This is a genomic window from Serratia liquefaciens ATCC 27592 (assembly GCF_000422085.1).
Lineage (GTDB): Bacteria > Pseudomonadota > Gammaproteobacteria > Enterobacterales > Enterobacteriaceae > Serratia > Serratia liquefaciens.
On the sequence record NC_021741.1, the window covers coordinates 460901 to 576243 of the forward strand.

The window sequence follows — 115343 nt, forward strand, 5'->3', positions numbered from 1 at the left end:
GGCTGTCGAAGCTGATTGTTACCCTGAGCCGCACCCATCCGCTGATCTTGCTGATGGTGACGGTGGCGGTGTTTATCGTCGCCCATAATCCGGGGCTGCTGCTGGTGACGCCGCTGTTTATCATCGCGATGATGAAAACCGCAGACGGGCTGGGCAGCACGGTGAATCGGGCGGTGGGCGAGCTGGGCAAGCATTCGATGTACATGTGGCTGACCCACAGCTTCTACTGCTATTACTTCACACAAAAGCTGATTTTTGCGCCACGCTATACGCCGCTGATCCTGCTGCTGCTGATTGTGGTGTCCTATCTGACCAGCCTGGTGCTGAGCCGGATTGAGCTGGCGATCAAGGGCAGGGTAACGGCCTAGGGAGGCTTGCTGCTGCGCCCGTGATGACCGCGGGCGCAGCAGCAAGATTAAAGCGTTTTCAGCATGGTGACTTCGCAGTCGACGTGGCCGGTGGTGCCCATGGCGTGGTCGATATGTTCGAAGCCCAGATGCTCGTACAGGCCGATGGCCTGCGTCAGGCTGGCGGTGGTTTCCAAATAACAACAGCGGAAGCCCTGTTGACGGGCAAACTCCAGTGCCTGCAGCGCCAGGCGTTTTGCCAGGCCCTGGCCGCGCAAAATCGGCAGGAAATACATTTTCTGTAATTCGCAAATATCGTCGTCACCGCCCTGCAGCGGGGCCACGCCGCCACCGCCGGCAATCCGGCCATCGACTTCTATCACCCAATAAGCGCTGCGTGGCAGGCTGTAGAGCTGATACAAGACGTCCAGATTGGGGTCGGAAACGGTATAGCCTTTGTCTGCCGTCAGGCCGTGCTCGGCAGAGACTTCGCGAATGACATTAGCAATAGCGGCGTTGTCGTCAGCCGTTATTGGGCGCACCAGAAGACGTACTGGGGTTGCTGTTGTCATAGTTACACTCGCCATAAAAAGAACCCGAAGGGCTCCGGAATATCGTTTTTTGTGCAGACAAAAAACGCGCCGAGTTTATATCTCGGCGGCGTCCATGCAGCAATTAATATCTTGTAATAACATCTATACCCTTCATCTTTCAAGCTGCAGATGTGTTGGCTGCGTTTTCTTACCCCAGTCACTTACTTATGTAAGCTCCTGGGGCTTCGCTCACTTGCCGCCTTCCTGCATCTCGAAATCTATTGGGTATTTATATGGCTGATGCAACGGCGATAAAAAAACAGCGGGGAAATCCCCGCTGTTTTTCAACTGTTGCAGTGAACCGAAAGATTACAGCGCGGCGATGGTCGCCTGCTGTTCCTGCAGCTTCACTTTACCTTCTTTGCAGGCTGCCAGACGTTCGCGCTCTTTGGCGACCACGGCTTCCGGCGCGCGCGCTACAAAGCCTTCGTTGGCCAGCTTGCCTTCGATTGAGGCGATTTCTGCATCCAGCTTGCCCATCTCTTTCGACAGACGCGCGATTTCGGCGTCTTTATCGATAAAGCCGGCCATAGGGATCAGCAGCTCGGCGCCGTCCACCAGTTTGGTGACCGATACCGGGCCTTTGTCACCCGCAGGCAGCAGGGCGATAGACTCCAGACGCGCCAGACGCTCGATAAAGCTCTGGTTCTCCTGCACGCGACGCTGAGCGTCGGCACTGCAGTTGCGCAGCAGCACTTCCAGCTGTTTGCTCGGAGCGATGTTCATCTCGGCGCGGATGTTACGCACCGCGGTGATCGCCTGCTTGATCCACTCCAGATCGTTCAGCGCCTGCGCGTCTTCCAACGCGGCGTCGTACGCTGGGAAGGGTTGCAGCATGATGGTGTCTGCGGTTTCGCCGGTCAGGGTTTTCACGCGCTGCCAGATGGTTTCGGTAATGAACGGGATCACCGGGTGCGCCAGGCGCAGCAGGGCTTCCAGCACGGTGATCAGCGTGTGGCGGGTACCGCGCTGTTCCGCTTCGCTGCCGTTGCTCACGACCGGCTTGGTCAGCTCCAGGTACCAGTCACAGAACTGGTTCCAGGTGAATTCGTACAGGATGTTGGCGGCCAGATCGAAGCGGTAGGTGTCCAGCGCTTCGCGGTAAGCTTTCACCGTACGGTTGAATTCGGCCAGGATCCAGCGGTCCGCCAGCGACAGCACTTTCTCGCCGCCGTTGAAGCCGCAGTCCTGACCTTCCGCGTTCATCAGCACGAAGCGGCTGGCGTTCCACAGCTTGTTACAGAAGTTGCGGTAGCCTTCCAGGCGCTTCATGTCCCAGTTGATGTCACGGCCGGTAGAGGCCAGCGCCGCCAGGGTGAAGCGCAGGGCGTCGGTGCCGTGCGGCTCGATGCCGTTCGGGAACTGCTTCTCGGTGCGCTTGCGGATTTTCTCCGCCAGCTGCGGCTGCATCATGTTGCCGGTGCGTTTTTCCAGCAGGTCTTCCAGCGAGATGCCGTCAACCATGTCCAGCGGGTCGATCACGTTGCCTTTCGACTTGGACATCTTCTGCCCTTCGTCGTCGCGGATCAGACCGGTCATGTAGACCGTCTTGAACGGAACCTGCGGCTTGCCGTTTTCGTCCTTCATGAAGTGCATGGTCAGCATGATCATGCGCGCAATCCAGAAGAAGATGATGTCGAAGCCGCTGACCATCACGCTGGTTGGGTGGAAGGTTTTCAGCGCGTCGGTCTGCTCTGGCCAGCCCAGGGTAGAGAAGGTCCACAGGCCGGAAGAGAACCAGGTGTCCAGCACGTCTTCGTCCTGAGTCAGCACCACGTCGGCGCCCAGGTTGTTTTCGCTGCGCACTTCTTCTTCGCTGCGGCCCACGTAGACTTTGCCGTTCACGTCGTACCAGGCCGGGATACGGTGACCCCACCACAGCTGACGAGAGATACACCAGTCCTGAATGTCGCGCATCCAGCTGAAGTACATGTTTTCGTACTGCTTCGGCACGAACTGAATTTCGCCTTGCTCAACCGCTTCCACCGCCACTTTCGCCAGCGGGGCGGTACGTACGTACCATTGGTCGGTCAGCATGGGTTCGATCACCACGCCGCCGCGGTCGCCGTAAGGCACCGTCAGGTCGTGCGGTTTGATCTCGTCGAGCAGGCCCAATTCGTCAAAGGCGGCAACCACCGCTTTACGCGCCGCGAAACGCTCCAGGCCACGGAACTGGGCCGGGATTTCGTTGCAGTAATCGGTGCAGATTTCGCCGAGGGTGTTGAACACTTCCGCTTCCTGGCGGATATCGCCGTCGAAAGTCAGGATGTTGATCATCGGCAGGCCGTGACGTTTACCGACTTCGTAGTCGTTAAAGTCGTGCGCCGGGGTGATTTTCACGCAGCCGGTGCCTTTTTCCATATCGGCGTGCTCGTCACCGACGATGCGGATGCGACGACCCACCAGCGGCAGAACGATTTCTTTGCCGATCAAATCTTTGTAGCGCGGGTCTTCCGGGTTTACCGCTACGCCGGTATCACCGAGCACGGTTTCCGGACGGGTGGTGGCGACCACCAGGTAATCTTTGCCTTCGGCGGTTTTGGCGCCGTCAGCCAGCGGATAGCGCAGGTGCCACATGGAGCCTTTGGACTCGCGGTTTTCCACTTCCAGATCGGAGATGGCGGTGCGCAGTTTCGGATCCCAGTTCACCAGGCGTTTGCCGCGGTAGATCAGATCTTCTTTGTGCAGGCGGACAAACACTTCGCGTACCGCGTTGGACAGGCCTTCGTCCATGGTGAAGCGCTCGCGCTCCCAGTCCACGGAGTTGCCCAGGCGACGCATCTGGCGGGTGATGGTGCCGCCGGATTCCGCTTTCCACTGCCAGATTTTGTCGATGAACGCATCGCGGCCATAGTCATGGCGAGTTTTGTTTTCTTCTGCGGCGATCTTGCGCTCAACCACCATCTGGGTGGCGATACCGGCATGGTCGGTACCGGCCTGCCACAGGGTGTTTTTACCCTGCATGCGCTGGTAACGGATCATGGTGTCCATGATGGTCTGCTGGAAGGCGTGACCCATGTGCAGGCTGCCGGTGACGTTCGGCGGCGGGATCATGATGCAGAAGCTTTCCTGGCTGGTATCACCGTTTGGCTTGAAGTAACCCTGGTTTTCCCAGTGATCGTACAGCTTCTGTTCGATCTCTTTCGGGTCGTATGCGGTATCGAGATGACTGTTTGTCTTTTCCATTTTATATCGTTGTTCAGTGAGTTGGCGGCGTTGCCGTGGTCAAATGGAAGCCGACGCTGCGATAGGCTTTATATCGGTCGCGCGCCAACTGTTTTAAGGTGTCTTCGTAAGGGACGAAGTCTACCACTTCATGGAAAGCAGTAGCAAAATCTGCAAACTGCGGCAGCAGGGCGATCAGCAGATCGCGCGGTGAGTTGCCGCGTTTGCCGGGCCAGCACAGCTCGACCGGGGCACCGTAGTGTGGCCCTTCGCCGGCCAGGTTGTGCGGCACGAACTGGTGCGGATCGCGCTGCCACAGCGCTTCGTCCAACCGCTGGGCCTGTTCCTGGCTTTCGCAGGCGATCAACACCCGCTTGCCGGAGCGCCAGCGTTCGGCGGCAACGGCGCAGGCCACGGCCTCATGCGCGCTGAGCGCACCTGCCGGTTCCGCATGTTCAATTAAATAGAACGTAGCCTGTTTCATATAACCCCTTCATCTTTCAAGCTGCAGCCGTGTTGGCTGCCCTCCCTCACCCCAGTCACTTACCCGTGTAAGCTCCTGGGGATTCTCTCGGTTGCCGCCTTGCTGCAACTCGAAAGCTATTGGGTTTATAAAATTGTGCAGCATTACTAAAAACACAAGGGTACAGCATGCTGTACCCTTGGGGATTATACCTGAATTACCGCTCAGATTTAATCGTCGCCGTTCAGCCCCGCGCGATTGAGCAGGAACTGCGCCAGCATCGCTACCGGACGGCCGGTTGCGCCTTTGGCTTTGCCGGAACGCCAGGCGGTGCCGGCGATATCCAGGTGCGCCCAGCTGTACTTGCGGGTAAAGCGCGAGAGGAAGCAGGCTGCGGTGATAGCCCCGCCCGGACGGCCGCCAATGTTCGCCATATCGGCAAAATTGGAGTCCAGCTGCTCATAGTACTCGTCGGACATCGGCAAGCGCCACGCGCGGTCACCGGCCTGTTCGGACGCGCCGATCAGTTCGTGTGCCAGCGGGTTGTGGTTCGACATCAGGCCGGTGATGTGGTGGCCCAGCGCGATCACGCAGGCGCCGGTCAGGGTAGCAACGTCAATCACCAGCTCCGGATCGAAACGCTCAACGTAGGTCAGGGTGTCGCACAGCACCAGGCGGCCTTCGGCGTCGGTGTTCAACACCTCGACGGTCTGGCCGGACATGGTGGTCAGCACGTCACCCGGACGATAAGCGCTGCCGCCCGGCATGTTTTCACAGCCGGCCAGTACGCCGATCACGTTCAGCGGCAGGTTCAATTCCGCCACCACGCGCATCACGCCGTACACGGTGGCGGCGCCACACATGTCGTACTTCATCTCGTCCATGCTGTCGGCAGGTTTGATCGAGATGCCGCCGGAGTCGAAGGTCAGCCCTTTACCCACCAGCACAATCGGCTTGGCGTCCGGGTTCGGGTTGCCTTTATATTCCATCACCGACATCAGCGATTCGTTCTGAGACCCTGCGCCAACCGCCAGATAGGCGTTCATCCCCAGCTCTTTCATCTGCTGTTCGCCGATGACGCGGGTGGTGATGTTGGTGCTGAAGGCATCCGCCAGCTGACGAGCCTGAGAGGCCAGGTAGCCGGCGTTACAGATGTTCGGCGGCATATTGCCGAGATCTTTCGCTGCCTTGATACCGGAAGAGACGGCCAGACCGTGCTGGATAGCGCGTTCACCGCTGGTGAGCTCACGGCGGGTCGGCACGTTGAACACCATTTTGCGCAGCGGACGGCGTGGCTCCACTTTATTGCTTTTCAGCTGATCGAAGGTGTAGAGCGTTTCTTTTGCGGTTTCCACCGCCTGGCGCACCTTCCAGTAAGTGTTGCGGCCTTTCACGTGCAGCTCGGTCAGGAAGCAGACCGCTTCCATGGAGCCGGTATCGTTAAGGGTATTGATGGTTTTTTGAATCACCTGTTTGTACTGGCGTTCATCGAGCTCGCGCTCTTTGCCACAGCCAATCAACAGGATGCGTTCGGAGAGAATGTTAGGCACATGGTGCAGCAGTAACGTCTGCCCGACTTTACCTTCCAGTTCGCCACGGCGCAGCAAAGCGCTGATATAACCATCACTGATTTTGTCGAGTTGTTCTGCGATAGGGGACAAGCGGCGCGGTTCGAAAACGCCGACTACAATACAGGCACTGCGCTGTTTTTCCGGGCTACCGCTTTTTACACTGAACTCCATGCACTCTCCTGAATCTTAAAGACAAAGGCAGGCGCTACGGCTAGAATAACGTACTCCGTAACGATCTCCCGCCATTGAGTTAACTAACTATGTTAACCTGAACGGCGTAAATTGCTCTGTTTTGGCGACTATAAGTAAGTTCCTATAGGACACCCAAATGCTAGATGTTGTAATACTATTTTAGCTGTGTTGGTTGCCATATGATGAGAATAAATGGCGGATTAGCGATGAAACTATCGATTTTCCTGCAAAAAGACAAGTTTTCACAGGCGTAATAAGCGTGATCATCATAAGATATCTGGTACGGGAAACGCTAAAGAGCCAAATCGCGATCCTTTTCATCCTGCTTCTGATCTTCTTTTGTCAGAACCTGGTCAAGGTGTTAGGCGATGCGGTGGACGGCGATGTCCCGACAAATTTAGTCCTTTCATTGCTCGCATTGGGTGTGCCGAAGATGGCGCAGCTAATCCTGCCGTTAAGCCTGTTTCTCGGCTTATTGATGACGCTTGGGCGGCTGTATACCGACAGCGAAATCACCGTGATGCATGCCTGCGGGCTGGGTAAACGCACCCTGATTATCGCCGCGATGGTGCTGGCGCTGATCACCTCTGCCGTGGCGGCGGTCAACGTGTTCTGGGCCGGGCCCATGGCCTCGCGCTATCAGGACGTGGTGATCAGTGAAGCCAAAGCCAACCCCAGCATCGCCGGGCTGGCGGAAGGGCAGTTCAAACCTTCGCAAGACGGCAACGCGGTGCTGTTTATCGGCAACGTAAAAGGCAGCACCTTCAACGACGTGTTCCTGGCACAACTGCGGCCGAACGGCAACCAACGCCCATCCGTGGTGGTGGCTGAGCATGGCCAGATCAACCAAATGAAAGACGGTTCGCAGGTGGTGACGCTGGACAAGGGCACCCGCTTCGAAGGCACCGCGCTGCTGCGTGACTTCCGCATTACCGATTTCAACGACTATAAAGCCGTGGTTGGCCACCGCACGGTCGCCGTGGATGGCAACCAGGCCGAGCAGATGTCGATGCAGACGCTGCTGGAGTCTGACGACCCGGACGCACGCGCCGAGTTCCACTGGCGCCTGACGCTGGTGCTTTCCGTGGTGATCATGGCGCTGTTGGTGGTACCGCTCAGCGTGGTCAACCCGCGCCAGGGCCGTGTGCTGAGCATGCTGCCGGCCATCCTGCTGTATTTGATTTTCTTCCTGCTGCAGACGTCGCTGCGTTCCAACGGCGGCAAGGGCAAACTGGACCCGATGATATGGCTTTGGGTGGTCAACGCGGCGTACTTTGCGATCGCGCTGGCGCTAAACCTGTGGGATACGGTGCCGATGCGTAAGCTGCGCGCACGCCTGAGAGGAGCGGCCTGATGTTTGGCGTTTTAGACCGATATATCGGTAAGACGATTTTCAACACCATCATCATGACGTTGTTCATGCTGGTGTCGCTTTCCGGCATCATCAAGTTCGTCGACCAGCTGCGTAAAGTGGGCCAGGGCGAGTACACGGCGCTGAGCGCCGGGATGTTTACCCTGCTGAGCGTACCGAAAGACATCGAGATCTTCTTCCCGATGGCGGCGCTGCTGGGCGCACTGCTCGGGCTGGGGCAACTGGCGACGCGCAGTGAACTGGTGGTGATGCAGGCTTCCGGCTTTACCCGCATGCAGATCGCCGGCTCGGTGATGAAAACCGCTATCCCGCTGGTGCTGTTGACCATGGCGATTGGCGAGTGGGTGGCACCGCAGGGCGACCAGATGGCGCGCAACTACCGTGCGCAGCAGATGTACGGCGGCTCGCTGCTTTCCACCAAAAACGGCCTGTGGGCGAAGGACGGCAACGACTTCATCTACATCGAGCGCGTGGCGGGCGAGAAAGAGCTTTCCGGCGTCAACATCTACCACTTCAACGACCAGCGCAGGCTGGAGACGGTGCGCTATGCCGCTACCGCCAGCTTTGAAGATGGCGTTTGGAAGCTTTCGCAGGTGGATACCTCTGACCTGACCAATGAAAAACAGGTGACCGGTACCCAGACGCTGACCGGCGAATGGAAAACCAACCTGACCCCGGACAAACTGGGCGTGGTAGCGCTGGACCCAACCTCGCTTTCGATCAGCGGCCTGCACAACTACGTGAAGTACCTGAAACAGAGTGGCCAGGAAGCCAACCGCTACCAGCTGAACATGTGGAGCAAAGTATTCTCGCCGCTTTCCGTTGCGGTGATGATGCTGATGGCGCTGTCGTTCATCTTCGGGCCGCTGCGCAGCGTGCCGATGGGCGTGCGTGTGGTGACCGGTATCAGCTTCGGTTTCCTGTTCTACGTGCTGGACCAGATATTCGGCCCGCTGAGCCTGGTGTACAACATGCCGCCGGTACTGGGCGCGTTGCTGCCAAGCATGCTGTTCCTGCTGATCAGCGTGTATATGCTGCTAAAACGCAAGTAGCGGCACGACAGACGATTTAAAAAGGCGTAGCCATGCGGTTACGCCTTTTTTGTTTCTGGGAGCTCTGCAGCGCGCAGCTGATGATATCGCTACGCACAGGCGCACATTATCGCCGGTATCATCCGTAGGGGCGCTGCACGCCGCGGCCGTGTCGTTTATCACAGTTATCCCCGATGTCATCCGTAGGGGCGCCGCATACCGTGCCCGTGCCGTTTACCACAGTTATCCCCAATCGACACGCTTTACTTCGCCCAAAAAACGAGCCAACGTGACCGCAGCGACGATTTTTTCAGCACTTAACTCATTGAACAACGGATAAGTGTTGCACGTGGATCGCTGAAAGGTATAATGCACCCGTTTTCCGCATACTACTTGCAGTGCCGAAGTGGCGAAATCGGTAGACGCAGTTGATTCAAAATCAACCGTAGAGATACGTGCCGGTTCGAGTCCGGCCTTCGGCACCATTAGTATGTTCGAGAACGTCCGTAACAGTCCGTAAGTTACTAAAATCAAAGCCGAAAGGCTTTTTTTTTGGTCTGAATCCGTCCGAGCACATCCGTTGACATCCAGATCTTTTGGGGGTCACAATGGGGGTCAGCTCGGTTCGATAAAGGTTTGACCCCCAATTTATGGCAATAACAGACGTAGCAGCCCGCACAGCAAAGCCTCGCGACAAAGAATACAAAATCACTGACTCCCACGGTTTATATCTTTTAGTCAAACCAAACGGTTCAAAGCGCTGGTACCTCAAATTTCGACATGAAGGCAAAGAGAGCCGGATTGCTTTTGGCGCTTACCCGATTGTGACACTGGCGAAAGCACGTGAAAAACGTGACGAAGCAAGAGCATTACTTGCCGATGGGATTAACCCTAGCGCTCAGAGAGAACAGGGTAAGGTCGAGGCATTAGCTGAAACCTTGACCTTTGAAAAGGTTGCCCGTGACTGGCATGCGATGAATAAGCGTTGGTCTGAAGGTCACGCTTTGCGAGTGATGCGGGATTTAGAGAGGAATATTTTCCCGGTGATTGGAAAGTGTAATATTGCTGACCTTGAAACCAGAGACCTCTTAGTCCCTCTGAGAGAGGTTGAGTTAAGTGGTCGTTTGGATGTCGCCTCCCGGTTGCAGCAGCGAATTACCGGCATTATGCGTTTTGCGGTGCAAAGTGGGCTTATTCCTCGTAATCCTGCCCAAGATTTAGCAGGAGCGATTACAACCCGTAAGGCCATACATCGGCCTGCTTTACCGCTTGAGCGTCTCCCTGAATTCCTTCAGCGCCTTGATACTCACAAAGGCAGAATGCTGACCGGACTAGCGGTCAGGTTAACACTCAGTATTTTCATTCGTTCCAGTGAATTACGTTTTGCTCGTTGGGGAGAGATCGATTTTAAAAAGGCACTTTGGACAATTCCTGCTGAGCGTGAAGCTATCGAGGGGGTTAAGCATTCGCACCGAGGATCAAAGATGCGGACTATTCACCTCGTGCCACTATCCAAACAAGCGATCCAATTGCTTGAATAAATACACGAACTTTCAGCAGGCAATGATCTGGTTTTTCCCGGGGATCACCATCCACATAAACCAATGAGCGAGAATACGGTAAACAAGGCGCTACGCTCTATTGGTTATGACACTCAAACTGAAGTATGCGGCCATGGTTTTAGGGCTATGGCATGCAGCGCGCTGGTCGAATCAGGTCTATGGTCGAGGGATGCGGTTGAACGCCAGATGAGCCACCAAGAACGCAACGGCGTGAGGGCAGCATATATTCACAAAGCCGAGCATATGGAAGAACGCCGGTTGATGGTGCAATGGTGGGCTGATTATTTGGATATGAACAGTGAGCGTTACATCACACCGTATGAGTTTGCAAAAATGACAAAACAACCTCGGTAAGCTGAGACAGCAAAAAAAGATTTATAGAAAAACTGGTCACAGTGTTCACTTTTGTTTTTAGTTGTTTAAAAACAATAAATTAAACAGTGATTAGTTGGTGATGAGTTTGCTCTGACTGGTCACTCACCGTGAACAGTCAGCCCTATAAATGCAAAATACCGGCCTGAGCCGGTGATTGTTTGCACAGTGGGTGTGTGGCAGGGAGAGATTTCAGACAGAGAAAAGGCCTGCAATGCAGGCCTGAGTAGTCACCGCTACGGGGTTCCCCGGTGTTGGGTGTATGCGGTTTGTACAGGACGACTATAAGCGGCCCCGCGTAACAGCGTCCAATGGGTTCGGCAGATCAATAACCGCGTATTGATCGGCAGAAACGATCGTGACGCTATTTGCTTAGCGCATTTCACATTTGGGAAGCCAGTCGGCCTCACAGTCTTCACTTAATATCAGGTTGGTCTGCATCCCCTGATTGGTCTTGCGTTTCAACAGCGCTATTTCGTACTCACGCAGGGTTTGAGGTACGGCACGTCCGAACGCGGTCAGATTCAATGGGTACTTGTGTCCTCGCGCTTCCATATAAGACAGGTAGGCGTGATACAGGTACTTGCGCGGGTTCGCCGGGGTGATGTTGGCATTACCGATATACAGACCGTCAGGCGCACTGACCGCCAGCAGGTAGCCGCAAAAATCGACCAGCGGATCGGCACTGCGTTTAATCTCCAGCGCTTCCCCCGAATTCTGTTGCACTTCCAGCAATGCGCGGGCGTCATCGGGCGCGGTAAAACGCTGCATCAGATGGCGTACGATCACCGCCAGCTCGCCGGTGATTTTTGCCAGCAACTGCGGGTCACGCTCGTTGGCCGGTATCACTTCAGGGAACGGCAGGATCACCCGGCGACGGGACACCCCGCCGCTGCGATCACTGAACTGCATCGGGTTGTTATTCACCGCCAGAATCACCGCCGGAATGTGCGTGGAGTAGGCGTCGCGGTATTTCGGGTCGATAGCCACCGCATCGCCGCCGGTGATCGCTTTGATGCCCGCCCCGTCACCGCTCCATTTCTCTTGGTCAGGCAGGATAATCAGCGAGAACCCAACCACGGAAGCCCGTTCCCGTGACGATTCCAGCGTATCGATGGTGGCCGAGGTGGTGTTGTCTTTCCCGGCAAGCAGGCTGGCTATCGCGGCCATCACGCTTTTGCCGCTGCCGCCGGGGCCGGTGACTTCAAGGAACAGTTGCCAGTCATAGCGGTTCGCCAGCACCATAAACAGCGCGGCGAGAATACGCGCCTGCTTTTCGGGTTGCTGCCCGGCAGCGCGGGTCAGCCAGCGCCAGAAGTACGGGGCATGGTCGGCCAGATTTTCCCCGGCCTTGGGCGGTGTGTAGTCCACGCTGTTGACGGTGCGCAACCAGTGCGTTTTCTGGTGCGCGCTGAATTGCCCGGTGGCGGTATCAAATACCCCGTTACGAAAGCCAATCAGATGGCGTACCGGCGTGCCCATTTGCGGCACCATCAGCCGGAGCGTGTCCAGAATGCTGTTGATACCCGCCGCCGAGAACGGGGCGCGGATTTTCTGGAACAGCGCGGCAATCTCCCGGCTGAGTACCCGGTACGGCAACACTTGCCATGCGCCGTTTTCATAGCGGCACAGGTCTTCACCGACCGGTGGCACGGCCAACAGATGCTGGTAGTGCTCCGCCAGCAGTTCGGCCTTTTCACTGGCACTCATGGCTTTCAGGTCGGCATCGCTGAGCGTATCAAACGGGCTGGGTTGCTTGGGCTGGCTAAAGGCCGCCAACTGCGCAAGCGCGGCCAGCTTGCCCTGTTGCTGGTAAACATCATTCCAGTCGCCTGTTTCTGACGGTAACGCAGGTTTACCGCCGCTCAGTTGTGCGGCCTCGGCGGCGCGGGCCTGCCCGGTGCCGTTTTCGTCATTGTCGGCCGCCAGCAGCAACAGCGCGTCAGGATAGTGAGCACGCAACTGCTGCGCCATCGCGGGCAGGATATTGGCGTTGAGCGCGACACAGACACTTTCCCCGGTTAGTTCATGCACTGTCAGGCCGGTAGCATAGCCCTCGGTCAGCCAGATAACGGCATTATCCTGCCCCGGCAGGAAGTGGCAGGCGTGTTTTGTTTGCCCCCCGGCCAGCGTACGTTTGACGCCTGCGGCATTAATTAACTGGACGTTGACCACATCCCCGGTGTTGTCGGTCAGAGGGATCAGCAGATCGTCGGGCTGGTAAGTGATCCCGCCCACGCGCAGTGACGGCCCCTGCAATGTCAGGGCGTCAGTGTCCGGCCAGCCCTTGGCGGTCAGATAGGCATTCCCGACCTGCTTCTGGGCACTGTTGAGTAACTGTCTGGCCTGTTTTGCCGCATGGTGGTGTGCCTGTGCTTTGTCCTGCTGTTCCTGTTGGGGATTGTGTTCCGGCAATGCGCTGCCCGACGGCTCGCCCAATACCCCGGCCACCATCACGGCGGCCTCTTTGGCAGTCACAGCCAGCGCTTTTTCGACCAGATTCAGGCCATCGCCACCGCCGCACTGGTTACAGAACCATGTACCGCGCCCCTGCAGGTTATCAAAGCGAAAGCGGTCTTTGCCGCCGCAGACCGGGCAGGGCTGCGCCCGGCCCCCGGCGGTGATATGAATGCCCAGCGCGGGGAGCAACACCGGCCAGTGGCCGGTCGCTGCACGTGAGGTGTGAGAAACGCTTAATGCGGTCATTGTTTTGCCTCCTCAGTGCACGGTGGTGTTACAGGTGACGGCCATCCGGCCACAGCACAGCTCATCCATCATCTTTTGCCCGAGCGTTGTCAGGCGCGGTGGTGCCACCAGAATATCCGGCTGCACCATGTCACTGAGCATGGTGCAGGCCATGTCCATGCCCACCTCTGCGCCGTGCTGGCGGACAAAGTAGCCCTCAATGCCCATCGCAATCGCCATTTGCAGCTCATCCAGCGTGTAGCCGGGGGTCACCCGGTAAAAGGCGCAGGTATCGAGATAGGCATGGGCCAAAGCGCGGCGGTAAACGGCGGTACGGACTTCAACGGGTAAACAAGACTGTGGGGTGTTCATGCGGCGGAAGCCTCCATGCTGGCGAGAATGTGGGAGTCACAGGTTTTGACGACCTGCCCGAGCTGGTCAGTGAGTACCGCTATGACAGACGCGAAAGCGGCATTTTGAGCGGCGTCCGGGCGCTGACCGGTCGATTCGAGCGTGTCCAGCATGTCGAGAAACAGCACGCCGGTAGAATGCGCGTGCTGAAGACGCAGGAAATCAGCATGCGGAATGGGGTAATAGGTTTCACTGTGGAAACGGGCGGCCAGGGTATTCATGCCCCCCCCCTGTACAGGCAGACGGCCCGCAAACGAAAGAATGTAGTCACGCGCCAGCAGGCGGCGTGCGCTGTGCTCGGAATCCGCCACGGTGCGCAGTATGCACGGGGTTGCCGTCTGGGCAGTACGACGAATGGCCGCAAACAGGAAACAGAATTTAGGATGAGTCGGGGTGAGGGTCGTAGCCATGGTGGCAGCCTCCAATAAGTATTGGTTATTGCTACCACCGAAGTTCTCACGCAAGGGTGGTAGCCCAGACGGGGGTGAGAAACCGGCCTTATTGGAAACCGGCCAGCCCGAAGGCTGCCCCGCCTGAGCCACCATTGTTTGACAGCCACAGTAGCATAGAAACCACTGTGCAAAAAATGAGCGCACTAAGGCTACGAAATAAAAAAACACGCTCGGCGCGTGTGGTGTCGCCAATAAGTTACACGGGTTCTCACGCCCGGCTGCCGATTTTGCGACAGCGAGGGGACTATAGCGCAGGGCCGGACGCGGGGGCAAGCGGTAAGACACCCCCGGATGCTCAATCGATCGCATAGTGATCAACAGTCGGTAAGCTGGTCATTGCGGGTATCGGCTCCCGCATCGGTCAAGGGGATCGGCCCGGCGCGGAATAAACGTGGTTCGGCCAGGCTGCTGGCCAGGCGGATCACGCCGTGCTTATCGCTGCGGTGTTCCGGCAAGGCAATATCCGGCTGTTTGCGTTGCAACAGGATGGATTCTGCGACAAACAGTGCGTCGGTATCGTTCAGGGTAAAGCTCTGTCGGCCGAGCGTTAACCGCATCATGCTGCAGCCCCCTGATGACGGTTGGCGATACGTTCAGCCATCCAGCTTTCGATTTCTGATTCGAGCCACGCCACGGTTTTACCGCCAAGGGAAACTTGGGCCGGGAACTGCTTGCGGCTCATCATCTCGTAGACGGTAGAGCGTGACAGCCCGGTGGTATACAGCACTTCCGGCAGGCGAATGAAACGCTCACGGGGCGTGTAATCGACCGGGACGGGCAAGAGTGTGGAAGGGGTCTGTGTGGCAACTGCAAACATGGAATGCTACCTCATTTATGCCCGGCGGGATCTCACCGGCGCTGTGTGGGTTCGTCTGGTAGCGCCCTATTATGAGAATATTTTGCGGGGTGGCAACAAGGGGATGTTGTGTGGTTGTGTAGATATTTGCTTATTTTTCAGGCTAATGAGAAAGAATGGCAAACATTGGCAATTATTGACAACTCTTTGGCAAATCGGTGGAAAATTAAAATAGTTGATAATTCTGATTATTTAATTAAAACAGTAAAAAACACTTACCAATAGGCTAGCCAGAAAAAAGGCTGTTTTTAGCCGAGTGAATAGTAGTGAACACTTGGTGAATAGTTTTAGATAAACTAGTCACTACTTTATTTACTGATTTATCTACCTTTTTTATTAAAGTGAACAGTAGTGAATAGTTTTATATAAAACTAAAATCTCGTTGATGGTTTTATCGTCAGTTTTCAGTGCTGTTGTCCTGCGGACAGTCCAACCGGGATGAATGGCGATGTTGTACGGCAGTCAGCAGAATAGCTTCACATTGACTGACACCGGAGATAACCCCATGAGCACAACTGCATTACCCAAGTACATCAACGACAAACTGCAAGCCCTGCGTGATGCCCGCGCCGCCCACGACAAAAACTATCAGGCGCTGACTGACGTCATTACGGGGATCGCCCGCTGCCATCAACAGAAGAAAGACACGGAAGTGGAAAGTCATGAGGCAGAAAGCCAGTGGCGTACCCTGTTTCGCAAACTGCGCGGAGAAATGACTCCGGAACTGCAAGCGCAGCACCACAGCCGGATTTCCAAGCGGGAGCTGTCGAAAGAATTTGACGGCCTGATTGAAGAAATGGAGCTGGATAAAATGCAGCTTCACCTCAGTTGCGGCAGAACAGCCCCGGAAGTGGTGACGGCGCACGAAGCGGCCCTGAAGGCCTTTGCCGAACATGCGATGCATCAGGCCGTGGATGCGCTGAGCAAGGCGCTAATCAGCCCTGACGTTATCAAGGCGTGTGCACTGGCTTCACGGGCTTACGGCGTCTATGCGGACAATCCGATGAGGATGATTGAGCTACAGGTACAGGGCGCACTACAAGGCCGCATTCGCGCTACCATGGCTACGCAAAATATCGACCACCCGGTGCTTAATGAGATTGGCCTGACGATACCGCAAGAAACCGGCGTATTGCCGGAACTGCAAAGCAGCCCAATTCGCCGGACGCAAGTGGCAAGAGAACTGGCGGAAAAACGCCGTCTGCTGCAAGAGAAAGGGGCCCAATCATGATGCGCTGCCCGCTGTGCACCCATGCGTCCTATACTCGCACCAGTCGCTATATCACGGAGCGGACGAAAGAAGCCTATTACCAGTGCCAGAACATCGTGTGTTCCTGCACATTTAAAACGGTGGAGAGCGTCGATAAGATTTTATGTCAGCCCATTCAAGCGGAAACGGTGACCGTTGATGATTTACCATCGCCGGAAAAAAGGACATTAAATCGTTACCGCCGTTATAGCCGAAACCAAACCCTTCATTGATTGAGCAGGCCCCGCTGCAATGCTGATTTTGCTGCGGGGCTTTTGCCGTTTCCCAAGCCCGAAAACAGCCTTTTTTCTGGCTAGCCTGCCTCAAACTGCACGTGCATGCATAGGGTGCATGATTTTGCATTAATCCCCCGCCACTCAAAACAGCCGAAACCCCATGCCACAAGGGCTTACAGAGCCTTTGTGTCATGCATGAAATGTGCATGATAAAGTCAGAGCGCGTAGGCGAGGGAGTATTGCGCGCGCAGGACTAAACTCATACTTGTGAGAACTCTACTTTTAAAATCTGTGATGGAACTCCGGATCTTGTTATACAAAGGAGAGATGTAATTCTCTCCTCGTGCTTTTATAATTTTTCTATGATATTTTTATCAAAATGGAGTAAATTGACATTTAATCCTTCTATCATAGATAGTAAGTCTTGGAACTTCTCACTTGTTCCTATAATCACCTGTTTGTGAACTGAGTAGGTATTTGTCGTTGTTTCTATAAATGTTTTGAAATTTACATCTTTTGTTTCTTGCTGTCTCGGTTCGTCAAGAATTAAAAGTCCAAGATGATTTGTAATGATATCTCTTTCAAAAGTATCTAGCATTAACATAGAGTAAAGGTATGACCAAATAACTCTAATGTTATCACTGGCGGACGCTTCAGACCCAAGATCAACGCCATCAATGGATGGTTTATAAGTTTGTTTTGATATCTCGAAGTGTTCTATTGATGTACTTTTGTAACCAAATTTTTTTAAATAATGTTTAAAAGAATTTTCAAGTAAACTAAGCTTCTCTCTATCTTTGCTGCTAAAACCGTCATAGGGCAGCCTATCCAGAGCAGAGACGGATTCCTTCCATTCAATTATAATTGCCTGCAAGCTATCTTTTATCTCTTTCTCTTGCTGTAATAATATACAGAGTCTATCAATTTTGTTTTCTAGCTCTATCTCTCTTCTGATTTTTTCCCGGGTGGCTATGTCATCGGAAGAAATAAGTGATTTTCTTATCGATCTTATTTCGTGACGGATGGATTTTATACGCTCATTAATTATTTGCAGATTGCTTTTCTTGCTCTCGGTTTTTCTCCATTCACTTTTTTTCATATCCTCAAAAACGTTAAGTGTCTTCTCAAGGTATTTTATATTTTCGGATGTAGATAGTATTCGATTTTTATCAGTATCAGGTAGTAAGTTATCAATGACACTTTGATTACATGTTGGGCACAGACCGCGAATAAAACTAAATTCTTCTTCTGATCCTAATTGCTGCAGCTTTTCTATATCCTTGTACTTTCTTAGGCTTTCTTTTACATCAGTTATGCTTTTACTAATGGAGTTAAGATATTGTTGACTATTGTCAAAGTCACTTATTAATGTTGCGGCTGCATTCTCATTTTCGACTAAATATAGAGATAAATCTTCTATTCTACGCGATAGCTTATCGCTAATTATATTTTCATTTATTGACGGAGTATGCTCTTTATTTAATTCATTTAATTCCTCACGCAGTGTAATTATGTCGTTGTTTAAATATGTTTCTCTCTTTTCTTTGTCAAAACTGTATAAATCGCTATCATTATATATCTCACTTTTGATATTTAATTTTTCTGGTATTCTGTTTGATAAAAAGTAACCATAATTCTTAGCTTTAGACACTAATTCATTGATGCTATTTTCCCACCTCACCTCAAGATTTTTCTTCTTATCAAGAAAATGCTCCCGTTTCCTTCTTATTCTACTTACATCAAGATTTAGTGTGTACTCTATGATATTCTGAGATAGATCCTTTATACCAAGATAAGTTGGAATAACATTTAGTATTCCACCCCAGCCTCTAGTTTGCTCCACATAATTAATGGAGAATATTGATTCTAAATATAAAGGGCACTTAGTCCCATCGTACTTGACAACTTCAGGTTGAACAATGCCTAAAAAATTACTTAAAAAGAAATGAAATCCTCTTTCTCTTGAGGCGGAACCTGCATCTTTGAGGAAGAAATCACTCTTAATATCTAGGCCGCTATTGGCTATTTTATCGTAAGCGCAATCGTAAACAGAGACTAGTTTTGACGCTTCCTCGTCACTCTTTCTTAATACTGTAATTATATTTCCTGAGGCGTTTGAGATCTCTAAGAATACTTCAGTAATAATCACACTAACTTCTATACTATTGTTGTTTTTAAGTTTTGTCGTTAATGCTGATTTTAAGGGATTCTTTCTAGATGCTCCTAAAGTGCCTTCTAATCCAAGAGCGTATACAATTGATTGGATGCATGTTGACTTACCGAAGGAGTTTTCAGCACTTATTATATTTAACCCATCATTAAATTTTAGGTCTGCTCCATAAAAACCATCCGAGGTTTTCGTTTTTATAATTAGTCTATTTATCTTAAGATGGCTCATGCTACACCTCTAAAAAGTAGTTTATTAATATTGTCTTCAGTGAAATCTGATTTTTTTAGTGCCGCCATGAATTCTTTCTCATCGTTTAGCAATTCATCTGTATTTGATATTTTTTTATAAAATTCATTTCCTTTTTTGGTCAATGAAATGCTTTTTGATTCGTCTATTTTTAATATTCCCTCTCCTATTGCTAATGCTACTGCTCGGTCAACCAGTGGGTCAAATCTGATGCTGTAGTTTGAATCTAATTTTCGTTTGGTAAACTCTTCACGTTTGTCTTTAGATGCGACAATTGAATAGATAACTTGAATTTTTCTTAAATTGGATTTTGAGCCACGACAAAGATTTTTTAAAATCAATGTTATTATTGCAATTCTCCATATTGGCCTCAATTCTGGTTCTATAGGAGAACCATTTGACCTGAATGTCATTTTTTTAGGTGTTTCATCTAATATATTCATCGTCAAAAATCCAAATTACAACGCATGAGCCAATCGCCGATAACGCCTGTTGAAATGCATTTTAAATTATCTTTGTGTAATTTGCTAGCTTCAGATAACATCCCGTTTAGAAGTGCAATTTGTTTATTTGGAGGGGCTACCTCTGTGTCAAAAAAATCCAACCGTAATTCATTCTCTCTATTTATAATGGTATTTGAAATTTCTTGATGGAATGATGGGTAGTTTTCTTTTAAGTCTGACATTATGTTTTTATAACATACAACTTGGTTTAATAGGTGACTGGCCGCACTATTTACTTGCTTCTCATTATTTTTTAGTTTCATTAGCTTCTTGTGGATATTTTCGACAAATTCAGAGTTTTCATTTATTATTTTTTCAATCTCATCCCCATCTACCTCAGGTATGTCAATTTTCAATATCCTAAGGCCGGAACTTATTAATTCATTTTCTTCTGATTTTAAAGTTTGACGGTCCCATATTAATATTTTGAATTTTTCATTATCAATATATGGAAGATTTTCTTCGATAACTTCTTGTTCTTTTTTAGCTGCATGTATTGTAAGGTTTTTAGATACATGATTTGGAACAACTAAAATCCATCTGGATATTTTTATGTTATGAAATATTTTACCTAAAGAATTATCTTTATTCTTAATAAACTTTCCTATATCGGCTGTGATTTTGTCCCTTTGTTTCTCATATAAATCAGCAATCGCGCATGCTTCATCTGGACAGTAAGCCTGAAAAGCATACCCACCAGTCCAAAAACCCTCAATACCTGCATCACCATTATGTCCATCGGGAATAGGGATATAGTCGGCAATGCCGAATTTTATCCTTAGCAAGTCATTTACATGCATTTCCCATTCTTTACTTTCCCACACTTTATTTTTGTTTATTATGTCCATAATTAAAATCCCATCGTACAACTGCTCTTGCTTATAATTCCTATTTGATTAATTTCAAATGTAATTTTTTCAAAGACAATAGGAAGATTTATCATACTTCTTTACCATTGAGCCTATAGGGTTACAAGTAGATTCAAAGGGTTTACGATACTAGGGTAGCACGCCTTCACTAAATAGCACTAAAAGCTAAAATGGAACATGTGTGCTGATGCGAATTTGGATTAAGGGGTCATTTTGGTGGTCAATTAAAACTTTTATTTAAAATTTTAAATGAAAAACAAGGTGTTACTTTAATTTTACGAGTCCGGCCTTCGCACCATTAGTACAGCGCGAACAAGAAGCCACCGAGAGGTGGTTTTTTTGTGCCTAAAATCCAGCCCCGCAAGGTTTTTTCCTCACTTTATCACTCAATCTGAGTCAGCCTACATCAACTTACTGATGCGGATACAACCGCGGGTATATCCCGGTTCTATAATGTTTGTATTCACGCAGAACCCTTGAAAGGATACTCAACATGGCTCTGAGCGATGTGAAGGTTCGTACGGCCAAGCCTGAAGAAAAAGCCTATAAGCTTACTGATGGCGACGGCATAGTGTAGTGTTACTGGTTCACCTGGACGGTTCAAAAACACTGGTGCTTGCGTTATCGCTTTGAAGATAATGAGGAAATGCTGATGTGGGGTATTTACCACTGAGATGAGCGCAGAAAAATGATTCAGCGGTCGGTAGATTATATAAATGCGAACCGGGATATGGGGATTAGCCTGTTCGATTTCGCATAGAGTAGAGTAATGCTGTGAATTGAACACACCGTCACCGGTAGACAAAGCATACTTACCAATAGGTCTTTAGAAAATGAAGAAAGGACGCTTCACTACACTTCGCTGCGAGATGACAGGTGTACATGCCGTATCAGCGGATACTTCATTCAGCTTCGGACGTCATACTCATGACCAGTTCGGCATTGGCTTAATTGATCGTGGTGCTCAGGTGTCGATGAGCGGGCGAGGTATTGTTGAAGCCTGCGTGGGGGATATCATTACTGTTAATCCAGGAGAAGTGCATGATGGATCTCCGCTAGGTACAGAAAGCAGATCGTGGCGAATGCTTTATTTTGAGCCGGAAGTTCTGTCCGGAGTTATTCAGAGACAGACAGAAAGCAACATGGGTTGTGTTGAGCTGTCTAGCCCGGTTGTGCACAATCATGAATCAGCAATATATTTTTCAACACTCTTTCGTACATTGACGGATCCATGTGGGGGGGACAGCGAAATTGAACGAGAAGAAACTCTCCTCGTTTTGCTTACAAGCCTCCTCGGTTATCAGCATCAGGAGCGGGCTTGTGCTCCAAGAGCAATTGCCCTTGCGAGGGAACGTATTGATGATGACCCCTCATTAGCACTGTCACTCTATGAGCTTTCAGAACTTGGCGGTGTGAGTCAATTCCAGCTACTGCGTGGTTTTTCAAAAGTTACAGGATTCACTCCTCATGCTTACCTTATTCAGCGCAGATTACAGAGGGTAAGACAATTAATCGCTGGAGGTATGTCTCTTGCGGACGCATCGCATGCAGCTGGTTTTGCGGATCAGAGCCATATGACCCGGCTTTTTGTTCGTACATATGGCATTACGCCAGGAGCCTATGCTATGGCTATAAAATGAACTGCAATTTTATTCAATACAAATAGCCGTGACAGAGGGCATCTTTCTTGGAAACGTTCAAGAAGAGAGATCTGCCAATGTCATTACACTACGCTCCTGAAATCCGTTCACTGTTCGGACGACTCCACTCTGGCATAGTTACTGTTGATGGTATTCATTCGAATGCCAATCCTTCAGAGCAGATTGCATTTTTACATGATATTGCCGACAAGCGACTGGCAACTGCCAGTGAGGGAGAGTTTGTCGAAATCAAGGCCTGGCGGCGGGCTTATTCAACCCTGGGATTAAAACCAACACAATATCGCTGTGCGGCTGAGGCACTCCTGAGGCGCCATCGTAAAGGAGGTGAACTTCCAGAACTTCATCCTCTTATTGGCTTGTGTAATGCGGTTTCGCTCGCGTTTGCTATACCTGTCGCCGTGTTTGATCTTGATCGAGTTGCAGGGGAGATGACTGTTCGGCCAGCGAACGGCAAAGAATACTATGAGTCTTTTACAGGGGAGACTGAAAATCCTGAAGTAGGTGAGGTAATTTTTGTTGATACCTCCGGCCGGGCCCATGCTCGGCGCTGGACCCATCGCCAGAGTGGCTGGTCTGCCGTGAGTTCAACAACCTGCCGTGTGATGATTGTAGCCGAGGCCCTGCATGAAACGTCGCGTGAAGATATAGCAGCCCTCCTGTCTACGCTGACTAAGTTGTTATGTCAGATTTGGCCAGAAGCTTCAGTCAGTGTGGAGGGGTCATTGTGACGCCTGAGTTTCTACTTACCACATTCATTATCGTTGCATCTCCAGGTACCGGTGTGCTCTATACCATCGCGACGGGGCTTTCAGGCGGTGCACGTGTAAGTATGATTGCGGCACTGGGATGCACGCTGGGTATTGTTCCACACATGTTAACTGTTATTACAGGGCTTGCTGTATTGCTACATACAAACGAAATCGTATTTAAGATAATAAAATATCTTGGGGCGATATATTTGCTTTATATGGCATGGAAGACAATTAATGAAAAGAGAAAGCTTGATATTAATAGTGAGGTGAGAACTCAGAGTTACAGGCAGGTCATTACTTCAGCGATACTTATTAATTTACTTAACCCAAAGCTGTCAATATTCTTCCTGGCTTTCTTGCCTCAATTTGTTATTAAGAGTGATATCTCACCGGTAACTCAGATGCTGCAGATGAGTCTAATTTTCATGGCTATAACTTTCTTTGTGTTTATGCTGTATGGAGTATCTGCAGCCAGAGTGCGAGAGTATGTTGTTGCAAATGAATCTGTGCAGCGGTGGGTATTAAGATTCTTTTCTGTTTCTTTTTTCATACTTGCGGTTAAATTGGCATTAATGGAAATTTAAACATGAATAGCTTTAGTGATAAGCGCATTAAATAATATTTTTATATTGCTTTCAAATTATAAATTACAGGTGTGATCATACCAAAAAACCTAAGTAGGAATTATGATATCTGATCTGAATGACATAGATGTGCTCTTTGTAGCAGGCTTTAGTCCCATCACTCTTGATACAGATCTAAGCACGGTATTTTATAAAGATACACTTCGCTTACCTTTAAAAATATGGAAGGCAATAACGATGATTTGCTGACGGGCGTTAATGTATATGGAGTAAAGCATTTTGCACTTTGGCCTCTGTCTCCGGCCGCACAGTCCTGTTTTGGTACAGAAAAATGGCTGGGAGATGTGCCTATTGCTCGGGGATAGCTCGAATTTGAAGTTTTAGTTGATCACTAGGTCATTGCCACTTTTGCTGGCAGGTCCCGCAGTGCCTTGAACGTTCATTTCGATCCAAGAGATGCTGGACTAACCGGGAGTGATGATTATCATGTTATCGATACTACCGATCCAGAGAGCGTGTTATGCAACATATCATTGAAGGTTTCCTCAGCTTCCAGAAAGAGATTTTCCCACAGCGTAAGGAACTCTTCCGCAGCCTTGCCTCCAGCCAGAACCCTAAAGCGCTTTTTATTTCGTGTTCTGACAGCCGCCTGGTGCCCGAGCTTGTGACACAGCAAGACCCGGGGCAGCTTTTCGTTATCCGTAACGCAGGCAACATCGTGCCTTCCTTTGGCCCGGAACCGGGCGGGGTGTCAGCGACCATCGAATACGCAGTGGTGGCACTGGGCGTTACGGATATCGTGATTTGCGGCCACTCGAACTGCGGCGCCATGAAGGCGATAGCTTCTTGCCAGTGCCTTGACCCGATGCCGGCAGTGGCCCACTGGCTGCATTATGCTGACGCCGCCAAAGCGGTGGTAGAGAAGAAAACGTGGGATAACGAAATCGACAAAGTTAACGCTATGGTCGAAGAGAACGTTATCGCCCAGCTTAATAACATTAAGACTCACCCTTCCGTTGCCGTGGGTCTGCGCAACAACGGCCTGCGTCTGCACGGCTGGGTGTACGACATCGAAAGTGGCGAGATCCGCACGCTGGATAAAAATACGAAGAATTTCGTTTCGCTGGCAGATAACCCTGAAGTTCACTTCGAATAAAGCGATGCCAGGCCTTGGCGATGACATTGAATCCACGCTCCGGCGTGGATTTTTTTATAGGTAGTTACTTGCTCCCCGTTTCTTTAAGCACCACCCTCGAAACACTTCTACTCCAATAGTTTTTAAATAATGACTATTTAAAACTCGCCTCTTTCAGCTCTAACTTCACCATCAAAGTCTGGTTCAGCGCTTTCCCATCTACCCCACTGTGTATCCGACGGTGGCAGGTAGGGCAGATGGCGCCAACCCACTGGGGGTGATCGGGGCCTTCATCGGCTAGGCGTTTTGTGTGGTGAGGCTCCAGGTAGGGTTCGCCATTCTTTTTCATGAACGGAGCCGGTTTATCGCATGACTCACAGATGCCATTGGCGCGTTGAAGTACGTATTTTTTCACGTCCTCGCTGCGTTTGAACCAAGAATTCTTGCTGTCACTTTCTTTACGCTGGCCCGTCATCATGGATGATTTTATGGCCTTGGCGCGTAGCTGCTCGAGCGTTTCTTTCTTTTGGTCTATTTCTGATGTAGTGGTGTCATTGTCAACGTCTTGAGCGGAATATACCCGGAATAAATTAAAAATGATCCCTTGCCTCATTTTTTTCTCGGTATCTAGACATTGGGTGTAATTCCATGAATCGCACTCAAACAATCCAACAAATTTTACGCCAGTACGTTTTTTATTATATTCAAATAAAAGTATATCCCTACCATTATCTTTATGGTCTCGGATGTGTTTATTACCGTTAGTAAACGCCATATCACCGTTTTGGCCTTCTCCCGTGTAGGAGAAGTGGTCGTCGGTAGACCATCCATCTTTGTACCCATGAGTTTCGCCAATCTCACCAGTAAAAATGAAAATCACGGGGAATTCTTTTGGTGTCGATATTCCACCCTGCTCTTGTCCACCGTAGAGGTTATGGAGGTCTTTACGCTTGTAAAGTTTACCTTTTTCTAATTTCTCCAGAGGGTGTGGTGTTTCAATCACCTCGAAGTCAAGGTTTTTAAATGCTTGAATGACTGTTTCTAAATTAACATTGAATTTTATTTTATCTGATGGTTTTCCAAGCTTGAGAATATAATCTGCTGTGGCGATACCATTAATGTCGTACAGGGATTTATTATAACGGACCTTGTGTGTTCTTATTTTTTCAATTTTATTTTTCTTAAGGAAATCATCATAACCTTGATTATTATATTCGTTGATTGCATCTAAAACAGCATCTTTTGAAGATAACATTGCGATCTTAATAGCCAAAACATTTCCCTCATTGCAGAACGAATTCTGATCAATGCGTTTGCGTACTGCCAGCGGCCATGCGTCGTTATCCAGCAGTTAACTCATCGATTTATCGAATGCGTTAACTATGCCAGGCCACGGGGGAAATGCCTACCTTCGTGAATGTGTTTATCGTGATGTGTTAGTCAGATCTATGAGATTTACCGGAGTGATAAGAACGGTATAAAACTAATACCGTTCTTATTATTTATTTTGGTTTTTATTTTAACTTATCAGCTCTGACACTCCATCTCGCGCAGCGCGCGGCCATAGAGGTTACACAGTGCCGGTACTAAGTGAGCCGCCGCGTTGAGGTAGTGATTCAGCTGTTCCCACTGGGTGTCGTCGGATTGCGGGTTATTTTGCATAAGTTCACCGAACAGCAGCAGGCCGTGGCAGAATCCTTCGGCCTGTTCGGCTCGCAACAATCGCCTTTATCGCCCCCACCCCCCATCACCCCAAATCCCCCCCATTACTGGCAATCACCTGCTTGTACCACCAGAAAGATTTCTTGCGCGTGCGGGCGAGGGTACCGTTGCCGTGGTCGTCGCGGTCGACGTAAACCAGGCCGTAGCGTTTGCTCATTTCCCCGGTCGATGCCGCCACCAGGTCAATGCAGCCCCAGGTGGTGTAGCCCATCACCGGCACGCCGTCGGCGATGGCGTCGGCCATGGCACGGATGTGTTCCCGCAGGTAGCTGATGCGGTAATCGTCGGCTATCTCGCCGTCGGCATTGAACTCGTCGTGCGCGCCCAGGCCGTTTTCCACCAGGAACAGCGGTTTTTGGTAGCGGTCGTACATCATGTTCATGGTGATGCGCAAACCCAACGGGTCGATGCCCCAGCCCCAGTCGCTGCGCGGAATATGCGGGTTGGTCAGGGATTTCACCACGTTGGCGGCGCTGCTGTTGTTGTCGTTCATATCGGCAGACGCGCAGCGCGAGGCGTAATAGCTGAAGGAGACAAAATCGACGGTGTTCTTCAGAATTTCGGCGTCACCTTCCTCCATCACGATGCTTACGCCTTTCTCGCGGAATACCCGGGCAGAATAAGAAGGGTAGGCACCGCGGGCCTGCACGTCGATAAAGAACAGGTTCTCGCGGTCTTTCTCCAGCGCGGCCCACACGTCTTCCGGCTTGCTGGACCAGGGGTAGAAATTGCCGCCCGCCAGCATGCAGCCCACCTGGTTGGCGGGGTTCACCTCGTGGGCGATGCGGGTTGCCAATGCACTGGCCACCAGTTCGTGGTGTACGGCCTGGTATTTTACCTGCTCGGGGTTCTCGCCTGCCTCAAACACCAATCCTGCGCCGGAGAACGGGCTGTGCAGCACAATGTTGATCTCGTTGAAGGTGAGCCAATACTTCACCAGCCCGTCGAAGGCTTCGAAGCAGGTGCGGGCATAGCGGGTGAAAAACTCCACCATTTTGCGGCTGCGCCAGGAGCCGTATTCGGTCACCAGGTGCATCGGCACGTCGAAATGGCACAGCGTCACTAGCGGTTCGATGCCGTATTTGCGGCACTCTTTGAACAGGCTGCGGTAGAAGGCGATGCCTTCCGGGTTGGGCGTCAGCTCGTCGCCGTTCGGGTAAATCCGGCTCCAGGCGATGGAGGTGCGGAACACGCTAAAGCCCATCTCCGCCATCAGCGCGATGTCATCGCGGTAGCGGTGGTAAAAATCAATCGCGTCGTGGCTGGGGTAAAACTCGTCTTCGCGCAGGGTAAAGCGCTTCTCCAGGCCAAGCTTTACCGGCATGCGGTTGGGGCCATGCGGGATCATGTCAACCGTGGTCAGCCCTTTGCCACCCTCGCGATAGCCCCCTTCCGACTGGTTGGCGGCTAAGGCGCCGCCCCATAAAAACCCTTGCGGGAATGTTGAATCAGACATGCAATCCTCAATTACCCGTCATACTTGAAGTTGCATCTGTGTTGGCTGCGCCCGCACACCCCAGTCACTTAGCTGACTAAGCTCCTGGGGATGTACGGCCTTGCCGCCGTGATGCAACACCAATTATGTAGGGTAAAAAATAGTGTGTTAATGGGTAGCGTTAGCGGTATTGGCCGCAGGCGCGGTTGTCGTTGGGGCCTCTTCGCTTTCCGGAATGTCTTCAAAGCCCAACAGCAGCGTGAGCACGAATGACAGCACCACGGAAAGCACCATCACGCCGCCGACCCAGACAATGCTCATCGGGTTCGACGGGTCAAAGAACTGCACGCTGGTGAACAGACCGGGTGAGGCCATCGAATGGCTGGCTAATCCGCCAATGCCGGCGACGGCGCCGCAGATAAAGCCGCTGATCAGGCTAGCGATTAATGGGCGTTTGAGCCGCACCGCCACGCCGTACAGCGCCGGTTCGGAAATGCCCGCCACAATGGCGGAAGCGGCGGCGGCCAAGGCGGTCTGGCGCAGCTCGCGGTTCTTGGTTTTGAACGCCACCGCCAGCGAAGAGCCGCCGAGCGACAGGTTGGCGCCAATCTCCGAAGGCATCACCATGCCTTCTTTGCCGGTTTCGGCGATGGTCTGAATGATGGTCGGGGTGAAGACTCGGTGCATGCCGGTCATCACCAGCAGCGGCCAGATAGCCCCCATAATGGCGACGGAAAGCCAGCCCAAATAGCCATGCACGGTATACACCAGCGCCGAGATACCGCTGCCGATCCAGATGCCCAACGGGCCGATCAACACAATTGCGATCGGCGCGGCGATCAGCACAATCAGCATCGGCTTAAGGAAGTTCTTGGTCACCGCCGGGGTGATGCGATCGACCCATCGTTCGATATACGACAGGATCCAGGTCATCACCAGCGCCGGGATCACCGTGTAGGTATATTTCACCGCCGTCACCGGAATGTAGGCGAACTCCACCGCCTGGCCCTGCGCCGCCTTGGCCATTAAGTCGATAAAATTAGGGTGCAACAGCACACCGGCAATGGCGATCGCCAGCGACATGTTGGTTTTGAATTTGAGGGCGGCCGACGCGGCGACCATCACCGGCAGGAAGAAGAACGCGCCGTCGCCAATCACGTTGAGGATGATCAGCGTCGACGAGCCTTTTTCGAACAGGCCAGCCATATCCAGCATCATCGCCAGCAGCTTCACCATCGAACCGCCGATGATGGCCGGGATCAGCGGCGACATGGTGCCGACCAGCGCGTCGAGGATCCCGGCGCCAATGCCTTTCAGGGTGATTTTGCGCTTTGCCGGTGCGGCCGCGGGGGCGTTACCCGGCATGCCGAGTGCCAGCACCGCCTGATAGGCTTTCGACACTTCGTTGCCGATGATCACCTGGCACTGCTCGCCGCTGTGCACCACGCCCATCACGCCGCTAATCGCTTTGAGTCTTGGCGTGTCGATCAGCGCCTTGTCTTTCACCACGAATCGCAGGCGGGTCATGCAGTGCGTAACGGCTTCGACGTTCGCGCGGCCGCCCAACGCATCCACGATGGCGTGCGAGATCTCTGTGTAGTTCTTCGGCATGGAATATCGTCTCTAAGATATGAATTCGGATTGCCCAAAGGCTCACTTTTACTGCCTGGGCGATCCGCCGTTCCATCTTAATGAAACGCCCACAAGAAACCGGTTTCACAAAATCATGCTGATCTGTTTTAACTCTGGCAAGAATTATGATTTTTTTGTTTTTCATTTCGTGAAGTCAGTCACTTTAAGGCTGGGGAGGGCGGCAACGGCAGGCGCGAAAACATTCCAAAGGCGGGGCGTCTTGGGTAGACTGCGCGGAACCCTGGATTTTGACGGCGCAGAGATGGCAACAATACTTGAGGTGGCAAAAAGGGCCGGCGTTTCGAAAGCGACGGTGTCCCGCGTGTTATCCGGCAGCGGCTATGTGGGCCCGGAGAAGCGCGAACGGGTAGAGAAAGCCATCGCCGAGACCGGCTATCGGCCCAATCTGCTGGCGCGCAACCTCGCCACCAAAACCACTCAGACCATCGGGTTGGTGGTCACCAACACGCTGTACAGCGGCAACTATTTCAGCGAGCTGATGTTCCAGTCGGCGCGCATCATGGAAGAGCACGGCCGCCAACTGATCCTGGCGGACGGCAAGCACACCGCCGAAGAAGAAAAGGCCGCCATTCAATTCCTGTTGGACCTGCGCTGCGACGGCGTGATCATCTACCCGCGCTTTCTGTCGATCGCGGAAATGGACGAGATCATTTCCCAGCACAAACAGCCGATCCTGGTGATCAACCGTCGGTTAAGGCTGAACGACAGCTACTGCATCTTCAGCGATCAGCACGCCACCAGCGCGGCGGCGGTGGGGCACCTGATCGAACAGGGGCACCGCGATATCGCTTTCATCACCGGTTCGCTGGATTCGCCCACCGGGCTGGAGCGGCTTTCCGGCTATAAAGCCGCGTTGGCGGAGCAGGGTATTGCCGTCAATAGCGCCCTGATTGTCGAGGGGAAGTGGAATGCGCAAAGCGGCATGGCGGCGGTCGATGCGCTGCTTGCCAGCGGCAGCGCTTTCAGCGCCATTGTTGCCAGCAACGACGAAATGGCTATCGGCGCCATCAAGCGGTTGGCGGAGCGCCAAATCCCGGTGCCGTCCGCCGTTTCGGTGATTGGTTTTGATGACATCCCGCTGGCGCCTTATACCATCCCTTCGCTCTCCAGCATGAAAATGCCGGTAACCGACATGATCAAGGAAACCATCAATCGGCTGGTGTCGATGCTGGATGGCGGCGAGCTGAGCAAGCGCCCCACCTTCCCGGCCAGCCTGATCCTGCGGGATTCGGTAGCGGGGGGGCCTTATTTTCAGAAGGGGTAAGGGGGAGGCGGGTTTTATTATTTCCCACGGTACGTCATATAAATTTTTTGAATTTCAGGATCATCCAGACTGCCGTAGGAGATATTTTCTTTATCTAAGCCATCCAGCCCTTTTATCCCTCCGATGATGGTCGGCCAGTCATCACGGCTTGATATGTCGACGACAAAAGGCTGCAGATAATGGTCAAGATGTCTCTGAGAAGGGGCGTTTATCTCGTCAGTCAAAGCCTGGAGATAGTCATTTTTATTGCTCTCTGGCCAGTTAATGGTGAATCCAGCACGGAAGCTGAGTTCCATAAACACCAGCAAAATAGTACGGCCATTGCCGTCAAGAAAGGGATGCGCAAAAGCCAATAATCCCATAACCTCCCCTGGCCGTTCCCTGAAGCGTTCCTTGTCCACTGCGAGTCGCAGTGCATAATCAACGGCCAGACGAATAGAATCAGGTCGCTCAAAGACAGTATGGCGCGAATTTTTCTCTGAGCCTTTGAAGACGGCCAGATGAGGAACTAGTTCATTTCGATCCTTTCCCGCCCAAGGATAGAAGTCAGAGAAAAGAATTTCGTGAACTTTAAGAACAGACGAGTAGTTGATGTGCTTTGTTTGGGCGAGATAACTGAGGGCATCTTCGATACTTAATTCGAAAGAGAGATGTTCAGACTTTTTTATTTCAGCCGGTTCTTTGAGGTGCAGGGTATTCTGAAGATAGCCAGCAGCATCAAAGTCGCCGAACGGGTCAAAAATCATGTTGTTAATTTCTTGCGGGCATTCCTTTGTTCAAGGAAGTAACGACCCTGAAGGCTAAGTATTTCAGACTTGGTAAGCACACCTTTGCGTTTAAGATTAACCATGAGTTGTTCAACGTCATCCAATTCGACGGTGTCGTCAGCCAGACCAGTAATGGCAACCGCCATACGGCTAATGCCGTCGCGGTAATCTGTAATTTCATGATCTTTTGCGAGTTTATGGACATAACGTGCAACACTAACGAGAGATCTTTGCGGCATTTTGGCATCCTCAGTCATTGCTCATATTTTAGCATGCCACTGCTGTTCTGTCTTCGCAGCGCAACCTATGATGGCACTTCAGACTGCGCCACTTACCTCGAAAGGACTCTATCAACCCAACTCGGCAAACCTTGCCCGGATCTCCTCCTCCGGCAAATCTACGCCAATAAACACCAAGGTGCTGCGGCGCTCTTCCTCCGGCAGCCACTCGCGATCCCAGTCGGCGTTATACAGCCGTTGTACGCCCTGGAATAACAGCCGGCGCGGCTCGTCCTTGATCGACAAAATGCCCTTATAACGCAGCAGGCTGTCGGCGTATTCCAGCAGCAGGCCCTCCATTACTTCGGAAATCTGCATCAGCTCCAGCGGTTGGTCGTGGTACACCACGATCGAACCAATGTTGTTTTGCGCTTGCGGAATGCGGCGGAACAGCGGCGTCGGCGGCGTTAGGGTCAGCTTGTCGTTCAGCACAAAGCCTTCGATGTCGAACAGTACGCTGAGATCGATATCGCCGTGCGTCACTTTATACACCGGTGCGCGGGCGTTCATCTGCTGCAGGCGTTGGATCAGCGCTTCGCAGTCCGGTGCCACGTCGGTTTTGGTCAGCAGAATGCGGTCGGCGTAGCCCACCTGCGCCTGCGCGATGCTGAACTGGGTCAGTTGTTGGTCGGCATGTGCGGCGTCTACCAGGGTGATGATGCCGTCCAGCAGGAAGCGTTCGCAGAGGATCTCGTGCGAGAAAAAGGTCTGGGTGATTGGGCCGGGATCGGCCATGCCGGTGCATTCGATGATCAATCGATCGAACGCCAACTGGCCCTGGTCTACGCCGTCCAGCAAGTCCAGCAGCGCATCGGCCAGTTCGTTGGATTTGCTGCAGCAGATGCAGCCGTTGCTCAGGGTGGTGATGCGGCTGGCACGGTCGCCAATCAGCGCATTGTCGATCGGCACTTCGCCGAATTCGTTTTCGATTACCGCAATCTTGTAGCCGTGCTCGGCGTTGAGAATATGGCGTAGCAGAGTGGTTTTACCGGCGCCCAAAAAGCCGGTCAGAATGGTGACTGCGATGGGTTTCATTACGGGTCCTTATTAACAGCAGCGCATGCCGCCTTTGCCGTCCCCACCGTAGCGGGCCTGCTGGCGTTCGCGGAAAAACTCTTTATAGGTCATCACCGGTTTGTCCGGGTGGTTGTCTTTCATGTGCTGGACGTAGGTATCGTAGTCGGGCACGCCCACTAACATGCGCGCTGCCTGACCGAGGTATTTCCCCGCCTGGCCGAGATTTCCGAACATCGCCTTCTCCCCAAAAAATTACCCTGCATAACAGCTTTCATTATGCAGGGTATTCGTTAAATCACCATCAGTGCTGCGGTGAAACTTTGACGTCCCCCTCAGTTACGCCGTTGGAGGGCGCTTCTTCAGGCACCGGCACGTACGGCGTTTCCTGGTCGCTGCGGTTCGGGTTTTTATGCGCCGCCATGGCGGTTTTCACCCCGTATAAGATGATGCTGTACACCACCAGCAGGAACAGAATGCTCAGCCCGGCGTTGGTGTAGTTGTTCACCACGATATGGTTCATGTTAGCCACTTGCTGAGCGGTCAGCTCGGCACCGCCTTCGGCGATTTTGCGCTTGTACTCACCGGCCTGGAAGAAGAAGCCTTCCAACTGAGGATTGTCGCTGAACAGCTTCAGACCCAGGGCGTAAGTGGTACAAATCAGCAGCCATACCGCCGGCAGCACGGTGACCCAAATGTATTGGGTGCGCTTCATCTTAATCAGCACCACGGTACCCAACACCAGCGCCACGGCGGCCAGCATCTGGTTGGAGATGCCGAACAGCGGCCACAGGCTCTTCACGCCGCCGAGCGGATCGACCACCCCTTGATACAACAGGTAACCCCACAGGCCCACGCAGCCGGCGGTGCCGACAATACCGGCGACCAGCGAGTCGGTTTTTTTCAGGAACGGCACGAAGTTGCCCAACAGGTCCTGCAGCATAAAGCGGCCGGAACGGGTACCGGCATCCAGCGCGGTCAGAATAAACAGTGCTTCAAACAGAATACCGAAGTGGTACCAGAAGCCCATGTTGGCACCAGGAATGATCTGGTGGAATACGTGGGCGATACCCACTGCCAGCGTAGGTGCGCCACCGGCGCGGTTCAGCACCGAAGGTTCGCCGATGTCCTTGGCGGTCTGCAGGATCTGTTCCGGGCTGATGACAAAGCCCCATGAGCTGACGGTCGCCGCCGCGTGGGCGGTCACATCTTTCAGTGACGCCATGATCATCGGCGCATCTTCGGTACCCAAACGGTGCAGGTCAGGCATGGTGATGCCCAGTGCTGCCGGCGGGGTGTTCATGGCGAAGTACAGGCCCGGCTCGATAATCGAAGCCGCCACCAACGCCATGATGGCCACGAAGGACTCCATCAGCATCGCGCCGTAACCGATAAAGCGCGCGTCTTTTTCATTGGCCAGCAGCTTCGGTGTGGTGCCGGAGGCGATCAACGCATGGAAGCCGGACACGGCGCCACAGGCGATGGTAATGAACAGGAACGGGAACACCGAGCCTTTCCACACCGGGCCTGTCCCGTCGACAAACTGGGTGATCGCCGGCATTTTCAGCTCAGGGTTGAGGATCACGATGCCAATCGCCAGCCCGACGATAACGCCAATTTTCAGGAAGGTCGCCAGATAGTCGCGCGGCGCCAGGATCAGCCAGACCGGCAGCAGGGCGGAAACGAACGCATAACCAATCAGCGTATAGGTGATGGTGGTGTCTTTAAAGGTCAGCGCCGGGCCCCAGTACGGATCGTGGGCAATCACGCCGCCGAACCAGATGGAAGCTACCAGCAGCACTATGCCAATGATCGACACTTCGCCCACCCGTCCCGGACGCAGGAAGCGCATGTAAACGCCCATAAACAGGGCAATCGGCACGGTGGAACAGACGGTGAACACGCCCCACGGGCTTTCCGCCAGCGCTTTCACCACGATCAGGGCCAGCACCGCCAGGATGATGATCATGATCAGGAAGCAGCCAAACAGCGCGATGGTCCCCGGTATCGGGCCCATTTCCTTTTTGATGATCTCGCCAAGCGAAGCGCCGTTGCGGCGCGAGGAAATGAACAGCACCATAAAGTCCTGCACCGCCCCCGCCAGCACCACTCCGCCCAGTAGCCACAGCGTGCCGGGCAGGTAGCCGACCTGCGCTGCCAGCACCGGGCCCACCAGCGGGCCAGCCCCGGCAATGGCGGCGAAGTGGTGGCCGAACAGCACGTTTTTGTTGGTTGGCACGTAGTTCAGGCCGTCGTTATTGACCACCGCCGGCGTCGCGCGGAAGGCGTCCAGCTTCATCACCTTGGTGGCGATGTACAGGCTGTAATAACGGTAAGCCACCAGATACACCGCCACCGAGGCGACGATGATCCACAGCGCGCTGATGTGTTCGCCACGGCGCAGCGCAACCACGCCCAGGCAGGACGCGCCGAGTATTCCCAGCAGCATCCAGGGTATGTGTTTTAAAATCCCCTCTCTGTTCATTGAGGTGTCCTTAGTTCAAATCTGCAAAATGAGTGAGTTAACCCGCTTATAAGATGTTTCAGGCACGCGGCCCGGTGCGGATAACGTTCGGGTATAGGTTTAGGAACAGCTCATCATTGCGGGTTGGGGCTGGGGAAGACATGCGAATTTCAGTCAACGGTGCTATAGGGTGCCGAACGGTTGAAATCCCGGGGTGAGCGGTTGGGCGTTGCAGGGGGAGTGGCAACGCCCCACCGAGGGGCGGGTCAGTAAATCTTTCTGGCGTTGATCCCAGCGGGGAAAATGCCGGTGGCGAAGATGTGCCCGTTAACCTGCAACTGGCCGTCGGGCAGAATTTCGACCGGGTATTCGTGGGTCAGATAACTGAGAAAGTTATTGCGGTCGTCGAGCGTCTGAAAGCCGATCAGATCGTAGAAAAACAGCGATTCGATTAAGCCGTGGTGCTCGGGGATCTGTCTGAGCAGCGCCGTCGACGGGAACGGCAAATGGAAGAAGAACGCGCAGGGGTTCAGCAAACCCTGTTCTTTCAGCGCCTGGCCGCAGGGCAACAGCTGGTAATCATCAATACAGATGATGTCGTTCGGGCAAACATACTCGCAGGCGATATCGGCGAAATGCCGGTTGAGTTGCCGATAAGCGCGGTAGTTCTCCGGCGTGAAATGCGCCTTCTCCGGGTGGTTATGGAACACTGGCCACAGGCCATCGTGATAGTAGCCCTGATAGTGGAAGTGAAACTCCTCGGTCGATAACGGAAAGGTCACCTGCTCGTAGCCGCTGCGGTGCTGGTAACTGACTGGGCGCAGTGGCGCATCGCCAAAGTTCTGTACGTCACCGTTCCAGCCCAGCCACAACCCGCGATCGTCGTCGCTCTGGCTGTCAGGCGATAGGGCCTGCGTAGCGCAGGCCAGATCCTTGTCGTCACACTGCTTATTCGAGATCAAAACCAAACGAGACATGCTGCGTTCCTTGTTCAGGTTACGAATGGGGGGTTAAAGCATCCAGCGGGTTTCCGCTTCGGTGACCTGCGCTTCAAAGCGGCGCAGCTCGGCGCTCTTACAGGTGTGCCACAGCGCGGCAAACGCTGGGCCGAGGCTTTCCTGCAACGGTAGGGTTTGCCGGAATAACGTCAATGCTTCCTGCTGGCTGAGCGGCAGTGCCACCGCGTCGCCATTTTCATAGCCGTTGCCGCAGGCTGCCGGCGGCAGGGGTTGCGTGTGCTCCAGCCCATACAGCATGCCGCTCAGCATCGCCGCTACGGCCAGATACGGGTTGGCATCGGCCCCGGCCAGCCGGTATTCGATGCGCTGGTTGGCATGGTCGGCGCAGGGTAAACGCAGCGCTACCGTGCGGTTATTGTGTCCCCAGGAGGCGCGCAGCGGCACGTGCATACCGGGACGAAAGCGGCGGAACGCGTTAACGTTGGGCGCGAATATCGCCATCGAGGCTGGCATCAGCGCCAGCATGCCCGCCATCACCTGCGTCATGGTGGCGCTCAACTCGCCCGGCAGGCTTGCCAGCAGGTTGTTGCCCTGCTCATCCTGCAGGCTGATATGAAAATGCAAACCGCTACCGGCGGCCTGAGCACAAGGCTTGGCCATAAAGCAGGCGTGCTGGTGGTGTTTCTCGGCGATCTGGCGCGTCAGCCGCTTCAGGGCCAGCACCTGATCGCAGGCCTCCAGTACGCGAGCGCTGTGGTGCAGATTCAGCTCATACTGGCCGGAGGCGGCTTCGGCGACCACGCCGGTCAGCGGCAAGGCCTGCAGCCGGGCCTGATGTTCGATGTCATTGAGCAACGCCTGGTGGCGCTCCGGTGCATCGACAGAAAAACTCTGCGTCGGGCACTGTCCGGCCTCAGCCGGTTGCTGCAGCGGATCCTGCAGATAAAACTCCAGCTCTGCCGCCACGACCGGGAAGTAACCCTTGGCATGCAGGCGTTTGAGCACCCGTTGCAGCACCACGCGCGGCTCCAGCTCGCAGGCGTCGCCATCGGCATTTTTCATCGTCAGCAGCAATTGGGCATGGTGCTGCGGATCGCGGGCGCAGGGCCGCAAGGTTCCGGGCACCGGCAGACACAACCTGTCCGGCTCGCCGGCCTGCTGGCCCAGCCCGCTTTCTTCAATGACCTGGCCGCCAAGATCCATGGCGTAGATCGACAGCGGGAAATAACAGCCTTTATCCAGCGCAAACACCTCGGCGACAGGCAGCCGTTTCCCGCGGAATTGACCGTTCAGATCGTTGAGATAAATATCGACGTGTTCGGTGTCCGGATAGCGCTGTAAATACTGTTCTACTTCTTTGTAGAATGAACGCGCCTGCGAAGCAGGAATATCTGCCAGCAGTGGGTTAAAACCAATAACGTTAGCATGCATGGCAGCCCCCGAAATGAATTAAAGCCGCGGGGGAAATTATTATCAGGGCAGGGGATAAACACATGAGGCATCCGTCTCGTAAGGCCATATTGGCGATGTAATGATGTTATCTGCGCCCCTAAAACCTGTCTGTAAAAACGCCGTAACTTTATTTATAGCCGGAATAAAAAAGGTGTAAATAAGGGGCGTGGCTCTGATGGCCGAAGAATAAATAGCTGCATATACTGCTGAGAGCGACGTTATTCAGGAGAGAAAATAATGATCAGAGTTTTTATCGTGTTTGCCGCTGTGATGACGGCGTTCAGCGCCGGGGCCTCCTCTGAAGCGGCATGGGCCAGCGGCGATAAAGCACTGCAAACCGCCTGCCTGAAAGCCAGCAGTTTGAAAGGGGCCAAAGCCGTCGGCAGCATTATCCATTATGGTGACGACGTCGGTTACTCGGCCCTGTTGATCGCTGGGCGCTATCCGCAGGCGTTTATGCATAACAAAGCGGGCAAAGAGCTGTGCCTTTACCAACGAGCCACTAAAAAGGCGGTGGTTCAGGACGCTGACGGGCTGGCGGGGAAGCCATAGCTGCCGATCAAAAAAGGGCGCCGGGGCGCCCTTATGCCGTTATTTCAACGCGATACGGATCACGTCGTCCGGCGCGGTGGCTTCTTTCTCGCGGCTGGAAGCCTGTTTGACGCTCACGTACAGCGTCTGGCCATCCGGTGACAGCGCCAGGCTGTTCGGGTGGGTTGGGGTCTTGATGGTTTGCAGCAGCTTGTAGTTCTTGGCGTCGATCACGCTGACCTGGCCTGCCTGACGATGGGTGACATACACCTCATTGCGCGTCGGGTTGAACAGGACCGCCAGTGATTCCGGCACGTCGATTTTGCTCAGAATCTTGCCGTCGCGGGTATCGACCACCAGCACCTGGGCCTGCTTGGAGTCGGTGATAAAGGCGCGATGCGTGGCAGGATCCAGGCTGATGTTCAGGAAGAAGTGCTCTTTGGACTCGTCCAATTTCTTGCGGCTGAGCACCTTGTTGGTTTTGGTGTCGATAGTCACCAGCTCGCCGTCGGCGTTGGTCACGTACAGGCGGCTTGCGGCCGCATCCAGTGCCAGACCGGTACCGTATTTGCCGGTTTCGGTGATGGTGGTGCGCAGGGTCAGGTCTTTGCCGTCTACCACCCAAACCACGCTGGATTCACCCAGCCCGGTGATATACAGGGTGTCGGTGGTGGCGTCGGCCACCAGCTCACGCGGTGCCAGCGGTTTTACCGTTTCGGAGCGTTTACGCGCATCCAGCACCAGGCGGCCTTTGACCTCACCGGTTTTACCGTCGATGGCAGTGACCGAGTTATTGACGGTGTTGCCGAAGAACAGCGTGTCGGTTTTGCTGTTGATGGCCGCGCCGAAAGGTTTGATATCGTTGTGAATGATCTGGGTGATATCCAGCGTTTGCGGATCCAAACGATACACCACGCCGCCTTTGTCCAGCTTGCGGCTTTGCGAAGTGGCCAGATACAGCGCGTTCTCGCCCTGGCTGTAGACCATCTCGTAAGCGCCTTTGCCGACGGGCTTGCGCAGCAGTTCCGGCTCGCCCTGGGCCAGCAGCGGGGCGGAAAACAGCATTGAAGTCAGCAGCAGCAGTGGGAAAGCGGCGCGTGCGCCAAAGCGGCGGCTGATCGTTGTTGCAGAGTTCATAACCTCTCCATGGAGTTAAAGTGCCTGTCGCCGCAGGGCGGTTGCCCAGAGGCTAAAAAGCTCAACATTGAATTCAAAGCAAAATCCGGCCGGTCGCATCGTGTTGTGCCGGGCCTTCTGTTTGCGAATAATAATCATTATTCATGCCGGAGGGGAGTGATTTCTACCCAGGCTGGGGTGAAAATCACAATGTGAAGAGTGGGTGGAGGGTGATCGTCGCCGTGTCGCTGCGTGGGTTTCCTGGTTTTCCCTGCGGGCCGATAACAAATAATTAATTTAGCTGCGTTATTGTTTGGTCGCTGTAATAATATTTATTTGTTATCTCTTATAATAAAAACCCGATAATAACGGAGGTTTCTTTGGGTTAAAAACTCCGACTTTGTACGTTATGTGAGCGGTTAATTACATTGTCTTGCATTGAATTACAGTTGAATACTTTTGTGGTGAAAAAGTCATCCTGTGGTGGATAATCTCAGGTTATGACATGAATTTTTATAACTTGCGTCATTTGCACACATCGGGTAATTGTTTATGCGTGGCTCAAGACCACCGTATTTATAACAATAATTTTTCGGGCAGGGGTAATAATGAGATATATAAAAACGCCAATATTCATTGGCGGCGTTGTGCTGTCGGCGTTATCCGCCGGCGCCCAGGCAGAAATCACCATTCTGGATAAAAACCCGCAAAGCAATGTGTTGCTGGCACCGCTGAGTTTGAAAGTTGGCGGCAGTATTCGCCCCGAGTGGATATTTAATAATGGCCCGGAGCCGGGATATTATAAAAATGGTCATGATGGCGGCACGCGCTTTCGCTTCAGCGGCGACTATGCGCTGACGCAGGATACCTCGGTTATCGGCTACTACGAGTGGGGCGTCGATCTGGCACACGCGCTGAGCTGGGACGGCCACTACAACGAAGACGGTAAACGCGACTATCAGCGCCAGCTGTACGGCGGCTTCAAAGATGACCGCTACGGCACCTTAACCTTTGGCCACCAATACGGCATTTATTATTCGGTTGTCGGCATTAAAAGCGACGTCTGGGATAACGATGGTCATGCGGGCGGCACCGGCATTGGTATTTCCGGCGACTACGACGGCGGTAATAAACCGAAGAACAGCCTGAAATACACCAATGATTTTGGGCCGGTTACCTTATACGCCAACTATTTATTACCGGAAGACGATTTGCACACGGCGGATAATCTCATCTATCGCCGTAAAGGCGGCGGCGGGTTGGGGTTTGATTATAAGGCGACGAAGGAATTAACCTTCAGCGCGGCCTACAGCTACACCGACGCAAAAATCAAAGACAATCAATATAACGAGAAAGAGTATCACCAGCAGTTGTCCGGCACCGCGCTGACCTGGCAACCGAATAACTGGTATATCGTTGGGACCGCCAGCTATTACAAAGACTATGTGCCGAGCACCCGTGAACGTACCTTGTCGCATTATTTCGCCGGGAGCGGTTACGGGGTAGAAGGCTTTGTCGGTTATACCTTTAATATCGACAAGCCTTTCCTGAAATCGATCCAGCCTTATGTGGCCGCGGACTCGCTGCAATTGAAGGGCGACGAGGAGTACCACGCCAATCACGTTTACCTTGGGGCGGGTACCACCATCGGCTACGGCCTGTCGGTGTATGTGGAACGGACGCTGGCCAACAGCAGCGACAACGAACCGGACTCCACCTGGGTGACGGTGTTCTACGACTTCTGATCACTCCTGACAAACTTTCCAGGCCGGCCTCGTTGCCGGCCTTTTTGTCGGGTTATTTCACAGGGTGATCCAACCGCCCTGCGCCCGATCCGCCGCGGTTTTCTCCGCCAGATAGCGTGCCGGCGGTTTGCCGACGGCTTTGCGAAACATGGTGACGAAGCCACTGGCGCTCTCATAGCCCAAATCCAGCGCCACCCGCTGTACGGTCTCCCCCTTGGTCAGGCGTTGCAGCGCCAGCATCACGTGCAGTTGCCGTCGCCAGTGGCCAAAGCTCATGCCCATTTGCTGCTGCAGGGTGCGGTTGAGGGTGCGTTCGCTCATGCCGATGCGCTGAGCCCATTGGCTGAGGGTGGCTTTGTCCGCCGGATCGGCCAGCAGGCGCTCGGTCAGTTGGCGAATGCGTGCGTCATTGGAGACCGGCAAGTGCAGGTTCTCAATCGGCGCGGCGGCCAATTGATCCAAGAGTACGCCAATCAGCCGCCCTTCAGCGCCTTGCTCGTCATACAGCGGATCAAACCCGCTGGCCTGCAGCAGCAGTTCGCGCAGCAACGGCGAAACGGCCAACGTACAGCAGCTGGTCGGCAACCCGGCGATGGCAGCCTGATCGACAAACAGCGCGTAACATTCGGTGGCCCCGGTACCCTGAGCGTTGTGCAGCACGTTGCTGGGCATCCAAAGCGCACACTGCGGCGGAACCAGCCACAGGCCGTTTTCCACTTCGCACCGGATCATGCCGCGCATCGTATAAATCAGCTGCGCTTTTTGGTGCCGGTGATGGGCGACTTCCCAATCCTTGTTAACGGTGGAACCCTGCACGGCAAAAACCGCCCGGGGCACCCGATCGATATCGAAAAGCGGTTGAGTGACAAAAGGCATGAGAATAATTCTCAATTTGGCGCAAATGAAAAACATTATGTCCTGATTGTGCAATGTGGTCTAGTGCTTCCGCCGATAAAGTAAGCGCACGTTTCCGAACTCTTAGGAGAAATCTCATGTCATTAGATTCTGCAACCTTCCCACTGGTCTGGATGCGTCAGCAAGCCGCCGGCGAACCGAAAGATACCCTCGCCGAATTTGCCGAATTCAGCACCTTACTGCAGCGTGAACAGCCGTTTGTGCTGCTTTGCGATCGTCGTATGGACGAAAGCGGCGAGCAGGATCGCGACGAGCGTACCCAGGTCGCTCTGTGGAAACGCGATCACCGTGAGGCGTTAGCGAAATGGGTTAAAGGTATGGTGCTGATCGAGCCGGACGACATGCGCCGAAAGGCGGCGGAAGAGTTTGTCGATTTCGCCAGCCGTTTCTGGGGTTATCCGGTGATGGTGGTGGCCAGTGAGCAACAGGCCCATGAGCTGGCACAACGCCTGCTCGAGCAGCGGGAACAATAATTAAAAGGAAGCGCCATGTATCAGCAACAGGTAATTGCGCAACTGCTGGCCTGGATTGAAGCAAACCTCGACCAGCCGCTGACGCTGGACGATATTGCCGCCAAATCCGGCTATTCCAAATGGCATTTGCAGCGGCTGTTCAAGCAGTTGACCGGCCATATTCTGGGCACTTACGCCCGGCGCAGACGTTTGACCGCCGCCGCGCGTGAGCTGCGGCTCACCCATACCGGCGTGGCCTGCATTGCCGATAAGTACCAGTTCGATTCCCAGCAGACCTTCACCCGTTGCTTCAAAAAACAGTTCGGTTTGCCGCCGGCCGGCTATCGCCGCAGCGCGGATTGGTCCAGCCACGGCATGCAGCCGCCGCTGCGGATGGCAGAAGGCCCATTGCCTCAGGGGAGTATTGTCACTCTGCCGGCCATGCAGCTGGTGGGGCGTACCCAGCGTCGCAGCTGCACTCTGGGGCAAATGCAGCATTCGAAAAATGAGCTGCGCCAGTACGTCTGGAACCAGGTGCTGCAACCCGAAGTCGCGCCACCGGCGGTAGTCTACGGCCTCACCAGTCTGGAAGCGGACAACCGACAGCTTGATGGTCAACGCATGGCCTATACACTGGCGCTGGCAGATGAACAGGCCGAAGGGGAGCAGATCCTGATCGAGCAGGGCGATTACGCCAGCTTTACCTATCAGGGGCAGGTCGAAGAGTTGCCAAACTTCGTCGATCGCCTGTACGACTCCGCGATGCCCATGATGAAAGCTGTGCGCCGTCCCGGACAGGATATCGAGCGTTTTTACCCGGCACAGGGAGAGGTTTGTAATGCACGCGGTACGGCGATCCGCTGTGAATATCTGATCCCGATTCGCCGAACGTCACCGCCGGCCGCTGTGCTTTAACGGCAGTTTTCACAGAAAAACCTCTTCGTGCTGCACCAGGTTACAAAAAAGTTCGATATTGCGCTGGTAATGTTTCACACTTAGGCCGATGTGCACATATAATGCGCATCCGGTCATTTATGGCCGCATAACCTATATTGATAACTGCCAGTGGCCACTACCAACACGAAGATGAAAATGAGCATTCGCGCGTTACTAACCCTGTTTACGGCACTGGTGGCTTTCAGCCAGGCTGCCTTCGCCGTTGTATATCCGTTGCCTGCCAAAGACAGCCGTCTGGTGGGTGAGAACATCCAGATCACCGTACCGGAAGACAGCAAGCTGCCGCTGGAGAGCTTTGCCGCTCAATACCAGATGGGCCTGAGCAATATGCTGGAAGCCAACCCGGGTGTGGATCCTTTCCTGCCGAAAGCGGGCAGCACTCTGACCATCCCACAGCAGTTGATCCTGCCGGATGCGCCACGTGAAGGCATCATCATCAACAGCGCCGAGATGCGTCTGTACTACTACCCGAAAGGCACCAACACCGTGATCGTGTTGCCAATCGGTATCGGCCAGTTGGGCAAAGATACGCCGCTGAACTGGACTACCACCGTGCAGCGCAAGAAAGACGGCCCAACCTGGACGCCAACTGCCAAGATGCGTGCGGAATACGCCGCGGACGGCGAGATCCTGCCTGCAGTATTCCCGGCCGGTCCGGACAACCCTATGGGGCTGTACGCGCTGTACGTCGGTCGTCTGTATGCGATCCACGGTACCAATGCCAACTTCGGTATCGGTCTGCGCGTGAGCCACGGTTGTGTGCGTCTGCGTGCTGACGACATCAAGTTCCTGTTCGAAAACGTTCCGGTCGGCACTCGCGTGCAGTTCATCAACGAGCCGATCAAAGCCAGCGTTGAGCCGGACGGTTCTCGTTACATTGAAGTGCACAACCCACTCTCTGCTAACGAAGAACAGCTGAAGTCCAAAGATCCGGTGCCGTTGACCATCTCTGCGCCAGTGGGCAAAGTGATGATGGACCCGGCGGTTAACCAGAGCGAAGTGGACGCAGCAATCAAAGCCCGTTCCGGTATGCCGGTTAAAGTGAACTGATTGATTCAGTCGCTGTAGAAAAGGCGCCTTAGGGCGCCTTTTTTTATGGCTAAATAACACCGTTTTGCGCAGGCCTCCGCAGTTCTTTGCTTTTCGTTACCGCTGCCGCTTTAAAGGTCCGGTACTGTTAGCAAAAAACAGATTTTCTCGTTGCCTTAAACGGGCATCGCGAAGCTGTAGGTGGGCCAAATTGCGACAGGAAACTGTCGGGAGGCCCGTCGCTGAAACTTCTTTCTCTGGTGCAAAAATACGGCCTGAAGATCTTGCTGTAGAGTGTCAGAATAATCACAGCTTATCTGCCTATGCATCACCGCTATAAGTCCTTCCTGATAATTATTCCTCAAAAAATCATCGTTAATTAATTGGTTATATATCCCCTCCGACCAGTGATTGCCTGAGAAAAAACTCTCAAAACCTCTGTGTTGTGAAAATAAGATCACACAAACGTAACAAAAGATAAACATAGGCTCTCTATATTGGCTGCTTTGCTTTTGGGAGGGAGTGCCATGCGTAACTGGAACGAGCCGAAAAAGAACAAAGCGCACATCGAACTGATCCCGATGATCGACGTGATGATGTTTTTGCTGGTGTTTTTTGTGTTGATTAGCCTGAACGTGATCCCGGCCCTTGGGCTGAAGACTCAGTTGCCGTCCGCCGGCAGCGCTCAGCAATTGAAGCCGCAGAAGAAGGCGATCATTACCCTGGGCGCTGAGGAACAACTGCAGCTCGACGGCCAGCCGATAGCGCTGAGCGCGCTGGTCAGCACGCTGAAGCAGCAGCAGCAGGAAAACCAGACCACCACCATTATCGTTAATAGCGACAAAGGCGTTGCGGTAGAGCGCCTGGTCGCGGTGATGGATAACCTGCGCCAGGGCGGTTTCTTCTCCGTCTCCATCGCCACACGGAAGCTGTGACATGTATCTGCTCTATCGCTCACGTCACCTTTTCAGCTGGTTGCCGGCGCTGATCGTCGCGGGCTGCGTGCTGTTCGCCAGCCAACAGGCGGCGCTGAAAATTCAGCCGCGCTATGACGAAACCGCCATGGAGCTGGCATTGGTCGAGCCGGAACCTCAGCCACAGCCGGAACCGGAGGCGCCGGTGGAAACCCCGCCGCAACCCGAGCCACCGCCGCCGGAACCTGAGCCCCTTCCTGAACCTGTGGTGCCTGCACCTGAACCGATTGTCGAGGCCAAACCGGTGCCCAAGCCACAGCCGAAACCCAAACCCAAGCCGGTGAAAGAGAAAGCCAAGCCGGTGGAAAAGGCCAGGCCCGCCGCGGTGCCGGCAGCGCCGAGAACCTTGGTCAGCAAGCCCGCCGCACAGCCCGTTCCGCCGGCTCCAGCGGCACCGAAGGTGAATGCGCAGGCAATCGAAAACGGTTATCTGCAGGCATTGCGCCATGAGCTGGAGCAGCGCAAGCGCTATCCCAGCGGGCGGCAGGCTTCGCTTGAACGGCCGCAGGGCAACGTCGAGGTGTGGCTGGAGGTAGATCGCAGCGGTCGGGTGATCTCTTCCGGCATCACCAATAAGGCCTCCAGCATGCTGCTCAACCGTGCGGCGCTGAGCAGTTTGCAAAGTATCAGCCAGGTGAAGCCGTTCCCAACTGAGGCTTTCAACGGGCAAACAACCAAAAGATTTTCAGCCACGTTCAATTATCAGGCGCCTTGATGCCTGGCATAACAGTTTGATTTTTATGGGATGGAAACAATGAAATCTTTCAATCGATCTGGGATTTATCTGGCAGTGATGTCGGCGATGTTACCGGGTGCCGTGCTGGCGGCGGACTCGACCGACGTCGGCACCATCAACGTTAAGGGGCAGTCGCTGGGCGGCGGCATGATGGTGCAGGAGGACAGCGCCAAGTCGCGTTCCACCATCACCAAAGAGGCGATGGATAAAATGCCAGCGGCGGCCAACGCCATCGACAAGCTGAAATACACGCCGGGCCTGAACGTCAACAGCGACGATGCCAGCGGTCTGAGCGGCGTTGATTACACCATGCGCGGTATGAGCTCCGATCAAATCGGCCTGTCGATGGACGGGATCCCGATCAACGATTCCGGCAACTATGCGGTTTACCCGAACCTGCTGGGTGATTCAGAGAACCTGGGGGAAGTGTTCGTCACCCAGGGATCCTCGGAAGCCGACGGCCCGCACATCGGCTCCAGCGGCGGCAATATTGGCCTGGTGACGCGGCGTCCGTCTAAAGACTTCGGCGGCTTCGTCAAACAGACGCTGGGCAGCAACAACCTGAGCAAAACCTTTGCCCGTCTGGAGACCGGTGAGTACAACGGCTTCAGCAACTGGATTTCCTATTCGCACACCGAGGCCAAAAAGTGGCGCGGGGAAGGGCGCTTGTACTCCAACAAGTTCGAGATGAACTCGTTGTATGAGGACGGTAACGGCAACAGCAGCAACCTGATCATGAAGTACAACCAGCAAAATAACGTCAACTACAACACCCGCAGCAAGGCTCAGTTCGCGGAAGACCCCCGTGGCGATTATGACACCACGCCGTCCTACAATAACCGGGGCCAGCTGACTCGCTATTACAAGCTCAACCGTAATCCGTTCGAGAATTTCAACCTGACGTTCACCCAGAAGCTGCAGCTGCGCGACAACCTGGCGTTAACCCTGCAACCCTATTACTACTGGGGGAACGGCGGCAGCTTCAGCGGCCAGAGCGCGTCGGTACTGTCCAGTACCTCGGATCGGGCCGGTCAGTATGACCTCAGCAACTTGCAGTCCAACACCTATTACCGTCCTTCCTGGACCCAGACCTGGCGGCCGGGTATCACCACCAAGCTGAAGTGGGACATCAACGATCAGCACAGCCTGGATATCGGCTACTGGTTTGAACGTGCGCGTCAGTCGCAGACCCAGCCGTTTATCGGCATCAAGGACGACGGCAACCCGCAGCAGCTCTCGGGTAAACCGGGCGGTTCCGATCAGGTGAAGGACGCCAACGGCAAAACCGTGCAGGGGCGTAACCAGTACACCATTACCCCGGCGCAAAAAGTGTGGCTGCAGGACACCTGGTTCGCGACGCCGGACTGGACCTTCGTCGGTGGGCTGGCCTATCAGTACGTTGAACGAAAAGGCGATAACAAGGGCAGCCTGTATAACGTGCCGGAAAAGCGTGATGCCAAATACCATGAATTTCTGCCGAACTTCAGCGCCAGCTACAAGCTGAACCCGGAAAACCAGGTGTTCTATAACCTGACACGCAACATGCGCACCCCGCCAAACTACGTGTTGTACAACGTCGGCGATTCGCTTAGCACCAAGCCTGAACTGAGCTGGAACCATGAGCTGGGCTGGCGTTTCGAGCGTGAAGATATGCTGCTGAGCGCCTCGCTGTTCTACTTGCGCTACAGCGACCGTCAAATCTCTACCACCAATCCGGACGGTGACTACGAGATGATGAACATCGGCAACGTAGAGAACAAAGGGCTGGAACTGGAGTGGAGCGGCCAACTGCCGCATAACTTCAACTACTACACCTCGTACACCTATACCGAGTCCAAGCAGAAGAGCGACATTGTCAGCAACGGCGGCCTGCCGCTGCCGACCAGCGGTAAAGAAGTGCCGAACGTGCCGAAAAACCTGCTTAACGTGACCCTGGGTTATGACGACGGTTTGTATTACAGCAGCGTGAGCGGCAAGTACGTCAGTTCGTTCTACGGCGACCTGACCAATGACGAGAAGATTGGCGGCCGGACGGTATTCGATCTGGCGGCGGGGGTGCATTTGCCGGTGGACAAGAAGATCGTCAAGAGCGCGGCGCTCCGCTTCGGCATCAGCAACCTGTTTGACAAGGAGTACCTGACTTCGGTGCGCTCCACCACCTTCAACGCCGCACCTTATAACGGCGTAAGGGCCAGCACGCCTTACTACAACGTCGGGGAAGAACGTACCTTCAGCGTATCGCTGGAAGCCACCTTTTAACTATTTATACCCTATGGCTTTCAAGTTGCAGCCAGGCGGCCAACTCGCTCATCCCCAGGCGCTTACTTAAGTAACTGGGGTGAGCGAGTGCAGGTAACAACGCTGCGGCTTGAAAGACGACGGGTAAGAGGACTGAACGATGAATGCCAATCTGTTACACGACATTATTTTCTACGTGATGTACGCCGCGCTGGCGATTGCACTGGTGATCATTATCGAACGTGCGTTGTATTTCGCCTATACCCAACGCCAGGCGCGTCGACTGGAGCAGGCGCTGACGTTGGATGTGCACCGCACGGCCGATCTGCCGGATGAGTTGACCCAGCGCAACAGCCTGCCGCTGGCGGTGATTTCACCGGTGCTGGAGCAAAAACACCGTGCCGGTGACCGCGAGGCGATCGGTGATTTGATCGACGCTCAGTATTTGTTGAGCAAGCCGCTGATGGCGCGGGGCCTGTGGTTGCTGGAAACTATCGTTACCGCGGCACCGCTGTTGGGGCTGCTGGGCACGGTGATGGGGATTATCGAAACCTTTAAGGCACTGGCTGCCTCGGGAGTGTCCGAGCCGAGCCTGGTTTCTGCCGGGATGGGCACCGCGCTGTACGCTACCGGACTGGGTATCGCCATCGCGCTGCTGTGCCTGGTGGGGAACAACTATCTGCAAAGCCGTATGGAGCGCATTAACGAACTGTTGAAGGTGCTGCTGATCCGCGCCGGTGCGCCGGGCAGCCGCCCGGAAAACGGCAGCCGCGAGCAACGGGTTGACAGCGAGGTGCCGCGCTATGCCTAATGGCCGTCATTCACGGTGGCCATTAGGCCGCCTTTACACTGCGTTATGGGGTGGTTGCCTGTTGATGTTGAGCCAGAATGCGGCGGCGCGCTTTGAAATTCCCGGCTACGAGCTGGTGTATACCGCACCGGTAGAAACCGCGTTGCAGGCGGATGACCTGCGCAACACTGCCGAAGTGTGGCAGCAGATGTTTGATGCGGCGAAAACCCGCATCGATCTGGGCCAGTTCTACGTGGCGAACCAACAGGGTTCGCTGCTGGATGGCGTGCTGCAGCATCTTAAAGCGGCGGGGGAACGTGGGGTAAAAATTCGTTTCCTGATGGAGGAGAAGGGCATCCGCATTTCTACTCCCGAAACGCTGGAACAGCTTAAGGCGATCCCGAATCTGGAGCTGCGTATCATCCCTTACCAGCGGCTGAGCGGCGGCATTCTGCATGCCAAATACCTGCTGGTGGACGGTGAACAGGCGTTTGTCGGCAGTCAGAACTTTGACTGGCGCGCGCTGGCGCACATCCATGAAACCGGGCTGCGCATCAGCGATGCCAGTGTGGTGCGGCAGATCCAGGCGATCTTCGAACAGGACTGGCAGGCGCAGGCGTTGCTGGCGGCGGAAAAACCGGTGCCCCAGCTGACGTCCCAACCCACGGTAGAACCGCTGCAGAGCAATTACCTGGTCGCCAGCCCGCGTGCCTACAACCCGGCGGGCGTGATTGATTCGCAGCTTGAGCTGCCGCGCCTGTTGGCTTCGGCCAGGCAGCGAGTGCGGGTACAGGTGATGGACTACGCGCCGTTGTCTTTTGGCCCGGACCGCACCCGGCCTTACTATGCGGTGATCGATAACGCCCTGCGCAGCGCTGCCGCGCGCGGTGTGCAGATTGAGCTGATGGTCGCTAACTGGAATACCAAAAAGCCGGATATCGCCTGGCTGAAAAGCCTGGCGCTGGTGCCGAATGTACAGGTGAAAGTGGTCACCATACCGCCGGCAAGCAGCGGGTTTATCCCGTTTGCCCGGGTGATCCACAGTAAAATCATGACCATCGACGGCGAGATCGCCTGGGTAGGCACCAGCAACTGGACCGGCGGCTATCTGGACAATTCTCGTAATCTGGAGATTGTGCTGCACGACGTGAACATGAGCCAGCGGCTGGACAAGCTGTACAGCCAACTGTGGGACAGCCTTTACGCCGAACCGCTGAAACTGGATTACGACTACCCGACGCCCAAACCGGGCGGCGAATCTCAATAGTGTGAAATAGCGTGGTGGTTATTATTTATCGTTGGATGACGTTTCACATTTCTGCTCTTTAAAGGAAAGGGTGTTATCGCCAAAATAAGCAACGGAGACCACCCCTTTTTCCAATTCAGCGACTGTCGCTTCAGGGGGAAGATTATTACATTGGTAGTTGGGGTGATAATGAAGCTCAACAAGGAATTTTTTTGCGATAAGACTGAGGGTTGGTGAGCTGATGTCATAAGTACTTTGCATGCCTATGACCATTAAAGAAGCCAGTATGAGAGGCGCCGCTATGCGCGGCAGCATGATGAGCTTTTTCACTTCTAACTCTTTGTTCGCATCGGGTGAGAGATGTTTCTTCCCGGTAATAAGACGCTGCGCCGTGCGTTTAATAAAGTTCGGTGCAAATATTTGCAGCGGCATGGTGACGAACATTGGAATGAGAATGGCTAACCATTCCAATACGGCCATTGTGATAACGCATAGTAGGATGATGCTCAAGTAAGCGATGGGTGTATACAGGGTCGCGACTATCGTGGTCATTTCCGGGAAAAAACGCGCGTTAGTGTGGGTGAGTTCTGTTAGCCAACTCTTTGACATGGCAGTTGAAATGTAAAAGGCCAACGTTCCTATACCGGCTAGCAGGACTTTTCCTGCCAATCTTGCCCAGGTTTTTCTTATCACCCATTCACACCTGGATTTTAAATCTAACAGGGCTGCGAACGCATAGATCCCAATGCTGATCTGTAACATCAGCAGGCTTTGAGCGTTAATCAGGAAAGCGTAGGGAATTTGCAAGGTAATGAGAAATGTGGCGACATAAAGCAGGAACTCTGTCGCAAGCGATAGCTTATAAAATTGCCGGGTGTTGATCACTAAACGCCAATAGCGTCTGATTAGCTTTTTTTTGATTGTGGGAAACAGAGCAACGGTTCTAAGCAACAATAAGGTCGGCATCGCCATAAGCAAGCACAGGGTTATGGCATAAATAATATAATTTTTGTTGTAGAGAAATAGCGCGAAGAAGACCAGTAAAACGCTTACCACAAATTGGATGCGTCGTTTCCCCGGGGGGATCCTATTTAATATGGATTTGAGCGAGAGGCGGCTCATCATTAATTCCTTGAGAATCAAAAAATGGACGCCGCCCAGAGTAGCATTTTTTAGTCTGTCCTCATAACCAGAGCAGACATTGAAATTATTTCCGCCAGCCGCTTTTTTCCAGTGCCGTCAGCAACTGTTCGGCGCTCAGTCCCTCCGCCCGATGGCCATTACCGGAAACGGTATTGGCGGCCAGCAGGGCATTGATAATCGCCTCTTCCACCGCTTCTGCCGCTGCGGCAAACAGCTCGGAGATGTAATCGTTGTTCACCATGCGCAGCGGGGTGGTAAAGGCACCTTTGTTGGCGTAGTCGGCAGGGGGGAGGCCGTCATTGCCGGTGGCGAAGGCGATAAAAATGTCGCCGCTCGAGTCTTCGGTACCGCCGCCGGTGCGGGCAATGCCGATGCTGGCGCGTTGTGCCAGACGGGCGCATTGGTGCGGCAACAGCGGGGCGTCGGTGGCCAGGGTGACGACGATCGACCCCATTCCCGGGTGCGGCAGCTGCGGTGTAAACGGCGAGTGAATATGTGCCAAATGACGGCCCACCGGATAACCGCCCACCAGCAGCGACGCGCGTTTGCCGTGGTTGGCTTGCACGATGGCACCGACCGTCCAGCCACCGCGATCGGCAGGCAGGCGGCGCGAAGCGGTGCCGATGCCGCCCTTGAACTCATGGCAGATCATGCCGCTGCCGCCACCGACGGCACCTTCCTGGGGTAATCCTTCGTGTGCCGCCTGCAGTGCTTGCCGCACATGTTCAGGCTTGACGTGAAAACCGTTGATGTCGTTGAGCAGGCCATCGAAGGTTTCCATTACCACCGGCATATTCCAGTACACCGCGTCGTCGGCCGGCAGCGCTTCACGTTCCAGCGCGATCAGGCTGTCACGTACCACGCCGACGCTGTGGGTGTTGGTGAAGGCGATTGGGCTGGTGAGCAGGCCGGCTTCGCGGATCCACTCCAGCCCGGTGGCGTCGCCATTGCCGTTAAGCACATGTACGCCGGCAAAGCAGGGGGATTGCCGGGCCTGGCCGGCACGCGGTTCGATCACCGTGACGCCGGTACGCACGCTGCGCCCGTCGGGCAAATCGGCGTGGATGCTGGCGTGGCCGACGCGAACGCCGGGCACGTCGGTGATGGCGTTCAGCGGGCCGGCAACGCCGTGGCCGATTTTAATGCCCAAATCCTGAGCGCGCTGCGACATGGTTATTCTCCTTCAATTGAGGGTTCAACGTGCGGGATAGCCTGCCGGGTGCGCATATAGCTCAGCAGCAGGCCAAAGCAGAGGATACCGGCAATGATAATAAAGTCTTTCAGGCTGCTGGCGATCAAAATTGTCCATAACACATACAGGCAGCCGATCAGCGCGATCGCCACCGGCAGCGGCCACAGCGGCATCAGATACGGGTGGTGGAAACGTACGCGGCGGCGACTGATCAGCGCGGCGACGGCCATGATGATGTACACCAGCAGCAGCAGGATCACGGTAAATGAGGTCAGATCGCCGAGGTTGGAGCAAAAGGCCAACAGCGCCGAGGGAATACCGAACAGCAGAGTGGCAATCCACGGCGTGCCGAAACGCGGATGGATGATTTTCAGCGCCCGGTTCACCTGCGGCAGCCAAAAACCGTCACGCCCGCTGGAGAACATCATGCGGCTAAACTGCGCCACGATGGCGATAATGGCGTTGAACACCGACAGGTAAATCGCGCCGCTGACCACCCGCGCCAGCGTCGGCCCACCCAGTTGGCTGACCACGTAGCCGACCGGATCGGCCTGTTTGGCCATTTCCGCCAGGGACGGCGCGCCAATCAGCAAAGCGGTGAAGGGCAGCAGCTCGACCAGTACCACGATCGCCAACGTCAGCATGATGGCGGTGGCCATGGGTTTGCCCTGCTCGCGCATGTCCTCCGCCATATACACCGCGGCACCGTAGCCGTTATAGGAAAACAGCGCGACGCCGACCATAGCGACGATCAGCGGTACGGAAACCGGTGCCAACACACCTTCGGGGTTTAGCATCACCGGCGCGACGAGGATGTCCGCACTTTGGTGCGGGGTGCTAAAGCCCAACCAGGCGATTAGCCCCAGCACCGCGATTTCAACCACCAAAAAGGTGCCGGTCAGCAGCGCATTGGCCTTGATGTTGAAAATGGCGCAGGCTCCGCCGATCAAGATGGTGATCATCCCGGCGGTAGAGGCGTCGAACTGAGTCCCCAGCGCGGTGTTCAAATAAGGCACGGCACCGGTGGCCAGCACCGCCGGTACAAACAGCGCGGCACTGAGAATAAACAGGTAAGTTTGCAGCCCGCACAGGGTGCCGAACAGGCGTTTGATAATGCTGTATTCGCCCCCGGCGCTGGGATGCGCCGCACCGAGTTCGGCGTAGCACAGGGCAATAGTGGCGGCGATAAAGGCAGCGATCAGAAATGAGATAAAGGCACCGCTACCGGCGCTGGCGATCGCCAGCGGAGCAATAACGAAAATTGAGCTGGCGGGCGTGACGCCGGAGGCGGTAATCATCACCACGTCGAGGACGCTGAGATTACCTTTGAATTTGTGTTCTGGTGTGGGCTCAGTCATTCAAAACTCCATTAACGCGTTAGTGGGTTATTTTGCGGGCGGCGATCGTGCGGTAGAGCCTTGCGATGGCATGCCGCTGCCCGGGCCTGATTAAATGGAGCGCGTGGAAAACGAGGCGAATTTCTTCGCCTCTAAAAAATCATTATGATTATTATGAAATTACCCTTGCCCGGACGGGAAGTTGAAGGTGGCATGCTGGGCATCATGGGAAGAAGGCCAGCGCTGGGTAATGGTTTTGCGCTTGGTGTAGAACCTGACGGCATCCGGGCCGTAGGCGTGCAGGTCGCCAAACAGCGAGCGTTTCCAGCCGCCGAACGAGTGATAAGCCACCGGAACCGGCAGCGCAACGTTGATCCCCACCATACCGACCTGAATATGACTGGAAAAATAACGCGCCGCCTCGCCGTCGCGGGTGAACAGGCAGGTTCCGTTGCCGTACTCGTGGGCGTCTATCATCGCCATCGCCTCTTTCAGCGATCCGACCCGAACCACGCCCAGCACCGGGCCGAAGATCTCCTCCTGATAAATCCGCATGCCCGGTCGCACGTGGTCAAACAGCGTTGGGCCAAGGAAATAACCCTGGCTGATTTGCCCGCTGTCGTCCCGCACCGCCAGCTCGCGACCGTCGACCACCAGGGTAGCTCCCTCCTCAACACCCTGATTGATATAGCCTTTCACTTTTTCATAATGCTGTTGGGTGACCAGCGGCCCCATGTCGTTGCGGTTATCGTTACCGGCACCGACCCGCATGGCCGCCATTTGCCGCTGTAACCCGGCAACCAACGCGTCGGCCGTGCCGTCTCCCACCGCCACCACCAGCGGGATGGCCATGCAGCGTTGTCCGCAGGAGCCGAACGCCGCACCCATCAGCGCACTGACGCTGCCGGCGATGTCGGCATCCGGCAGCACCACAGCATGGTTCTTCGCGCCGCCCAGCGCCTGCACCCGTTTGTTCTGGCTACAACCGGTGTGATAGATGTGCTCCGCTACCGGCGTAGAGCCGACAAAGCTGACGGCTTTGACCCGGGGATCGTGCAGCAGGGTGTCCACCGCCTCGCGGTCGCCGTTGACCAGGTTCAGCACTCCCGGCGGCAGCCCGGCTTCGGACGCCAGTTGAGCGATATACAGCGTGGAGGAAGGGACGCGTTCGGAAGGTTTCAACACAAATGTGTTGCCGCACACCACCGCCATTGGCCACATCCACAGCGGTACCATCACCGGGAAGTTAAACGGCGTGATGCCTGCCACCACTCCCAGCGGTTGAAACTCGCTCCAGCTGTCGATGCCCGGCCCGGCATCCTTGCTGTGTTCGCCTTTCAGCAATTCCGGCGCATAGCTGGCGTACTCAATATTCTCGATGCCGCGCTGCAGTTCGCCCATGGCATCGCTGAGCACTTTGCCATGTTCGGCGGTGATCAACCGGCAGATGGCATCGGCATGCTGTTCCAGCAGCGTTTTTAGACGCATCATCACCCTGGCCCGCTTTAGCGGTGGCGTATCGCGCCAGGCTGGGTAGGCTTGCTCGGCGGCGTCGATGGCGCTTTCTACCGTGGCGCGGTCGGCCAGTAACACCCCCTGATGCGACAGCCCGGTAGCCGGATCGTAAACCGGTTGGCTGCGGGTTCCGCCGGTGGCGGACTGGCCGTTGATCCAATGTGCAATTGGCATGGCTTGCGCTCCTTTATTATTCGGTTGCGTTGATAGCGTCGCCGAGGGCGTTGATCAGCGAGTCGATCTGCGCTTCGCTGCTGATAAACGGCGGTGCCAACTGCAGGGTGTCGCCGCCATAGCGGACATAAAACCCGCTTTCCCAGCAGCGCATCGCCACTTCATACGGCCTGCGTGCCGCTTCGCCCGGTCGGGCCGCCAGCGTGATACCCGCCGCCAGACCGAAGTTGCGAATGTCGCTGACGTGGTTGCTGCCCTGTAAGCCGTGCACTGCACGTTCGAAATAGGGGGCCAGCGCCTGCACCCGTTCGATCATTTGTTCGCGTTCAATGATATCCAGCGTCGCCAGCCCCACCGCACAGCTGACCGGATGGGCGGAGTAGGTGTAGCCGTGCGGGAATTCGAGCAAATATTCCGGTTCATCGGTGGCCATGAAGGCCTGGTAAATCTCGGGGCGAACTACCACGGTCCCCATCGGCTGTGCGCCGTTGGTGACCTGTTTGGCAATATTCATGATGTCCGGCGTGACGCCGAATGCCTCGGCGCCGGTCAATGCGCCGCAGCGGCCGAAGGCGGTGATCACTTCGTCAAAAATCAGCAGAATATTGTGTTGAGTGCAGATCTCGCGGATGCGTTGCAGATAACCGACCGGCGGTACGATCACCCCGGCCGAGCCGGAGAAGGGTTCGACTATCACCGCGGCGATGGTCGAAGCGTCACGCAGTGTGATGATGCGGTTGAGTTCTTCCGCAAGCTCGGCGCCTTGCTCGGGCATGCCGCGCGAAAAGGCATTTCCCGCCAGTTGGGTATGGGGCAGGTGGTCCGCTTCGGCGCTGGCGCCAAAGGCTTTACGATTGCCGGCAATGCCGCCCACCGCGATGCCGCCAAAGTTAACGCCGTGGTAGCCCTTCTCGCGACCGATAAAACAGGTTTTGCCCGCCTGGCCCTTGGCTCGCCAATAGGCACGCGCCATTTTTAACGAAGTGTCTGCCGCTTCGGAGCCGGAACCGGTGAAAAACACATAGTCCAGCCCGGCCGGGGTCATGGCCTTGATTTTGTTCGCCAGTTCGAAAGATAAGGCATGGCCGAACTGAAACGCCGGGGAATAATCCAATCGGGAAAGTTGCCGGTGAGCGGCATCGGCAATTTCCTGGCGGCCATGGCCCAATCCGCAGCACCACAACCCGGATAACCCGTCAAAAATCTTGCGACCGTCCTGGCTGGTATAATAAACGCCTTGCGCGTGGCTTATCATTCTCGGGTTGGCTTTAAAATTACGGTTGCCGGTAAAGGGCATCCAATGTGCTTCTAACCATTCACGGTCGGCTTTATTTTCACGTTGATTTAAATCAGCCATTTTTCCCTCCGAGGGGGAGAATAGGTACGGTTAATTAACTATGCCCGTCATCTTTTAAATTGCAGCGTTGTTATCTGCACCAGCTCAGCCCAGGTACTTACTTGAGTAAGTACCTGGGCTGAGTGAGCTGGACGCCTGGCCGCAACTATAAAAGCTAGAGGGTATAAATAAACGTGTTAATGAATTGTTGAGTGAAATTGACTATGTTCTGCTTCTTCACTAATGTGAATAATCATATGTCGAAACTTACTTAAGGTTTTATGCAAGTAAAAAAGCGCGCATTGTTGGGCCAGTTATCGGATATGGATCTGCGGTTGCTGCGGGTATTTAAGGCGGTGGTCGACTGTGGCGGCATGAGCGCCGCCGAGCTGGAGCTGAATATCAGCCTGTCGACCATCAGCAAGCATATCAAGGATTTGGAACAGCGACTGGGCCTGACGCTGTGCCACCGCGGGCGCGAGGGGTTTGCGGTTACTGACGAAGGGCTGCTGATTTATCAGGAAACCGTGAATCTGTTGGCGGCGACCGAGGCCTTTCGCCGTGGGGTGGATGATGTGCATCAACGCCTGGGTGGGCAGCTGCACGTGGCGATATTCGACCATACCGTCAGTAATCCTCAGGCGCATATCGGCCGGGCGATTGCCTTATTCAGCGAGCAGGCGCCGGATGTCTCTTTGCAAATGTATGTGGAACCGATAAATACCATTGAACGCGGCGTCATTGACGGCCAATTTCAAATTGGCATTATTCCCATGCACCGCAGTGCGGAAAGTTTATCTTATAGTTCGTTATTTCATGAGAGGATGTTCTTATATTGTGGCGCGCAACATGAATTATTTTCCGCTAACCATGAAATACTGAATTGGGATCTGTTGCACAATTATGCCTTTGCCGGATTAGGCTACCATTCGCCGAATATGGAACTGAGCCTGCAGCAGCATTTACATCGCAAGGCAACGGGGTTTGCCCAGGAGTCGATCGCGACCCTAATTCTTTCCGGTAAGTACGTCGGCTTTCTTCCCGACCACTATGCGGCGTTTTTTGTCGCGCAAAATATGATGCGCGCCATCAAACCGACGCTGTTCCGTTATCACTGCGAATATTCCAGCGTGCTGCGGCGTTCGCCCAGCCCGCAGCGGGTGGTCAAGCTGTTCCACGAATGCCTGCTGGCGGCTCATGGAACAGCTTAATGTTTACTGATCTTTCTTCTTGCCAAAAATCTTGATCAGCAAGCCGACCAGGATGCCAATCGCGATGCCGGTGAAAATCCAGCTGATGATGCCCATGTCCAATCTCCCGCTATTACTTTGATCTGATTATATAATCATTCGATGCGGAATGCGCCTTCGATCATCTGCTGCCGCTGCGGCGCGCTGTAGTCGATCAGCGAGTTCTTGCTGTTGGATTTTGCCAGCGTCACCGCCAGTTCGTCGGCGGAAATCGGCAGGTCATCCTGCCAGAAACTGGCGATGGCATTGCGGGTAATAAAGTCGATCAGGTAGCGTTCCGGGCTGTCATGCTGCTCGGGGAACAGGCGGGCGGCAAGCTCAGCCATCAGCGCCCGCTGCTGCGGTTGTTCGCTTTTCGCCAGCAGTTCGAGGAACGGCAGCAGCAGGCGACCACAGACCTGGCCGTGGTGATAATCGCGCAGGGCGCCAATCTCGCCGGCGATGCCGTGGATCACTCCCAGCCCAGCGGCGCTCAGCGTCAGGCCGCCAAGGTAAGAGGCTTGCATAATCGCCTCGTGAGCCTCGGCGCTGCGGTTGAGCGCAGGCCAAGCCTGCAGGAAGTGGCGAATGCCGGTCAGCGACATCTCGCGCGTCATGGTATTGGCGGTTTTGGACAGATAGGCCTCGAACAGGTGGGTAAAGGCGTCGATGGCGCAGTAGGCCAGCACCTTGTCCGGTGACCCTTGCAGCAGCTGCGGATCCAGGATGGCGGTGTGTGGCACAAAGTTGTTATGGCGCAGCGAGGCTTTCACCTTGCTCACCTGGGTGTCGGTGATCACCGCATTTTGCGTGACTTCACTGCCGGTACCGGCGGTGGTCGGGATGGCAATGAGCGGCAGGGTTGCACCGCTGATTTTTGTGTCGCCGATCTTTTCCATATAGCGCAGGGTGGGCAACGGGTGCTCGACCAGCGCGGCAAAGGCCTTGGCAGCATCCAGCACGCTACCGCCGCCAATGGCTACCACGCGTCTTACCTTGCCGCGCCAGCGCGCGACCCAGGCGTCTATCTCTTGCGGTGAAGCCTCGTGACTGACGATTTCGGTGCCGAGCAGCAGTGGCGTCAATCCGTCTGCCAGTGAGGAATACACCGCGCCATTGAGGAATGATCGGCAGCTAAACAGCAGCGTCGGCTGTGGCTCGGCGGTCAGTAGCGGGATCAGTTGGCTGATGCTGCCGTGGCCGAACCAGGTCTGGCGGTTGGCAATGGTCAGGCTGGTAGTCATGTTCTCTCCTTGGCACGCGAAAACCACAGCATAAGCCAGCCTCTGCGGCTGAACCACTGCTTTTCGCTGCCTGAAAGGGATTCCGTTAATATATTAATCCAGCCTCGTTAGGCCACGCCGCAATAATCTGGCGAAGGTGTGATTTGTTTAACATGTAAACGATTCTGCTGTTGCATTTGGCGCTATTGAGTGTTTTCTATAACAAACAGGCCACGGCGTAGCCGGAATAAAGTGATTGTTAATTTATTAATGATGGCGGGGCGAAGATGAATATTCAGGTGGAACGGTTATCCGCAGTGATAGACGCAGTCGCAACCCAAGGTTTCTATCCCAACCTGTTGGCCTGGCTGGAAGGGTTCTTCGCCTTTGATAGCGCCATTGTTTACGCGTTTGAACGCGGCCAGGCGCCACGTTGCCTGATCAAAACCGAGCGAGAAAACAGTGACGCGGTCAATCAACTCTATCAACAGGGCGCTTACCTGCAGGATCCGTTTTACCAGGCGCTGAATGATGGCGGCGGCGGCGAGGTGCTGACCCTGCGCCAGTTGGCTCCCTGCGGCTTCTACCATACTGATTATTACCGTAACTTTTACCGCAAAACCGGCTGGCATGATGAAGCCGGGGTGCTGCTGCCCCTGACGCCGGAACGCGGGTTGGGGGTGTTTTTCGGCTCGGCGCGCCAGTCGGTGGGGGTGCGCTATCCGCAGTTGGCTGAGTTGCGTGATGCGCTGACGCTGCTCAAGAGCGTCGCGCGGCTGCATGGCGAAGTGGTCGTCGCCTCGGCAGAGCCAGAAAGGGTGACGGATCATGCGGTGCAGGCACGTTATCTGTTGACGCCGCGCGAGCGCGAAATAGTGGATCTGATCCTGGACGGCTGCGGCTCGCAGCAAATCGCCGATCGGCTGTTCATCAGCCTGGGAACGGTGAAAAACCACCGCAAGAACATCTACAGCAAGCTGGCGATCGGTTCGCAGGCCGAACTGTTCAATCTGCTGTTGGCCACCCCGCTGCGCCGCAGCGCCTGAGTGTTAATTATTTGTTGCGAATGTCCCTAAAGGGACATGGCGACGTCGCGCCCACCTCCTGATAATCCGATGTTATGGCATAGGGTCTTCGGGAGTGCGACAGTGAACAATAATATCGAATCGTTAACCTACTACGCGGCAACCAAAAAATACGATCTGCGCTTTCCGACGCTGGAAGAAGATCTGGACGTTGACGTGGTGATCATCGGCGGTGGTTTCTCCGGCATCAATACCGCCCTGGAGTTGGCTGAGCGCGGCATCACCAATATCGCCATACTCGAAGGGCGCTACCTGGGCTACGGCGGCACCGGCCGCAATGGCGGGCAGGTGATGGCCGGTATCGGTCACGATCTGGAAAAAATCAAACGCCACGTCGGCCCCTCCGGGCTGGAAACCATCTTCAAAATCAGCAACCTCGGCGCCGGGATTATTCGTGAGCGCATCAAGAAGTACGCGATTGATGCCGATTTCTGTTTTGGCTATGGCTACCTCGGCAGCAATGCACGCCAGGAGAAAACCCTGCGCAGCTGGCTGAAGGAATTCAAGGCGGTATCGCCGGATGAAGAGATTGAACTCTACACCGGCGCAGAGGTGAAACAGGTCGTGGGGTCAGATGCCTATACCTGCGCATTGAAACACATGGGCGGCGGCCACGTGCATTCGCTCAACCTGCTGTTGGGCGAGGCGAAGGCGCTCAGCGGCTACGGCGTAAAAATCTTCGAAAACAGCAGCGTGCTGGGCGTGGAATACGGTTCGCGCATCAAAGTGCGCACCGCCATGGGCTCAGTACGTGCCAACAAGATGCTGTGGGCGTGCAACGGTTTCCTCAACGGCATGGAGCCGTTCATCTACAACAAAACCATCAATACCTACGCGTTCCAACTGGCGACCGAACCCTTGCCTGAAGAACTGATCCGCCAAATCAGCCCGATCCGCGGTGCCTACAGCGATATCCGCCCGGTGATCGATTATTACCGGGTGACCAATGAAAACCGGCTGCTGTTTGGCAGCGCCACCCGCTTGATCGAATACATTCCGTCGGATCTTAAGGCCTGGAACCGCAACCTGATGCTGAAAGTGTTCCCGTACCTGCATGACGTGAAGATCGACCTGGCCTGGGGCGGGCCGCTGTGTTGCAGCGCCAACCTGTTCCCGCAGATCGGCACCTTGCCGCAGCATGACAACGTGTTTTATGTGCAGGGCTATTCCGGCTTTGGCGTAACGCCGAGTCATATCGTTTGCAAAGTGTTGGCAGAGGGCATGAGCGAAGGATCGGATCGTTACGATCTGATGAGTTCGATTCCGCACGTCAATATCTTCGGTAAAGACAAGCTGCGACGGGTAATGACCACCGCCGGCAAGGTTTGGCACCAGACGTCCGGCTACTGGAAAGGCCGTCGCTAATTTTTATCACAGGAGAGAAACATGAAACCATTACTGCTTAAGCAACCGCTGCCTGAACTGTTGGACATTGGCAGCGTCAGCAACCTGGGCGCCACGGTGATCGACGGTGAGCCAAACGTCGGGGTGGCGAGCCTTTTCGGTGAGCCGACCGATAACCTGAACTGCGGTATTTTCAGCTGCACGCGCGGCACCTTTGTAATGGAGTATCCGTTCTCCGAACACGCCACGGTGTGGGAGGGTAGCGCGACGCTGACCGACGAAAAGACCGGTAAATCCGTGCAGTATCAGGCCGGGGATTCGTGGTTTGTCGAAAAAGGCACCCCGGTACGCTGGGAGATCACCTCGGATCGTTTTGTAAAACATTACCTGGCGATCGTCGAAGGCTGATCGTGAACTGGCCCCTCTCCGCCGGGAGGGGGGCATTCAGCTATCCCAGCACCCGTTCGATAAAGTCGGTGATCCGCCTTAATATCTGATCCTTGTTGGTTTCGTTAAAACTCTCGTGTCGCCCGCCTGGATTGACCATCGCTTCGAAATCGCTGCCCTTGAGCAGATCGATCGCGGTTTGCGATTCCGCCATTAACACCAGCCTGTCGTCATCGCCATGTATCCACAGCGTAGGCAGCGTGCCGAAGCCCGGGCCGGCGTTGATTTTTGCCAGGATCTGCTGCATCGCCCGCAGCGTCGGGCGTTTGAACGGCCCGTGCCACACCAGCGGGTCGGCCTGATAGGCTTCCCCCACCGACGGATCACGCGACAGGGTGGCAGTATCGAGCGGCGTGTCCGGGATCTCTGGCAGAGTAAGCAAATCCGAAATCAGGGTTCTTTCGCCAATCAAGGGGCCGGAAAGCACCAGCGCACGCACGTCATCGCCATAACGTTGAACGTAGCGGGTGGCAATCATCCCGCCCATGGAATGGCCGATAACCACCAGGGGGACGCCAGGATGCAGCCGCTGAAAATGCTCCGTTACGCGTCGAACGTCGTCGACCACGGCGTCATAATCTTCAATCAATACGCGTTCGCCCTGCGAAAGCCCATGGCCGAGATGATCGGGGCCGAACACCCGCGCACCCTGCGCTTCCAGCGTACGCGCGACGTACTGATAACGGCCGAGATGCTCGCCGTAACCGTGCACCAGCAGCGCCAGAAAACGCGGTCGGTCATGGCCCCAGTCATGCACGGCAATATCGCCATGCCCACCTTTGATAAAGCTGATCTTCTGTTCAGACATCGTATTTTCTCATCGGAAAGGTCATATTCAGCGTAGCGGCAAAGCGGAGAATGGGTAGGGGCACTGCGTGCGGTGCCCCAGGATATTTAGCGAATGAAGTGCTGTGCCAGCGCATCGATAGCCTGGCGTTGGAACAGATTGAAGGCGTCTCGCGGCTGCTGTTGGCGGATGAATGCCAACAGCGGATCTTCGACCTCGGTGCGAATACCGCTAAGCTGCTCCATCACCGCCAGCCCGCAGAAGGGCACGTAGGACTCGGCATAACCGCCCTCATGCACCATCACCAGCTTTCCATCGCAGAGGCGGTCGGCGGCGTCCTGCACCAGGGCCGTCATGCTGCGGAAACTGTCGCTGTGCAACTGCATGCGCGCCAGCGGGTCGAGGGCATTGGCATCGTAGCCGCAGGCAACAATGATCAGCTCGGGTTTGAAGCGCTCGAGTGCCGGGATCACTATCTGTCGCATGGCATACAGATAGCCGTCGTCACCGGCGCCCGCCAGCAGCGGAATATTGATGTTAAAGCCTTCTCCCGCCCCGGCACCGCGGTCCTGTTCACCGGAGTAGCCCGCTGGGAAGCAGCCGTCCTGATGCAGCGACATCGTCAGTACGTCGTCACGTTGCCAATAGATATGCTGCGTACCATTACCGTGATGCACGTCCCAATCGAGCACCGCCACTTTGCCCAAACCGTATTTGGCCCTGGCACGCTCGATGGCGATCGGGATATTGGCCAGAAAGCAGAACCCCATCGATTGATCCGGCAGGCAATGGTGGCCCGGTGGGCGCGACAACGCATAGGCGTTATCCAGGTGGCCCTGCAGCACCGCTTCGACCGCCGCGCAGGCCAGCCCGGCGGACAGTTTGGCTATCTCGTAGCTGCCCGGGCCCAAAGGTGCTTCCTCACCCAGCATGCCGCCGCCGTTATCACTTAGCTGTTTGAAACGTTGCAGATAGTCGGTCGGATGAATGCGTAACAGGTCTTCTTCCGTCGCCATGTCGGTACTTAGCAGCTGGAGCTGTCGCGACAGGCCGGACACGTCCATCAGGTTTTTCATCCGCCGTTTGGTTTCCGGCGATTCGGCATGGCCCGCCCCTGAGGGCGGTTGCACCCAGCCGCCGACCGGCAGCGTGGTGGCATGCAGGCCGGTGCTGTGCCAGAAACAGCGTTCATCAAACAAGAAACCGGTTTTTCTTTTCACCTTATTACTCCTGTTAAATGGCGCGTTGAACGCGCGGTGAAGCCAGCGAAATCAGCAGCAGCGACAGCAGCGCACTGCCCAGCGCCCCGACCAGCAGCCTGTCGAAACCGCCTGAAGACTCAATCCAATAACCGGCCAGCGATGGGCCGATCGCCATGCCGCCGCCAATCACCAGATTGATGTTGTTCATCAGCTTGCCGTTGTTATCCAGCCCGGCGACGCGGGCCAGGATAAACGGCAGCACAAAGGTCCAGGTAAACTTGAACAGCACCGCTGCCAGCGCAAAACGCAGCAGCTGCGGCGTGTGGAACAGCAGCGCAATGCCGGCGAGCAACAAGCCGTAACTTAGCCAGATCAGCCCATTGCCGCCTCGCCTGGCGCTGATGAACGCCGCACCACCGGCGCCGACGATGCCAAACAGCGTGGCGGCCGCCAGCACCTGGCCGCTGCTGACCGGCGAAAGGCCGGCCGCGTGGGCGATACTGCCGATAAAGGTCCAGACTGCGCTCAGGCTGATATAAAAGGTCAGCACCGCCAGGACGGCGAAGACTTTACGCAGCCACGGCGTTGCCGTGGTATGGGCGGTGGATTGCGCAGGGTGAAAGCCGCTGGGAAAGGCGGAAAGCAGCGGCAGGCAGCACAGCATGATGGCCGCCAGGATCAGGTATACCGCCATCAGGCCAAAATGGGCGAACAGCAAGGGCAGCACCAGCAGCCCAACGGCGCCAAGCACCAACTGGCCCAGCACCCACAAGGCGTAAACCCGGCTGGGGTTGGCGGTGCCACCGGCACAGGTGATACACAGGATCATCAGTGTGCCGCCCGCCAAAGAGGCGATGAAACGCAGCCCCAGTAACAGGTGAAAATCACTGACCATTGCCGACGCCAAATTGCCGACGATAAACACCCCCGCAGCCAGGGTTGCCACCCGGCGCCAGTTAACGCGGCTGATCCACCACCAGGCAGGCAGGGTGGCGAGGCTCATGGCCCCCAGCTCGGTGGAAAACAGATGGCCGATTTGCGCGGGGGTGAGCGACCATTGGCTGGCCAGTTGCGCGGCAACCGCCGGGGCGGTCATCAGGATGCCCGGTGCAATGGCGGCAAAGATGATGATGGCGGTCAGCAGCCGCGGCGGGCAGGGGAGAGCCGCCCCGGCAGCGGGTACAGAAACGGAATCACTGGACATAATAATTATCCCCGCAGGTTAAGCCTGAGTCAGATATAACCGCGTTGCCGTATTCTGGGCAGGCGGAAACCGCGCCATGAATGGCGAATAATTAACGAACTTATTTTCTCCACTATAAGCCGATGTTATGGCTCTATTTATTAACCGTGGGCAATAAAGCTGCTGGCCACCAATTCGGTACGGTTGACCACTTCAGTTTTGGCAAAAATATTGCGCATATGGGTTTTTACCGTTGAAAGCGAAATACCCAGCTTCAACGCTATGCGTTTATTACTGGCGCCTTCACGCACCATATTGACGATCTCCTGCTCTTTGGCGGTCAGCAGGCGGGCTTCCCCGTCGGGCAAAAGGTCGCGGGTCGCCAGTTCGATCAGCGGCATCACCGCCCGCAGGCGACCGCGTTCCAGTTCGGTAAACGGCGTATCGCGGATCAAGGACACCCCGGCAACGATGCGTTTACGCTGCCGAATAAAGATCTCCGTCATGTCGCGCATATCATTGGGCAGCATAAAGTCATGATAGTAATGGCGGTTATTGGCGATTGCCGCCGGGCTCATGCCGACCATATTGATGTCCTGCTGGTGAAAGTTGGCAGGCTTGAGCGGATCGATCTGCTGGAAATGGTTCAAGTACTGCTGGTGGGTTTTATCGGAGATGCCGTGCAAAATATAGTGGTCTGGCCGCAGGTCCTGGTTAACCAAATAAAACACCCCTGCGGACACCGGGATCAGGTGCGCAATGGTGGTCAAACAGCTGTTGATAAAGGCATCGGACGATGTAATGTGCATGATTCATTTCCTCCCTTTATCGTTCGGTCTGGAATATTCGGTCAATATGTGAACGATACAAGCATAGTGATAGCAATTGTGCAACACAATAAATACATATTAACAACGTGAGCCTGATTGCAATAAAACACATAAATAACAAGGCAACGAAGAGGCCTCGGCAGCGACAGTGCCGCACGAGTGTCGATATTTTATTAATATATTAACGAATTGCCTATGGCCTTCCTGCTGAATTTACAGCAATTTCCCCCTCGGCGTGGTGACCCCCTGCGATATCACCGGCCAGTCTCACCGCTGATGCCGCTCCCCACGGCTCGTTCTTAAGAACGATAGACAGCCTTAATCCCGTTTGTTCTCTCTGTGAAAACCTTTTCCGGCCAACGAAAACCATAACGGTTGATTGGGCACCAAAGGTAAGACGAAAAAGCTATGGTTTAGCCTCGTCCTTAAGGACGATAGTCAGCATTTTCTTTTCCTCTCTATAGTGATATTGCCGCCACTGGCGACGAAACACCTGCAAAAGCACCATCAGGGCCAAACGATAAAACTATAAGAGGACATAACCATGAACCTGTCGTCGCGGCTTCATGCCCATCTTGAGCGGGGCAAGGTCGGATTCCCCACCACGCTGGCCAGCTCGGTCGGGGTGATTATGGCCAGCCCGGTGATCCTCACCGTGACCAGCGGTTTCGGCATCGGCGGCGATACCTTCGCGCTGGCGATGCTGATCGCCTTTATCATGATGCAGGCCCAGCTCACCACCTTCTCGGAAGCGGCGGCGATCTTGCCGACCTCCGGATCGGTGTATGACTATATCGCCTGTGGTATGGGACGCTTTTTTGCCATTACCGGCGCGCTGTCGGCCTACTTGATCGTGCATATCTTTGCCGGGACCGCCGAAACCATTCTCTCCGGCATTATGGCGCTGGTGAATTTTGAGCACCTTAATACCCTGATGGAAACTCACAATGCTTCCTGGATGGTGGGGGTGGGGTTGGTCATCGTGTTCGGTGCACTCAACGCCTTCGGCATCGAGGCCTTCGGTAAAGCGGAGATCGTGCTGACCTTCGCCATGTGGAGCACCCTGGTGATATTTGGCATTACCGGGCTGCTTTCGCCGCATGCAGTACCGCTGGAAGGCTGGTTCGGCAGCACGCTGAGCCTGAGCGATCCCTTTGCGGTATTCAGCCTGATCGGTATGGCGATGTTTATGTTCGTCGGTTGTGAGCTGGTCACGCCGATGGCGCCGGAGATCAAAAGCTCCGCCAGTGTTATCCCACGGGCGATGTCGCTGGGGCTGTGTGGCGTGGCGGTGTGCATGGCGTTGTACGGTGCGGCGCTCAGCCATCAGGTGGAAAACGTGGTGGTGGATGCCGCCAACGGCGTTCATCTGCTGGATACGCCGATGGCGATCCCGGCTTTTGCCGGTCAGGTGATGGGCGAGTTCGGCAAATACTGGTTGGGTATTGGGCTGCTGCTGGCCGGGGCGGCGACCATCAACACGCTGATGGCGGCGGTGCCGCGTATTCTTTACGGCATGGCGCTGGACGGGGCATTGCCACGTATCTTCGCCTATCTGCACCCCCGTTTTAAAACCCCGGTGGTAGGTATTCTGGTCGCGGTATTGATCCCCTGCGTGCATGCCTTTGCCATTCAGGGCAATCTCGACCGTATTATTCCGCTGGTGCTGGCGGCGGTGTGCGCCTGGGGCGTGGCCTACCTGCTGGTCACCTGCTCGGTGGTGATCCTGCGTATTCGCCGCCCGGATCTGCCACGCGCTTACAAATCTCCCTGGTTCCCGCTGCCGCAAATTGTCTCCAGCGTGGGCATCGTGCTGGCGATTATCTATATCACCCCGCCGGGCATGGATCCGCGTGCCGTCTATATCCCGTTCAGCATCATGATTGGCCTGACTGCTGCCTATGCGCTGTTCTGGACCCTGTGCGTGCAAAAGGTCAATCCGTTTAAACCGGTGCCGGTCGAACAGGTACTGGAAACGGCCTTTGCCAAAGCGGAAAGCGAGGAGGCGCAGTTTGATCGGCTTACTTCCCTCACTTAATCGCTACTGGCAGCGCTCCCCGGCGGGCTACCAGCCAGGCGTCACCCTCAGCCGGCTGGCGAACAATCTGCAGCCCTATGCCTGCGAGCGCCTTTCGCCCTGCCTGCTGCGCCTGACCTTGCCGCAGGGGGCGGTTATCGACATTAGCGAACAGGTCAGCGCGCTGTTTATGGCGCATATCGTTAGTCAGCGTTTCTGCGTGCAGGGGGCGTGCTCGCAGAAGGAGCCGCTGACGCTACGCATTAACGCCGGCGGTTGGTTGCGGCGACGCGGCGTGGTTTATCGCGCGACCCGGGATGATGCCGTAGCGCAGCGAATGATTGCCGCTCTGCGGCGCTATCCGCAGATTGCCGAAACGCTGGAGCAGCTGGATTTTCGGCGTATCCAACTGACGGTCGCGGCCGGTCATTGGCGGCTGGAGATCGAACATTTCGCCGCTTCGGAAGTGGTCAGCCGTTTGCCTGCCGGTCGCCGCTATCTGCGGCTGGAACCGGAGCAGCGGCGCTTGCTGCTGAGCAGCCTGCTGATGATCGGCCAATTGATGGAGAAACTGGATGAGTAGAGTGGTGGTGATTACCGGCGGCGGCACCGGCGTGGGGGCTGCGTGCGCCAGGCTGCTGGCGAGCAGGGGCGATCGGGTCTTTATCATCGGCCGCCGCCGTGAACCTCTGATGGCGCTGGCGGACGACATTGGCGCGCAGGCATTGGTGGGGGATGCGGCCAGCGGTGAATGCTGGCAAAGCCAGCTGCTGCCGGCCATTTTGCAGCAGGCCGGGCGCATTGATTGCCTGATCTGCAGCGCCGGCGGGATGGGGCTGGGGCGCATTACCGAAATGAACGATGACCAGTGGCGTCAGGCGCTGGACAGCAACCTCAACAGTGCTTTTGCCAGCGCCCGCGCCTGCCTGTCGGAGCTGGTGAAAACCGGCGGCAACCTGCTGTTTGTCGCCTCTATCGCTTCGCTGGCCGCCGGGCCGGAGGTGTGTGGCTACGTGACCGCCAAACATGCGCTGATTGGGCTGATGCGTTCCATCGCTCGTGACTACGGCCCGCTGGGCGTGCGTGCCAACGCGGTGTGTCCCGGTTGGGTCACTACGCCGATGGCGGATGAAGAGATGCAGCCGCTGATGGCTGAGTACCACCTTACGCTGGAGCAGGCTTACCAACGGGTATGCCGCGACGTGCCGCTGCGTCGCCCGGCCAGCGCCGAAGAGATCGCCGCTATCTGCCGTTTTCTCTGTTCGGAGGACGCGTCGATCATTACCGGTGCGGCGCTGGTGGCCGACGGCGGCTCCACCATCGTCGACGTACCGACATTGGCTTTTACTTCCCTTTAAGGAGCATCAAATGAGTACAGAAGCGGTATTTATTCAGGTTGGCGCACTGGCGGAAGGCTTTGCGCCGCACAGCAATACGCTGGAACAGCAGCATGGGTTGAGCGGTAACACGCTGACATTACGTTTTGCCGACGGTGAAATGCTGAGTTGTCACTTTGTCGATGAGCAGACGCTGAGTTGGGGGGAGTACAGGGGCATCGCTTATCGCGCCACCAGCATCCGCCCCGGCATTCTGTTTATCGATTTTCTCGATCCCGCACAGGAGAACGCCAGCATTACGCTGGTGTGCGATCGCAACCAGGGTAATTTCACGGCGGTGTATGGCCAGTTGCCGGATGAGGAACAAGCCCGTCTGGACGCCTTCAGCCGGGTTGAGCAAGGGTTGCCGCTGACGGCGGTCAACGTTGAATTCCACTTTGGCACGCTGGATAACGCCGATGTTGCGCCGCCAGAGTTCACCGACGAGCTGATTGGCATGCGTAACATGTATACCTACAGCCCGACCGAGCGTTACGAACACATTTATCTGAACGACAATTTCTACGCCTGGCAGTGCCTGGACGGCGTGGAGAAAGGGCTGGCGGATGTCGATCGCTGCCACTACGTGAAGGTGGCCGAACAGCTGTACCTGTTTGTCTGGCGAGAGAAGATTGTGCCGACGCTGGGCGTGGTCATGATCGATCTGCAAGGCATGCGCACCGACGGCAAGATCCTCGGCTATCAGGGCAGTGATTTCAGCGCGCTGAGCAATTTTGCGGTAGGCGCCCATGCGCAGGTGCTGAACACCACCCACCATCCACGGGGATAGTCCGATGAATGCAACCTATGCGGCTGATGCGTTCAAGGGGCAGGTGGTGCTGGTGACGGGCGGTGCGCAGGGCATCGGGCTGGCGATCGTCAGTGCCTTTGCTCAGTTGGGCGCGACGGTGGTGATGGCGGATCTGCAGCTGCAAAAAGCGCAGGATGCCGCCGAGACGCTGCAACAGCAGGGCGGGCAGGTCCAGGCGATGGCCTGCGATCTGGCCGATCCGGGGCAGATTGCCGAACTGGTTGCAACGGTGGGGCAGCAGCATCAGCGGCTGGACGTGGTGATCCATAACGCGGCTTACTTCCCGCTGACGCCCTTTACCGAGATTGACGCTGTGTTATTGCAACGCACGCTGAGCGTTAATCTGATGGCGCCGTTCTTTCTGGCGCAGGCGGCTTTACCCTGGATGCAGCGTCAGGGCGGGGGCTGCATTTTGGTGACGTCGTCGGTGACCGGGCCACGGGTCGCCTATCCGGGGTTGGCGCACTACGCCGCTTCAAAGGCCGGAGTAAACGGGTTTATTCGCGCGGCGGCGCTGGAACTGGCGGCGGCTGGCGTCAGGGTCAACGGTGTGGAGCCGGGAATGATCCGCACGCCGGCGATGGCCAATCTGGGGGGCGCGGCGGTCAATCAGGCGATTGCGGCCGCAGTGCCGCTCGGGCGATTGGGGGAGCCGGAAGACATCGCGGCGGCGATGGTGTTTCTCGCCTCACCGGCGGCCGCCTATATGACCGGCCAAACGCTGGTGGTGGACGGCGGCGCGTTACTCCCCGAGGCTCATCCTGTTCTTTCTTGACGTTGCAGCCTGGCTGCAACGCCAATTAATCAGAGGATGATAATCGGAAGGATCATTTCTTTGTGGGATGAGCGGTCACGTTGGCGGGCAGTTTATCCCCCAGGGTGATCAGCTCGTCCAGTAAGGTCATCAACTGGTCCATTTTCTGCTGTGAAAATGCGGCTTCGATTTCAGCGTACCCCTGTTCTACCTGGTGGCGCGCCACTTCATACAGCTCCTGACCCTGCTGGGTGAGAGACACGTACAGCTTGCGCTGATCGTTAACCGGTTTCAGGCGGAAAATCAGCTTATCGCGTTCCATGCGCGACAAAATGCCGGTCAGGCTGGGGCGCAGGATGCAGGTTTCTGCTGCCAATTCGTGGAATTCGATCGAACGACTGTTGGCCAAAACGCGAATGATGCGCCATTGCTGTTCGGTCAGGTTATGGCTTTTCAGGATCGGGCGAAAAAAGCCCATGGCGGTTTCACGCGCTTGCAGCAGGGCAATGGTTAAGGACTCATGCATAGATTTGGCCTTGGCTATAAAGGTGTTCGTCATTCAGGCATTTACCGTTGTGGCTCAGCAGGTGGCCGTGCGGACACTGCAATACCCCTATCGGTAAATCCTGATTTTATTAATAACTTAATAGTAGCCAAGTTTACCCAGATGGATAAAGCGAAAACGCATCCGCAGCGGTAAAAATCACCTAAAAATGATTAATTCGTTGAATAATCACGCCAATGTTCATGGGTTGTGAATATTTTGTTATCACGATCACAAATCAATCCACCGGCGTTGCGTAAAAGCTGAACAGCGTATAAAAGTATTCATTAACATATTAATGAATGCCGAATTGCCCTGTTGTGTCATTGAAAGGAGTTTGCATGAAAGGCACCGTATTTTCCGTTGCGTTGAATCACCGCAGCCAGATAGACGCCTGGGATCAGGCGTTTCATCAGCCGCCGTATAAAACCCCGCCGAAGACCCCGGTGTGGTTTATCAAACCGCGCAATACCCACCTCGCCAACGGCGGGGCGATCCCGTTTCCTGCCGGTGAGCAAGTGCAAAGCGGCGCCACGCTGGCGGTAGTGATTGGCAACACCGCCCGTAAGGTGCCAGCCGAACGGGTCGCCGACTATCTGGCCGGTTATGCGCTGGCCAACGACATCAGCCTGCCGGAAAGCAGCTTCTACCGCCCGGCGATCAAAGCGAAATGCCGCGACGGTTTTTGCCCGTTGGGGGAGATCGGTTCATTGGTGACCACCGATGCGGTGGAGATCATCACCGAAATCAACGGGGTAGAGCAGGATCGCTGGTCGACGGCCGATTTGGTGCGTTCGGTGCCGGAACTGATCGCCGCCATCAGCGATTTTATTACCCTGCAGCCGGGCGACGCAGTGCTGATCGGTACGCCGCACCAGCGGGTAGAGATCAAACCTGGAGATAAAGTGAGGGTGAGTGCCGCCGGTTTGCCGACCCTGACCAACCGCGTAGTGCAGGCAGGAGAAATTGCATGAGACACGCCCGTATTCGCCATCATGGCCAAATTGTTAATGTCAGCGTCGACGAGCAACTGCGCGTGACGTTGCCGGACGGCACGGTGTTGCCAGAGCAGGACGTCGAGTGGTTGCCACCGGCGCAGGGCACGGTGTTTGCCCTGGGGCTGAACTATGCCGATCACGCCAGCGAGCTGGAATTCAAGGCCCCGGAAGAGCCGCTGGTGTTCCTCAAGGCGCCGAACACCCTGACCGGCCATCGGCAGGTTTCGGTACGTCCGGCCAACGTCGACTATATGCACTACGAAGCCGAGCTGGTGGCGGTGATCGGCAAGACGGCGCGTAACGTCAGCCGCGAAGATGCCATGGCATACGTGGCGGGCTACACGCTGTGCAATGACTACGCCATTCGCGACTATCTGGAAAACTATTACCGCCCGAATCTGCGGGTGAAAAGCCGCGATACCCTGACGCCGATTGGGCCGTACATCGTCGATCGTGACGATATCGCCGATCCGCACCGTCTGGCACTCAGCACCTACGTCAACGGCGAGCTGCGTCAGCGCGGCAGCACCGCCGACATGATTTTCGATATCCCCTACCTGATCAGTTACCTGAGTGAATTTATGACGCTGCAGCCGGGCGACATGATCGCCACCGGTACGCCGAAAGGGCTGGCCGACGTGCAGCCGGGCGATGAAGTGGTGGTGGAGATTGAGGGCATCGGCCGTCTGGTTAACCACATCATCAGTGAAAAAGATTACGAGGAAAGCCTGCGATGAAAACCATCAACCATTGGATTAACGGTAAAAACGTAGCCAGCAAAGAGTATTTCACTACCACCAACCCGGCCAACGGCGAGGTGCTGGCAGAGGTCGCTTCCGGCGGGCAGTTGGAGATCGATCAGGCGGTAGCTGCCGCCAAGGCTGCGTTCCCGAAATGGGCCAATACGCCAATGAAAGAGCGTGCTCGCCTGATGCGTCGTCTGGGCGAGCTGATTGACGAAAACGTGCCGCAGATTGCCGAGATGGAAACCGCCGACACCGGTCTGCCGATCCACCAAACCAAAAACGTGCTGATCCCGCGCGCTTCTCACAACTTCGAGTTCTTTGCCGAGATCTGCCAGCAGATGAACGGCCGCACCTATCCGGTGGACGACAAGATGCTCAACTACACGCTGATCCAGCCGGTGGGGGTGTGTGCGCTGGTGTCACCGTGGAACGTGCCTTTCATGACCGCAACCTGGAAGACCGCGCCTTGCCTGGCGCTGGGCAATACCGCGGTGCTGAAAATGTCCGAGCTGTCGCCGCTGACCGCCGATCGACTGGGTGAACTGGCGCTGGAAGCCGGCATTCCGGCCGGGGTACTCAACGTGGTGCAGGGTTACGGCGCCACCGCCGGGGATGCGCTGGTGCGTCATAAGGACGTGCGTGCGGTGTCCTTTACCGGCGGCACCGCCACCGGACGCCGGATCATTGAAAGCGCGGGCTTGAAGAAGTTTTCCATGGAGCTGGGCGGGAAATCGCCGGTACTGATTTTCGAAGATGCCGACATCGAACGTGCGCTGGACGCCGCGCTGTTCACCATTTTCTCGATCAACGGTGAACGCTGCACCGCGGGTTCGCGCATCTTTATTCAAGAAAGCATTTACCCGGAATTCGTCAAACGTTTTGCCGAGCGCGCCAACCGCCTGCGCGTAGGCGATCCGCAGGATCCCAACACGCAGGTTGGGGCGTTGATCAGCCAGCAGCACTGGGAAAAAGTGTCCGGCTATATCCGCCTCGGGCTGGAAGAAGGCGCCACCCTGTTGGCTGGTGGCCCGGACAAACCGGCAGGTCTGAGCCACGGCAACTTCCTGCGCCCAACGGTGCTGGCGGATGTCGACAATCGGATGCGCATCGCGCAGGAGGAGATTTTCGGGCCAGTGGCCTGCCTGCTGCCGTTCAAATCGGAAGAAGACGGCCTGCGCATGGCCAACGACGTGGAGTACGGCCTGGCGTCGTACATCTGGACGCAGGATGTGAGCAAGGTGCTGCGTCTGGCCCGCAATATTGAAGCGGGGATGGTTTTCGTCAATACCCAAAACGTACGCGATCTGCGCCAGCCGTTTGGCGGCGTGAAATCTTCCGGCACCGGCCGCGAGGGCGGGGAATACAGTTTTGAAGTGTTCGCCGAGATGAAGAACGTGTGCATTTCCATGGGTGACCACCCGATCCCGCGCTGGGGCGTTTAAGCCTCAAACCATAATAAAAAAGAAGGAGATGAGAACAATGACGACCAAACTTACCACCGATGCTGTCCCTGCTCCCGATGTTGTGCGCTGCGCCTATATGGAAATTCAGGTCACCAACCTTAAAGCCGCGCGCGAATTCTACGTCGATATCCTGGGTCTGGTTGTGACCGCCGAGGACGAGAAAACCCTCTATCTACGGTCGATGGAGGAGTTTATCCACCATAATCTGGTGCTGCGTGAAGGACCGGTGGCTGCCGTTGCGGCCTTTGCCTTCCGGGTGCGTACGCCGGAAGACGTCGATCGGGCTGAAGCCTATTTCAAAGCGCTGGGTTGTCGTACCGAGCGTCGGGTGAATGGCTTCGCCAAAGGCATTGGCGATTCGGTGCGGGTAGAGGATCCGCTCGGCTTCCCGTACGAATTCTTCTACGACGTGCAGCACGTCGAGCGTCTGGCCTGGCGTTACGATCTCTACACGCCAGGGGCGCTGGTACGTCTCGACCACTTTAACCAGATCACGCCCGATGTTCCGCGTGCGGTGGAATACATCCAGGGCCTGGGGTTCCGCGTGACGGAAGATATCCGGGATGAAAATGGCGTGGTTTACGCCGCCTGGATGCGCCGCAAAGCCACGGTGCACGACACCGCGATGACCGGCGGCGCCGGGCCGCGTATGCACCATATTGCGTTCGCCACCCATGAAAAACACAACATTCTGGCCATCTGCGACAAGCTCGGCGCACTGCGTAAATCCGATTTGATCGAACGTGGTCCAGGCCGCCACGGCGTCTCTAACGCCTTTTATCTCTATCTGCGCGATCCCGATGGCCATCGCGTAGAAATCTATACCCAGGATTACTACACCGGCGATCCTGACAACCCGACCGTGAGCTGGGATGTGCATGATAACCAGCGCCGCGACTGGTGGGGCAACCCGGTAGTGCCAAGCTGGTACACCGAGGGGTCACTGGTGCTCGATCTCGATGGCCAGCCGCAGCCGGTTATCGAACGTAACGCGCCAAGCGAAATGGCCGTCACCATTGGCGCGGATGGTTTTTCCTATACCCGTCAAGGCGATACAGAGAAAGGCTTTAAGCTCGGTAACACCCTGTAGCCCCCAACGCGCGGACAGGCGTTCGCGCAAATTCGTTTCCCGGAGATTGCTATGCCGCATTTTTATGCTGAATGCACCAATAACATCCGCGAAGAAGCCGAGCTCCCCGCGTTGTTCGCCAAGGTCAATCAGGCACTGGCGGACACCGGTATTTTTCCTCTGGCCGGAGTGCGCAGCCGCGCTATCTGGCTGGATACCTGGCAGATGGCCGACGGTAAGCACGATTACGCCTTCGTGCATATGACATTGAAGATTGGTCACGGCCGCAGCCTGGAAAGTCGTGAACAGGTGGGCGAGATGCTGTTTGCGCTGATCAAAGAACATTTTGCCGCGCTGATGGCCAGGCGCTATCTGGCGCTGTCCTTCACGATGGAAGAGCTGGATCCGGTGCTGAACTACAAGCAAAACAATGTCCACGCGCTATTTCGCCAAGGCTAAGGGGCCGTCAATGTTGAATAAAGAGCTGGTTAGTCGTGCCGTGCAGCGCTTGCATCAGGCGGAGCAAAACCGCGAGCAGATCCGCGCGCTGTCGCTGGATCATCCCGAGATCACCATTGAAGACGCTTACGCCATTCAGCGCCAGTGGGTAGAGCTGAAGATCGCCGAAGGGCGCAAACTCAAGGGCCATAAAATCGGCTTGACGTCGCGCGCCATGCAGGTCAGCTCCCAGATCTCCGAGCCGGATTACGGCGCGCTGCTGGACGACATGTTTTTCAACGATGGCAGCGATATTCCCATCGACCGTTTTATCGTGCCGCGCGTCGAGGTGGAGCTGGCCTTCGTGCTCGCCAAGCCGCTGCGCGGGCCAAACTGCACGCTGTTCGACGTTTATAACGCCACCGATTACATCATTCCGGCCCTGGAGATCATCGATGCGCGCAGCCATAACGTGGATCCCGAAACTCAGCGCCCGCGCAAGGTGTTCGACACCATTTCCGACAATGCCGCCAACGCCGGGGTGGTGATGGGAGGGCGGCCGATCAAACCGGACGCGTTGGATCTGCGTTGGATCAGCGCGTTGCTGTACCGCAACGGCGTGATTGAAGAGTCTGGCGTGGCGGCAGCGGTGCTGAACCATCCGGCCAACGGCGTGGCCTGGCTGGCCAACAAACTTTTCCCGTACGACGTAGAGCTGGAAGCCGGGCAGGTGATCCTCGGCGGTTCCTTCACCCGACCGGTTGCCGCCCGACGTGGCGACACCTTCCATGCGGATTATGGCCCGATGGGCTGCATCAGCTGTCGCTTTGTCTGATCGGCCCTTTCCCTGTGGGAGAGTGGAAAAACCAATGGAGAACACCATGTTAACCAACCCTTTCAAACAGGCGTTGCAGGAAAAACGCCCGCAGATTGGCCTGTGGCTGGGGCTGTGCAGCAGCTACAGCGCAGAAATGCTGGCCGGGGCCGGTTTCGACTGGCTGCTGATCGACGGCGAACACGCGCCCAACAACGTACAAACGGTATTGGGCCAGCTGCAGGCCATCGCGCCTTATCCGAGTCATCCGGTGGTGCGTCCGGCATGGAATGATCCGGTGATGATCAAGCAACTGTTGGACGTCGGTGCGCAGACGCTGCTGATCCCGATGATCCAGAACGCAGAACAGGCGTGTGACGCGGTGCGAGCCACCCGTTATCCGCCGCATGGCATACGCGGCGTTGGCAGTGCGCTGGCTCGTGCTTCCCGCTGGAACAGGGTGCCGAATTACCTGCAACAGGCCGACGCGCAGATGTGCGTACTGGTGCAAATAGAAACCCGTGAGGCGGTGAAAAACCTGGATGCCATCCTGCAGGTGGAGGGGGTCGACGGGGTATTTATCGGCCCGGCGGATCTCAGTGCCGACATGGGTTTTTCCGGCAATCCACAGCAGCCGGAAGTGCAGCGCACCATCGACGACGCTATAGCGCGCATCAGCGCCGCCGGTAAGGCAGCAGGCATTCTGACGGCCAACCCGGAACTGGCGCAGCACTATCTGGCGTCCGGCGCGCTGTTTGTCGCAGTAGGGGTGGATACCACCCTGCTGTCGCGAGCGGCGGAATCTTTGGCCAGCCGCTTTAAACAAGAGCGGCCGCCCGTACAGTCCCCGAGCGTTTATTAGGTTGCAGGCCGCCATCTTATTGGAGACACCATGAGCAACGTCGATTCGCTGCCGCCGGTCAACCCGGCGCAGCAACATAAAGCGTTAACCGCCGCCGAGCAATCGGTGATTAAAAAGTTATTTCGGCGACTGATTATTTTCCTGTTTGTGCTGTTTGTTTTCTCTTTCCTCGACCGCATCAACATCGGTTTCGCCGGGCTGACGATGGGCAAGGATCTCGGCCTGAGCTCGACCATGTTCGGCCTGGCGGCAACCTTGTTCTACGTCACCTATGTGATCTTCGGCATTCCGAGCAATATCATGCTGGGGATCGTCGGCGCGCGCCGCTGGATCGCCACCATCATGGTGCTGTGGGGCATCGCCTCGACCTGCACGCTGTTCGCCACCGGGCCGACCAGCCTGTACCTATTGCGGATGATCGTAGGTATTACCGAGGCCGGTTTTCTGCCGGGGATTCTGGTGTATCTCACCTATTGGTTCCCGGCTTTTTACCGCGCTCGCGCCAACGCGCTGTTTATGATCGCCATGCCGGTAACCATGGCGATTGGCTCGCTGGTGTCCGGCTATATTCTGGCGCTGGACGGGCTGATGAACCTCAAAGGGTGGCAATGGCTGTTCCTGTTGGAGGGCATTCCTTCGGTGCTGTTGGGCGTGGTGGTGTGGTTCTACCTCGACGATACTCCAGCCAAGGCCAAATGGCTGACCGACGAGGAAAAGGCCAGTCTGAAGGCGATGATGGAGGCGGACAAACTGCAACTGGTGCAGCCCAATGGGCCGGGCAGCCATCGGGCATTGCAACAGCGCAGCCTGTGGCGGGAAATTTTCACCCCGATCGTGCTGATGTATACCCTGGCTTATTTCTGTCTGACCAACACCCTGAGCGCCATCAATATCTGGACGCCGCAGATCCTGCAGAGCTTCAACCAGAGCAGTAGCAACATTGTGATCGGTATTCTGGCGGCGATCCCGCAAGTCTGTACCATCGCCGGCATGGTGTGGTGGAGTAAGAGATCGGATCGGCTGCAAGAGCGCAAACACCACACCGCGCTGCCGTACCTGTTTGCCGCTGCCGGTTGGCTGCTGGCGTCGGCCACCGATCACAGCATGATCCAGCTGCTGGGGATCGTGATGGCGTCGGTGGGGTCGTTCACGGCGATGGCGATCTTCTGGACTACGCCGGATCAGTCCATCAGCCTCGAGGCGAGGGCGATTGGGATCGCGGTGATCAATGCCACCGGCAATATCGGATCGGCGGTCAGCCCGGTATTGATCGGCTGGTTTAAGGATCTGACCGGCAGCTTTAACTCTGGGCTGTATTTCGTTTCGGCGTTGTTGATCATCGGTGCCGTGATCGTGTGGCGGATCCCGATGCAGGGCTCGCGTCCCCGGGCCACGCCATAAGCCTGATATTAGGCTATTTTACTTGCCATTTTGGCCTAGGGCAGTGCTCGGACCCCTTACGTACTGCGTGTACGCTCGGGTTGCTGCGCGCTGTCCATGGCCAAACTGCCTGCGACAATGACGCCTAATAAAAGGCTTATCACGGATCTCATCGCTGATGGAGGATGATGTGCAGAAAAGTACCGGTTTTATCGCCAATATCGATATCTGCAAAGAGTACGATGCGCGTTACGCCACCGACGAAGTGCACTATGAAACCTTCGCCGGACTGGCGGCGTTTTTTGGCCGCGATATGCAGGTGCATTGGCACGATCGGTTTTTCCAGATGCATTTTCTGGAGACCGGCAAGATAGAGCTGCAGCTGGACAGCCAGCACTATTCGGTGCAGGCACCGCTGTTCATCCTGACGCCGCCCTCGGTACCCCATGCGTTTTTCACCGAACCGGACAGCGACGGCCACGTGCTGACGGTACGCCAGGAGCTGATTTGGCCTTTGCTGGAGCGCCTCTACCCTGGCAGCAATCTGGCGTTGGACATGCCGGGCATTTGCCTTTCACTGGCGGATGCACCGCAGGAATTGACCGCGCTTAGCCATTACTGGGCGCTGATCCGGCGTGAGTTCAGCCAGAGGTTAGTGGGCCGCGAACAGACGCTGGTGCTGTTGGCGCAGGCGGTGTTTACCCTGCTGTTGCGCAATACCACGCTGGAGGATACCGCCACCAGCGGCGTGCGGGGTGAGCTGAAGCTGTTCCAGCGTTTCAACAAGATGGTCGATGAGCGTTTTCGCGATCACCTGGCGGTGCCGGACTATGCTCAGGCGCTCGGCGTCACCGAATCGCGGCTCAACGATTTGTGCCGACGGTTTGCCAATCAGCCCCCCAAACGTTTGATCTTCGATCGCCTGCTGCGCGAAGCCAAGCGCATGCTGCTATTCAGCGCCTGTACGGTGCATGAAACCGCCTATAGCCTGGGCTTTAAGGATCCGGCCTATTTCGCGCGTTTCTTCAATCGTCTGGAAGGCTGTTCACCCTCGACCTACCGCGCCGCGCAGCATCCCCTTTCATAACGGCGGAACACTGTCTGGATCACAATTCGCGGCGATTGCGGCCAACCCGCCTGAAAAGTACCGGCGTTTGCCGCAAAAGTCTCTTCTCGAAACCGGCCCTGGAAGCTTCAATTAAGCAACCAAAAGAAAACATTATTTTAACAAGCGACCGAATCCACGGTCTGCACTATGCCGATTACGAGGAAGACTTAAATGAAACCTGAAGACTTTCGTGCTGACAACAAACGCCCGTTCACCGGTGCCGAATACCTGAAAAGTTTGCAGGACGGCCGTGAGATTTATATCTACGGCGAACGAGTGAAAGATGTCACCACTCACCCGGCATTCCGTAATGCAGCGGCTTCGGTCGGTCAACTGTACGACGCGCTGCACGATCCGGTCAGCCAGGATCGCCTGTGCTGGAACACCGATACCGGCAACGGCGGTTACACTCACAAATTCTTCCGCTACGCCCGCAGCCCGGAAGAGATGCGTCAGCAGCGTGATGCTATCGCCGACTGGTCGCGCCAGAGTTACGGTTGGATGGGGCGCACCCCGGACTACAAAGCAGCCTTCGGGTGTGCGCTGGGGGCTTATCCCGAGTTTTATGGTCAGTTCGCCGATAACGCGCGCCACTGGTACAAACGCATTCAGGAAACCGGCCTGTACTTTAACCACGCTATCGTTAACCCACCGATTGACCGCCACAAGCCGGTCAACGAAGTGAAAGACGTTTACATTCAGGTGGAGAAAGAGACCGACGCGGGCATTATCGTCAGCGGGGCCAAGGTGGTGGCAACCAACTCGGCGCTGACCCACTATAACTTTATCGGTTTTGGTTCTGCCCAGGTGATGGGGGATAACCCGGACTTCGCGTTGATGTTTGTGGCGCCGATGGATGCCGAAGGGGTGAAGCTGATTTCTCGCGCCTCTTATGAGCTGGTGGCGGGCGCAACGGGATCCCCGTTCGATTATCCGCTTTCGAGCCGTTTCGATGAGAACGATGCGATCCTGATTATGGATCATGTGCTGATCCCGTGGGAAAACGTGCTGATCTACCGCGATTTCGATCGTTGTCGTCGCTGGAGTACGCAAGGGGGCTTCGCTCGTCTGTTCCCGCTGCAGGCCTGTGTGCGCCTGGCGGTGAAGATGGACTTTATCACCGCGCTGCTGCAAAAAAGCCTGTCCTGTACCGGCGTGCTGGAGTTCCGTGGCGTACAGGCCGATCTTGGCGAAGTAGTGGCCTGGCGCAATATGTTCTGGTCACTGAGCGATGCGATGTGCGCCGAGGCCACCCAATGGGAAAACGGCGCTTATCTGCCGGATTCCACCGCGATGCAAACTTACCGCGTGATGGCACCAATGGCCTACACCAAGGTGAAGCACATTATCGAAAAGAACGTCACCAGCGGTTTGATTTATCTGCCGTCCAGCGTGCGCGACATGAATAACCCGGAGATCGATAAATACCTGGCGCGTTACGTGCGCGGATCCGACGGTATGGATCACGTTGAACGCATCAAGATCCTCAAGCTGATGTGGGATGCGATCGGCAGCGAATTCGGCGGTCGCCACGAGCTGTATGAGATCAACTACGCCGGCAGCCAGGATGAGATCCGCCTGCAGTGTCTGCGCAACGCACAGGGATCCGGCGCCATGAACCAGATGATGGAGATGGTCGACAAATGCCTGTCCGACTACGACCAGCACGGTTGGAAAGTGCCGCATCTGCATAATAATGGTGACATTAATCAGCTGGATAACTTGCTCAAGTGATCCTGAAGGAGGGGTGTATGTCTCAGGAAAATGAACACCGTTTGCTGTTTCGCGACGCGATGGCCAGCCTGTCCGCCGCGGTGAATATCGTCACTACCGACGGTCCTGCGGGGCGCTGCGGCATTACCGCCACCGCCGTGTGCTCGGTGACCGATACGCCGCCGACGCTGCTGGTTTGCATTAACCGCAACAGCGCGATGAACCCAGTTTTCCAGGCGAATCAGCGTCTGTGCGTTAACGTGTTGAATCATGAGCAGGAGCTGATGGCGCGCCACTTCGCCGGTATGACCGAACTCAGCATGGAGGATCGTTTCCGTCTGGAGGAGTGGCAAAACGGCGCACTGAATCAGCCGGTGCTGCGTAACACGCTGGCCAGTCTGGAAGGGGAAATCGAGCAGATCCAGAGCATTGGCACCCATCAGGTTTATCTGGTGCAGATCCGCCAGATCCGGGTGAGTGCGGGCGGTAACGGCCTGATCTACTTCAAACGCAACTTCCATCCGGTGATGCACAAGATGGCGGCGTTAGTCTGAAAACGGCGGGGCGCATGGGCTGCGCCCCGTTACGGCATTAGCTTTTGTTGGTCGCCAACTCGGCGACCAGCCGGTTAACCGGATCGCTCATGTTGGTGAATTTACTCAGTTCCGAGCGGGTTACCACCACAAATACCCCAACGTTTTTCTGCGGGATCATCGCCATATAGGTGATAAAGCCACCGCCACCGCCGGTTTTCTGAATAATCCCCGGCAGTTCGCCGTTCGGCGCCATATACACCCATCCCAATCCCAGGGCGCTGGCTTCACCCGGCACATCCATCCCTTTGAGCGAAACCAGATCGTTACGCTGGAAGTACATGGTCTGCTCGCTGGCCGCGGTTGATTTGCGTGGGCCGGAGACGTTGGAAGTGAGGAACTGTTGCATCCAGCGCTGCATATCGCGTGGGGTAGAGTAAACGCCGCCGCTGCCGGCCGCGGCCGTGGTATCGCGGCAGGCGCTGGGGCCGGCTGAGGCAACCATCAGCCGTGAGCACTGCTCGGCACTGGGGGTCAGGGTGGTGTCGACCATACCGAGCGGCGCGGTGATTTTTTCTTTCAGCAGGGCGCTGTAAGGTTTACCCGCCGCTCGTGACAGCGCATCTGCCAGCAGGTCATACGCCAGGTTGGAATAAGAGGCACGTACGCCCGGCGGTACCGTCACGTTGGCATGCTCCAGCCACTGCCAGCGCTGTGCTTTGGTCGGCCAGGTGAACACCGGCGTTTTAGGCGGTTTCTTGCCCGGTTGCTCACGCGGCAGTGCGCTGGTGTGGGTGGCCAGGTTCAGCAAGGTGATCGGCTGGCGAGCGTTATAAGCCGGTACGTAGGCACCGGACGGGGCGTATTTGCGCAGCGGATCGGTGAGTTTGACCCGGCCTTCCGCCGCCATTTTTACCATCACTTCGCTGGTCATCAGCTTGGTGATCGAGGCGATGCGGATCAGGGAATCCGGGCGCGGACGCAGGTTGTTACCGGGTTTGGTGTCGCCAAAACTGCGGTTAACCACCTGATTGCCGTCGATCACCACCAGCGCCATGCCGGTGGCGCCGCTGTTGTAGAAAATGTGCTCGGCATATTGGTCGACGATTTGCGAAGCCAGCTGCGGGGCGGCGGCCTGCGCGGCCAGCGGCGCGGCACACAGGCTCAGCGCCAGCAATGAAGCGGAGAAAGAGTTCTTCAACGATGGTTATCCATTTTAAAAGGCAGCAGTGAAAGGGCCTATACCCGTCGTCTTTCAAGCCGCAGCGTTCAAATCCGTTTCCGACAGATTTGTCACTCATCCCAGTTACTGTAGGGGGCGAATATATTCGCCCCGATTAATGCGGGCGCAGCATGCGGCGCCTCTACAAAAGCTGGGGATGAGCGATCAGGTCGCCTAGCTGCAACTTGAAAGCCATAGGGTGCAATGCAATATGCTGTCAGTGTAATGTGCCTGAGCCTTGGCTGCATGTGGAAAAAAGGCGGTTTGAGAAAAAATTTCTCACCGCCCTGATGCCGACCAATCGTCCTACTGCGCGCGGGCGAAAATGGCGATCACTTCGTCCAGATGCGCTTTCATCGCCTTGCGTGCGCCACGCACGTCACGCGCCTCGATAGCGGCCAGAATTTCCCGGTGTTCCTGCTCGGAACGGTGCGGCATGTCATCCGGCGTATAGTGACGTTGAAGTACGCGGAACATGCTGCCGTAGCGGTGGCCGAGCAGGTGGCCGATGATAAAGGCATAAGCTGGGTTGCCGCTGGCCTGGGCGATGCGGATATGGAACAGCCGATCGCCGGGATGGGTGGCCGATCCCGCGCGGTTATCACGGCAGTTTTGCTCGTAGGCCTCACGGATGCCCGCCAGTTCCTGATCGGTGGCGTGCCGTGCCGCCAGTGCCGCCGTTTCGGGTTCGATCAACAGGCGGGTTTGCAGCAGTGAGAACGGCGGCAGCTCGGCGTTAAAATCCAGCTCGATATTCAATTCATCATCGATTTCCGCCCACTGATCCCGGCCGGCCTGGGCCATCACCGGCTCTTGCGATGTCATCACCGGCGTTTGCGCCCGGACGATCACCCCGTTGCCGACTTTGACATCCACCAGGCCAATCACTTCCAGCGCGATTAGCGCCTCTCGAACGGAGGCCCGGCTAACCTGTAACTGCTGGGCCAGATCGCGTTCGGAGGGCAGGCGGCTGCCGGGAGGAAATTCATTGTTATCGATAAGCCGTTTCAATTGGTCGGCTATCTGTCTGTAAATACGAGGGTTTTCCAGTCGGGTGATCGGCATTTTTTACCTTGGCCTTTTCCGTGTTAAGTGATTCAGCGCACAGTTATTAGTCAAACCGCTTGAGTAATCGTTATTCAAGTGTAAAAAATTGGTTAATCAAAAAGCTGTTCCAAGTGTATCTCATAACATTCTCACCAAACCATAACGCGTAAAGCGTCTTTTGTCATGTTAAAGGCCTGACCTTTAATCGCCCTGAGTGGCCTGACCATTAGACCTTTAAGCCAAGGGAGCGAAAATGAATTTAACCGGAAAACGCGTGCTGATCACCGCCGCCGGCCAGGGGATTGGCTTCAGTACCGCCAAACTTTTTGCTGAGGCAGGCGCGCAAGTCATTGCCACCGACATCAACACCGAGCAACTGCAGGGTTTGCCCGGCATCGAGCCAATGACGCTTAACGTCACCGATGCCGCGGCGATTGCGGCAGCGGCGGAAAGCCTTGGTCCGATCGACGTGCTGTTCAACTGCGCCGGCGTGGTACACAGCGGATCAATCCTGGAGTGCAGTGAGGATCAGTGGGCATTTGCGCTGGATCTGAATGTGACCGCGATGTACCGCATGATCCGCGCCTTTCTGCCCGGCATGCTGGCGCGAAAAAACGGGTCGATTATCAATATGTCCTCGGTGGCTTCCAGCGTGAAAGGAGTGCCTAACCGCTTTGCCTACAGCGCCACCAAGGCGGCGGTAATCGGCCTGACGCGTTCGGTGGCGGCGGATTACGTCACTCAGGGCATCCGTTGCAACGCCATTTGCCCCGGCACGGTGGAGTCGCCTTCGCTGCGGCAGCGCATCGCCGAGCAGGCGCGTGAGCAGGGACGCAGCGAAGAAGAGGTGTACCAGGCGTTTGTGGCTCGTCAACCGATTGGCCGTATCGGCACCACCGGCGAGATCGCCCAATTGGCGCTGTATCTGGCCTCCGACGCCAGCTCCTACACCACTGGGACCGTACAGATTATCGATGGCGGCTGGAGCAACTGAGGCCAGGCGCTTTGGAACATTTTTAGAGTGAGGACATCATGAAACTTTTACGTTACGGCGCACCGGGACAGGAACGCCCAGGAATATTGGATCCGCACGGGCAGATCCGCGACCTGTCGCAGCATATTGCCGACCTGAGCGGAGATGCGTTGCTGCCGGCGGCCTTGGACAAACTGCGTGCACTGGACATCAACCAACTGCCGCGGGTGGAAGGACAACCGCGACTGGGGCCGTGCGTGGGCCACATCGGCAAATTTATCTGCATCGGCCTCAATTATGCCGACCATGCGGCGGAAACCGGCGCGGCGATCCCCTCCGAGCCGGTAGTGTTCAACAAATGGACCAGCGCGGTGGTCGGGCCGAACGATGAGGTACAAATCCCGCGTGACTCGCTTAAAACGGACTGGGAAGTGGAGCTGGGCGTGATTATTGGCCAGGGCGGACGCTACATCAGCGAACAGGACGCGATGCGCCACGTCGCCGGTTACTGCGTGATTAACGACGTTTCGGAGCGTGAATTCCAGATTGAACGCGGCGGTACCTGGGACAAAGGCAAAGGCTGCGACACCTTTGGCCCCACCGGCCCCTGGCTGGTGACCGCCGACGAAATTGCCGATCCCCATAGCCTGAACCTGTGGCTGGAGGTGGACGGCAAGCGTTATCAGGACGGCAACACCAGCACCATGATCTTCCGCATTCCGCAAATTATCAGTTACCTGAGCCGTTTTATGAGCCTGCAACCGGGCGATGTGATCTCGACCGGTACGCCACCGGGCGTCGGCATGGGGCAGAAACCCACGCCTCTCTACCTGAAAGCCGGACAGACGATGCGGCTGGGTATCGAGGGATTGGGTGAACAGCGTCAAACAACCGTACAGGCCTGATGGGGAGCATTGCCATGACAACGATTACCGCACTGCGGGTGGAAGATATTCGCTTCCCGACTTCACTGGCGCTGGACGGATCCGATGCGATGAATCCGGATCCCGACTACTCCGCCGCTTATGTGATCCTTGAGACCGATCGCGCCGATCTGAGCGGCCACGGGCTGACTTTTACCATTGGCCGCGGCAATGAGATCTGCTGCGCGGCGATCCGCGCGCTGGAGCACCAGATCGTCGGTGTCACTTTGGAAGAGATCGTCGCCGATATGGGGGCCTTTTGGCGTCGTTTTACCAGCGACAGCCAACTGCGTTGGATCGGGCCGGACAAGGGGGCGATCCACCTGGCGACCGGGGCGGTGATCAACGCGGTTTGGGATCTGTGGGCCAAAGCCGAGGGGAAGCCGGTGTGGCGGCTGGTGGCGGAGATGACGCCAGAGGAACTGGTGCGCTGCATCGATTTTCGCTACATCACCGACTGCATTACGCCGCAGGAGGCGCTCACGCTGCTCAAACAGCGGGCGCAGGGTAAAGAGCAGCGTCTGGAACGGCTGCTGGAGGAAGGCTACCCCTGCTACACCACCTCCGCCGGGTGGCTGGGCTACCCGGACGACAAGCTGCGTCGGCTGTGTCAGGAAGCGGTCGACGCCGGTTTCTCCTACCTGAAGCTGAAGGTGGGGCGCGATCTGGAAGACGATATCCGCCGCGTGCGCATTGCTCGCGAGGTCATCGGCCCCGATCGTCAACTGATGATCGACGCCAACCAGGTCTGGGAGGTCAACGACGCCATCCCTTGGGTGAAACATCTGGCATTCGCCAAGCCCTGGTTTATCGAAGAGCCCACCAGCCCGGATGATGTCGAAGGGCACCGTCGCATTCGCGAAGGGGTTCATCCGGTCAAGGTTGCCACCGGCGAGATGTGCCAAAACCGCATTATGTTCAAGCAGTTCATCATGCGTGAAGCGATTGACGTGGTGCAGATCGACGCCTGTCGCCTGGGGGGCGTCAATGAAGTGCTGGCGGTGATGCTGATGGCGGCCAAATACAACCTCCCGGTGTGTCCGCATGCCGGAGGTGTGGGGCTGTGTGAATACGTTCAGCATCTGTCGATGATCGACTACCTGTGCATTGCCGGTACCCACGAAGGACGGGTGATCGAATACGTGGATCACTTGCATGAACACTTTGTTCACCCTTGCGACGTCAAGGGGGCGGCCTATATGCCGCCACGTCATCCGGGTTACTCGATCGAGATGCACGCGTCATCGCTCGAACAGTATCGGTTCCGCGGTTGAACGGGAAACAGCCCATGCTGCGCATCGATGCCCACCAACATTACTGGCAATACCATCCGCAACGCTACCCGTGGATCAGCGAGCAGATGGCGGTGCTGCAGCAGGACTTTGGTCCGGCGCAGCTTGCTCCGTTGCTGCAGCTCCACGGTTTTGACGGTGCGCTGGTGGTGCAGGCCCGCCACGGCGAGCAGGAAACACAGGAACTGTTGGCACAGGTGCAGCAGAGCCGTGGCGTCTGCGGGGTAGTGGGCTGGCTGGACATCACTGCGCCGCAGCTGGCGCAGCGGCTTGATGAATGGCGGCAGCAGCCTCTGCTGCGTGGCCTGCGCCATCTGGTGCAGGATGAACCGCAGCCGGACGCCTGGCTGGCGCGGCCGGAAGTGCGGCGCGGCATGCAGATGCTGCAGCGGCAGGGCTACGTCTACGACATGTTGGTCACCCACCGGCACTTGACGGCGGCGGCGCAGTTTGCCGCTGAACATGACGACTACTGGTTGGTATTGGACCATCTCGGTAAACCGGATATCGCTTTGGGCGCAAAGCACTGGGCGCAGCAAATCAAGCCGTTGGCGGCATTGGGCCATGTGGTCTGCAAACTGTCGGGGCTTATCACCGAAGTGCCCGGTGGCCAGTGGCAGGCATCGCAGCTGCTGCCGTTTTTTGATGCGGCGCTGGAGGTATTCGGCCCGCAGCGGCTGATGTTCGGTTCCGACTGGCCGGTGTGCCTGCTGGCCGGGGACTATGGCCAGGTTTATCAACTGAGTGAGCAGGCGATCGCCACGCTGAGTCCTTCGCAACAGGCGGAGATTTGGGGCGGCACCGCCTGCCGAATTTATGGCTTAACGGAGTCTGGTTATGGATCTGTATCTGAAAGATAAGGTGGTGATCGTCACCGGCGGCGGTTCCGGCATCGGTGCGGCCATCACCCTGCTGCTGGCGGAGGAAGGGGCGATCCCGGTGATTGTCACCAACGCTGCGCCAGAGGCGGAGTTTCTGGCGCAGCTACGGCGGTTGCAGCCGCAGAGTGTGGTGATCATCACCGACTTATGCGAAGAGCGGGAATGTCGACGGGCGGTGGCACAAACGCAAGAGACCTTCGGCCGCATCGATGCGCTGGTGAATAACGCCGGTGTTAACGATGGCGTGGGGTTGGAGGCCGGCCGCGAGGCCTTTGTCGGATCGCTGGAGAAAAACCTGATCCATTACTACCTGATGGCGCATCTGTGTCAGTCGGCGCTGCAAAACAGCAAGGGTGCCATCGTCAACATCGCTTCCAAAACGGCCCTGAGCGGGCAGGGCGGCACCAGCGGTTATACCGCCGCCAAGGGCGCAGTGCTGGCGTTGACCCGCGAGTGGGCGGTGTCGCTGCGCCATGAAGGCGTACGGGTGAATGCGGTGGTTCCGGCGGAGGTGATCACACCGCAGTATCAGCGCTGGATCAGTACCTTCGAGCAGCCGGAACAGCAGCTCGCGAAAATTACCGCACGCATTCCTCTCGAACATCGGATGACCACGCCGCAGGAAATCGCCAACACCGTGGTGTTTTTGATTTCATCGCGTTCGTCGCACACCACCGGGCAATGGCTGTCGGTGGATGGCGGTTATCTGCATCTTGATCGGGCGATCACATGAGTGGCGGGGCGGACAGGGGACGGCGCTTTTGTCAGGCGCTCGATCTGGTCGACTCACCGGCGCTGATCGAGGAGTACCTGCACCATCACCAGCGTATCTGGCCGGAGATTGCCGCACATCTGCGAGAGCACGGCATTTTGGATATGGAGATTTATCGGCTGGGTACCCGGCTGTTCATGATTGTTGACGTTAGTACCGAGTTCGATGCCGCGCGGTTTGCCGCCGCCAGCCTGAGCAATCCCCACGTGCAGCGCTGGGAAGCCCTGATGTGGCAATACCAGGTCGCCACCCCCTGGACGCCGAAAGGCGAAAAATGGGTGGAGATGGAGCAGATATTTTCTTTGCAAAAACAATAACATCGCTACCCTACCGAGGATATATCAATGCTTGCTGAAAAAAGTGCGGCCCCGCCACAGCTGGGCGTCAAGTCAACCGCCAACCTGCGCTGGGCTTTTATTCTGGTCACCAGCCTGTTCTTTATGTGGGGGCTGTCGTATGGCCTGTTGGACGTATTAAACAAACACTTCCAGGAGACATTGCACGTTACCAAGGCGCAGTCGGGATTATTGCAGGCGGCATATTTCGGCGCCTACTTCCTGGTGGCGCTGCCCGCCGGCTATTTTATGGATAAGAAAGGGTACAAGGCCGGAATTTTGGTCGGGCTGTGCCTGTATGCGCTGGGGGCGTTACTGTTTGTGCCGGCAGCATCCGCCAACAGCTTCGCCATGTTCCTGTTCGCGCTGTTTGTCATTGCCTGTGGACTGGGCTGCCTGGAAACGGCGGCCAACCCTTATGCCACGGTATTGGGCGACGCGAAGGGGGCCGAACGGCGGCTGAACCTTTCCCAGTCGTTTAACGGTCTGGGGCAGTTTATCGGCCCGATGATCGGCGGCACGCTGTTTTTCTCTGCCACCCAAGGGGCGAGCAGCGGCGACCAGAGCGCGGTGAAGATGACCTATGTGGCGATCGCCGTGCTGGTGCTGCTGATTGCCTTTTTGTTCGGCCGCACCCGGCTGCCGGACATTCGTGAGGAAGAGCAACCGGAACACGGTGAAATCGCCCAGGGGCTATGGCAGCACAAACACTTTGTCGGCGGGGTGATCACCCAGTTCTTCTATGTGGCAGCCCAAGTGGGCGTCGGTGCATTCTTTATCAACTACGCCACCGAACACTGGAACGAAGTGTCCAATCAAAGTGCGTCCTACTTGCTTTCTATCGCCATGATTTGCTTTATGGTCGGGCGCTTCTTCAGCACCTGGCTGATGGGCCGGGTCAAGCCGGCCACGTTGCTGATGATCTACTCGCTGATTAACATTGCGCTGTGTGGCGTGGTGATGCTCAGTCTGGATGGGGTCTCGGTGGTGGCATTGATCGCGGTGTTCTTCTTTATGTCGATCATGTTCCCGACCATTTTCGCCCTGGGGGTGAAAAACATGGGCAAACACACCAAGCGTGCCAGCTCCTTTATGATCATGGCGATCGTCGGGGGGGCCATCATGCCTTACTTTATGGGGGCGCTGGCGGACAAATACAGTACGGCACTGTCGTATGTGCTGCCGCTGTTGTGCTTCGGCGTGGTGTTTGTTTACGGTTTGCAGCAGCGCCGTCGCTAAAAGTCTGGCCCGCCGGCTCAGACAGCGGCGGGCTGCACGCTAGGCGCCAACTGAATATTATTGCGGCCGTTGTTTTTCGCCTGATACAAGGCGGCATCGGCCGCACGGATCGCCGAGGACACGTCAAGTTTGTCCAAGGCGGAGATCCCGGCGCTGAGCGTCACAGTGGTGCTTTCCAACTGGTTGAAGCGATGGGGGATTTTTAATCCCTGCACCCGCAGCCGCACCCGTTCGGCCAACTGGGTGGCGTAATCCTCGCTGACGTTGGTCAGCAGCACCAGAAACTCTTCCCCGCCGTAGCGCACCACAATATCGCGAGAACGCACCGAATCGCGGATGGTGATGGCAACCTGCACCAGCGCCTGATCGCCCATGGTATGACCATAGTTATCGTTATAAGCCTTGAAATGGTCGATATCGAGTAACACCACGAAATGACAACCCGACGGCGGCACCGTCAGCATATTGATTTTATTTTCCAGTCCCCGGCGGTTATAAAGCCCGGTTAAGGGATCGATCATGCTCAAATTGCTGAACCGGTCCCGTTCGTTATACAGATTGGCTACCAGCGTTTGGGTAAAAAGCTCGCTGCGTTTGAGCATCAGATGATGAATAGAGAATGCGATAATCGGCAATACCGTGGTGAATACGATCCTGGTGGTATTGTGCATACCGTCCAGTAATAGAATAACCAGGGCGGAAGGCACGGCGTGCAGGCAAAAAGCGATAAAGTTATCGGTTAAGGCAATGGCGCTGATAAAAAACATACTGAACAGACTAATTAATAGAAAACTTTGGTTGTTCGGCGCACAGTACTGACTTTTAACGTAAATATGGGCAGCCCACAGCAGGCCAAGCACGCAGGAAAATAGATTCAATTTTTTGACGTATAACCGTGGAGACTGCAAGGTAAATAACAGCGCCACCAGACAAAATATCGGTATACCTAATAAAGGTAGGGTAAAAGCTGGCTTGTCATTAAATGGGACCAATAATGTAAATATGGAAGAGGCCGCGTTCATTAACAAAAATAAAAATAATGATAAGCGGTGTTTGCTGTTCAGCAGTTCCTGATAAGAACGCGCGTTCATACGGAGTTCACTCTTCACAATATCGATCTGTCGAAAAATTAAGGTGGCGAAAAATTCTATCGGCGTGAATTAAACATTCGCATTGTATGGTTGTTGATTGTGATTATTAACATGCGAATAAGACTAAGAATTTTCTTATGGCAAACTATCATTTTTACACCGTTATGTCATCCGCGTTTGGTGGTTGCGGCGAAAATGATGCGCAGTGAAAAAAAGTGTTATATGATATTGGTTATCATTATCACTTGAAGGGTAGGGTTATCATGATTGCAGCCATGATTACCGCGTGTGGGTTGTGGGGCGTCAGCTGGTGCCTGGGCAATCGGCTGGCCAGCGCCTGGGGCGTTTTGTTGCCCTGCGCTTTAATGCCGTTACTGGCATTGATCAACCTGGATATGATGCAACTGCGTACGCTGATTGTGATCGCCATGCTGGCGACGCTGGTGATGTTGTTCAACAGCCGCTGGCGGCATTACCTGCTGCTGCCTTCCTGTATGGCATTGGCTGGGGGATTGGCGGCGATCAGCCTGAATTTCAATCTGGGATAAAAACGCAAAAATCACGCTATCGCGTGTTGGTTATCGTTTCGATTGGGAATGGCTTTGGGGGGAGGACTTCCGAAGAGATTTATCGATTGGTGCGAAGAGAGGGACTTGAACCCTCACGTCCGTAAGAACACTAACACCTGAAGCTAGCGCGTCTACCAATTCCGCCACCTTCGCACAGCCGATAATCTTTGTTTTGCTTTCGATTTATATCACCAGCTTGGTGCGAAGAGAGGGACTTGAACCCTCACGTCCGTAAGAACACTAACACCTGAAGCTAGCGCGTCTACCAATTCCGCCACCTTCGCATTGATGCTGTGCAATATAAATCATGTGGTTATTTGGTGCGAAGAGAGGGACTTGAACCCTCACGTCCGTAAGGACACTAACACCTGAAGCTAGCGCGTCTACCAATTCCGCCACCTTCGCATACCAGATACATTACCGGAGTAACGTTACCACGGAGGCGAATTCTAGAGATTTTGGCGGGTACGTCAATAGTTATTTCCCCTGTTTGCGGGCGTTTGCTGGAAAAACGTCCGTTTTGGGTGACTGATAGCGTTCAAACAGCCAAATCAGCCAGTCAATCAACACCCTGACCCGTGGCGCAAGGAAACGGCCGGGGGGATACATGACGTAAATGGGCATCGGCGGTGGCGGGGTTTCTGCCAACACTTCGACCAATTCTCCTTTCTGCAGCCAGGGTGCCAGCGAATAATGCGCTGCCTGTATCAGCCCCATGCCGGCGCGGCAGCCGCTGGTGTAGGCATCAGCCCCGCTGACGCTCAGTTTGGCGGGCAATTCGCGCAATTCCACTTTGCCGTTGCGGCAAAACTCCAGCGGATAATCCCGGTTGCTGGTGAGGGAAAAATAACCTACCGCCTGGTGATGCTGTAGCCGGTCAATCGACTGCGGTACGCCGAACGCCGCCAGGTAGGCAGGGGAGGCGCAGGTCAGCTGTGGCAACATGGCAATGCGGCGTGCCACCAGGCTGTCATCTTCGGTTTCCCAGGCACGCAGCACGCAGTCTACTCCATCACGCAGTAAATCCACGTGGGTGTCGTTGGCACCCAATGCCAGGGTCAGATCCGGGTAACGCCGGTAAAAGTCATCCAATGCCGGAATAACGATTTCGCGCGCCAGCGAATGGGGCATATCGATACGCACTTTGCCGGAAGGCTGCAGTTTTTGATGGCTGAACAAGGTGTCCGCCTCTTCCAGTGCGCCCAGCAACTGTACGCAACGCTGGTAATAGAGGGTGCCTTCGCTGGTCACCTGTACCTGACGGGTGGTGCGCAGCAGCAAGCGCACACCGAGGCGCTGCTCCAGCCGCTTAACGGCATTGCTGACCGTGGCGCGCGGTAACTGCAGGCGTTCCGCCGCCCGGCTGAAACTGCCCAGTTCGACGATACGGGTAAAAATGCGCATGGCCTGGATCTGATCCATCTTCCCCGCTCCGTATTGTTAGTGATTTATGAACAGTGATGAGCAATCTGAATTATTTATCTTTTTAGGCGAAACAACCAGACTCTGTTGCATCAGCATCTTCGCTGATAAAAACCGCAAGAGGGCAACACAATGCAACAACGCAAATTAGGTCCCACTGGCCCGCTGGTTTCCGCTCTGGGGTTGGGCTGCATGGGGATGAGTGATTTTTATTCGACCGCTCACGATGAACAAGAAGCTATCGCCACGCTGCACCGTGCGCTGGAGTTGGGCGTCACTCTGCTGGATACCGCCGACATGTACGGCCCACACACCAATGAACAGCTGATTGGCAAAGCGATCAAGGGCAAGCGGCAGCAGGTCTTTCTGGCCACCAAGTTTGGCATTGTGCGCGATCCGGCCAACCCTGCAGCGCGGGGCGTCAGCAGCCGACCGGAGTACATCCGCCGATCGGTGGAGGGCAGCCTGAAGCGTCTCGGGGTCGAGGTGATTGATCTTTATTACCAGCACCGCGTCGATCCTGAGGTGCCGATTGAAGAGGTGGTAGGTACGATGGCGGACCTGATTAGCGAAGGAAAAATCCGTTATATCGGGCTAAGCGAAGCTTCGGTCGCCACGCTGGAGCGAGCGCATAAAGTCCACCCGATTACGGCGCTGCAAACTGAGTATTCATTGTGGACACGCGATGCCGAGCAGGGCGTATTGGCGGCCTGTGAACGCCTGGGCATTGGGTTTGTTCCCTATAGCCCGCTGGGGCGCGGTTTTCTGACCGGAGCGATCCAACGGCCAGAAGATCTGAACGCTGACGATTTCCGTCGCAGCAACCCGCGTTTTCAGGGGGAAAACTTTGCACGCAATCTGGCGCTGGTGGAAAAAGTGACCGAGCTGGCTAAGCAGAAAGGCGTTGCGCCGTCGCAGTTGGCGTTAGCCTGGGTGTTGGCGCAGGGTGAGCACATTGTCCCGATCCCTGGCACCAAACGCCGTCGCTATCTGGAAGAGAATATCGCCGCGGCCGAATTGACGCTCAGCGCCGCCGAACTGGCGGCCATTGAGGCGGTGTTCCCCCTGCAGGCCGCGGCAGGGGCACGCTACGGTGCAGAGTCGATGACCTATATCAACGGCTAATAAAAAGGGCGCAGCGTGTAAACGCTGCGCCCTGATACGGAGACGCGTTAGCGGGTCGCCGTTACTTCTTTTTCTTGGTATCGCGCGGCGCACGGGCTACGGTCGCCTGGTACACCTTGAAGCGGCCGTTTTGTGCCAGCACTTCATGGCTGCCGAAGGTGGCGTCCAGGATGTCCGGATACGGCAGGAAGGCGTTGGCCACGATGCGCAGACGGCCGCCGATCGGCAGGTGTTTCAACGCCCCGCGGATCAGGGTTTCTGCTGCGGTCAGGCTGGTTTGCAGGCCATCATGGAATGGCGGGTTGGAAATGATCAGGTCGAAACGGCCGGTAATGTCGGAATAGACGTTACTGACGATCACTTCGCCTTCAATGCCGTTGGCGGCAAGCGTAGCCCGGCTGGACTCCACGGCGGCGGCGTTGACGTCGCTGAGGGTCAGCTTCATCTTCGGCGACAGTTTGGACAGCACGGAAGCCATCACGCCGGCACCGCAGCCTACGTCCAGCACCTTGCCTTTCATGTGTTTTTCCAGGGTCGACAGCAGCAGTGAGCTGCCGACGTCCAGCCCGTCGCGGCTGAACACGCCCGGCAGGGTTTTCACTTCCAGATCGTGCAGCTGATAGCTTTCCCACCAGTCTTCCAGGTTGAATTCGGTCTGCGTATCCAGACGGCCGTGATACAGGCCACAGCGGCGGGCGCTGTCGATTTTCACCAGTGTGGCATAGTCTTCCACCATCTGGTCGGCACTGCGCACGCCGCTGCGGTTTTCACCGACCACGAACACTTCTGCGCCGACCGGCATCAGCGCCAGAATGTTGCACAGTTGGAATTGCGCTTCCTGTTTGCTCTTCGGCCAATAGTAGATCAACGTATCGCACTCGGCGACAAACGCAGCGTCCACGGTCAGCCCGAACTGCACGTTTTCGCCCATCGCCCGGTTCAGTAACTGCCAGTGATGGTACTGCTGGGTATGGACACGCACATCCGCGGCCTCGAATTGGGCCGGCAGGGCGTCCTGCAGGTCACCGGCAAACAGAACGCGGCGTTCGATAAACTCATCACTGTGGCGCAGCATGACTTCACTGGCGGGGGTTAATGCAGACATCAGGTTTTGGCTCCTAGAAATTAGACCGGGGATTATAGAGCTTTGTGGCGATATGTTCGACGGGTTTATGCCCAATAGCTTTCTGGCTCCAGCCAGGCGGGGATCGAGAGAGTTCCCGGGAGCTGAGATAACTCAGTGACTGGGATGAGCGAGGGAAGCCAACGCCGCTGCAGCCTGAAAGATGAAGGGGATGTTGGCGCAGTCCGCGCGGGTTTGTTAGCATAGCGCGGCGCATGGCAGGCATGGCGCACCACAACGGGTAGATCCTGACAGGAATCGGCATGGCATCAAAACGCGACTGGCTGTTACAACAACTGGGTATTACGCAGTGGACATTGCGCCGCCCGGGCGTGTTGCAGGGCGAAGTAGCGGTCAGCCTGCCGCCCGAAGTGCGTTTGCTGATCGTGGCGCAGGCACTGCCTGAGCATAACGATCCGCTGTTTTGCGACGTGTTGCGCAGCCTGGGGTTGACCCCGGCGCAAACCTACGGCCTGACGCCGGATCAGGTGGCGATGCTGCCTGAAGATACCGAATGCAACAGTTGGCGGTTGGGCGTTGCGGAGCCGCTCGCGGTGGCCGGCGCACAGCTACACAGCCCGGCGCTGGCCGAGCTTTCTCTCGATGCGGGTGCCAAACGCGCACTCTGGCAGCAGATTTGTCATCATGAACAGTATTTCTACCCTGACCGCGGCCGATCTGGCCACGGCCTTCAAGATTGAGCAAGCCAGTCACGCCTTTCCCTGGACGCAAGCCACCTTTTCCAGCAATCAGGGCGATCGTTATCTTAACCTGAAACTGGACGCCGACGGGCAGATGGCGGGTTTTGCCATTACCCAGATCGTGCTGGATGAGGCCACGCTGTTCAACATCGCCATTCACCCCGACTGGCAGCGTCGCGGCTTTGGCCGTCAATTGCTGGAAGCCTTGATTGCACAGTTGGAAACCCGCGGTGTGGTTACTTTGTGGCTGGAAGTGCGCGCCTCCAACCGTGCGGCGATTGCGTTGTATGAAGATCTCGGCTTTAACGAAGTGACCGTCCGCCGTAATTACTATCCGAGCGCCAATGGGCGTGAAGACGCCATCGTCATGGCGCTGCCGCTGGCTTAGCCGGTGTCTTGGTTTTAACTTCTTCCCGCCGGGAAAAGCATTGATTGTCACCGGTTGACAAATCAGCGAAAATGCCCGGCTATTATCTTTTATTTACCGCTTTGCCTGGCGCCGTGCGCGGCGCGTTCTGATGCTTTCGCAGGGCGGACTAACTGTAGAATCTGAAAAACATGTCTCCTAGTGAATTTGCCCGCGAAGTCTCGAAAAGAAGAACTTTCGCCATCATCTCGCACCCCGATGCCGGTAAAACCACCATTACCGAAAAGGTGTTGCTGTTCGGACAGGCGATCCAAACCGCCGGTACGGTAAAAGGCCGTGGCTCAAACCAGCACGCCAAATCCGACTGGATGGAAATGGAAAAGCAACGTGGTATCTCAATCACCACCTCGGTGATGCAGTTCCCGTATCGCGAATGCCTGGTTAACCTGCTGGATACCCCAGGGCACGAAGACTTCTCCGAAGATACTTATCGTACCCTGACCGCCGTCGACTGCTGCCTGATGGTGATCGACGCCGCGAAAGGGGTTGAAGATCGTACCCGTAAGCTGATGGAAGTAACCCGTCTGCGCGATACGCCGATCCTGACCTTTATGAACAAATTGGACCGCGATATCCGCGATCCGATGGAAGTGATGGACGAAGTCGAGCGTGAGTTGAAAATTGCCTGCTCGCCTATCACCTGGCCTATCGGCTGCGGCAAGCTGTTTAAAGGGGTTTATCATCTGTACAAGGATGAAACCTACCTCTACCAGACCGGTAAAGGCCACACCATTCAGGAAGTACGCATTGTCAAAGGCCTGGATAACCCAGAGCTGGACGCCGCGGTGGGCGAAGATCTGGCCGCGCAGCTGCGTGAAGAGCTGGAGCTGGTGCAAGGCGCTTCGCACGAGTTCGACCATGAAGCCTTCCTGAGCGGCGATTTGACCCCGGTCTTCTTCGGTACCGCGCTGGGTAACTTCGGCGTGGATCATATGCTCGACGGTCTGGTCGCCTGGGCGCCGGCGCCGATGCCGCGCGATAGCAACACCCGTAAAGTGGTGGCTGCGGAAGAGAAATTCACCGGTTTCGTGTTCAAGATCCAGGCCAATATGGATCCAAAACACCGCGACCGCGTGGCCTTTATGCGCGTGGTGTCTGGCCGTTACGAAAAAGGCATGAAGCTGCGCCAGGTACGTACCGGTAAAGATGTGGTGATCTCCGACGCGCTGACCTTTATGGCGGGCGACCGTTCGCACGTGGAAGAAGCCTATCCGGGCGATATCATTGGCCTGCATAACCACGGCACCATTCAGATCGGCGATACCTTCACCCAGGGTGAAGACATGAAGTTCACCGGTATCCCGAACTTCGCACCGGAGCTGTTCCGCCGTATTCGTCTGCGCGATCCGTTGAAGCAAAAACAGCTGCTGAAGGGTCTGGTTCAGCTGTCCGAAGAAGGGGCGGTACAGGTCTTCCGTCCAATCGCCAACAACGACTTGATCGTGGGCGCGGTGGGTGTGCTGCAGTTCGACGTGGTAGTTGCGCGTCTGAAAAGCGAATACAACGTCGAAGCCTTGTACGAGTCGGTCAACGTCTCTACGGCGCGCTGGGTGGAATGCAGCGACGTGAAGAAATTCGAGGAGTTCAAGCGTAAGAACGAGCTTAACCTGGCGTTGGACGGCGGCGACAACCTGTCTTACATCGCGCCTACCATGGTTAACCTGAATCTGACGCAGGAACGCTATCCGGAAGTGGTGTTCCGCAAAACGCGCGAGCACTAACAGATCAGCAGGGCGCCTTAGGGCGCCCTGTGTTATATTGCGTCTCCCCATTCTGCTAATTAATAAATCTCCTTCACCAGTTTCGTCTCCCCCGCATCCGCCAGCATTTACCCGGTCTTTCCTGTTTTTTCTGTCATATGGTCTATATTTAATAGGGCATCATTTAGCCAGTAAGCGTAATTCACTATTTTTTGCCACGATAATAGCGAGTTATTCGGTAGTGTTGCCAATAAGAGACAGTGTGATGTTATTAATATCAATAACATAGCTATAACCTTGATTTAACGGACGGGTGTTGTCGTCAATAGGCGACAGTTTTTAGTTCGATTATTAATCAACTTTTATTTTGTTATTGATTTTTAATGATTTTTTAAAGTTGGCACAGCCGTTGCAATATTCCTGGTGTGGCAACAATCGTCTTAGCGTGAATGTTTGAACGTATAGAAATCGTGAAGTATTCACTGAGTGAGTCGCGTTATGGCGACTGAAGGGTCCGCAATCATTTTGGATCCATAACCAAAGGAAGAGATCGATGAAAAATACTAAATTTGCACAATCACTGATGGCTGTTGTTTTGGGTTCCGTTCTGGTTAGTGGCAGCGCGCTGGCTGAAGATACGCTGCTCAACAAAGCGTCGAGTGCCGCTGATAGCGCGGGTGCCAAAATCGATAGCTCCATGAAAAAAGTTGACGGCTACATGGATGACAGCGCAACAACGGCTAAAGTTAAAAGTGCGCTGGTGGATGACAAAACCATTACCAGCAGCGATATCTCGGTGAAAACGGAAAAAGGTACCGTCACCCTGAGCGGTTTTGTCGGCAGCCAGGCGCAGGCCGAGCATGCGGTTGAAGTGGCCGGTAAAGTGGAAGGCGTCAAATCCGTCAGCGACAAGCTGCACGTGAAAGACGAAAGCAAACAGTCCGTGAAGGCTTATGCCGGTGACACCGCGACCACCAGTGAACTGAAAGCCAAACTGCTGGCCGATGACATCGTGCCTTCACGCAACGTGAAAGTGGAAACCACTGATGGTGTGGTGCAGCTTTCCGGTGAAGTGAAAACTCAGGCCCAGTCTGAGCGTGCAGAAAGCATCGCCAAAGCGATCGACGGCGTGAAAAGCGTTAAAAACGACCTGGTAGTTAAGCCGTAAGTTTTAGTACGAGCAACAATAAGCACCAAATCCTGGGTTGGCTGAAAGGTTAACCCAGGAAGCACCATCAAAAAAAGAAACTGACCGGCAACCTGGATGAGCCTGAAAAGGGCACAGGTTGCGATGTGTTTTTTCACTATGGTAAGGAGAAGCTTATGTTTCGTTGGGGCATTATCTTTTTAGTCATCGCACTGATTGCTGCTGCGTTAGGTTTCGGCTCTCTGGCGGGTACCGCCGCTTGGGCTGCGAAAATCGTCTTCGTCGTGGGGATCATTCTGTTCCTGGTCAGCCTGTTTACCGGCCGCCGACGTCCTTAGCTTTTCTCTCAAAGTGTAACAAAGCTTAATTCCTTTTCTCACCCCAGGGAGGTCAGTCATGAATAGCGACATCATCCTCGGACGCTGGAAACAGTTGAAGGGCCGGGTGTGTCAGGCATTGGCGGAGTGGTCCGACAATGACTGCATCTGGCTGATGGGAAGCAATGACTGCCTCTCTGGCATACTGCAAGAGGATTACGGAAGAGAGCAAGACGAGGTATCCTCGGGTAAAACGTCTCACTGAGGATGCAGGGTTGGGATACAGAATACCCATCACGCTCGGCAATATAGAACCGCTGGCGTATAAACCTTACCGGCCCGGCAAAATGGCGCTGGTATGTGAAGGGGGCGGGCAGCGCGGCATTTTTACCGCCGGCGTGCTGGACGAGTTTCAGCGTGCCCGCTTTAATCCTTTTGATCTGATGATCGGCACTTCTGCCGGCGCGCAAAATCTCTCGGCCTTTATTTGTGGCCAGATGGGCTATGCGCGACGGGTGATCACCCGTTACACCACCTCCGCTGAATTCTTTAACCCGCTGCGCTTCGTGCGTGGCGGGCATTTGATCGATCTCGACTGGTTGATCGACACCACGTCGCAACAGCTGCCGCTGGCAATGGACGTGGCGGAAAAACACCTGATCGATGGCCGTGAATTCCTGATGTGCGCCTGCCGCAGCGATGACTTTGAACCCACTTACCTGCCAGCGCAGCGTGCCAGTTGGTTGCCGGCGATCAAGGCATCCAGCGCCATTCCGGGTTTTTACCGTATGGGCGTGGATTTGGACGGCGTCAGCTATCAGGACGGTGGCATCAGCGATGCGATCCCAGTCGAAGAGGCCTATCGTCGTGGCGCGGACACCATCGTGGTGATTCGTACCGTGCCTTCGCAGATGTATTACACCCCGCAGTGGATGAAGCGCATGGAGCACTGGCTGAGCGAAAGCAGCCTGCAGCAGATGGTGCGCATCCTTCAACACCACGAACAAAGCTATCACCGCATTCAGCAATTCATTGAGAAGCCGCCCGGCAAGCTGCGCATCTTTGAAATTTTCCCGCCGAAGCCGCTGGCCAGCAATGCCTTGGGCAGCCGGCTGACCTCGCTCAATCAGGACTATCATCTGGGGCGCCGCTGCGGCCGCTATTTCCTGGCGACCGTCGGGCACTGGCTGGTCGAGCAGGACAAACTGGACGGTATGAAGGTGAAAAAGGCGCTGTCGCGCCGTTTGATCCAGCCTGAGAATGTCGTTATGCCTTCGCCGATCATCACCGACGTGGCACACCCGCGCGAACTTTCCACGCAGCCGGAGCCCAATCTGGCCGCGAGAGAAATTATTCTGCCGGGTGACGTACCCCCGGGTGAAGGGGGGTTGCTGTGACCCCAGATTTCACCGATACCCACTGCCACTTCGATTTCCCGCCGTTCAGCGGACAGGAGCTTGAAAGCCTGGCGTTGGCCGAACGGGCGGGCGTAAGGCGTATTATCGTGCCGACGGTGACTGCCGACCGCTTTGCGCGGGTGGTAAAACTGGCGCGCGACTATCCGCCGTTGTTCGCAGCCCTCGGGCTGCACCCGCTGTATATTGCCCAGCATCAGGAAGCGGAGCTTGAACAGTTGGCGGGTTTTCTGGCCAGCCGACCTCGGAAGCTGGTGGCGGTGGGGGAGATTGGTCTGGATCTGTATATGGAGAACCCGCAGTTCGAACGGCAACAGCGGCTATTGAAGGCCCAGTTGAAACTGGCTAAAGAACACGACCTGCCGGTGATCCTGCATTCCCGCCGCAGCCACGATCAGCTGGCGGCGATGCTGCGTCGTAGTGAAGTGCCACGTCGTGGCGTCGTACATGGTTTTGCCGGTAGCCTGTCGCAGGCGCAGGCGTTTATACGCCTGGGCTATTACATTGGCGTGGGGGGCACCATCAGCTATGAGCGGGCGCAGAAAACCCGTAGCGTGATGGCTCAATTGCCGTTGACCTCCTTGCTGTTGGAAACCGATGCGCCGGACATGCCGCTGGCCGGTTACCAGGGGCAGCCCAACCGCCCTGAACGTGCCGCCGAAGTTTTCCAGGAACTGTGCCGCTTGCGCCCCGAGTCAGCCGAGGATATTGCCGCCCAGTTGCAACACAACACTCACGCCCTGTTTACCCTTTAGGTGTCTAACCCGCCATAACTGTGATGATGCTCACGTTATAAGATTTTCATTTGCTTCCTGTTGTATGCATTTGTGACATAAATCGGTACGAGGGGTACCTCGCTCCGTATAATCGCTCCCCGAAATTACTCTAAAGCAACCCCGTGTTCCTCTCTGACAGGGATGCATTTCTTTTTCGCAACAGGGATACTTTGCATGCAACTCATCATGAGCCTGGTTGGCATGGCGGTGCTGATCGCCATTGCGGTGCTGCTCTCCAGCAACCGCCGCGCGATTAACCTGCGCACCGTTATTTGGGCATTTGTTCTTCAGGTCGCCATCGGCGCGCTGGTGCTGTACGTTCCAGTTGGTCGCGCGATTCTCGGCGGCATGTCGGCGGGCGTAGCTAACGTGATCGCCTACGGCAACCAGGGGATCTCCTTCATCTTCGGTGGCCTGGTTTCCGACAAGATGTTTGAAGTCTTCGGCGGCGGCGGTTTTGTGTTCGCGCTGCGCGTACTGCCGGTGATCGTGTTCTTCTCCTCGCTGATTGCGGTGCTGTATTACCTCGGTATCATGCAATTGGTGATCCGCGTGTTGGGCGGTGGCTTGCAAAAGCTGCTGGGTACCTCACGGACCGAATCACTGTCGGCGACCGCTAATATTTTCGTCGGCCAAACCGAGGCCCCGCTGGTGGTGCGCCCGTATATCGCTACCATGACCCAGTCTGAGCTGTTTACCGTGATGTGCGGTGGCCTGGCCTCGGTAGCCGGTTCCGTATTGGCAGGTTATGCCCAGATGGGGGTGCCGCTGGAATATCTGATCGCCGCTTCATTTATGGCTGCTCCGGGTGGCTTGCTGTTCGCCAAGCTGATGGTGCCGGAAACCGAAAAAACCCACGATAAAGACGACGCGATGAAATTGATCGCAGAAGATGAACGCCCGGCCAACGTGATCGATGCGGCAGCTTCAGGTGCGGCTTCCGGCATGCAGCTGGCGCTGAACGTCGGCGCGATGCTGTTGGCGTTTATCGCGTTGATCGCTTTGCTGAACGGCATTCTTGGCGGTATCGGCGGCTGGTTCGATTATCCGCAGCTGTCGCTGGAACTGATACTTGGCTGGGTATTCTCACCGATCGCCTTCCTGATCGGCGTGCCTTGGCATGAAGCGATGGCGGCCGGCTCGTTTATTGGCCAGAAGATTATCGTTAACGAATTCGTCGCCTACATGAACTTCGGTGCTTACCTGCGTCCGGACGACGTGGTGGCGGCAGAAGGGCTGCAGGTGCTGTCGGCGCACACCAAGGCGATCATCTCCTTTGCGCTGTGCGGCTTTGCCAACCTGTCGTCGGTGGCGATCTTGCTCGGCGGTCTGGGCAGTATGGCGCCGAACCGTCGTCATGACATCGCGCGCTTCGGCCTGAAAGCCGTGGCTGCGGGTACGCTCTCCAACCTGATGAGTGCGACCATCGCCGGGTTCTTCCTGGCGCTGTAATCCCGGTCCTGTCCTGTGATAGCGCCGCGAGCCCTATTGCAGGACACCGCCTATACTCTAAGACGGGCGCAACGTGCCGTGCCCGCGTCCGTTTCTTTAGCGAATTTGTGAACGATATCGCGTTATTTTGTGATGTTCTTCACATATAATTCCGGCCTGTTACAGTGTTATTTCATATAGTGTGACCCTGAGCGCGAATTGCCCCCGGCGATCGTGTTCAAATAGCTATTACTGACCCTGCGCGATGCGAAGGGTTATGTGCGGTGAGAAGGATCTCAGTTGCCGCGGTGGGAACCCGTTCCCCAGCGCTATCTTCAAGGAACCAAGTCCGCTCGCCAACACCCAGGTACTCAGTTGGAGAGTTTTATGACCGAATTAACCGCAGCAGCGCAACGTGCGCTGACCTTAATGGATTTGACCACGCTGAACGACGATGACACCGATGAAAAAGTGATCGCGCTGTGTCGTCAGGCCAATAGCCCGGCCGGCCATACGGCGGCCATCTGTATTTACCCGCGTTTTATCCCGGTGGCGCGCAAGGCTCTGCGTGAGCAGGGGACGCCGGACATCCGCATTGCGACCGTCACCAATTTCCCGCATGGCAACGACGATATTGAAATCGCGCTGGCGGAAACGCGCGCGGCTATCGCCTATGGCGCCGATGAGGTGGACGTGGTGTTCCCTTACCGCGCGCTGATCGCCGGTAACGAGCAGGTGGGTTTTGAACTGGTCAAACAGTGCAAGCAGGCTTGCCAGGCCGCCAACGTGCTGTTGAAAGTGATCATTGAAACCGGTGAGCTCAAGCAGGCCAGCCTGATCCGTAAAGCATCGGAAATCGCCATCAACGCCGGCGCTGACTTTATCAAAACCTCTACCGGTAAAGTGCCGGTCAACGCAACGCTCGAAAGCGCGGAGCTGATGATGTCGGTGATCCGCGATCTTGGCGTTGCCAAAACGGTGGGCTTCAAGCCGGCCGGTGGCGTACGCACAGCGGAAGACGCGCTGCATTATCTGCAACTTGCCGATCGTATTCTGGGCGAAGGTTGGGCCGATGCGCGTCATTTCCGCTTCGGGGCTTCCAGTCTGTTAGCCAGCCTGCTGACGACGCTGGGCCACAGTGCCGGGCAGTCCGGCAGCGGTTACTGAACGATTACGTCGGCAAGGCGAGATAATCGCCGGCCTGCACTCTACTCTAGCTAAAACAGGGGGACGCTTTGTTCCTGGCCCAAGAAATTATCCGTAAGAAACGTGACGGTCAGCCGTTGAACGAAGCAGAAATTCGCTTTTTCATCAATGGCATCCGTGACAACGTCGTTTCAGAAGGTCAAATTGCCGCGCTGGCGATGACCATTTATTTCCACGATATGACCATGCCGGAGCGCGTGGCGCTGACCATGGCAATGCGTGATTCCGGTACCGTGCTGGACTGGAAAAGCCTGTCACTGAACGGGCCACTGGTCGACAAGCACTCCACCGGCGGCGTGGGCGATGTCACTTCGCTGATGCTGGGCCCGATGGTGGCGGCTTGCGGCGGCTATGTGCCGATGATCTCCGGCCGTGGTTTGGGCCATACCGGCGGTACGCTGGACAAGCTGGAAGCGATCCCGGGCTTTAATATCTTCCCGGACGACAATGCCTTCCGCAAAATTATTCAGGACGTGGGCGTGGCGATTATCGGCCAAACCAGCTCGCTGGCACCGGCGGACAAACGCTTCTACGCGACCCGTGATATCACTGCTACCGTAGATTCCATTCCGCTGATCACCGCCTCTATTCTGGCGAAGAAGCTGGCGGAAGGCCTGGATGCGTTGGTGATGGACGTCAAAGTCGGTTCCGGTGCCTTTATGCCAACCTACGCACTGTCGGCCGATTTGGCGCAGGCGATTGTTGGCGTAGCCAACGGCGCCGGGTGCAAAACCACCGCGCTGTTGACCGACATGAACCAGGTGCTGGCCTCCAGCGCCGGTAACGCCGTGGAAGTTCGCGAAGCCGTGCGCTTCCTGACCGGCGAATACCGCAACCCGCGCCTGCTGGAAGTGACGATGGCGCTGTGCGTGGAAATGCTGCTTTCCGGTGGCCTGGCGAAAGATGATGCCGATGCGCGTGCCAAACTGCAGGCAGTGCTGGACAATGGTAAAGCGGCAGAAGTGTTTGGCCGTATGGTCGCCGCACAGCAGGGCCCGACCGATTTCGTCGAGCGCTACGACAGCTATCTGCCTGCCGCAACCCTCAGCAAGCCGGTTTACGCTGAGAAAAAAGGTATCATCAGTGCAATGGATACCCGTGCACTGGGCATGGCGGTGGTGTCCCTGGGCGGCGGTCGTCGCCGTGCAACCGACAGCATCGACTACAGCGTGGGCCTGACTGAGATGGCGCGCCTGGGCGACAAAGTGGATACCCAGCAGCCGCTGGCGGTGATCCATGCCAACGACGAAGAGACTTGGCAGCAGGCGGCCGAAGCGGTACGCAGTGCGATGGTGCTGAGCGACAAAGCGCCGGAAGTGACGCCAGTAGTCTACAAGCGCATCACGGAATAATTAACGAATCAGGAGCGGCAGCGGCCTTTTCGCTGTCGCCCACAGCGTGAGAACACGCAGGAGAGCATGATGAAACGTACATTTATTATGGTATTAGACTCATTCGGTATTGGCGCGAGCGAAGATGCCGAGCGTTTTGGCGACAAGGGTTCCGACACTCTGGGTCACATCGCCGAGGTCTGCGCGCGCGGTGAAGCCAACGTTGGCCGTCAGGGCCCGTTGACGCTGCCTAACCTGAGCCGTCTGGGCCTGGGCAAGGCCGCGGAAGAATCCACCGGCACCTTCCCGCAAGGGCTGGATCGCAATGCGGACATCATCGGCGCCTATGCTTACGCCAGCGAACTCTCTTCCGGTAAAGATACGCCGTCAGGCCACTGGGAAATCGCCGGCGTGCCGGTACTGTTCGATTGGGGCTATTTCAGCGACGAACACAACAGCTTCCCGCAGGAGCTGCTGGACAAGCTGGTCGAGCGCGCTAACCTGCCGGGCTACCTCGGTAACTGCCACTCATCCGGCACTGTGATCCTCGACCAACTGGGCGAAGAGCACATGAAAACCGGCAAGCCGATTTTCTATACCTCTGCCGACTCGGTATTCCAGATCGCCTGCCACGAAGAGACCTTCGGCCTGGATCGTCTGTATGAACTCTGTGAAATCGCCCGTGAAGAGCTGACCGAAGGCGGTTACAACATTGGCCGCGTGATCGCTCGTCCATTCCTGGGCGACAAGCCGGGCAACTTCCAGCGTACCGGTAACCGTCACGATCTGGCCGTAGAGCCACCGGCGCCAACCGTGCTGAAAAAGCTGGTGGACGAGAAGGGCGGCGAAGTGGTGTCGATCGGTAAAATTGCCGATATCTACGCCAACGTGGGCATCACCAAAAAGGTCAAGGCTACCGGCATCGACGCGCTGTTCGACGCAACCGTGACCGAAATGGAAAAAGCCGGTGACAACACTATCGTGTTCACCAACTTCGTTGATTTTGACTCCTCTTACGGCCACCGCCGCGACGTTGCGGGCTATGCCGCTGCGCTGGAGCTGTTCGACCGCCGTCTGCCGGAGCTGCTGAAACTGGTGAAAGATGAAGATATCATTATCTTCACCGCTGACCACGGCTGCGACCCGACCTGGCCGGGCACCGACCACACCCGTGAGCACATTCCGGTCCTGATTTACGGTCCGAAAGTGAAACCGGGTTCGTTGGGCCACCGTGAAACCTTCGCCGACATCGGCCAGACCGTAGCCAGCTACTTTGGCGTGTCACCGATGGATTACGGTAAATCCATGCTCTAAGCCCCGTATTTCAAGCCGCAGCGTTGTTGCTACGCGCCTGGCTGCAACTCGAAATTCAAGGCTTAGATGTTTGATGTTTTTATTAAATATGATTTCTGAAGGAAGATAATTATGGCTACGCCGCACATTAATGCTGAAATGGGTGATTTCGCTGACGTAGTACTGATGCCGGGCGATCCGCTGCGTGCAAAATACATCGCGGAAACTTTCCTGGAAGGCGCGGTGGAAGTGAACAACGTGCGTGGCATGCTGGGCTTCACCGGTACCTACAAGGGCCGCAGAATCTCCGTAATGGGCCACGGTATGGGTATCCCATCCTGCTCCATCTATGCGCGTGAACTGATTGCCGAATTCGGCGTGAAGAAAATCATCCGTGTGGGTTCTTGCGGCGCGGTGCGTGACGATATCAAACTGCGTGACGTGGTGATTGGTATGGGTGCTTGCACCGATTCCAAAGTAAACCGTCTGCGTTTCAAGGATCACGACTACGCGGCAATCGCCGACTTCGATATGGTGCGTAATGCCGTAGACGCGGCAGCAGCGCAGGGTATCCCGGCGCGTGTGGGCAACATCTTCTCCGCTGATCTGTTCTATACGCCGGATCCGGATATGTTCCAGGTGATGAAGAAGTACGGCATCCTGGGCGTGGAAATGGAAGCGGCCGGTATCTACGGCGTGGCGGCTGAGCTGTTCGAAGAGTTCGGTTCCAAGGCACTGACCATTTGTACCGTCTCCGACCACATTCTGCGTCATGAAGCGACCACCGCTGCAGAGCGTCAAACCACCTTTAATGAAATGATCATTATCGCGCTGGAATCTGTGCTGCTGGGCGACAAAGCCTAATCATACTGCGGGCGCAGCGTTCTGCTGCGCCCCTGTCAATCTATTCATCGTGCTCCCCTCATTTTCTTGAAATGCTTTACCTTATAGGTAATTAGCGCTATTACTCTATTCATCAATCTATTCACTCCTCTATTCATCTATGATCAGCCTCGAGCAAGTTCTGCGTAAGGGGCCCGCCGCGTCGAAAGCACTCACTGATGCGCTGGGTATTAGCCAACCGACGCTGTCGCGCCGTATCCGTGTACTGGCGGAAGCGGTACTGGCTATGGGTAAAGGCCGAGCCACTCGCTATGCCTTGCGCAGGGCCGTGGCGGAGGAGACGTATTTTCCACTCTATCAGGTGGATGAGCAGGGCACAGCATGAGTTGATCAGCGAGGCGTTCCGTAGTCTTGCCGACCAGATGTTGATGCAGGTTCAAGGGTTGAATGAACACATCCAGCGCATGGCTTAAAGCAAGCCTAGGGCATCTTCTCTTCTTTCTTATCTTCCGGCTTTTCGTCATCGTCATCTTCCACCGTATTGCCTTCCTCCAACGGCGTATTGGCGGTTAACAGGTACGGGGACTGCTGCCAGCGGCTGCGGCGGTGCTGCAACAGCGTACGGGCCAGGATGATGCCGATGGCCAGCGCCAGCAAAATCATCAGGCGCAGCAGGTTGGTGGTGTTATCCACCTGTTTGGATTCGGTCGCCAGCACGTGGGTGTCCAGCGTGATGCGGATAAAGCCGATCGGCCCGTCTTTGTTCTCAATGGGTTCAACCAGCTGATGATTGAAGTAGCTGCCGGCGCGTTTACCGTCAAGCGACAGGCGATCGCGTATACTTATCTGCTCACCGGCGTGGGAAACCAGGGTGCCGTCCAACTGATAGACGCTGGCGTCCAAAATGCGGCTGTGGTCGGTGAGCTGTTTGAGGATGGCGTCGATGCGTTGGTTGTCGACGTCGCTGTCGTCATCCATCAGGGGGGCCAGGCTGGATGCCACCTGTTTGGTCAGCGTTTGCGCCAGTTCTTCCACCTGTTCGGATCGCGCCAATTGGTGACTCAGGCTAAAATAGGAAGCGCCCTGCATCAACAGCACCAGCAAAGCCAGGCAAATCAGGATAATAGCGGTGCGGTGCAGGCGGAATTTCAGTTTAGCGCGGGCCATGCAGGTTCCTTGGGCATCTTGGACACTTTATGTTGCCAGAAGCAATGGCGATAGGATAGCTTGATGCGTCGTTTTATCATGCAGTGTTTTTTCAGGAGTTAAGGATGTCGAATAGTCTGACCTATTGCGATCTCCCGGCTGAGATCTCTCAATGGCCGGGTCTTCCCCTTTCGCTGAGCGGTGACGAAGTGATGCCGCTGGATTATCGGGCGGGTCATACCGGTTGGCTATTATATGGCAGAGAACTGAACAAAACGCGCATTACCGATTTCCAGCGCAAGCTGGGCGCGGCGATGGTGATCGTCACCGCCTGGTGCGTAGAGGATTATCAGGTGGTGCGTCTGGCGGGCACGCTGACGGCACGCGCCAAAACGCTGGCGGCGGAGAGCGGGCTGGACGTGGCGCCGCTGGGCAAGATCCCCCACCTGCGCACCCCCGGGTTGCTGGTGATGGATATGGACTCCACCGCGATTGAAATTGAATGCATCGACGAGATTGCCAAACTGGCGGGCGTCGGTGAGCAGGTGTCGGAAGTGACCGAACGCGCAATGCGCGGCGAGCTGGACTTTACCGCCAGCCTGCGTCAGCGCGTCGGTACGCTGAAAGGCGCCGATGCCAATATCCTCAAGCAGGTGCGTGATGAGCTGCCGCTGATGTCCGGGCTGACCAACCTGGTGCGCAAGCTGCAGGCGATGGACTGGCACGTGGCGATTGCCTCCGGCGGCTTCACCTACTATGCCGAGTATCTGCGTGACAGACTGAAGCTGGTGGCGGTGGTGGCTAACGAGCTGGAGATCCGCGACGGCAAGCTGACCGGCGAGGTGCTGGGACCGGTGGTGGACGCGCAGTTCAAAGCCGATACGCTGGTAGCGCTGGCGGAAAAACTGGGTATTCCACCGCAGCAAACTGTCGCCATCGGCGACGGCGCCAACGATTTGAAAATGATGCAGGTTGCCGGGTTGGGCATTGCCTATCACGCCAAACCGAAAGTGTATGAGAAGGCGCAGGTGTCGATTCGCCATGCCGATCTTATGGGCGTGCTGTGCGTGTTGACCGGCAGCCTGAAACACGAAGTACGCTAAAGTAGGCCCCTGACCCGGCGATGACGCCCGTCAGCGGCAATGTGGTAATAAAGCAGAGGTAATACGTGGCAAAAGCAGCAAAACGGGCGTTTGTATGTAATGAGTGCGGCGCAGATTATCCGCGCTGGCAGGGGCAGTGCAGCGCTTGCCACGCCTGGAACAGCATTACAGAAGTGCGTCTGGCTGCCGTGTCTTCCTCTTCTCGCAACGAGCGTCTGAGCGGCTACGCCGGCGATGCCGGTATCAGCAAGGTACAAAAGCTGTCGGACATCAGCCTGGAAGAGCTGCCGCGTTTTTCCACCGGTTTCCTGGAGTTTGATCGCGTGCTGGGCGGCGGGGTGGTTCCGGGCAGTGCGATCCTGATCGGCGGTAACCCCGGCGCAGGTAAAAGTACCTTGCTGCTGCAGGTGCTGTGCAAACTGTCCGAGCAGATGAAAACCCTGTACGTCACCGGTGAGGAGTCACTGCAGCAGGTCGCGATGCGCGCCCATCGTCTCGGCTTGCCAACCGGCGGCCTGAATATGCTGTCGGAAACCAGCATCGAACAGATCTGCCTGATCGCCGAGCAGGAACAGCCGAAGCTGATGGTGATCGACTCCATTCAGGTGATGCACATGGCGGATATTCAATCTTCGCCGGGTAGCGTTGCGCAGGTACGTGAAACGGCGGCTTATCTGACGCGTTTCGCCAAGACGCGCGGCGTGGCGATTGTCATGGTCGGTCACGTCACCAAAGACGGTTCCCTGGCCGGGCCGAAAGTATTGGAACACTGCATCGACTGTTCGGTGCTGCTGGACGGCGACGCCGATTCACGTTTTCGTACCCTGCGCAGCCATAAAAACCGCTTTGGTGCGGTGAATGAGCTGGGCGTGTTCGCCATGACCGAGCAGGGCCTGCGTGAGGTCAGCAACCCGTCTGCCATCTTCCTCAGCCGTGGCGATGAGGTCACCTCCGGCAGTTCGGTGATGGTGGTTTGGGAAGGTACGCGGCCGTTGCTGGTGGAAATTCAGGCGCTGGTGGATCATTCCATGATGTCTAACCCGCGGCGAGTGGCGGTCGGCCTGGAGCAAAACCGATTGGCGATCCTGTTGGCGGTGCTGCATCGGCATGGCGGATTGCAGATGTCCGATCAGGACGTGTTCGTTAACGTGGTCGGTGGGGTGAAGGTCAGTGAAACCAGCGCCGATTTGGCGTTGCTGATGTCGTTGGTGTCCAGCCTGCGTGACCGCCCATTGCCGAACGATTTGGTGGTGTTTGGCGAAGTGGGGCTGGCGGGGGAGATCCGTCCGGTACCGAGCGGTCAGGAACGGATTTCCGAAGCGGCGAAACACGGCTTCAAGCGTGCCATCGTGCCGCACGCTAACGTGCCGAAAAAACCGCCGGCCAATATGCAGGTGTTTGGCGTGAAGAAACTGGCGGATGCGCTGGACGTGTTGGAACAGTTTTATTAATTGCCACGCGGTACGCAGATTATGCTATTTTGTTTAGCATACTAAACGGAGGGGCTATGCGGCAATTCGATTACCTGAAGGCGTCGATTAAGCAAAAGAACTGCACTCTGCAGCAGGTGGCGGATGCCAGTGGCATGACCAAAGGCTATCTTAGCCAGCTGTTAAACGACAAAATCAAAAGCCCTAGCGCCCAGAAGCTGGAGGCGCTGCACCGTTACCTCGGGCTTGAGTTCCCACGCCGTGAGAAAAAGGTCGGCGTGGTGTTTGGTAAATTTTACCCTCTGCACACCGGTCATATTTACCTGATCCAGCGAGCCTGTAGCCAGGTGGATGAGTTGCACGTGATCCTGTGTCACGATGAACCGCGCGATCGGGAGCTGTTCGACAACAGCTCGATGTCGCAACAGCCGACGGTCAGCGATCGTCTGCGCTGGCTGCTGCAAACCTTCAAGTATCAGAAAAACATTCATATTCACTCGTTTGACGAACAGGGTATCGAGCCCTATCCGCACGGCTGGAACGTGTGGAGTGACGGGGTGAAAGCTTTTCTGGAGCAAAAGGCCATAGTGCCGAGCTTTATCTATTCCAGTGAAGCACAGGATGCTCCGCGCTATCGCGAACATCTGGGCATTGAAACCATTCTGATCGATCCCGAACGTTCATTTATGAACATCAGCGGCCGCCAAATCCGCCAGGATCCGTTCCGCTATTGGGACTATATCCCGACCGAAGTGAAGCCGTTTTTTGTACGCACCGTAGCTATCCTCGGCGGCGAGTCGAGCGGGAAATCGACCCTGGTCAATAAGCTGGCGAACATCTTCAACACCACCAGCGCCTGGGAATATGGCCGCGACTACGTGTTCTCGCACCTCGGCGGGGATGAGATGGCGCTACAGTATTCCGACTATGACAAAATCGCCCTGGGCCAGGCGCAGTACGTTGATTTTGCGGTGAAATATGCCAATAAAGTGGCGTTTATCGATACCGACTTCGTGACCACTCAGGCGTTCTGCAAAAAGTACGAAGGACGCGAGCACCCCTTTGTACAGGCGTTGATCGACGAGTACCGCTTTGATCTGGTGATCCTGTTGGAGAACAACACCCCATGGGTGGCGGATGGGTTGCGCAGCCTGGGCAATCCGAACGATCGCAAGGCATTTCAGTATTTGCTGGAAGAGATGCTGCGGGCCAACAACATTGAATACGTACACGTAGAGTCCAGCGATTACGACGAGCGTTTCCTGCGCTGTGTAGAACTGGTCAAACAGCTGTTGGCGGCCGATGCCAGCCGCCTGGTTGGCGTTGCAGTCTAAGCCTGCGGGGCGCAGGCTGCGCCCCGTCGGTCATCAGTAAACAATCACCAGTTTTCCCTGCATATGTCCGTCGAGCAGTTTTTGATGCGCGGCGGTCAGCGTCGGCACCGTTAGCCCGTGCATCGTTTCGCTCAGGGTGGTGCTCAGCTTCCCTTCATCCAGCAGTTGCGCCACTTGCTTGAGGATCTCGCCCTGCTGAGCGATATCCGGCGTGTTGAACATACTGCGGGTAAACATCAATTCCCAGTGCAGCGCGGCGCTTTTCAGCTTCAGTGCGCTCTGGTCCAACGGCTGGGCGTTTTCCACGATGGTGCAGATATGGCCCATCGGCGCGATCAGATCGGAGATGGCTTGCCAGTGGCCGTCGGTATCGTTCAGGCACAGAATATAATCCACGTTCTCAATGCCCTGTTGCGCTAGGTTAACTTTCAGATCGCGGTAGTCCACCACCAGATCGGCACCCCGTTCCAGACACCAGGCCGCCGACTCGGGACGAGAGGCGGTCGCAATCACCTTCACCTGGCTGCGCTGTGCCGCAAACGGGATCGCCAGCGAACCAACACCACCGGCGCCGCCAATGATCAACAGAGTTTTCCCCGGAGCCGCATCCTGAATTTTCAGATGTTCGAACAGTGCTTCCCAGGCAGTCAGGGCAGTCAGCGGCATGGCGGCAGACTCGGCCCAGTTCAGGCTGCGAGGCTTGTGGGCAGTAATACGTGAATCGATCAATTGTAGGGTGCTGTTGCTGCCCGGGCGAGTGATATCACCGGCGTACCAAACCTCATCGCCGGGTTTGAAGCCGCTGACGCTGCTGCCCACTTCAACCACGACGCCGCTGGCGTCCCAACCGAGAATGCGTGGC

At 55.8% G+C, this 115343-nt stretch carries 109 protein-coding genes, 4 tRNA genes and 2 pseudogenes (2 of these 115 running past the window's edge); 69 read left to right on the forward strand and 46 right to left on the reverse strand.

Annotated features, from left to right (window positions below):
* On the forward strand, positions 1-368 hold the 3' portion of the coding sequence (locus tag M495_RS02115) for an acyltransferase family protein (protein WP_020825017.1). The gene continues 622 nt to the left of window position 1, outside the view; the window shows 368 of its 990 coding nt (coding positions 623-990); its start codon lies off the left edge, out of view; the stop codon is at positions 366-368.
* A gap of 47 nt (positions 369-415) precedes the next feature.
* Here M495_RS02115 and M495_RS02120 read toward each other — a convergent pair whose 3' ends face one another.
* The 4 genes from M495_RS02120 to pepA all read right to left on the reverse strand — a co-directional run bounded on the left by M495_RS02120 (position 416) and on the right by pepA (position 6310).
* On the reverse strand, positions 416-919 hold the full coding sequence (locus M495_RS02120; RefSeq protein ID WP_041414155.1) for a GNAT family N-acetyltransferase: 504 nt from the start codon (positions 917-919) through the stop codon (positions 416-418).
* Between the two features lie 330 nt (positions 920-1249).
* The gene (locus M495_RS02125; RefSeq protein ID WP_020825019.1) at positions 1250-4126 is read right to left on the reverse strand and encodes a valine--tRNA ligase; all 2877 of its coding nucleotides are present in this window, start codon (positions 4124-4126) and stop codon (positions 1250-1252) included.
* 13 nt (positions 4127-4139) lie between these two features.
* On the reverse strand, positions 4140-4589 hold the full coding sequence (locus tag M495_RS02130) for a DNA polymerase III subunit chi (protein WP_012005017.1): 450 nt from the start codon (positions 4587-4589) through the stop codon (positions 4140-4142).
* Positions 4590-4798: 209 nt separating this feature from the next.
* Entirely contained in the window at positions 4799-6310 is a 1512-nt protein-coding gene (gene pepA, locus M495_RS02135) for a leucyl aminopeptidase (protein ID WP_020825020.1), read from the reverse strand.
* 280 nt (positions 6311-6590) lie between these two features.
* Here pepA and lptF point away from each other — a divergent pair, with 280 nt between their 5' ends.
* The 4 genes and pseudogenes from lptF (at position 6591) to M495_RS02155 (ending at position 10650) form a co-directional block, all read left to right on the forward strand.
* Entirely contained in the window at positions 6591-7685 is a 1095-nt protein-coding gene (lptF, locus tag M495_RS02140; protein WP_020825021.1) for an LPS export ABC transporter permease LptF, read from the forward strand.
* Positions 7685-8755 (forward strand): LPS export ABC transporter permease LptG, encoded by a 1071-nt coding sequence (gene lptG, locus M495_RS02145; RefSeq protein ID WP_020825022.1) that lies wholly within the window; start codon positions 7685-7687, stop codon positions 8753-8755. Before lptF ends, lptG begins: the two co-directional genes overlap by 1 nt.
* Positions 8756-9134: 379 nt before the next feature.
* Positions 9135-9219 (forward strand) — tRNA-Leu (locus tag M495_RS02150).
* 165 nt (positions 9220-9384) lie between these two features.
* A pseudogene (locus M495_RS02155) lies at positions 9385-10650 on the forward strand (tyrosine-type recombinase/integrase).
* 390 nt (positions 10651-11040) lie between these two features.
* Here the strand turns inward: M495_RS02155 and M495_RS02160 are convergent.
* The 5 genes from M495_RS02160 to M495_RS02185 are packed head-to-tail and all read right to left on the reverse strand — an operon-like array spanning position 11041 to position 15033.
* Positions 11041-13374, reverse strand: coding sequence for a primase-helicase zinc-binding domain-containing protein (locus M495_RS02160; protein WP_020825023.1), 2334 nt, complete (start codon positions 13372-13374; stop codon positions 11041-11043).
* A gap of 12 nt (positions 13375-13386) precedes the next feature.
* Positions 13387-13725: a DUF5375 family protein gene (locus tag M495_RS02165; protein WP_020825024.1), complete on the reverse strand. Its 339-nt coding sequence runs from the start codon at positions 13723-13725 to the stop codon at positions 13387-13389.
* Positions 13722-14525: a host cell division inhibitor Icd-like protein gene (locus tag M495_RS24765; protein ID WP_390900358.1), complete on the reverse strand. Its 804-nt coding sequence runs from the start codon at positions 14523-14525 to the stop codon at positions 13722-13724. The genes M495_RS02165 and M495_RS24765 overlap by 4 nt, the downstream gene beginning before the upstream one ends.
* A 5-nt stretch (positions 14526-14530) precedes the next feature.
* Positions 14531-14776, reverse strand: a complete 246-nt coding sequence (locus M495_RS02180; RefSeq protein WP_020825026.1) for a hypothetical protein — start codon at positions 14774-14776, stop codon at positions 14531-14533.
* A complete protein-coding gene (locus tag M495_RS02185; protein ID WP_020825027.1) occupies positions 14773-15033 on the reverse strand; it encodes a helix-turn-helix transcriptional regulator in 261 nt (86 codons plus the stop codon). The genes M495_RS02180 and M495_RS02185 overlap by 4 nt, the downstream gene beginning before the upstream one ends.
* A 544-nt stretch (positions 15034-15577) precedes the next feature.
* Here M495_RS02185 and M495_RS02190 point away from each other — a divergent pair.
* Both M495_RS02190 and M495_RS24770 read left to right on the forward strand, forming a co-directional pair.
* Positions 15578-16303, forward strand: coding sequence for a hypothetical protein (locus tag M495_RS02190; protein ID WP_020825028.1), 726 nt, complete (start codon positions 15578-15580; stop codon positions 16301-16303).
* A complete protein-coding gene (locus tag M495_RS24770) occupies positions 16300-16554 on the forward strand; it encodes an ogr/Delta-like zinc finger family protein (protein WP_020825029.1) in 255 nt (84 codons plus the stop codon). The genes M495_RS02190 and M495_RS24770 overlap by 4 nt, the downstream gene beginning before the upstream one ends.
* Before the next feature lie 352 nt (positions 16555-16906).
* Here M495_RS24770 and M495_RS02195 read toward each other — a convergent pair whose 3' ends face one another.
* From M495_RS02195 to M495_RS02205, 3 genes are read right to left on the reverse strand one after another with little or no spacing between them, the layout of a single operon-like run.
* Positions 16907-18955, reverse strand: coding sequence for an AAA family ATPase (locus M495_RS02195; RefSeq protein ID WP_020825030.1), 2049 nt, complete (start codon positions 18953-18955; stop codon positions 16907-16909).
* Positions 18952-19416: a hypothetical protein gene (locus tag M495_RS02200; protein ID WP_020825031.1), complete on the reverse strand. Its 465-nt coding sequence runs from the start codon at positions 19414-19416 to the stop codon at positions 18952-18954. Before M495_RS02200 ends, M495_RS02195 begins: the two co-directional genes overlap by 4 nt.
* Positions 19417-19418: 2 nt before the next feature.
* Positions 19419-20324: a hypothetical protein gene (locus M495_RS02205; RefSeq protein ID WP_020825032.1), complete on the reverse strand. Its 906-nt coding sequence runs from the start codon at positions 20322-20324 to the stop codon at positions 19419-19421.
* A gap of 514 nt (positions 20325-20838) precedes the next feature.
* On the opposite strand from M495_RS02205, the pseudogene M495_RS25965 reads away from it, so the two are divergent.
* The 5 genes and pseudogenes from M495_RS25965 to M495_RS02225 form a co-directional block, all read left to right on the forward strand.
* Positions 20839-21012 (forward strand): annotated as a pseudogene (locus M495_RS25965) (Arm DNA-binding domain-containing protein); the annotation flags it as partial.
* Between the two features lie 166 nt (positions 21013-21178).
* The gene (locus tag M495_RS02210) at positions 21179-21985 is read left to right on the forward strand and encodes an AraC family transcriptional regulator (protein ID WP_041414158.1); all 807 of its coding nucleotides are present in this window, start codon (positions 21179-21181) and stop codon (positions 21983-21985) included.
* A 47-nt stretch (positions 21986-22032) separates the two neighbouring features.
* Positions 22033-22734, forward strand: a complete 702-nt coding sequence (locus tag M495_RS02215) for a B3/B4 domain-containing protein (protein ID WP_201766290.1) — start codon at positions 22033-22035, stop codon at positions 22732-22734.
* Positions 22731-23342: a LysE family translocator gene (locus tag M495_RS02220; RefSeq protein WP_041414160.1), complete on the forward strand. Its 612-nt coding sequence runs from the start codon at positions 22731-22733 to the stop codon at positions 23340-23342. The genes M495_RS02215 and M495_RS02220 overlap by 4 nt, the downstream gene beginning before the upstream one ends.
* A 520-nt stretch (positions 23343-23862) precedes the next feature.
* Positions 23863-24498, forward strand: coding sequence for a carbonic anhydrase (locus tag M495_RS02225; RefSeq protein WP_020825036.1), 636 nt, complete (start codon positions 23863-23865; stop codon positions 24496-24498).
* A gap of 133 nt (positions 24499-24631) precedes the next feature.
* Here M495_RS02225 and M495_RS02230 read toward each other — a convergent pair whose 3' ends face one another.
* The 4 genes from M495_RS02230 to ascF all read right to left on the reverse strand — a co-directional run bounded on the left by M495_RS02230 (position 24632) and on the right by ascF (position 29245).
* On the reverse strand, positions 24632-25750 hold the full coding sequence (locus M495_RS02230) for an HNH endonuclease (protein ID WP_020825037.1): 1119 nt from the start codon (positions 25748-25750) through the stop codon (positions 24632-24634).
* Between the two features lie 254 nt (positions 25751-26004).
* Positions 26005-26196 carry a hypothetical protein gene (locus M495_RS02235; RefSeq protein ID WP_020825038.1) on the reverse strand — a complete coding sequence of 64 codons (192 nt, stop codon included), beginning with the start codon at positions 26194-26196 and terminating at the stop codon, positions 26005-26007.
* Between the two features lie 28 nt (positions 26197-26224).
* Positions 26225-27655: a 6-phospho-beta-glucosidase gene (locus M495_RS02240; RefSeq protein WP_020825039.1), complete on the reverse strand. Its 1431-nt coding sequence runs from the start codon at positions 27653-27655 to the stop codon at positions 26225-26227.
* A 147-nt stretch (positions 27656-27802) separates the two neighbouring features.
* Positions 27803-29245, reverse strand: coding sequence for a PTS cellobiose/arbutin/salicin transporter subunit IIBC (gene ascF / locus M495_RS02245; protein WP_020825040.1), 1443 nt, complete (start codon positions 29243-29245; stop codon positions 27803-27805).
* A 283-nt stretch (positions 29246-29528) separates the two neighbouring features.
* On the opposite strand from ascF, the gene M495_RS02250 reads away from it, so the two are divergent.
* Entirely contained in the window at positions 29529-30551 is a 1023-nt protein-coding gene (locus M495_RS02250; RefSeq protein ID WP_144079299.1) for a LacI family DNA-binding transcriptional regulator, read from the forward strand.
* Between the two features lie 17 nt (positions 30552-30568).
* Here the strand turns inward: M495_RS02250 and M495_RS02255 are convergent, their stop codons facing one another.
* From M495_RS02255 to M495_RS02285, 7 genes are all read right to left on the reverse strand, one after another.
* Positions 30569-31297 (reverse strand): Fic family protein, encoded by a 729-nt coding sequence (locus M495_RS02255; protein WP_020825042.1) that lies wholly within the window; start codon positions 31295-31297, stop codon positions 30569-30571.
* Complete coding sequence (locus M495_RS02260) at positions 31294-31557, reverse strand: hypothetical protein (protein ID WP_041415195.1); 264 nt, start codon at positions 31555-31557, stop codon at positions 31294-31296. Before M495_RS02260 ends, M495_RS02255 begins: the two co-directional genes overlap by 4 nt.
* A 111-nt stretch (positions 31558-31668) precedes the next feature.
* On the reverse strand, positions 31669-32631 hold the full coding sequence (gene yjiA / locus M495_RS02265; protein WP_020825044.1) for a GTPase: 963 nt from the start codon (positions 32629-32631) through the stop codon (positions 31669-31671).
* A 12-nt stretch (positions 32632-32643) separates the two neighbouring features.
* Positions 32644-32847, reverse strand: coding sequence for a YbdD/YjiX family protein (locus M495_RS02270; RefSeq protein ID WP_004953088.1), 204 nt, complete (start codon positions 32845-32847; stop codon positions 32644-32646).
* A gap of 67 nt (positions 32848-32914) precedes the next feature.
* Positions 32915-35095 carry a carbon starvation CstA family protein gene (locus tag M495_RS02275; protein ID WP_041414163.1) on the reverse strand — a complete coding sequence of 727 codons (2181 nt, stop codon included), beginning with the start codon at positions 35093-35095 and terminating at the stop codon, positions 32915-32917.
* Between the two features lie 245 nt (positions 35096-35340).
* Positions 35341-36051, reverse strand: a complete 711-nt coding sequence (locus M495_RS02280) for a trehalose-6-phosphate synthase (RefSeq protein WP_020825046.1) — start codon at positions 36049-36051, stop codon at positions 35341-35343.
* Positions 36052-36084: 33 nt separating this feature from the next.
* Entirely contained in the window at positions 36085-37464 is a 1380-nt protein-coding gene (locus M495_RS02285; protein WP_020825047.1) for a glutamine synthetase family protein, read from the reverse strand.
* 258 nt (positions 37465-37722) lie between these two features.
* Between M495_RS02285 and M495_RS02290 the strand changes: the two genes are divergently transcribed.
* Positions 37723-38037 (forward strand): hypothetical protein, encoded by a 315-nt coding sequence (locus M495_RS02290; protein ID WP_020825048.1) that lies wholly within the window; start codon positions 37723-37725, stop codon positions 38035-38037.
* Between the two features lie 39 nt (positions 38038-38076).
* Here the strand turns inward: M495_RS02290 and yncE are convergent, their stop codons facing one another.
* Positions 38077-39153, reverse strand: coding sequence for a 7-bladed beta-propeller protein YncE (gene yncE, locus M495_RS02295; RefSeq protein ID WP_020825049.1), 1077 nt, complete (start codon positions 39151-39153; stop codon positions 38077-38079).
* 587 nt (positions 39154-39740) lie between these two features.
* Here yncE and M495_RS02300 point away from each other — a divergent pair.
* The gene (locus tag M495_RS02300; RefSeq protein WP_020825050.1) at positions 39741-40877 is read left to right on the forward strand and encodes a porin; all 1137 of its coding nucleotides are present in this window, start codon (positions 39741-39743) and stop codon (positions 40875-40877) included.
* A gap of 57 nt (positions 40878-40934) precedes the next feature.
* On the opposite strand, the gene M495_RS02305 is transcribed toward M495_RS02300, so the two are convergent.
* A complete protein-coding gene (locus M495_RS02305) occupies positions 40935-41753 on the reverse strand; it encodes an AraC family transcriptional regulator (RefSeq protein ID WP_020825051.1) in 819 nt (272 codons plus the stop codon).
* A gap of 116 nt (positions 41754-41869) precedes the next feature.
* On the opposite strand from M495_RS02305, the gene M495_RS02310 reads away from it, so the two are divergent.
* The 8 genes from M495_RS02310 to M495_RS02350 all read left to right on the forward strand — a co-directional run bounded on the left by M495_RS02310 (position 41870) and on the right by M495_RS02350 (position 50235).
* Positions 41870-42265, forward strand: coding sequence for a hypothetical protein (locus tag M495_RS02310; protein WP_020825052.1), 396 nt, complete (start codon positions 41870-41872; stop codon positions 42263-42265).
* A gap of 15 nt (positions 42266-42280) precedes the next feature.
* Entirely contained in the window at positions 42281-43159 is an 879-nt protein-coding gene (locus M495_RS02315; RefSeq protein ID WP_020825053.1) for a helix-turn-helix domain-containing protein, read from the forward strand.
* Positions 43160-43330: 171 nt separating this feature from the next.
* The gene (locus M495_RS02320) at positions 43331-44251 is read left to right on the forward strand and encodes a L,D-transpeptidase family protein (protein WP_041414166.1); all 921 of its coding nucleotides are present in this window, start codon (positions 43331-43333) and stop codon (positions 44249-44251) included.
* 506 nt (positions 44252-44757) lie between these two features.
* A complete protein-coding gene (locus M495_RS02330; protein ID WP_020825056.1) occupies positions 44758-45165 on the forward strand; it encodes an ExbD/TolR family protein in 408 nt (135 codons plus the stop codon).
* A gap of 1 nt (position 45166) precedes the next feature.
* On the forward strand, positions 45167-45919 hold the full coding sequence (locus M495_RS02335) for an energy transducer TonB family protein (RefSeq protein WP_020825057.1): 753 nt from the start codon (positions 45167-45169) through the stop codon (positions 45917-45919).
* Positions 45920-45958: 39 nt separating this feature from the next.
* A complete protein-coding gene (locus M495_RS02340; protein ID WP_020825058.1) occupies positions 45959-48199 on the forward strand; it encodes a TonB-dependent receptor family protein in 2241 nt (746 codons plus the stop codon).
* Positions 48200-48338: 139 nt separating this feature from the next.
* Complete coding sequence (locus M495_RS02345; protein WP_020825059.1) at positions 48339-48989, forward strand: MotA/TolQ/ExbB proton channel family protein; 651 nt, start codon at positions 48339-48341, stop codon at positions 48987-48989.
* A complete protein-coding gene (locus tag M495_RS02350) occupies positions 48982-50235 on the forward strand; it encodes a phospholipase D-like domain-containing protein (protein ID WP_041414168.1) in 1254 nt (417 codons plus the stop codon). The genes M495_RS02345 and M495_RS02350 overlap by 8 nt, the downstream gene beginning before the upstream one ends.
* A 21-nt stretch (positions 50236-50256) precedes the next feature.
* Here M495_RS02350 and M495_RS02355 read toward each other — a convergent pair whose 3' ends face one another.
* From M495_RS02355 to M495_RS02375, 5 genes are all read right to left on the reverse strand, one after another.
* On the reverse strand, positions 50257-51339 hold the full coding sequence (locus tag M495_RS02355; protein WP_129942209.1) for a hypothetical protein: 1083 nt from the start codon (positions 51337-51339) through the stop codon (positions 50257-50259).
* An 82-nt stretch (positions 51340-51421) separates the two neighbouring features.
* Positions 51422-52528, reverse strand: coding sequence for a DmpA family aminopeptidase (locus M495_RS02360; protein WP_020825062.1), 1107 nt, complete (start codon positions 52526-52528; stop codon positions 51422-51424).
* Positions 52529-52530: 2 nt separating this feature from the next.
* The gene (locus M495_RS02365) at positions 52531-53907 is read right to left on the reverse strand and encodes an APC family permease (protein ID WP_020825063.1); all 1377 of its coding nucleotides are present in this window, start codon (positions 53905-53907) and stop codon (positions 52531-52533) included.
* Positions 53908-54066: 159 nt separating this feature from the next.
* Positions 54067-55575, reverse strand: a complete 1509-nt coding sequence (locus M495_RS02370) for a CoA-acylating methylmalonate-semialdehyde dehydrogenase (RefSeq protein WP_020825064.1) — start codon at positions 55573-55575, stop codon at positions 54067-54069.
* 16 nt (positions 55576-55591) lie between these two features.
* Positions 55592-56932: an aspartate aminotransferase family protein gene (locus M495_RS02375; protein WP_020825065.1), complete on the reverse strand. Its 1341-nt coding sequence runs from the start codon at positions 56930-56932 to the stop codon at positions 55592-55594.
* 260 nt (positions 56933-57192) lie between these two features.
* On the opposite strand from M495_RS02375, the gene M495_RS02380 reads away from it, so the two are divergent.
* Complete coding sequence (locus M495_RS02380) at positions 57193-58122, forward strand: LysR family transcriptional regulator (protein WP_020825066.1); 930 nt, start codon at positions 57193-57195, stop codon at positions 58120-58122.
* A 134-nt stretch (positions 58123-58256) separates the two neighbouring features.
* On the opposite strand, the gene M495_RS02385 is transcribed toward M495_RS02380, so the two are convergent.
* Positions 58257-59384 carry an iron-containing alcohol dehydrogenase gene (locus tag M495_RS02385; protein ID WP_020825068.1) on the reverse strand — a complete coding sequence of 376 codons (1128 nt, stop codon included), beginning with the start codon at positions 59382-59384 and terminating at the stop codon, positions 58257-58259.
* 266 nt (positions 59385-59650) lie between these two features.
* Between M495_RS02385 and M495_RS02390 the strand changes: the two genes are divergently transcribed.
* The 3 genes from M495_RS02390 (at position 59651) to M495_RS02400 (ending at position 62200) form a co-directional block, all read left to right on the forward strand.
* Entirely contained in the window at positions 59651-60409 is a 759-nt protein-coding gene (locus M495_RS02390) for a response regulator transcription factor (RefSeq protein WP_020825069.1), read from the forward strand.
* A gap of 102 nt (positions 60410-60511) precedes the next feature.
* Positions 60512-61813: an NAD(P)/FAD-dependent oxidoreductase gene (locus M495_RS02395; protein ID WP_020825070.1), complete on the forward strand. Its 1302-nt coding sequence runs from the start codon at positions 60512-60514 to the stop codon at positions 61811-61813.
* A gap of 21 nt (positions 61814-61834) precedes the next feature.
* On the forward strand, positions 61835-62200 hold the full coding sequence (locus M495_RS02400) for a cupin domain-containing protein (protein ID WP_020825071.1): 366 nt from the start codon (positions 61835-61837) through the stop codon (positions 62198-62200).
* A 40-nt stretch (positions 62201-62240) separates the two neighbouring features.
* Here the strand turns inward: M495_RS02400 and M495_RS02405 are convergent, their stop codons facing one another.
* From M495_RS02405 to M495_RS02420, 4 genes are all read right to left on the reverse strand, one after another.
* Complete coding sequence (locus tag M495_RS02405; RefSeq protein WP_020825072.1) at positions 62241-63047, reverse strand: alpha/beta hydrolase; 807 nt, start codon at positions 63045-63047, stop codon at positions 62241-62243.
* A gap of 86 nt (positions 63048-63133) precedes the next feature.
* Positions 63134-64246: a class II histone deacetylase gene (locus M495_RS02410; RefSeq protein ID WP_020825073.1), complete on the reverse strand. Its 1113-nt coding sequence runs from the start codon at positions 64244-64246 to the stop codon at positions 63134-63136.
* A gap of 13 nt (positions 64247-64259) precedes the next feature.
* Positions 64260-65432 carry an MFS transporter gene (locus M495_RS02415; RefSeq protein WP_020825074.1) on the reverse strand — a complete coding sequence of 391 codons (1173 nt, stop codon included), beginning with the start codon at positions 65430-65432 and terminating at the stop codon, positions 64260-64262.
* A gap of 140 nt (positions 65433-65572) precedes the next feature.
* The gene (locus M495_RS02420; RefSeq protein WP_020825075.1) at positions 65573-66220 is read right to left on the reverse strand and encodes a helix-turn-helix transcriptional regulator; all 648 of its coding nucleotides are present in this window, start codon (positions 66218-66220) and stop codon (positions 65573-65575) included.
* Positions 66221-66785: 565 nt separating this feature from the next.
* Between M495_RS02420 and M495_RS02425 the strand changes: the two genes are divergently transcribed.
* Genes M495_RS02425 through M495_RS02445 form a run of 5 tightly spaced genes read left to right on the forward strand, consistent with a single transcriptional unit; the run spans position 66786 to position 71220 of the window.
* Positions 66786-68279, forward strand: coding sequence for an APC family permease (locus M495_RS02425; RefSeq protein WP_020825076.1), 1494 nt, complete (start codon positions 66786-66788; stop codon positions 68277-68279).
* Positions 68254-68841, forward strand: coding sequence for a DUF3156 family protein (locus M495_RS02430; RefSeq protein WP_020825077.1), 588 nt, complete (start codon positions 68254-68256; stop codon positions 68839-68841). Before M495_RS02425 ends, M495_RS02430 begins: the two co-directional genes overlap by 26 nt.
* A complete protein-coding gene (locus M495_RS02435) occupies positions 68834-69616 on the forward strand; it encodes an SDR family NAD(P)-dependent oxidoreductase (RefSeq protein WP_020825078.1) in 783 nt (260 codons plus the stop codon). Before M495_RS02430 ends, M495_RS02435 begins: the two co-directional genes overlap by 8 nt.
* Positions 69617-69626: 10 nt before the next feature.
* Positions 69627-70424: a molybdenum cofactor biosynthesis F family protein gene (locus tag M495_RS02440; protein WP_020825079.1), complete on the forward strand. Its 798-nt coding sequence runs from the start codon at positions 69627-69629 to the stop codon at positions 70422-70424.
* A 4-nt stretch (positions 70425-70428) separates the two neighbouring features.
* Positions 70429-71220, forward strand: a complete 792-nt coding sequence (locus M495_RS02445) for an SDR family oxidoreductase (RefSeq protein WP_020825080.1) — start codon at positions 70429-70431, stop codon at positions 71218-71220.
* 52 nt (positions 71221-71272) lie between these two features.
* Here the strand turns inward: M495_RS02445 and hpaR are convergent, their stop codons facing one another.
* Positions 71273-71725 carry a homoprotocatechuate degradation operon regulator HpaR gene (gene hpaR, locus M495_RS02450; RefSeq protein WP_041415197.1) on the reverse strand — a complete coding sequence of 151 codons (453 nt, stop codon included), beginning with the start codon at positions 71723-71725 and terminating at the stop codon, positions 71273-71275.
* Positions 71726-72084: 359 nt separating this feature from the next.
* Here hpaR and M495_RS02455 point away from each other — a divergent pair, with 359 nt between their 5' ends.
* From M495_RS02455 to hpaC, 11 genes are all read left to right on the forward strand, one after another.
* Positions 72085-72717, forward strand: a complete 633-nt coding sequence (locus tag M495_RS02455) for a fumarylacetoacetate hydrolase family protein (protein WP_020825082.1) — start codon at positions 72085-72087, stop codon at positions 72715-72717.
* The gene (locus M495_RS02460; protein WP_020825083.1) at positions 72714-73478 is read left to right on the forward strand and encodes a fumarylacetoacetate hydrolase family protein; all 765 of its coding nucleotides are present in this window, start codon (positions 72714-72716) and stop codon (positions 73476-73478) included. Before M495_RS02455 ends, M495_RS02460 begins: the two co-directional genes overlap by 4 nt.
* Complete coding sequence (gene hpaE, locus M495_RS02465; protein ID WP_020825084.1) at positions 73475-74929, forward strand: 5-carboxymethyl-2-hydroxymuconate semialdehyde dehydrogenase; 1455 nt, start codon at positions 73475-73477, stop codon at positions 74927-74929. Before M495_RS02460 ends, hpaE begins: the two co-directional genes overlap by 4 nt.
* 37 nt (positions 74930-74966) lie before the next feature.
* Positions 74967-76040: a 3,4-dihydroxyphenylacetate 2,3-dioxygenase gene (gene hpaD / locus M495_RS02470; protein WP_020825085.1), complete on the forward strand. Its 1074-nt coding sequence runs from the start codon at positions 74967-74969 to the stop codon at positions 76038-76040.
* 51 nt (positions 76041-76091) lie between these two features.
* A complete protein-coding gene (locus tag M495_RS02475; RefSeq protein WP_020825086.1) occupies positions 76092-76478 on the forward strand; it encodes a 5-carboxymethyl-2-hydroxymuconate Delta-isomerase in 387 nt (128 codons plus the stop codon).
* Positions 76479-76488: 10 nt separating this feature from the next.
* Positions 76489-77292 (forward strand): 2-oxo-hept-4-ene-1,7-dioate hydratase, encoded by an 804-nt coding sequence (hpaH, locus tag M495_RS02480; RefSeq protein ID WP_020825087.1) that lies wholly within the window; start codon positions 76489-76491, stop codon positions 77290-77292.
* Positions 77293-77338: 46 nt separating this feature from the next.
* The gene (gene hpaI / locus M495_RS02485) at positions 77339-78133 is read left to right on the forward strand and encodes a 4-hydroxy-2-oxoheptanedioate aldolase (protein WP_041415201.1); all 795 of its coding nucleotides are present in this window, start codon (positions 77339-77341) and stop codon (positions 78131-78133) included.
* Between the two features lie 30 nt (positions 78134-78163).
* On the forward strand, positions 78164-79534 hold the full coding sequence (hpaX, locus tag M495_RS02490; protein WP_020825089.1) for a 4-hydroxyphenylacetate permease: 1371 nt from the start codon (positions 78164-78166) through the stop codon (positions 79532-79534).
* Between the two features lie 157 nt (positions 79535-79691).
* Positions 79692-80600: a 4-hydroxyphenylacetate catabolism regulatory protein HpaA gene (hpaA, locus tag M495_RS02495; RefSeq protein ID WP_020825090.1), complete on the forward strand. Its 909-nt coding sequence runs from the start codon at positions 79692-79694 to the stop codon at positions 80598-80600.
* Positions 80601-80792: 192 nt separating this feature from the next.
* Positions 80793-82355, forward strand: coding sequence for a 4-hydroxyphenylacetate 3-monooxygenase, oxygenase component (gene hpaB / locus M495_RS02500; RefSeq protein WP_020825091.1), 1563 nt, complete (start codon positions 80793-80795; stop codon positions 82353-82355).
* A 17-nt stretch (positions 82356-82372) separates the two neighbouring features.
* Complete coding sequence (gene hpaC, locus M495_RS02505) at positions 82373-82888, forward strand: 4-hydroxyphenylacetate 3-monooxygenase, reductase component (protein ID WP_020825092.1); 516 nt, start codon at positions 82373-82375, stop codon at positions 82886-82888.
* Between the two features lie 37 nt (positions 82889-82925).
* On the opposite strand, the gene ampH is transcribed toward hpaC, so the two are convergent.
* Positions 82926-84068, reverse strand: coding sequence for a D-alanyl-D-alanine-carboxypeptidase/endopeptidase AmpH (ampH, locus tag M495_RS02510; RefSeq protein WP_020825093.1), 1143 nt, complete (start codon positions 84066-84068; stop codon positions 82926-82928).
* A 327-nt stretch (positions 84069-84395) separates the two neighbouring features.
* Positions 84396-85154 (reverse strand): FadR/GntR family transcriptional regulator, encoded by a 759-nt coding sequence (locus tag M495_RS02515; protein ID WP_020825094.1) that lies wholly within the window; start codon positions 85152-85154, stop codon positions 84396-84398.
* Positions 85155-85389: 235 nt separating this feature from the next.
* Here M495_RS02515 and M495_RS02520 point away from each other — a divergent pair, with 235 nt between their 5' ends.
* The 7 genes from M495_RS02520 to fucP are packed head-to-tail and all read left to right on the forward strand — an operon-like array spanning position 85390 to position 91551.
* Complete coding sequence (locus M495_RS02520) at positions 85390-86130, forward strand: SDR family oxidoreductase (protein ID WP_020825095.1); 741 nt, start codon at positions 85390-85392, stop codon at positions 86128-86130.
* Between the two features lie 38 nt (positions 86131-86168).
* A complete protein-coding gene (locus tag M495_RS02525) occupies positions 86169-87014 on the forward strand; it encodes a fumarylacetoacetate hydrolase family protein (protein WP_041414170.1) in 846 nt (281 codons plus the stop codon).
* A gap of 14 nt (positions 87015-87028) precedes the next feature.
* Positions 87029-88306, forward strand: coding sequence for an L-fuconate dehydratase (locus tag M495_RS02530; protein WP_020825097.1), 1278 nt, complete (start codon positions 87029-87031; stop codon positions 88304-88306).
* 14 nt (positions 88307-88320) lie between these two features.
* Entirely contained in the window at positions 88321-89184 is an 864-nt protein-coding gene (locus M495_RS02535) for an amidohydrolase family protein (protein ID WP_020825098.1), read from the forward strand.
* A complete protein-coding gene (locus M495_RS02540; RefSeq protein WP_020825099.1) occupies positions 89162-89938 on the forward strand; it encodes an L-fucose dehydrogenase in 777 nt (258 codons plus the stop codon). The genes M495_RS02535 and M495_RS02540 overlap by 23 nt, the downstream gene beginning before the upstream one ends.
* Positions 89935-90294: an L-rhamnose mutarotase gene (locus tag M495_RS02545; protein ID WP_020825100.1), complete on the forward strand. Its 360-nt coding sequence runs from the start codon at positions 89935-89937 to the stop codon at positions 90292-90294. Before M495_RS02540 ends, M495_RS02545 begins: the two co-directional genes overlap by 4 nt.
* Positions 90295-90321: 27 nt before the next feature.
* Positions 90322-91551 carry an L-fucose:H+ symporter permease gene (gene fucP / locus M495_RS02550; protein WP_020825101.1) on the forward strand — a complete coding sequence of 410 codons (1230 nt, stop codon included), beginning with the start codon at positions 90322-90324 and terminating at the stop codon, positions 91549-91551.
* A 17-nt stretch (positions 91552-91568) separates the two neighbouring features.
* Here fucP and M495_RS02555 read toward each other — a convergent pair whose 3' ends face one another.
* Entirely contained in the window at positions 91569-92642 is a 1074-nt protein-coding gene (locus M495_RS02555) for a GGDEF domain-containing protein (RefSeq protein WP_020825102.1), read from the reverse strand.
* A 263-nt stretch (positions 92643-92905) separates the two neighbouring features.
* On the opposite strand from M495_RS02555, the gene M495_RS02560 reads away from it, so the two are divergent.
* Positions 92906-93190, forward strand: coding sequence for a DUF1435 domain-containing protein (locus M495_RS02560; RefSeq protein WP_020825103.1), 285 nt, complete (start codon positions 92906-92908; stop codon positions 93188-93190).
* 87 nt (positions 93191-93277) lie between these two features.
* On the opposite strand, the gene M495_RS02565 is transcribed toward M495_RS02560, so the two are convergent.
* The 4 genes from M495_RS02565 to M495_RS02580 all read right to left on the reverse strand — a co-directional run bounded on the left by M495_RS02565 (position 93278) and on the right by M495_RS02580 (position 94633).
* A tRNA-Leu gene (locus tag M495_RS02565) sits at positions 93278-93364 on the reverse strand.
* 44 nt (positions 93365-93408) lie between these two features.
* Positions 93409-93495 (reverse strand) — tRNA-Leu (locus M495_RS02570).
* Positions 93496-93529: 34 nt separating this feature from the next.
* Positions 93530-93616 (reverse strand) — tRNA-Leu (locus tag M495_RS02575).
* A gap of 72 nt (positions 93617-93688) precedes the next feature.
* Positions 93689-94633 carry a LysR family transcriptional regulator gene (locus tag M495_RS02580; RefSeq protein ID WP_020825104.1) on the reverse strand — a complete coding sequence of 315 codons (945 nt, stop codon included), beginning with the start codon at positions 94631-94633 and terminating at the stop codon, positions 93689-93691.
* Between the two features lie 132 nt (positions 94634-94765).
* Between M495_RS02580 and M495_RS02585 the strand changes: the two genes are divergently transcribed.
* A complete protein-coding gene (locus M495_RS02585; protein WP_020825105.1) occupies positions 94766-95758 on the forward strand; it encodes an aldo/keto reductase in 993 nt (330 codons plus the stop codon).
* Between the two features lie 61 nt (positions 95759-95819).
* On the opposite strand, the gene rsmC is transcribed toward M495_RS02585, so the two are convergent.
* A complete protein-coding gene (gene rsmC, locus M495_RS02590; protein ID WP_020825106.1) occupies positions 95820-96863 on the reverse strand; it encodes a 16S rRNA (guanine(1207)-N(2))-methyltransferase RsmC in 1044 nt (347 codons plus the stop codon).
* Between the two features lie 281 nt (positions 96864-97144).
* On the opposite strand from rsmC, the gene M495_RS02595 reads away from it, so the two are divergent.
* The 14 genes from M495_RS02595 (at position 97145) to M495_RS02655 (ending at position 109853) form a co-directional block, all read left to right on the forward strand.
* On the forward strand, positions 97145-97582 hold the full coding sequence (locus M495_RS02595; protein ID WP_020825107.1) for a DNA polymerase III subunit psi: 438 nt from the start codon (positions 97145-97147) through the stop codon (positions 97580-97582).
* Positions 97527-97970: a ribosomal protein S18-alanine N-acetyltransferase gene (rimI, locus tag M495_RS02600; RefSeq protein ID WP_020825108.1), complete on the forward strand. Its 444-nt coding sequence runs from the start codon at positions 97527-97529 to the stop codon at positions 97968-97970. Before M495_RS02595 ends, rimI begins: the two co-directional genes overlap by 56 nt.
* Positions 97971-98140: 170 nt before the next feature.
* Complete coding sequence (gene prfC / locus M495_RS02605; RefSeq protein ID WP_020825109.1) at positions 98141-99730, forward strand: peptide chain release factor 3; 1590 nt, start codon at positions 98141-98143, stop codon at positions 99728-99730.
* Positions 99731-100262: 532 nt separating this feature from the next.
* Positions 100263-100877 carry a molecular chaperone OsmY gene (osmY, locus tag M495_RS02610; RefSeq protein WP_020825110.1) on the forward strand — a complete coding sequence of 205 codons (615 nt, stop codon included), beginning with the start codon at positions 100263-100265 and terminating at the stop codon, positions 100875-100877.
* A 155-nt stretch (positions 100878-101032) separates the two neighbouring features.
* Positions 101033-101194, forward strand: a complete 162-nt coding sequence (locus M495_RS24775; RefSeq protein WP_004857650.1) for a DUF1328 domain-containing protein — start codon at positions 101033-101035, stop codon at positions 101192-101194.
* Positions 101195-101252: 58 nt separating this feature from the next.
* Positions 101253-101438, forward strand: a complete 186-nt coding sequence (locus M495_RS02615) for a CsbD family protein (protein ID WP_020825111.1) — start codon at positions 101253-101255, stop codon at positions 101436-101438.
* Between the two features lie 10 nt (positions 101439-101448).
* Complete coding sequence (locus M495_RS02620) at positions 101449-102570, forward strand: patatin-like phospholipase family protein (RefSeq protein WP_041414172.1); 1122 nt, start codon at positions 101449-101451, stop codon at positions 102568-102570.
* Positions 102567-103343 (forward strand): TatD family hydrolase, encoded by a 777-nt coding sequence (locus M495_RS02625; protein ID WP_020825113.1) that lies wholly within the window; start codon positions 102567-102569, stop codon positions 103341-103343. The genes M495_RS02620 and M495_RS02625 overlap by 4 nt, the downstream gene beginning before the upstream one ends.
* A gap of 195 nt (positions 103344-103538) precedes the next feature.
* Positions 103539-104816: a NupC/NupG family nucleoside CNT transporter gene (locus tag M495_RS02630; RefSeq protein WP_020825114.1), complete on the forward strand. Its 1278-nt coding sequence runs from the start codon at positions 103539-103541 to the stop codon at positions 104814-104816.
* A gap of 366 nt (positions 104817-105182) precedes the next feature.
* Positions 105183-105962 (forward strand): deoxyribose-phosphate aldolase, encoded by a 780-nt coding sequence (gene deoC / locus M495_RS02635; RefSeq protein WP_020825115.1) that lies wholly within the window; start codon positions 105183-105185, stop codon positions 105960-105962.
* Positions 105963-106030: 68 nt separating this feature from the next.
* On the forward strand, positions 106031-107353 hold the full coding sequence (gene deoA, locus M495_RS02640) for a thymidine phosphorylase (RefSeq protein WP_020825116.1): 1323 nt from the start codon (positions 106031-106033) through the stop codon (positions 107351-107353).
* A 69-nt stretch (positions 107354-107422) separates the two neighbouring features.
* Entirely contained in the window at positions 107423-108646 is a 1224-nt protein-coding gene (gene deoB / locus M495_RS02645; protein WP_020825117.1) for a phosphopentomutase, read from the forward strand.
* Positions 108647-108757: 111 nt separating this feature from the next.
* Positions 108758-109489, forward strand: a complete 732-nt coding sequence (deoD, locus tag M495_RS02650) for a purine-nucleoside phosphorylase (RefSeq protein ID WP_020825118.1) — start codon at positions 108758-108760, stop codon at positions 109487-109489.
* Positions 109490-109628: 139 nt separating this feature from the next.
* Complete coding sequence (locus tag M495_RS02655; protein WP_020825119.1) at positions 109629-109853, forward strand: helix-turn-helix domain-containing protein; 225 nt, start codon at positions 109629-109631, stop codon at positions 109851-109853.
* A gap of 95 nt (positions 109854-109948) precedes the next feature.
* Here the strand turns inward: M495_RS02655 and M495_RS02660 are convergent, their stop codons facing one another.
* On the reverse strand, positions 109949-110635 hold the full coding sequence (locus tag M495_RS02660; protein WP_020825121.1) for a YtjB family periplasmic protein: 687 nt from the start codon (positions 110633-110635) through the stop codon (positions 109949-109951).
* A gap of 104 nt (positions 110636-110739) precedes the next feature.
* Here M495_RS02660 and serB point away from each other — a divergent pair, with 104 nt between their 5' ends.
* From serB to nadR, 3 genes are all read left to right on the forward strand, one after another.
* Positions 110740-111717 carry a phosphoserine phosphatase gene (serB, locus tag M495_RS02665; protein ID WP_020825122.1) on the forward strand — a complete coding sequence of 326 codons (978 nt, stop codon included), beginning with the start codon at positions 110740-110742 and terminating at the stop codon, positions 111715-111717.
* A gap of 65 nt (positions 111718-111782) precedes the next feature.
* Positions 111783-113168 carry a DNA repair protein RadA gene (gene radA / locus M495_RS02670; protein ID WP_020825123.1) on the forward strand — a complete coding sequence of 462 codons (1386 nt, stop codon included), beginning with the start codon at positions 111783-111785 and terminating at the stop codon, positions 113166-113168.
* Positions 113169-113224: 56 nt separating this feature from the next.
* Positions 113225-114481, forward strand: coding sequence for a multifunctional transcriptional regulator/nicotinamide-nucleotide adenylyltransferase/ribosylnicotinamide kinase NadR (gene nadR / locus M495_RS02675; RefSeq protein WP_020825124.1), 1257 nt, complete (start codon positions 113225-113227; stop codon positions 114479-114481).
* Between the two features lie 33 nt (positions 114482-114514).
* Here the strand turns inward: nadR and M495_RS02680 are convergent, their stop codons facing one another.
* A protein-coding gene (locus M495_RS02680) for a zinc-binding alcohol dehydrogenase family protein (protein WP_020825125.1) crosses the window boundary here: on the reverse strand, positions 114515-115343 show its 3' portion. 173 nt of this gene lie beyond the right edge of the window; the window shows 829 of its 1002 coding nt (coding positions 174-1002); the start codon falls outside the window, past its right edge; its stop codon occupies positions 114515-114517.

Coding starts and splice junctions, on each gene's coding strand:
- M495_RS02120 (WP_041414155.1), bottom strand. CDS start 919: ATGACAACAGCAACCCCAGTACGTCTTCTGGTGCGCCCAATAACGGCT.
- M495_RS02125 (WP_020825019.1), bottom strand. CDS start 4,126: ATGGAAAAGACAAACAGTCATCTCGATACCGCATACGACCCGAAAGAG.
- M495_RS02130 (WP_012005017.1), bottom strand. CDS start 4,589: ATGAAACAGGCTACGTTCTATTTAATTGAACATGCGGAACCGGCAGGT.
- pepA (WP_020825020.1), bottom strand. CDS start 6,310: ATGGAGTTCAGTGTAAAAAGCGGTAGCCCGGAAAAACAGCGCAGTGCC.
- lptG (WP_020825022.1), top strand. CDS start 7,685: ATGTTTGGCGTTTTAGACCGATATATCGGTAAGACGATTTTCAACACC.
- M495_RS02160 (WP_020825023.1), bottom strand. CDS start 13,374: ATGACCGCATTAAGCGTTTCTCACACCTCACGTGCAGCGACCGGCCAC.
- M495_RS02165 (WP_020825024.1), bottom strand. CDS start 13,725: ATGAACACCCCACAGTCTTGTTTACCCGTTGAAGTCCGTACCGCCGTT.
- M495_RS24765 (WP_390900358.1), bottom strand. CDS start 14,525: ATGCGATCGATTGAGCATCCGGGGGTGTCTTACCGCTTGCCCCCGCGT.
- M495_RS02180 (WP_020825026.1), bottom strand. CDS start 14,776: ATGATGCGGTTAACGCTCGGCCGACAGAGCTTTACCCTGAACGATACC.
- M495_RS02185 (WP_020825027.1), bottom strand. CDS start 15,033: ATGTTTGCAGTTGCCACACAGACCCCTTCCACACTCTTGCCCGTCCCG.
- M495_RS02190 (WP_020825028.1), top strand. CDS start 15,578: ATGAGCACAACTGCATTACCCAAGTACATCAACGACAAACTGCAAGCC.
- M495_RS24770 (WP_020825029.1), top strand. CDS start 16,300: ATGATGCGCTGCCCGCTGTGCACCCATGCGTCCTATACTCGCACCAGT.
- M495_RS02195 (WP_020825030.1), bottom strand. CDS start 18,955: ATGAGCCATCTTAAGATAAATAGACTAATTATAAAAACGAAAACCTCG.
- M495_RS02200 (WP_020825031.1), bottom strand. CDS start 19,416: ATGAATATATTAGATGAAACACCTAAAAAAATGACATTCAGGTCAAAT.
- M495_RS02205 (WP_020825032.1), bottom strand. CDS start 20,324: ATGGACATAATAAACAAAAATAAAGTGTGGGAAAGTAAAGAATGGGAA.
- M495_RS02210 (WP_041414158.1), top strand. CDS start 21,179: ATGAAGAAAGGACGCTTCACTACACTTCGCTGCGAGATGACAGGTGTA.
- M495_RS02225 (WP_020825036.1), top strand. CDS start 23,863: ATGCAACATATCATTGAAGGTTTCCTCAGCTTCCAGAAAGAGATTTTC.
- M495_RS02240 (WP_020825039.1), bottom strand. CDS start 27,655: ATGTCTGATTCAACATTCCCGCAAGGGTTTTTATGGGGCGGCGCCTTA.
- ascF (WP_020825040.1), bottom strand. CDS start 29,245: ATGCCGAAGAACTACACAGAGATCTCGCACGCCATCGTGGATGCGTTG.
- M495_RS02250 (WP_144079299.1), top strand. CDS start 29,529: ATGGCAACAATACTTGAGGTGGCAAAAAGGGCCGGCGTTTCGAAAGCG.
- M495_RS02255 (WP_020825042.1), bottom strand. CDS start 31,297: ATGATTTTTGACCCGTTCGGCGACTTTGATGCTGCTGGCTATCTTCAG.
- M495_RS02260 (WP_041415195.1), bottom strand. CDS start 31,557: ATGCCGCAAAGATCTCTCGTTAGTGTTGCACGTTATGTCCATAAACTC.
- yjiA (WP_020825044.1), bottom strand. CDS start 32,631: ATGAAACCCATCGCAGTCACCATTCTGACCGGCTTTTTGGGCGCCGGT.
- M495_RS02270 (WP_004953088.1), bottom strand. CDS start 32,847: ATGTTCGGAAATCTCGGCCAGGCGGGGAAATACCTCGGTCAGGCAGCG.
- M495_RS02275 (WP_041414163.1), bottom strand. CDS start 35,095: ATGAACAGAGAGGGGATTTTAAAACACATACCCTGGATGCTGCTGGGA.
- M495_RS02280 (WP_020825046.1), bottom strand. CDS start 36,051: ATGTCTCGTTTGGTTTTGATCTCGAATAAGCAGTGTGACGACAAGGAT.
- M495_RS02285 (WP_020825047.1), bottom strand. CDS start 37,464: ATGCATGCTAACGTTATTGGTTTTAACCCACTGCTGGCAGATATTCCT.
- M495_RS02290 (WP_020825048.1), top strand. CDS start 37,723: ATGATCAGAGTTTTTATCGTGTTTGCCGCTGTGATGACGGCGTTCAGC.
- yncE (WP_020825049.1), bottom strand. CDS start 39,153: ATGAACTCTGCAACAACGATCAGCCGCCGCTTTGGCGCACGCGCCGCT.
- M495_RS02300 (WP_020825050.1), top strand. CDS start 39,741: ATGAGATATATAAAAACGCCAATATTCATTGGCGGCGTTGTGCTGTCG.
- M495_RS02305 (WP_020825051.1), bottom strand. CDS start 41,753: ATGCCTTTTGTCACTCAACCGCTTTTCGATATCGATCGGGTGCCCCGG.
- M495_RS02310 (WP_020825052.1), top strand. CDS start 41,870: ATGTCATTAGATTCTGCAACCTTCCCACTGGTCTGGATGCGTCAGCAA.
- M495_RS02315 (WP_020825053.1), top strand. CDS start 42,281: ATGTATCAGCAACAGGTAATTGCGCAACTGCTGGCCTGGATTGAAGCA.
- M495_RS02320 (WP_041414166.1), top strand. CDS start 43,331: ATGAAAATGAGCATTCGCGCGTTACTAACCCTGTTTACGGCACTGGTG.
- M495_RS02330 (WP_020825056.1), top strand. CDS start 44,758: ATGCGTAACTGGAACGAGCCGAAAAAGAACAAAGCGCACATCGAACTG.
- M495_RS02335 (WP_020825057.1), top strand. CDS start 45,167: ATGTATCTGCTCTATCGCTCACGTCACCTTTTCAGCTGGTTGCCGGCG.
- M495_RS02340 (WP_020825058.1), top strand. CDS start 45,959: ATGAAATCTTTCAATCGATCTGGGATTTATCTGGCAGTGATGTCGGCG.
- M495_RS02345 (WP_020825059.1), top strand. CDS start 48,339: ATGAATGCCAATCTGTTACACGACATTATTTTCTACGTGATGTACGCC.
- M495_RS02350 (WP_041414168.1), top strand. CDS start 48,982: ATGCCTAATGGCCGTCATTCACGGTGGCCATTAGGCCGCCTTTACACT.
- M495_RS02355 (WP_129942209.1), bottom strand. CDS start 51,339: ATGATGAGCCGCCTCTCGCTCAAATCCATATTAAATAGGATCCCCCCG.
- M495_RS02360 (WP_020825062.1), bottom strand. CDS start 52,528: ATGTCGCAGCGCGCTCAGGATTTGGGCATTAAAATCGGCCACGGCGTT.
- M495_RS02365 (WP_020825063.1), bottom strand. CDS start 53,907: ATGACTGAGCCCACACCAGAACACAAATTCAAAGGTAATCTCAGCGTC.
- M495_RS02370 (WP_020825064.1), bottom strand. CDS start 55,575: ATGCCAATTGCACATTGGATCAACGGCCAGTCCGCCACCGGCGGAACC.
- M495_RS02375 (WP_020825065.1), bottom strand. CDS start 56,932: ATGGCTGATTTAAATCAACGTGAAAATAAAGCCGACCGTGAATGGTTA.
- M495_RS02380 (WP_020825066.1), top strand. CDS start 57,193: ATGCAAGTAAAAAAGCGCGCATTGTTGGGCCAGTTATCGGATATGGAT.
- M495_RS02385 (WP_020825068.1), bottom strand. CDS start 59,384: ATGACTACCAGCCTGACCATTGCCAACCGCCAGACCTGGTTCGGCCAC.
- M495_RS02390 (WP_020825069.1), top strand. CDS start 59,651: ATGAATATTCAGGTGGAACGGTTATCCGCAGTGATAGACGCAGTCGCA.
- M495_RS02400 (WP_020825071.1), top strand. CDS start 61,835: ATGAAACCATTACTGCTTAAGCAACCGCTGCCTGAACTGTTGGACATT.
- M495_RS02405 (WP_020825072.1), bottom strand. CDS start 63,047: ATGTCTGAACAGAAGATCAGCTTTATCAAAGGTGGGCATGGCGATATT.
- M495_RS02415 (WP_020825074.1), bottom strand. CDS start 65,432: ATGTCCAGTGATTCCGTTTCTGTACCCGCTGCCGGGGCGGCTCTCCCC.
- M495_RS02420 (WP_020825075.1), bottom strand. CDS start 66,220: ATGCACATTACATCGTCCGATGCCTTTATCAACAGCTGTTTGACCACC.
- M495_RS02425 (WP_020825076.1), top strand. CDS start 66,786: ATGAACCTGTCGTCGCGGCTTCATGCCCATCTTGAGCGGGGCAAGGTC.
- M495_RS02435 (WP_020825078.1), top strand. CDS start 68,834: ATGAGTAGAGTGGTGGTGATTACCGGCGGCGGCACCGGCGTGGGGGCT.
- M495_RS02440 (WP_020825079.1), top strand. CDS start 69,627: ATGAGTACAGAAGCGGTATTTATTCAGGTTGGCGCACTGGCGGAAGGC.
- M495_RS02445 (WP_020825080.1), top strand. CDS start 70,429: ATGAATGCAACCTATGCGGCTGATGCGTTCAAGGGGCAGGTGGTGCTG.
- hpaR (WP_041415197.1), bottom strand. CDS start 71,725: ATGCATGAGTCCTTAACCATTGCCCTGCTGCAAGCGCGTGAAACCGCC.
- M495_RS02455 (WP_020825082.1), top strand. CDS start 72,085: ATGAAAGGCACCGTATTTTCCGTTGCGTTGAATCACCGCAGCCAGATA.
- M495_RS02460 (WP_020825083.1), top strand. CDS start 72,714: ATGAGACACGCCCGTATTCGCCATCATGGCCAAATTGTTAATGTCAGC.
- hpaE (WP_020825084.1), top strand. CDS start 73,475: ATGAAAACCATCAACCATTGGATTAACGGTAAAAACGTAGCCAGCAAA.
- hpaD (WP_020825085.1), top strand. CDS start 74,967: ATGACGACCAAACTTACCACCGATGCTGTCCCTGCTCCCGATGTTGTG.
- M495_RS02475 (WP_020825086.1), top strand. CDS start 76,092: ATGCCGCATTTTTATGCTGAATGCACCAATAACATCCGCGAAGAAGCC.
- hpaH (WP_020825087.1), top strand. CDS start 76,489: ATGTTGAATAAAGAGCTGGTTAGTCGTGCCGTGCAGCGCTTGCATCAG.
- hpaI (WP_041415201.1), top strand. CDS start 77,339: ATGTTAACCAACCCTTTCAAACAGGCGTTGCAGGAAAAACGCCCGCAG.
- hpaX (WP_020825089.1), top strand. CDS start 78,164: ATGAGCAACGTCGATTCGCTGCCGCCGGTCAACCCGGCGCAGCAACAT.
- hpaA (WP_020825090.1), top strand. CDS start 79,692: ATGGAGGATGATGTGCAGAAAAGTACCGGTTTTATCGCCAATATCGAT.
- hpaB (WP_020825091.1), top strand. CDS start 80,793: ATGAAACCTGAAGACTTTCGTGCTGACAACAAACGCCCGTTCACCGGT.
- hpaC (WP_020825092.1), top strand. CDS start 82,373: ATGTCTCAGGAAAATGAACACCGTTTGCTGTTTCGCGACGCGATGGCC.
- M495_RS02515 (WP_020825094.1), bottom strand. CDS start 85,154: ATGCCGATCACCCGACTGGAAAACCCTCGTATTTACAGACAGATAGCC.
- M495_RS02520 (WP_020825095.1), top strand. CDS start 85,390: ATGAATTTAACCGGAAAACGCGTGCTGATCACCGCCGCCGGCCAGGGG.
- M495_RS02525 (WP_041414170.1), top strand. CDS start 86,169: ATGAAACTTTTACGTTACGGCGCACCGGGACAGGAACGCCCAGGAATA.
- M495_RS02530 (WP_020825097.1), top strand. CDS start 87,029: ATGACAACGATTACCGCACTGCGGGTGGAAGATATTCGCTTCCCGACT.
- M495_RS02535 (WP_020825098.1), top strand. CDS start 88,321: ATGCTGCGCATCGATGCCCACCAACATTACTGGCAATACCATCCGCAA.
- M495_RS02540 (WP_020825099.1), top strand. CDS start 89,162: ATGGATCTGTATCTGAAAGATAAGGTGGTGATCGTCACCGGCGGCGGT.
- M495_RS02545 (WP_020825100.1), top strand. CDS start 89,935: ATGAGTGGCGGGGCGGACAGGGGACGGCGCTTTTGTCAGGCGCTCGAT.
- fucP (WP_020825101.1), top strand. CDS start 90,322: ATGCTTGCTGAAAAAAGTGCGGCCCCGCCACAGCTGGGCGTCAAGTCA.
- M495_RS02555 (WP_020825102.1), bottom strand. CDS start 92,642: ATGAACGCGCGTTCTTATCAGGAACTGCTGAACAGCAAACACCGCTTA.
- M495_RS02560 (WP_020825103.1), top strand. CDS start 92,906: ATGATTGCAGCCATGATTACCGCGTGTGGGTTGTGGGGCGTCAGCTGG.
- M495_RS02580 (WP_020825104.1), bottom strand. CDS start 94,633: ATGGATCAGATCCAGGCCATGCGCATTTTTACCCGTATCGTCGAACTG.
- M495_RS02585 (WP_020825105.1), top strand. CDS start 94,766: ATGCAACAACGCAAATTAGGTCCCACTGGCCCGCTGGTTTCCGCTCTG.
- rsmC (WP_020825106.1), bottom strand. CDS start 96,863: ATGTCTGCATTAACCCCCGCCAGTGAAGTCATGCTGCGCCACAGTGAT.
- M495_RS02595 (WP_020825107.1), top strand. CDS start 97,145: ATGGCATCAAAACGCGACTGGCTGTTACAACAACTGGGTATTACGCAG.
- rimI (WP_020825108.1), top strand. CDS start 97,527: ATGAACAGTATTTCTACCCTGACCGCGGCCGATCTGGCCACGGCCTTC.
- prfC (WP_020825109.1), top strand. CDS start 98,141: ATGTCTCCTAGTGAATTTGCCCGCGAAGTCTCGAAAAGAAGAACTTTC.
- osmY (WP_020825110.1), top strand. CDS start 100,263: ATGAAAAATACTAAATTTGCACAATCACTGATGGCTGTTGTTTTGGGT.
- M495_RS24775 (WP_004857650.1), top strand. CDS start 101,033: ATGTTTCGTTGGGGCATTATCTTTTTAGTCATCGCACTGATTGCTGCT.
- M495_RS02615 (WP_020825111.1), top strand. CDS start 101,253: ATGAATAGCGACATCATCCTCGGACGCTGGAAACAGTTGAAGGGCCGG.
- M495_RS02630 (WP_020825114.1), top strand. CDS start 103,539: ATGCAACTCATCATGAGCCTGGTTGGCATGGCGGTGCTGATCGCCATT.
- deoC (WP_020825115.1), top strand. CDS start 105,183: ATGACCGAATTAACCGCAGCAGCGCAACGTGCGCTGACCTTAATGGAT.
- deoB (WP_020825117.1), top strand. CDS start 107,423: ATGAAACGTACATTTATTATGGTATTAGACTCATTCGGTATTGGCGCG.
- deoD (WP_020825118.1), top strand. CDS start 108,758: ATGGCTACGCCGCACATTAATGCTGAAATGGGTGATTTCGCTGACGTA.
- M495_RS02655 (WP_020825119.1), top strand. CDS start 109,629: ATGATCAGCCTCGAGCAAGTTCTGCGTAAGGGGCCCGCCGCGTCGAAA.
- M495_RS02660 (WP_020825121.1), bottom strand. CDS start 110,635: ATGGCCCGCGCTAAACTGAAATTCCGCCTGCACCGCACCGCTATTATC.
- serB (WP_020825122.1), top strand. CDS start 110,740: ATGTCGAATAGTCTGACCTATTGCGATCTCCCGGCTGAGATCTCTCAA.
- nadR (WP_020825124.1), top strand. CDS start 113,225: ATGCGGCAATTCGATTACCTGAAGGCGTCGATTAAGCAAAAGAACTGC.